Source organism: Micromonospora sp. RTBAU3-60, from assembly GCF_054963695.1.
The window spans coordinates 1-115343 of the sequence record NZ_JBUEGB010000008.1 but is presented as its reverse complement, the minus strand read 5'-3'; the positions used below and the strand labels follow the sequence as shown (position 1 = coordinate 115343).

The window sequence follows — 115343 nt, the reverse complement described above, 5'->3', positions numbered from 1 at the left end:
GACGGCGACGGCTTCGTCGAGTACGTCGACACCAGCGGCAGCGGCCTGGCCAACCAGGGCTGGAAGGACTCGGGCGACTCGATCCGGTTCCGCGACGGCCGGCAGGCGCAGTCGCCCATCGTGCTGTCCGAGGTGCAGGGGTACGCGTACCAGGCGGCGGTGCACGGCGCCGACCTGCTCGACGCCTTCGGCCGCCCGGGCGGCGACCGCTGGCGGGAGTACGCCGACCGGCTGGCCCGGCGGTTCCGCGACGCGTTCTGGGTGGACGGCCGGTACGGCCCGCAGCCCGCGCTGGCGCTGGACCGGGACAAGCGCCCGGTCGACTCGCTGACCAGCAACATCGGCCACCTGCTCGGCACCGGGTTGCTCTCGGACGCCGAGTCGGCGCAGGTGGCGGCGCTGCTGTCCACCGAGGCGCTGGCCGGCGGCTTCGGGCTGCGCACCATGTCCACCGACGACGCCGGGTTCAGCCCACTGTCCTACCACTGCGGGTCGATCTGGACGCACGACACCGCCATCGTGGTCGGCGGGCTGGCCCGGGCCGGCTTCGCCGACGCCGCGCTCCGCCTCGCCGACGGGCTGCTCGCCGCCGCCGAGGCGTTCGACTACCGCCTCCCCGAGCTGCACGCCGGCGACGACCGGGCGGTGCTCGGCCGACCGGTCCCGTACCCGGCCGCGTGCCGGCCGCAGGCCTGGTCGGCGGCCGCCGCCGTGCTGCTGCTCCAGGCCGGCGTGGGCATCTACCCCGACGTGCCCGGCGGCCGGGTGCGACTGAGCCCGCTGGCCGGCCCGGAGCTCGGCGCGCTCGCCGTCGACGGCCTCCGCGTCGCCGGCGCCCCGGTCACCGTCCAGGTCGACCAGGCCGGCCACCCCACCATCACCGGCCTCCCCACCACCCTGACGGTGACCACCACCCCCCACATCCCCACCCAGCGCTCCACCACGGACACCCCCGCCCCGCGCTGACGCGGTGTCGCCCCGCCCGCCCGCGGCGGTTGATCATGAAGTTGTTGTCCCGACACGCCGGTGCCGGCCGCAACAACTTCATGATCACCGCGCGGGCGGGTGGGCGGGGTGAAGTGGGGTGGGTCAGGCGGGGGTTAGTTGGGCGATCAGTTCGTCGTCCTCCATGGCGCCGGTGGGGTGGAAGCCGAGGGATCGGTAGAGGGTGGCGGCCTGGGTGTTGTCCGGGTGGTAGCTGAGGCGGATCGGGTGACCCCGCGTGGCCAGCCAGTCGGCGAGGGTGCGCACGGCGGCCCGGCCGACGCCCCGGCCCTGCTCGGCAGCGTCGATCACCATGCCGCCGATCCACCGGGAGCCGTCGTCGTCCACGCCCCACATGACGTGGCCGACCACCGTCTCGTCCGCGTACACGGCCAGCGAGGTCCAGACGTCCGAGCGCATGGTCAGCAGCAGGTAGCGGGCGGCCAGGGCGGGCACCCAGGCGCGCTGGTCGTCGCGGGGCGCCACGTCCGCCACGGCCCGCCAGTTGTCGTCGTCGACGGGACGCAGGGTCACCTGCCGACCGGCGCGGTCGCGGAGCGCAGAATCGATCATGTGCGCGACCCTAGGTCCGCGCCGGTCCCCCGGCGACACAATTCCGCCGGTCGGCGGTCCGGCCGACCCGGCCCCACCCGGAGCCGCACGCCCAGCCGGGACAGCCGATCAGGCTGCGGCCGTCGCGGCGTCCAGGAAGGGCCGCGGGTCACCGGCGCCGAGGACGGTGACCCCGCGGCATGCGGCGCCGCGGTTCAGTCGAGCAGGGCGTCCAGGCCGACCGTGAGGCCCGGCCGGTTACCCACCTCCCGCACGGCGAGCAGCACGCCGGGCATGAACGAGGCCCGGTCGTACGAGTCGTGGCGGATGGTCAGCGTCTCGCCGGTGGTGCCGAAGAGCACCTCCTGGTGGGCGACCAGACCGGTGGCGCGGACGGCGTGCACGCGTACCCCGTCGATCTCGGCGCCGCGCGCGCCCGGCACCTCGTCCCGGGTGGCGTCCGGCACGGCACCGAGGCCGGCCTCGGCGCGGGCCTGGGCGATCAGCCGCGCCGTGTGCGTGGCGGTGCCGCTGGGGGCGTCCAGCTTGCGCGGGTGGTGCTGCTCGATGATCTCGACCGACTCGAAGTGCCGGGCGGCGCGGGCGGCGAACTGCATCATCAGCACCGCCCCGATGCCGAAGTTCGGGGCGATCACCACACCCACGCCCGGCTTGCGCGCCAGCCAGCCGCGCACCCGCTCCAGGCGCTGCTCGGTGAAGCCCGTGGTGCCGACCACCACGTTGATGCCCTGGTCGATGCACCAGTGCAGGTTGTCCATGACGACGTCCGGGGTGGTGAAGTCGACGACCACCTCGGCACCGGCGTCGGAGGCGGCGAACAGCCCGTCGCCCTGGTCGACCATCGCCACCAGGTCCATGTCGGGGGCCCCGTCGACCGCCTTGCAGACCTCCATGCCCATCCGGCCGCGGGCACCCAGCACGCCGACCCGGACCGGCTCGGCCAGGTTCTTCTCCTGCTCGTCAGTCACGGGGCACAACCTATCCCAATCAGGACGCGGTCACCCCACGGGACCGGTCAGCGGGACCCGGTCACCCCGACGGGAGCGTTCAGCGGGACGTCGCGAAGGCGGACTCGTCGAACGGGCCGACCACCGCCAGGGACATCGGGCGGCTGAGCAGGTCGGCGGCCAGGCCGTTCACGTCGTCCAGACTCACCGCGTCGACCCGGGCGAGCAGCTCGTCCACCGGCATCAGGTCGCCGTAGAGCAGCTCACCCTTGGCCAGCCGGCTCATCCGGGAGCCGGTGTCCTCCAGCCCGAGGACGAAGGAGCCCTTGCTCATCCCCTTGCCCCGGGCCAGCTCGGCCTCGGTGATCCCCTCGGCGGCCACCTTGGCCAACTCGGCGCGGGTCAGCTGCAGCACCTCGTCCAGCTTGCCCGGGGCGCAGCCGGCGTAGACGGCGAACAGGCCGCTGTCGGCGTACTGGCTGGCGTACGAGTAGACCGAGTAGGCCAGGCCGCGCTGCTCGCGGATCTCCTGGAACAGCCGGCTGGACATGCCGCCGCCGAGGACGTTGTTGAGCACCCCGAGGGCGAAGCGCCGCTCGTCCATGCGGTCGATGCCCGGGCAGCCGAGGATCAGGTGTGCCTGCTCGGTCTCCTTCGGCTCGACCAGGGTGGTGGCCGGCTTCGTGCGTACCGCCGGGGCGGTCGGCCGGTACGGCGCCGGTGCCGCCGGGTCGGTGTCCAGCGGGGTGCCGCGCAGGGCCTGGCGGACCAGCTTGACCACGGCGGCGTGGTCGAGGTTGCCGGCGGCGGCGATGACGATCTGCGGCGCGGTGTACGTGCGGCGGTAGAAGTTCTGGATCTGCCGGCGGGTCATCGGGGTGACCGTCTCCTCGGTGCCGGAGATCAGTCGGCCGAGGGGGTGGTCGCCGTAGACGGCGCGGGCGAACAGGTCGTGCACCTCGTCGCCGGGCTCGTCGTCGTGCATGGCGATCTCTTCGAGGATGACGCCGCGCTCGGTCTCCACATCGGCTGGGTTCAGCACCGAGTCGGCGACCAGGTCGCACATGACGTCGATGGCCAGGGGCAGGTCCTCGTCCAGCACCCGGGCGTAGTAGCAGGTGTATTCCTTGGTGGTGAAGGCGTTCGTCTCGCCGCCCACCGCCTCGATCTGCGAGGAGATCTCCAGCGCGCCGCGCTTGTGCGTGCCCTTGAAGAGCAGGTGCTCCAGGAAGTGCGCGGCGCCGGCCTGCGGCCCGGTCTCGTCCCGGGAGCCGATGGCCACCCAGATGCCGAACGAGACGCTGCGCATCGCCGGGATCGCCTCGGTGAGCACGCGCAACCCGCTGGGCAGCACGGTACGGCGCACGGTGCCGCCGAGCGGGTCGTCGCTGAGCGTGCGGGTGACCGCCCGGGTCGACCCGCCGGCGGACCGGGTGGCCCCGGTCACGTGCCGGACGGCACCGGACGGCGCCACCCCCCGTCGATCCGCAGGAAAAGACGAACGCCGGGTCCGGCTCACGAAAACCTGCTTCCAGTTCGACGAGGGGTGGGTGGTGCGGGTGACGGCTCCAGGCCGCGGCACGGCGTCAGACGCGCCGGGCTGAAGTCGCCGGGTGACGGCTACAGGGCGCGGCGCGCCGTCGGACGCGCCGGGCTGGAGTCGCCGCCGGCCGGGTGACGCGGTCGACGTCACCCGGCCGATCGAGGATCAGCTGTGCCGGGTCCGGCGACGCGGGCGGGACTCGCCGCCGCCCTCGCCGCCCTCGCCGCGGTCCGGGCCCCGGCCGCCGCGCTCGCGGTCGCCGCGGTCGCGCGGACCCCGGTCGCCCCGGTCCCGGCCGGCGGGGCGCTCGCCACCGGCGGCCTCCTCGGCGGCCGGCGCGTCGGCGCCCTCCGGGCGGACCTTGTCCAGGTAGATCTTGCCGCGCTGGTCGATGTCGGCGATCTCCACCTCGACCTTGTCGCCGACGTTGAGGAAGTCCTCAACCTTCTCGACCCGCTTGCCGTCGCCCACCTTGGAGATGTGCAGCAGGCCGTCACGGCCGGGCAGGAGCGAGATGAAGGCGCCGAACGGGGCGGTCTTCACCACGGTGCCGAGGAACCGGTCGCCGGCCTTCGGCAGGGTCGGGTTGGCGATCGCGTTGATCCGCTCGACCGCGGCCTGGGCCGACGGGCCGTTGGTCGCGCCGACGTAGATGGTGCCGTCGTCCTCGATGGAGATCTCGGCGCCGGTCTCGTCCTGGATGGCGTTGATGGTCTGGCCCTTCGGGCCGATCACCATGCCGATCTTGTCGACCGGGATCTTCACGGTGGTGACCCGCGGGGCATAGTCCGACATCTCGGCCGGGGCCTCGATGGCCCGCTGCATCACGTCGAGGATGGTCTGCCGGGCCTCGTGCGCCTGCTGGAGCGCGGCGGCCAGCACGTCCGACGGGATGCCGTCGAGCTTGGTGTCGAGCTGGAGGGCGGTGACGAACTCCCGGGTGCCGGCGACCTTGAAGTCCATGTCGCCGAACGCGTCCTCGGCGCCGAGGATGTCGGTCAGCGTCACGTACTGGGTCTTGCCCTCGACCTCGTCGGAGATGAGGCCCATGGCGATGCCGGCGACCGGCGCCTTCAGCGGCACACCGGCCGACAGCAGGCCCAGGGTGGAGGCGCAGACCGAACCCATCGAGGTGGAGCCGTTGGAGCCGAGCGCCTCGGAGACCTGCCGAATGGCGTACGGGAACTCCTCGCGCGACGGCAGCACCGGGATCAGCGCCCGCTCGGCCAGCGCGCCGTGGCCAATCTCGCGCCGCTTCGGCGAGCCGACCCGGCCGGTCTCACCGGTGGAGTACGGCGGGAAGTTGTAGTTGTGCATGTAGCGCTTGGACTTCTCCGGGGAGAGGGTGTCCAGCGACTGCTCCATGCGCAGCATGTTCAGCGTGGTGACGCCCAGGATCTGGGTCTCACCGCGCTCGAACAGCGCCGAACCGTGCACCCGCGGCAGCACGCCGACCTCGGCGGTCAGCGGGCGGATGTCGCGCGGGCCGCGGCCGTCGATGCGGACCTGCTCGCGCAGCACCCGGCTGCGGACCTCGGACTTGGTCAGCGAGCGGAAGGCGGCGGAGAGCTCCTTCTCGCGGCCCTCGAAGCGCGGGCCGAGCTCCTCGGCGACCCGGACCTTGATCCGGTCCAGGGCCTCCTCGCGGTCGTGCTTGCCGGCGATCTTCAGGGCCTCGGCGACGTCGGCGCGGGCCAGCTCGGCAACCGCGTCGTACGCGTCGTCCTGGTAGTCCAGGAAGACCGGGAACTCGGCGACCGGCTTGGCGGCCACCTCGGCCAGCTCGCTCTGCGCCCGGCACAGCTCCCGGATGGCCGGCTTGGCGGCCTCCAGGCCGCTGGCCACGACCTCCTCGGTCGGCGCGGGGGCGCCGCCGGCGACCAGCGCCACGGTGTGCTCGGTGGCTTCGGCCTCGACCATCATGATCGCGACGTCGCCGTCCGGCAGGGCGCGGCCGGCCACGACCATGTCGAAGGTGGCCCGGGCCAGCTCCTCGTGGGTCGGGAAGGCGACCCACTGGCCGTCGACGTGCGCCATCCGGGTGGCCCCGATCGGGCCGGAGAACGGCAGGCCGGAGAGCTTGGTGGACATCGAGGCGGCGTTGATCGCCACGACGTCGTACGGGTGCTGCGGGTCGAGCGCGAGGACGGTCTCGACCACCTGGACCTCGTTGCGCAGGCCCTTGACGAACGACGGGCGCAGCGGCCGGTCGATCAGCCGGCAGGTGAGGATGGCGTCCTCGCTGGGCCGGCCCTCGCGGCGGAAGAACGAGCCGGGGATGCGGCCCGCGGCGTACATCCGCTCCTCGACGTCCACCGTGAGTGGGAAGAAGTCGAACTGCTCCCGCGGCTGCTTGCCGGCGGTGGTGGCGGAGAGGACGACCGTCTCGCCGAGCTGGGCGATGACAGAGCCGGCGGCCTGGCGGGCCAGCCGGCCGGTGGAGAAGGTGATCTCACGGGTGCCGAAGGACCCGTTGTCGATCACGGCGGTGCGGGATTCGGTGCCGAGGTTGGTCTCGGTCATGGTGCTGTCGTGCTCCTTCGCGTCGGGGGTCCACGACACGGGAGCTGCTCAGACGGCCGGTCTTCGATCGAAGCGCCCGGGTGGCCGGCACGATGCCGGGGTGCCCCGGGGGCCACTACCGGAGACCGGTACGCTGACCGGCTCCCTCTCGGGTGGTCGCGTGACCCGGTTCTTTCAGTGGTACCGGAACGGGGGAGCGGCCGCAGGCCACTCCCCCGTTACGTCACCGGCGCAGACCGAGCCGCTCGATGAGCGACCGGTAGCGGTTGATGTCCTTCTTTTGGACGTAGTTGAGCAGCCGACGGCGCCGGCCGACCAGCAGCAGCAGCCCACGGCGGCTGTGGTGGTCGTGCTTGTGCACCTTCAGGTGCTCGGTGAGCTCGGCGATCCGCTTGGTGAGGACCGCGACCTGGACCTCCGGCGAACCGGTGTCGCCCTCGGCGGTCGCGTACTCCGCGCGGATCTTGGCCTTGGCTTCCTGGTCGAGCGCCATGTTCTCCCTGTTTCGTGGGTCGTTCGATGAGGTCCGTCGGATCGGTCGGAGTGACCGGAAACGAACCGGTTCCTCGCACCCGCGGCGTCGTGCAGGCACGCGAGGCCCCACGTCGGTCAGCCGACGTCCCTGCCAGACTACCAGCCCGGTCGGGAACCACCCGGTCAAGGGCGTCGTGAGGCGTTCCCGACGCCGCGCGCCGGGTCAGCCGAGCGCCCGGCGGGTCCGCTCGACGTCCTCACCGATCTGAGCGATCAACGGCTCGATCGAGTCGTACGCCCGTTGTTCGCGCAGGTGCGCCACGAAGTCCAGGGCCAGCCGCTCGCCGTACAGGTCACCGGTGAAGTCCAGCGCGTACGCCTCTACCCGGCGCTCCCGGCCGGAGAAGGTCGGGTTGGTGCCGATCGAGACGGCCGCCGCCAGGGGCTCCCCACCCCGGCGCACCAGCCGGGCGGCGTACACCCCGTCGGCGGGGACCGCCGCGTAGCGGTGGGTCAGTAAGTTGGCGGTGGGGTAACCCAGCTCACGTCCGCGCTGGTCGCCGCGGACCACCACGCCCTCGACCCGGTGCGGGCGGCCGAGCGCGGCGGCCGCCGCGGCCACGTCACCCGCATCGATGCAGGAGCGGATGTACGTGGAGGAGAAGACCGTCCCCGCCTCGGCGACCAGCGGGCCGCTCTCCACGCCGAAGCCGAAGGTGCGGCCCAGCCGCTCCAGCAGGGCCACGTCGCCGGCGGCTCGGTGCCCGAAACGGAAGTTGTCGCCGACCACCACCAGCGCGGCGTGCAGGTGCTCGACCAGGATGTCGTGCACGAACGCCTCGGCCGGCAGCCGGGAGAACTCCGGGGTGAACGGCACCACGCAGAGCACGTCCGCCCCGAGCGCCTCGATCAGCTCCGCCTTGCGGGCCGGCTCGGTGAGCACCGCCGGGTGCGAGCCGGGGCGGACCACCTCCGCCGGGTGCGGGTCGAAGGTCAGCACCACCGACCGTACGCCCAGCTCGCGGGCCCGGGCCACGGCGTGGCCGATGGTGGCCTGGTGCCCCTTGTGCACGCCGTCGAAGACGCCGATGGTGACCACCGCGCGTCCCCAGCCTCCGGGCACCGCCTCGTACCCCCGCCACCGCTGCATACCGCTCCTCCCCTGCTCGCCCACGCGATTCGGCCCGGCCGTCGTCAGGCCGGCGCCAGCACGACCTCCGCGCGGGCCCGGCCGCCCCGCTCGCTGACGATAGCGATCAGCCCGCCGTCGGGGCCGAAGACCGCGTACGGTCCGGCGATGCCGGCCGCGTCGAGCGGCCCGCCGTGGGCGAGCGTGCGCGCCTCGTCGCCGGTGGCGTCCCGACGCGGGAAGAACCGGTCGGCGGCCGCGTCCAGGGGCAGGTTGACCACGTCGGGCGCGCACTGCTCCAGCGCGTCGAAGGTGGCCGCCTCGGCCAGGGTGAAGCCGCCGACCGCAGTCCGGCGCAGCGCGGTCAGGTGGCCGCCGACCCCGAGCGCGGCGCCCGCGTCCCGCGCGATGGCCCGGATGTACGTGCCGGACGAGCAGGTGACGTCGACGTCCACGTCCACCACGTCCGGGACGTCCCAGCGGACCGCTAGGACGTCCAGCCGGGAGATGGTGACCCGCCGGGCGGGCAGCTCGACCGTCTCCCCCGCACGGACCCGCTTGTACGCCCGCTGACCGTTAATCTTGATGGCGCTGACCGCGCTGGGCACCTGGTCGATCTCGCCGGTCTGGGCGGCGAGCGCGGCGCGGATCGCGTCGTCGGTGACCCCGCCGACCGGGGTGGTGGCAACCACGTCACCCTCGGCATCGTCGGTGATGGTCGTCTGGCCGAGCCGGATGGTCGCGGTGTAGCTCTTGCCGGCGCCGATCACGTAGGTGAGCAGCCGGGTGGCGCGTCCCACCCCGATCACCAGCACCCCGGTCGCCATCGGGTCGAGCGTGCCGCCGTGCCCCACCCGCCGGGTCCGCGCCAGCCGCCGGATCCGCGCCACCACGTCGTGGGACGTCATACCGCCCGGCTTGTCGACCACGATCAGACCGTCTGTGCTCACGACGGCCAAGCCTGCCAGACCCCGGTGATCGCACGTGCGGGGGATACCGCCCTGATCGACCGGAGTGCCAAGATCGTGCGCCCTCGTCGCAGCACCGGTAGGAGCCCGATGACCAACCCGCCGCCCTCGCACCAGCACCGGCCTCGGGTCGACCTGCCCGACTGGATGCGCAACCCCGAGCCGCCGCGCCGTACCCTCGGCCGCCGCCTCTCGGAATTCGTCGACGGGGTGCCGGCGCTGCGGGCGGCCCGGCACCGGCTCTGGGCGTGGCGGGACCGCAACCGGGTCAGCGAACGGCACCCGGTGGTCTCCGCGATCGTGTCCTTCGTCGTCGTCGCGGTGGTGGCCACCTGCCTGGTCGTCGGCACGCTGTACCTGTTCTACAAGATCAGCCACCGCGAGCTCTGATCGATCTGGGCCGCGGGGAGGCGGAACGGCTCCCCCGCGTGCGAAGATCATCCGCCCCTCCCACTCGCCTCCACAGGACCCAGGAATGACCGACGACCAGCAGCAGCCCGAGGCGTCGCGCCGCTTCGACGGCATGTTCACCTCGGACGAGTCGGTCAAGGTGCCCGACTGGATGCGCCATCCGGTGCCGGAGCACGAGCTGACCGGGCGGGAGCGGCTACGCCTCGGCTGGGAGCGGCACAGCGGGAAGCTGATCGGCGCCGTCGGTCTGCTGCTGGTCGTCGGGTTCCTCGGTTTCCTCGGCACCACCGGCTGGCGTTTCGCGGACAAGGTCAACCACGGCGAGGTGGCGCTGCGGTCCCGCCCGACCGCACCGCCCCGGCAGGTCGACGCCGACGGCAACACCCTGGGCGTCTACCTCGACACCCCGGCCGAGCACTTCGCCGAGGGTGAGCAGGCGATCGTCCTGCCGGCCGCCCGGGCGGCCGGCCCGTTCTCCGCGAAGCAGGTCGCCGACGCGCTGTCCGGCGTCCGGACGGCGCTGGTCGAGGGCCGGCTGGGCAAGGACATGCTGTACGGCGATCCGGAGGCGTTCCTCGCCCGGCTCGCTCCCGACGCCCGGTCGACGGTCACCGACGACCTGGCCGCCGGCAACAACCTCGGCTACGCCACCCGGATCCTGCGCGACGCCAACCCCGGCTTCGTACCGGAGGACGGCATCCGCGCCCGCGGCACCATCGAGTACACCGCCACCACCACCGACGACGGGATCCGGGTGCTGGCGGTCACCACGCGGTTCATCTGGGTCTACTCGTTCGACCTGTTTCAGGCGCAGAAATACCCGCCGGGGGCCGAGCTGGTGACCGTGCGCGACGATGTGGTCTGGCACGTGCCCCACCCGGACGACGTCCGGGCCTCGTCCCGCGGGCTCTGGATCGGCACGGCCCAGGTGACGGTGTCGAACTCGACCTGCGCGGCGATGGAGAAGGGCTACCTCGCGCTGGAGTACGACCCCGCCAACGTGGTGCTGCCCCGGCCGGGGGCGACCGGCGACATCTACGACCCGGGCTGGCGGGCGGGCGACGGCGAGTCCTGCTGACCCGCGGCGATGGTCACCGGACCGCGCCGACCACCGCCCAGCCGCCGGAACGCACCCGCAGCAGCAGCGCGACCAGCCGGAGCACCACGAACAGCGTCAGCCCGGCCCAGATCCCGCCCAGCCCGAGGTCGAGCCCGTAGGCCAGCCAGATCGCCGGCAGGAAGCCGCCCAGCGCCGCCACGATGGTGAGGTTGCGCAGGTAGCGGACGTCACCCGCGCCGATCAGCACGCCGTCGAGGGCGAACACCACCCCACCGATCGGCTGCAGCGCGACGAACCACGGCCAGGCGACCATCGCCTGCTCGCGTACCTGCGGGTCGGAGCTGAACCAGGAGGGCACCAGGCCGGCGCCGGCGGCGATCAGCACCGCGAACGCCACGCCGCACGCGCCGCCGAGCAGGGCGATCCGGCGGGCGAGGGCGCGGGCGCCAGCCGCGTCGCCGGCGCCGAGCGCCGCGCCGATCAACGCCTGGGCGGCGATCGCCAGGGCGTCCAGCACCAGGGCGGTGAAGAACCACAGCTGTACGGCGATCTGGTGGGCGCCGACCGCGGCGGCGCCGAAGCGGGCCGCGACGGCGGTGGCGGACAGGAAGCTGGCCTGGAACGCTACACCCCGGATCAGCAGGTCGCGGCTGAGCACGAACTGCTGCCGGATCAGCCGGGGCCGGGGGCGGAGGGAGACCCGCTCGCGGACCAGCGCGGCCGCGAAGAGGGCGCCGGAGATGGTCTGCGCGATGGCGTTCGCCACCGCCGAGCCGGCCAGCCCGAGCCCGGCCGGGTAGACCAGCAGCGGGCAGAGCAGCGCGGAGAGCAGGTTGGGGGCGAGCACGAAGAGCAGCGGCCGCCGGGTGTCCTGGATGCCGCGCAGCCAGCCGTTGCCGGCGGCGGCCAGCAGCAGGCCGGGCGCGCCGAGCGCGGCGATCCGCAGCCAGGCCGCGGCGGCATCGGCCACCTCGCCCGGGCCGCCGACGAGGGTACGCGCCAGCCACCCGCCGCCGACCTGCATGGCGAGCGCCACCAGTACGCCGACGGTCAGCGCCAGCCAGGAGGCCTGCACCCCCTCGGCCACCGCCGCGGCCCGGTCCCCTGAGCCGAACCGCCGGGCCGACCGCCCGGTGGTCCCGTACGCGACGACGGTGCCGAGCCACGCGGTCAGGGTCAGCACCGTGCCGCCGACGGCGAGCGCGGCGAGCGGGACGCGGCCCAGGTGCCCGACCACCGCGGTGTCGACCAGGACGTAGAGCGGCTCGGCGGCCAGCACCACGAGTGCCGGCAGGGCGAGCGCGGCGATCCGGCGGGGCGACGCGGTGGAGGAGCCGGTGGCGGGGGCGGCGGTCTGACTCATCGCCGCCGATCCTGACACGCGTCCGGTAAGGAACGCAACCGGCCCCATCACTTACCAACCCTCGCCCAGCATGGAGTGATCATGAGGTTGGCGGCATTGTCGATCTCCGAAACCGCCGCCAACCTCATGATCACGCTGACGGGGCCGGGAGGGTGGCCAGCCAGCGGCGGGTGTCGGCGCGGGTGCGCAGGCGGATCACCGGCAGCTCGGGGGCGTGGGCGGCGACGGCCGCGTAGACCAGAGGACGGGAGCGCCGGGGGTATCGCCAGATGTAGTAGAGGAACTCAAGGTCGAGCTGCTCGGGGCAGCCGTCCGGCAGGTCGGGTCGGGACGTGGCCCGGCAGGCCCAACGGCGGCGCAGCACCCGGGCGAGGCAGCGCAGCCGGGACGGGTCGCAGAGGACCAGCAGGTCGGCGCGGGGCAGGCGGAGGTCGAGGGTACTGCGGTAGTTGCCCTCCATCACCCAGGCGGGGCGGGCGGCCAGCGCGGCGACCTCCGCGCGGAAGTCGGCGTCGGCAGCGGCGACCCAGCCGGGCCGCCAGTAGTGCCGGTCAAGGTGGATCAGCGGGAGGTCGAGCCGGCGGGCGACCTCGCGGGCGAGTGTGGTCTTGCCCGCGCCCGCGCTGCCCACGACGAGGATGCGGCGCACCGGGCGACGGTAGCGCCGGACGGGTCGTAGGCGGAACCGGGCGACCGAAGCGGCGGCGCGGTGGCTACCGCGCCACCGCCGGGCGGCCGGCCGTCACTGACGGGTGTCCATCGACGTCTGCAGCGCGCGGCGCATCTGCTCGCGCGCCTCGTCGGTGGTGGTCTCGGTCTGCGGCTTGTGCTTCGTCGCCATCGGAGTTCCCTTCCAGGGTGCGGACCACCGACGCCCGGTGGCCCTGGGGCGTCCGACAACTCCAACTCGGCGCGTCTGACGCCGCGCCGCGACCTGGAGCCGTCGTCCGACAAACTCCAGCTCGGCGCGTCTGCTGCCGTGGCACGACCTGGAGCCGTCGGTGCTGAGCGCCGGGCAGCGGTCCGGGATCACCGGAGCGGCTCACCTGGCAGCGTGAGCCCGGGTCGGTCTGACCCTGGAGGGAGGCGGCGCCGGATGTGGCCCCACCGCCCGTGACCAGCGCCGAAGCGCGCCGGTCCCTCTCCTAAATTAACGTTCACTTTCCCCAGGCTGCCCACTGTTCCCGGGATACGGACACCATGGGTGGATCCGGCTGGTCAGCGGGCCAGGAAGTGCCAGCCGAGCCACCACCAGAAGCCGAGGAACCCGATCCGCCCCACCGGCACCGGCCCGACCTCGTAGCGCATCACGAAGGCGCAGACGTCGGCGAGCGAAGGGATCCGGGAACCCTCCCGCCGGGCGGCCCACTCGACGGCCGCGAAGAGCACCAGCGCGGTCAGGAAACCGCCGATCGCCAGGGCCCGCATCATCGGCGTACCAGTCCCCAGAAGGCGGCCAGCCAGGCGAACCAGGCCGCGGAGCGGACCAGGTGGTCCTCCAGCAGCGGATCGGCCAGCAGGGAGAAGGTGGGGAAGTCGTCCCCCATCGACAGCACGAAGGTCGTTCCCTCGAACACCCCGAAGACGGTGACCGGAAGCAGCCACCAGGCCGCCCCGGCCGGCAACCGGTGTGGCGCAGGTCGGCGGGGCACCCGGTTGCTCAGGCCGATCCAGATCAGCGCGCCGCCGGTGCCCAGGGTGTAGAGGTTGGCCTGGGTGGAGAAGGACGGCAACTGGCCGCCGACCAGGGAAAGGCAGATCAGCACCGGTACGGAGACGACCGGACGGTCCCAGGCTCGGGGCGCCTCGACGGTGAGCTCTTGGGGGTGATCCATCACCCGATTGTCCCCACCGTCACGGAGCGCCGGAAGACCGACACGTCCCGGAGTCGACCCTGATATCAGGCCGTGAACAGCGCCCCGTCCAGTTCGGCGCGGATCCGGTCCACCACCTCGTCGACCGTGCCCTGCCCGGTGAAGCCGGCGGCGAACCGATGCCCGCCGCCGCCCAGCGCCACCGCCACCCGGCTCACGTCCACCGCCCCCTTGCTGCGCAGCGAGACGGCCCACTCGGTGGCGGCGACCTGCTTGACCACGCAGCTCACGTCCGCCTCGGCGGTGCACCGGACCGAATCGATCAGCGCCTCCAGCACGTACGCCGGCTGGCCGTAGCGGGCCAGGTCGTCCTGGGTGGCGTAGGTCCAGACCAGCCCGCGCCCGGCGGCGGCCGCCGGTTCCAGCCGGGCCCGGCCCAGCACCTCGCCGAAGAGCCGGACGGCCCCGAACGGGCGGGTGTCGAAGATCCGGCGGGAGATGTCCCCGGGCCGGATGCCGGTGGCCAGCAGCCGGGCCGCCATCCGGTGCACGTCCGGAGTGGTGGCCTCGAAGCGGAAGGAGCCGGTGTCCGTGCTCAGCGCCACGTAGAGGCAGGTGGCGATCTCGGCGTCCAGCGGCACCCCGAGCCGGTCGAGCAGCCCCTCGGCGACCACCGAGGTGGCCGCCGCGTGCGGATCCACCAGATGGATGCCCCCGAACCGGGTGTTCGACGCGTGGTGGTCCAGCACCAGCGCCGTCCCGGCCTTGTCCAGCCGGTCGACCAGGTCACCCAGCCGGGACTCGCTCGCCACGTCGAAGCAGATCACCAGGTCCGGGTCCGGGTACGCGTCGTCCTGCGGCACCAGCAGGTCGAGCCCGGGCAGCCAGCGGAACGGCTCGGGCACCTCCGGCGGACCGGGGAAGGTCGCCTGGAGGTGCCGTACGCCCCAGCGGCGCAGGCCCAGCCCGAAGCCGAGCATGCTGCCCAGCGCGTCGCCATCGGGGTTGACGTGGCAGATCAGCAGCACCCGCGCGTCGGTGGGGAGCCCGCGCACCGCCGCGAGGGCGGCCGCCCAGTCGGTGTCGGTCGGGCCGGCACCGGCCGGCGTGCCGCCCTCGGCGGGAGAGGTCACCGGGGGCCGCCGCCGCGCGGCTCGTCGTCCTCGGTCTCGGAGTCCTCGGTCTCGGAGTCCTCCTCCTCGGCCAGCCGGTACGGCTGCGCCTCGCCCGCGTACTGGGCGTGGGCCGCCAGCCGCTGCACCTCGGCGTCGGCGGTGCGGGCCGCCGCGAGCAGGTCGTCGATGTGCTTGACCTGGTCCTGCACGTCGTCCAGGACGAAGGTGAGGGTCGGCGAGTGCCGCAGCCCGAGCGCCTTGCCGACGGTGCTGCGCAGCATGCCCTTGGCGCTCTCCAGCGCGGCGGCGGTGCTGGCCTGCGCCGCCGCGTCGCCGAGCACCGTGTAGAAGACGGTGGCGTCGCGCAGGTCGGCGGTGATCCGGGCGTCGGTGATGGTGATCATCCCGAGCCGGGGGTCCTTGATCTGGCTCCGCACCACCGACGCGACCAGTTCACGGATGCGCTCCGCGTGCCGGCGTACCTTGGCCGGATCCGTCATGTCCCCCACCTCCAGGGCTTCCCGCTCCCAACGACGACTCCAGCTCGGCGCGTCTGACGCCGCGCCGCGACCTGGAGCCGTCGGCCGAAAACGACGGCGCGGGCGCCGCCGGGTCCGACCCCCAACAACTCGAACACTACCCGCGCGATCGTGGCCGCCGCGCGGGGCCGCCGGTGCAAGGAAGGGCCCCTGTCAACGCCTGGTGCCCGTTAGACCAGGAGCCCCTTCTTGCCGCCCGGCGGCTCAGTCCTCCTCGCCGTAGAGCCGGCGGCGGACCGACAGCAGTTCGGCCTCCGGACGGGCCGCGACGAGGCGCTCGCACGAGTCGAGCACCTGGCGGACGTGCGACGCCTCGGCGGCCACCACGGCCACCCCGATCTCGGCGCGGCCGTGCAGGTCGAGCGACCCGACCTCGGCGGCCGACACCTCGAACCGGCGCAGCGCGGCGACGATCGGCCGGACGTACGACCGCTTGGCCTTAAGGGACCGGGAGTCCCCCGGCAGCAACAGGTCGAAGTGCGCGGTTCCGGTATACACGGCGAGCAACGGTACGGCAGTGCCCTCGGCCGGGTCACCCGTTTTCCGCCGACGGCTCCAGCGACGGCTTCAGGTCGCCGCGCGGCGTCAGACGCGCCGAGCTGGAGCCGTCGTAGGCACGACCGCCACCAGCACGTCCCGATCGATCGCCTGGTCGACCCGGTGCGCCAGGTCCCGCCAGCCGGTCCCGTCGACCACCCGCAGGCCGGCCCCGGCCAGCACGGCCTCGGCCGCCGCCCGGGGTGCCACCTGCGTGTTCCAGGACAGCCCGAGTGCCCCGCCGGGACGCAGCAGCTCCCGCCAGACCGGTACGGCCGCGCCGAGCAGGTCCAGTGGGCTGCGCGACAGCCCCTGCTCGGTGCGGCTGCCGTGGGCCACCCCGTACGGCGCGTCGGTCACGATCACGTCGGCGCAGCGCGGGCGCAGCACCTCCCGGGCCCGGGTGGTGTCGCTGTGCAGCACGGTGACCCGCTGGGTCGCCCCGGCCCGGTGCTCGTCCCGCGACGGGGCGAGCACCGCCTCGAAGCGCCGGGCGACCAGCTTGCGGTCCCGGCGTACCGGGACGGTCTCGGCGGTGTGCTTGAGCCGCTTGCGGCGCAGCCAGGTACGCAGGAACGCCCCGTACGCGTCCACGTCCTTGCCGTCGTGCTCGACGCCGATCCCGTCGTAGCCGTACATCAGCGCCTGGTTGAGCGTGGTGCCCCGGCCGCAGAGCGGGTCGAGCACCACCAACTGCCGGTCCAGCATGCCGCGGGCGGAGGCGGAGGCGAGCACGGTGACGTTGAGCAGCAGCCGGGTGAACTGCTCGTTGGTCTTGCCGGCGTACTTCGGGATGGTGATCAGGTCCGAGTCGTAGCGGGCCAGTGGCTCCAGCGGCACCGGGCGGAGCAGGTCGTCGCCTACCCGCTCGAACAGCGCGTACGCGGCCGACAGGTTGGCCAGGTGCGCCAGGTCCCGCCCGCCCAGGCCCGGCTCCGGCGCGGCGAAGGTCAGGTACTCCACCCCGCCGATCCGCTCCACCGTGGCGTCGACCGGCGCCGCGTCGAGCACCCCCGACCCGGCGAAGATCTCCAGTTCGGCGCGGGCGAGCCGGCCGGCCGCGTCGGCGTAGACGCGGTTGGCGGAGGGGGCGAGGAGCAGCGCGTACCTGGTCAGCACGCCGGAGATTGTCGCAGTCCGTGGAGACGGCGACGGCCGGGGCCCCGTGGGCCCCGGCCGTCGGTCGTTCACGCCGCTCAGGCGCGCGGCTTCTCCCGCATCTCGAAGGTCTCGATGATGTCGCCGACCTGGACGTTGTTGAAACCGCCCAGCGTCAGACCACACTCGAAGCCCTCGCGGACCTCCGTCGCGTCGTCCTTGAACCGCTTGAGGGAGCTGATCGTGAGGTTGTCCGCCACGACCGCCCCGTCCCGCAGCAGCCGCGCCTTGGCGTTGCGGCGGATGAGGCCGGACCGGACGATGCAACCGGAGATGTTGCCGATCTTGGACGAGCGGAAGACGTCGCGGATCTCCGCGGTCCCCAGCTCGACCTCCTCGTACTCCGGCTTGAGCAGCCCCTTGAGCGCGGCGTCGATCTCCTCGATGGCCTGGTAGATGACGGTGTAGTACCGGATCTCCACGCCCTCGCGGTCGGCGATCTCGCGGACCTTGTTGGCGGCCCGCACGTTGAAGCCGATGATCGTGACCGCCTCGGACGAGGCGCTCGCGAGCATGACGTCGCTCTCGGTGATCGCACCCACGCCCCGGTGGATGATCCGCAGCTGGACCTCCTCCGGGATGTCGAGGTTGAACAGCGCGTCCTCGAGGGCCTCCACGGAACCGGAGACGTCGCCCTTGAGCACCAGGTTGAGCGAGGTCTTCTCGCCCTCCTTGAGCTGCTCCATGAGCGTCTCGAGGGTGGCCCGGCCACGGGAGTTGGCGAATGCCGCCGCCCGCCGTCGCGCCTGCCGCTGCTCGGCGATCTGCCGCACGGTCCGGTCGTCCTCGGCGGCCAGGAAGGTGTCACCCGCTCCCGGCACCGTGGTCAGACCCAGCACCATGACCGGACGCGCCGGACCGGCCTCGTCGACCGGCTTGCCGTTCTCGTCCAGCATGGCCCGGACCCGGCCGTGCGCCCCACCGGCGACGATCGAGTCGCCGGCCCGCAGGGTGCCCTTCTGCACCAGCACGGTCGCCACCGCACCACGGCCCTTGTCCAGGTGCGCCTCGATCGCGACACCCTGCGCCGGCCCGTCAATCGGAGCGGTCAGCTCCAGCGACGCGTCGGCGGTCAGCAGCACGGCCTCGAGAAGCTCCTCGATGCCGATGCCGGGCTTGGCCGCGACGTTGACGAACATGGTGTCGCCGCCGTACTCCTCGGCGACCAGGCCGTACTCGGTCAGCTGCTGGCGGACCTTGTCCGGGTTCGCCTCCGGCTTGTCGACCTTGTTGACCGCGACCACGATCGGCACGTCCGCCGCCTTGGCGTGGTTGAGCGCCTCGATGGTCTGCGGCATAACGCCGTCGTCGGCCGCGACCACCAGGATCACGATGTCCGTGACCTGGGCACCACGGGCACGCATGGCGGTGAACGCCTCGTGACCCGGGGTGTCGATGAAGGTGATCGCCCGGTCCTCGCCCTCGTGCGGGACGTGGACCTGGTAGGCGCCGATGTGCTGGGTGATGCCACCCGCCTCACCGGCCACCACGTTCGCCTTGCGGATCGCGTCGAGCAGCTTGGTTTTACCGTGGTCGACGTGACCCATGACGGTCACCACCGGCGGCCGGCTGACCAGGCGGTCCTCCGCGACCACCGCGTCGAGGTCGATGTTGAACTGCGCGAGCAGCTCGCGGTCCTCGTCCTCCGGGCTGACGATCTGCACGTCGAAGCCGAGGTGCTCACCCAGCAGCAGCAGGGTGTCGTCGGAGCACGACTGGGTCGCGGTCACCATCTCGCCCAGGTTGAACATCTCCTGGACCAGCGAACCCGGGTTGGCGTTGATCTTGTCGGCGAAGTCCGACAGCGAGGCGCCACGGGACAACCGGACGACCTGACCCTGACCCCGGGGGGCACCCGAGGACATGGTCGGGGCCGACAGGTTGTCGAACTCCTGTCTGCGCTGCTTCTTGGACTTGCGACCGCGGGTCGGCCGGCCACCCGGACGCCCGAAGGCACCCGCGGCGCCACCGCCACGGCCACGACCGCCACCACCCGGACGACCGGCGCCACCGGCCGGGGCGCCCGGACGGAAACCACCGCCGGGAGCACCGCCGCCGCCACCGGGACCGCCACGGTAGCCACCGCCACCGCCGCCGCCACCGGGACCGCCACGGTAGCCACCGCCACCGCCGCCGCCACCGGGACCGCCGCGGAAGCCGCCGCCGCCACCGGGGCGACCAGCGCCGCCACCGGGACCGCCACGACCGCCACCGGGACCGCCGGGGCGACCGGGGCGCTGGCTCGGCATGGAGGCCGGGCTGGGCCGCGGGGGCATCGAGGCCGGGCTGGGCCGGGGCGGCATCGAAGCCGGGCTCGGCCGCGGACCGCCCGCACCGGCGGCCGGGGGCCGCTGCTGCTGACCGCCCTGGATGCCGAACGGGTTGTTGCCGGCGCCGCGCGCCGGCGGACGCCCACCGGGCCGCGCGCCCGGACCCGGGGTCGGCGCGCCGGGACGACCGGCGGCCGGGGCACCCGGACGGGACGGCACGGCGCCCGGACCCGGACGCGGGCCGGGACGGGGGCCACCCTCGGTCGGCGGCTCCCGGCGGACGTTCTCGCGCTGCTGCTGGCGGGCGGCCTGAGCGGCCTTGACCGCGGCCTCCTGCTCAGCCTTCAGCGCGGCGGCACGCGCCTCGGCGGCGGCCACCTCGATGTCGTGCGCGCTCGCCGGCTTGGCCACCGGCTGCGGCGGACCCGGAACCGGACCCTTGGGCTTCGGCCCAGGGGTCGGGGTCGGCCGCCGCGGCGGCATCGGCTTGGCCGACACCCGGGGGGCGCCCGGGGTCGGGGACGGGGTCGGGGTCGGCGCCGGGGTGGGCGCGGCCGCCGGCGGGGCGGCCGGCGCCGACGAACCGGCGGAGGCCACGAACGAGCTACGCAGCCGTCGGGCGACGGGCGCCTCGACGGTGCTCGACGCGGACTTCACGAACTCGCCCATCTCCTTGAGCTTGGCGAGAACGGTCTTGCTTTCGACCCCGAGCTCCTTGGCGAGCTCGTGTACGCGGGCCTTTCCTGCCACTGCACTCCTCACTCCGAGGTCGTGCGGGCAGCACCCGCAGCGACCTCACTCGTGCACTTGAAGCCTGGTCATTTCAGGGACTTCATCGTGTGCTCATGTCGGTCGTCCTACCTTGCTAGCGACCCGCGACGGTCGGGTTGACCGGTCGTCGGGGATGGCGCGTCAACGTGCTCCGCCAGCGCACCGTGATCGATGACCCCGGTGATGCGCAGTGCCCGCCCGAAGGCGCGGCGCCGCACCGCTTGCGCGAAGCAGGCCGGATCCGGGTGCATGCTCGCTCCCCGACCCGGCAGTCTGCGGGCCGGATCGGGCCGGAGGCTGTAATGACCAGCCTCGTCACCGACCGCGACAATCCGCAGCAACTCGCTGGCCGGCGCTCGCTTCCGGCAGCCCACACAGGTGCGCTCGGGCAGCGCTCGTCGTGCCACTGGAGGAAGTCTACCCCTAGCTGCTCGAGATCGCGCCGCCCGGCTCGGGTACGTGATCAGCTCCGCTCCGGCCGGGGCTGCCGGTCTGCTCCGCGTCGGAGCGGATGTCGATCCGCCAACCGGTCAACCGGGCCGCAAGCCGGGCATTCTGCCCTTCCCGCCCGATCGCGAGGGAGAGCTGGAAGTCCGGCACGGTGACCCGGGCGGTCCGGGTGACCGCGTCGACCACCTCCACCCGCAGGGCCTTGGCCGGAGAGAGCGCGTTCCCGACGAAGGTGGCCGGGTCGTCCGACCAGTCGATGATGTCGATCTTCTCGCCGTGCAGCTCGCTCATCACCGCGCGGACCCGCTGGCCCATCGGGCCGATGCAGGCGCCCTTGGCGTTGACCCCGGGTGCGGTCGACCGCACCGCGATCTTCGTACGGTGACCTGCCTCACGGGCGATCGCGCTGATCTCCACGGTGCCGTCGGCGATCTCCGGCACCTCCAGGGCGAAGAGCTTCTTCACCAGCGCGGGGTGCGAACGGGACAACGTGATCTGCGGGCCGCGCATTCCCTTGGCCACGTGCACCACGACGCAGCGGATCCGCTCGCCGTGCGCGTACCGCTCGCCCGGGACCTGCTCGGACTGCGGCAGGACGCCCTCCAGCTTGCCCAGGTCGACGGTGACGATGCCCTTCTCGGCGCGCGCCTCGTGCGCCTGCACCACGCCGGTGACCAGGTCACCCTCGCGGCCGACGTACTCGCCGAGGTGCACCTCGTCGGTGGCCTCCCGCAGCCGCTGGAGGATCACCTGCTTCGCCGTCATGGCCGCGATCCGGCCGAAGTCGTGCGGGGTGTCGTCCCACTCCCGCACCACGCCACCGTCGGCGTCCAACTCCTGGGCGTACACCGAGGCGGCCCCGGTCTTCCGGTCGATCTCCACCCGGGCGTGCGGCTCGGCGCCGTCGGTGTGCCGGTAGGCGGTCAGCAACGCGGTCTCGATCGCCGCGAGGATCGTGTCGAACGGGATCTCCCGCTCGCGCTCCAGTGCGCGCAGCGCCGCGAGGTCGATGTTCACCTCTCCTCGTCCTCCACATCATCTTCGTCGTCGATGTCGGTTTCGTCAGCCTCGTCGAACTCGTCCGCCTCGTCGAGGCGGCTGAACTCCACCTGGACCCGGCCCGGCCCGAGCTCGGCGTAGGGGTGCGCCACCCGCCCGGTGTCCGTCTCCAGCACCACGCGCTCGTCGTCCGCCTCGACGACCCGGCCGGTGAGCTGCCGGTCCCCGGCGGTCCGCTGCTCGGGCACCCCGGCCGCGCCGCGCACGGTCACCTTGACCAGCCGGCCGACGTTGCGCCGCCAGTGCCGGGGCAGGGTCAGCGGTCGGTCCACCCCGGGCGAGCTGACCTCGAGCTGGTATTCGCCGGCCACGATGTCGCCACCGGCCTCCTCCGCGGCGTCCAGCGCGGCGGAGACCGCCCGGGAGACATCCGCGACGGCGTCCAGGTTGATCCCGCCGTCGGCGTCCACGATCACCCGTACCACGTGCCGTCGGCCGGCCCGGGAGACGGAGAGGTCCTCCAGGTCGTACCCGGCGGCGTTGACCACCGGCTCGATCACCTCGCGGAGGCGGGCCCGCCGGGCGCTCAGGTCGCCGCGGGGCGCGCCGCCCCGACCCCCGGCACGGGGGCCGTCGGCCCGGCGGGGTCGCCCGGAGGGCCCCGTCGGCCTGGTGGCACGGCCACGCTGCGTCATCTGGCGCACCTCTCTGCTGTTCCACGGGCCGCCAGGCCCGTCATGTCTGCTGTGAGACGGACCACTCGGCCCGCCATGCCGGCACGCCACCGGGGCATTCGCGTCCGGTGGCTGCGCAGAGCGTAACGCGCGGGCGGGTCGGCGGACCGGGCGGCGCACCGACGGTCGTGGCCCACGACACCGCCGAGATGGTGTTGACTTGTCCGGTGGCGACGGGCAGAACGACACAGCGCGACGGAGCACCGGGACATTCCCGGCGTAGCCTGCTGCGCGCCGGGGCGCTGGTGGCGCTCGGCGGCGCCGCCGTACCGCTGACCGGGTGTGATCTTTTCGACCGCGGCGACGACGGACCGCCGCCCCCGGACGCCCTCGAGCCACTGGCGGCGGAGTCGGCGGCCCTGGAGGGCCGGCACCGGGCCGCCATCGCCGCCGCACCGGCGCTGGCCGACCGGCTCACCGCGATCGCGGACGCCCACCGGGCGCACGCCGAGGAACTGCGCCGGGTGATCGGCCGCCCGGCCCCGTCCGGCTCCCCCGCCGCCACCCCGACCGCGGCGGCCACGGAGCCCGACGAACTGGTGGCCGAGCTGCGGCAGGCGGAGCAGCAGGGGCGGGAGAACGCGGCGAAGGCGTGCGCCGCCGCGCCCGCCGAGCGGGCCGCGCTGCTCGGCTCGATCGCGGCCGCCCGCGCGACACACGTGGAGGCGTTGAAGTGATCCCGCGCACCGCACCGACCGGCCCGGCCCAGGCCCTGGCCGACGCGCTCGCCGCCGAATACGCCGCCATCTGGGCGTACGGGGTGATCGGCGTGCACCTCGCCGACGCCGCCCGCAGCGCTGCCCGGGCCGCCGAGGCGGCCCACCGGTCCCGCCGGGACGCCCTCATCCTCCAGTTGAGCGAAGGGGGCGGTCAGGTCCCCGCCGACCAGGCCGGATACGCGCTGCCGTACCCGGTCACCGACAAGGCGAGCGCGCTCAAGCTGGCGGTGGAGATCGAGGAGCGGACGGCCGGTCACTGGCGGGCGACCCTGCCGCACACCAGCGGGGCCGACCGGAACCGGGCGCTGGCGGCGCTGACCGACTGCGCGGTGCGGGCCACCCGCTGGCGGCGCAGCGCTGGCGTGACCCCGGTCACCGTCCCGTTCCCCGGCCGCCCGGCCTGAGCGGGGCGCCGGTCACGGACCGGGTCGCTCCGGTTGCGGGTCGCATACCAGGTATGCATACTCCTCGCCATGTCCATCCGTCACGGCCTGCTGGCGCTGCTGGAACGCGGCCAGATGTACGGCTACCAGTTGCGCGCCGCGTTCGAGGAGTCGACCGGCTCGACCTGGCCGCTGAACATCGGGCAGGTCTACACGACGCTCGCCCGGCTGGAGCGCGACGGTCTGGTCCGCCCGCTGCCGGAGAGCGAGAGCGGGCAGCGGCCGTACGAGATCACCGACGCCGGACGGGCGGACCTGGCGCTCTGGTTCGCCACCCCGATCAGCCCCGCCGACCGGCCCCGCGACGAGCTGTCGATCAAGCTGGCCCTGGCCCTCACCACCCCCGGGGTGGACGTCCGTGCGGTGGTGCAGACCCAGCGCAGCGCGACCATGCGGGCGTTGCAGGAGTTGACCCGGTTGAAGTACGCCAGCGACAAGCCGGAGGACCTGGCCTGGCGGCTGGTGCTGGACGCGATGATCTTCCAGGCCGAGGCGGAGATCCGCTGGCTCGACCACTGCGAGACCAGCCTGGTCCGTCATCGCCCCGCCCCGAGCCGGCCGACCGGCCGCCCCGAGGCGGTGGACCGGACCGGCGAGGAGGCCCGCCGGTGAGCCGGCGGGAGGGACGAGGGTGAGCGCGAGGAGCGAGCCGGTTCTGCGAGCCCCGCAGTCGCGAACCGAGGTGGCGCCGTGAGCGCGGGGAGCGAGCCGGTGCTGCGGGCCCCGCAGTCGCGAACCGAGGGTGGCACCGTGAGCGAGGTGCTGGAGCTGCGGGACGTGCACCGGACCCACGGCGCCGGCCCGGCCGCGGTGCACGCGCTGCGCGGGGTCAGCCTGACCGTCCGGTCCGGTGAGCTGGTGGCGGTGATGGGCCCGTCGGGCTCCGGCAAGTCGACCCTGCTGGCGCTGGCCGGCGGGCTGGACCGGCCCACCGGCGGCGAGGTGCTGGTCGAGGGCGAACCGCTCGGCGGGTTGGGCGCCCGCGACCTGGCCCGGCTGCGCCGCCGCCGGATCGGGTACGTCTTCCAGGACCTGAACCTGCTCGGCAGCCTCACCGCGGTGGAGAACGTGGCGCTCCCGCTGGAACTCGACGGCGCCGGCGTCCGGCGGGCCCGCAAGCTCGCCCTGGCCGCGCTGGCCGAGGTGGAGGTGGCGGGGCTGGCCGACCGGTTCCCGGACCAGATGTCCGGCGGCCAGCAGCAGCGGGTGGCGATCGCCCGGGCGCTGGTCGGCGAGCGTCGACTGGTCCTCGCCGATGAGCCCACCGGGGCGCTCGACTCGCAGGCCGGGGAGGCGGTGCTGCACCTGCTGCGCCGCCGGGTGGACGCCGGCGCGGCCGGGGTGCTGGTCACCCACGAGGCGCGGCACGCCGGCTGGGCCGACCGGGTGGTGTTCCTGCGGGATGGGGTGCTGGTCGACTCCACCGCCCCGCTGGCCGGGGTCGAGCAGCTGCTCGCCGGCAGCGGACGGTGAACCGGGACCGGATCGCCGCCACGCTCGGGTCGTGGCGGACCGCGCTGCGCATCGCCCGGCGCGAGGCCCGCCGGGCCCGGGGGCGTACGGCGCTGGTGCTGGCGATGATCGCGCTGCCCGTGCTGGCGTTGAGCTTCGCCGCCGCCTGCTACGACATGGCGGAGCTGAGTTCCGCCGAGGAGCTGGACCGCCGGCTCGGCGCGGCCGACGCCGAGCTGCGCTGGACGGCGGTGAACCCGCTGGCCCAGGACGCCTGGGGCCAGAACTCCTGGCCGGTCGAGGGTGACCTGGCACCGCGGACCCGGCCGGTGACGGCGGAGGAGATCCGCGCGCTGCTGCCCGCCGGCAGCCGGGTCAGCCGGGTCCGCCGCTGGGTCCCCTTCGAGGTACGCGTCGACGGCCGCCCCAAGGCGTTCGACGCGCGGGCGGTCGACCTCACCGACCCGCTCACCCGCCCGCTGGCCACGCTGCGCGCCGGCCGGCCACCGGCGGACCCGGACGAGATCGCGGTCAGCCCGGGCGCGCTGCGCGCGCTGGGCGTACGGCTCGGCGACCCGGTGCACGCGACTGACGGAACGACGACCTACACGGTGGTCGGGGTGGCGGAGTTCGCGGACAACCTGCGGGAGGTGGTCGCGCTGCGGCCGGAGACGCCGCCCGGCCCGGTCAGCCCGCCGGACGAGAGCTGGCTGGTGGACCTGCCCGGGCCGGTGGACCGGGCGTTGGCGGACCGGCTGAACGAACGCGGGATCCAGGTGGCCGCCCGGACCCCGCTGCCCGGCCGGGAGGTGGCGGTCACCGGCCCGGGGCTGCCCGACCCGGAACAGGCGGGGAACGCGGTACTGGTCGGCGGGCTCGGCCTGCTGGAGGTGGTGCTGCTGGTCGGCCCGGCCTTCGCGGTCGGCGTACGCCGGCGACGCCGGGACCTCGCCCTGGTGGCGGTGGCCGGCGGGGACGCCGGGCACCTGCGCCGCATCGTGCTCGCCGACGGGGTGGTGCTCGGCGCGGGCGGGGCGGCGCTGGGGCTGGTGCTCGGGGTGGCCGCCGCGTTGGCCGGCCGGCCGCTCGTCGAGCAGTACGTCGTGGGCGCCCGCTTCGGCGGGTACCGGGTCTTCCCGGCGGCCCTGGCCGCGATCGCCGCGGTGGCGGTGCTGGCCGGGCTGCTGGCCGCGCTGGCCCCGGCGTGGACCGCGGCCCGACAGGACGTGGTGGCCGGTCTCGCCGGACGGCGCAACCCGCCCCGGCACCGGCGTCGCTGGCTCGTGCTCGGGGTGCTGCTCACCGCGGTCGGCGCCGCCCTCGCCGGGCTGGGCGCCACCCGCAGCAGCCCGACCGTGGTGCTGACCGGACTGATCCTCGGCGAGTTGGGGCTGGTCTTCGGCACCCCGACCCTGATCGGGCTCCTCGCCCGGGCGGGACGGCTGCTGCCACTGACGCCCCGGTTGGCGCTGCGCGACGCCAGCCGCAACCGGTCCTCGGCCGCGCCGGCCATCTCCGCGGTGATGGCGGCGGTCGCCGGCAGCGTCGCCCTCGGCGCGTACGTGGCCAGCGACGAGGCCCGGAGCCGGGCGGAGTGGCAGCCCGGCATCCCGCCCGGTCACGTGCTGCTGGTGCCGTCCGGCGGGGCCACGGCGTCCGCCCTGCCGCCGGCCGCGGAGGTCGCCGAGCCGGTCCGGGCCGCGCTGCCCACCGCCACGGTCGTCCCGATCGCCACCCCGACCTGCGCCAGACCCGCCGGCGCCGATGACTTCTGCGTCGCGACGGCGGTGCTGCCGCCCGAGCGGCGCTGCCCGTACGAGCCGGGGGACCCCTCCGTCACCGCCGGCCGCGCCCTGGCCGACTCGCGCTGCGTCCGGGCGGTCCGCGAGTCGACCGGCATCCAACTCCCCGTGCTCGTCGACGACGGCCGCGCGCTGCCCGCGCTCACCGGCGCCCCGGCGGACCAGGTCGCCGCCGCCACCCGGACGCTCGCCGCGGGCGGCGTGGTGGTCACCGATCCCGGGCAACTGGTGGACGGCCGGGTGACCGTCGCCGTCACCCACGGCGGCGGCGACGCCGCGTCCGCCAGCGCCAGCCTGCCCGGGTACGTGCTGCGCGGCGGGATCCCGGTGGACCGGCTCGTCCTCTCCCCGTCGGCGGCGGCCGCGGTCGGCCTGGTGGCGGAGCCGTTCGGCTACGCGGTCGACGCGACCGCACCACCCACCCCCGGGCAGCGGGACCGGCTCTCCGCCGAGCTGTCCCGGCTCGGTGCGCTGTCGGTGCAGACCGATGAGCAACTCAGGTCCGACCAACGGCCGCTGCTGCTTCTGCTGGCGATCGGCTCCGGCGTGATCACCCTGGGCGCGGCCGGGGTGGCCACCGGCCTCGCCGCCGCCGAGGCCCGCCGGGACCTGTCCACTCTCGCCGCGGTCGGGGCCGATCCCCGGGTACGCCGGGTGCTGTCGCTCTGCCAGGCCGGGGTGATCGCGGTGCTCGGCTCGGTGCTCGGCCTCGTCGCCGGCCTCGGCTCGGCGGCCATCATCCTGCTCTCCCTGAACCAGCGGTACGCGCAGACGTGGCCGGTCCCGCAGCCGTATCCGCTGGTGGTGCCCGGGCTGACCCTCGGCGTGCTGGTGGTGGTGCCGCTGGTGGCCATGCTGGGGGCGGCGCTGTTCACCCGGTCCCGGCTGCCCGTGGAGCGCCGGCTGGACTGACCGGGGTCGGGCGTGGACTGTCGTCCGGGACGGCCGGCGGGCAGACTTGGGCGGGTGTCCGCCCTGCGTGCTCTCGCCCGCCGCCTCGGTCACCAGAAGTGGTTCGCCGCGGTGCTGCGCCTGCTCGTCCCCGCCGACCGGCTGCTCGGCCGGCTGACGAAGGGGCGGGTGGTCGCGCTCGGCCTGGTGCCGTCCCTGGTCCTCACCACCACCGGTCGCCGCTCCGGCAGGCCGCGCAGCAATCCCCTGCTGTACGTGCCGGACGGCGACGCCTATGTGGTGATCGGGTCGAACTGGGGGCAGCAGCACCAGCCCGCCTGGTCGCTGAACCTGCTCGCCCAACCGGCCGCCGAGGTCGACGTCGAGGGTCGCCGGATCCCGGTCCGCGCCGAGCTGATCAACGGCGACGAGCGGGAGCTGCTGTTCGCGCGGCTGGTCGCCGAGTGGCCGGCGTACCGGACGTACGTGGAGCGGGCCGGCGGCCGGGAGATCAGGGTCTTCCGGCTGGTCCCCGTCAGCCCGCCTGCTCCCGCCACCTGACCGTGGTCGCCGCAGGTCCACCCGGCCGCACCGGCCCCAGGCGTGGCGACCAGGCGGCGCCAGCTCGCCTGGCTACGCTGGTGGGCGGTCGACCTGCGCGGGCCCTCGGCGGGCGGCCGCGCGGAACGGAGGTGGCCGTGGACGCCAGCGGGGCCGAACTGGAGGCCGACCGATACCTCGACGATCCCCGGTGGCGGGTCGCCGAGCGGGTGAGCGAGACGGCGCTGCGGCGGTTCGCGGCCGACATCCTCGCCGTCGCGGTGCACGGCCCGCTCGCGCACGGCGACGAGGACGGCGGCGGGGACGGCGAGGTGGGGCTGCTGGTGGCCACGTACCGGCCGGGCAGTGGGCCGCCGCCGGCCACCCGGCGGGTGGACGGAGTGCTGGTCGACCTCACCGTCGCCGGGGCGGACGACTACCTGGGGCAGGCCCGGACCATCGGCCCACTCTGGCCGCTCACCGCCGACCGCTACGTCACCACCCGCGCACTGCACGACCCGACCGGCTGGCTGCGTATGCTGCGCGACGAGCACCTGGCCCGGCTGGCCCGGGCCCGCCCGGCCGAGTTCAGCGCCGCCGCACGGCAGGCGTGGTACCGGGGCAGCGCGGCGCACTCCCGGGCGCTCCGGCTCGCCGAGTGGTACGAGACCGACCAGGCGCTGCTCATGCTCGGCGAGGCGCGGCTGGCCGCGGCCACCGTGCAGGGGTTGCTCAGCCGCACCTACTTCCGCGATCCCGGCGACGCGGTACGGCGTACCGGCCTGGCCGGCGCGGACATGACCGAGGTGGGCACGGTGCTGGCTCGCCAGGCCGAGGAGCTGGCCGCCCGGGGCCGCCCGGTCGACGGCACCGTCGACGACCTCCTCACCGCCTGACCCGCCGCGCACGCCGCCGGCAGGCCGCCGGGGGTAACTGTGATCGTTCGGTCAGCCGAGGCCGCCCTGGACGCCGATCAGGGCGCCGACCAGGTACGTCGCGCCGGCCGCCAGCGCGCCCAGCAGGAGCTGCCGCAGCCCGCTGGACCACCAGGGGCGGCGGGTGAACCGGGCGACCACGGCACCGGCCACGAACAGCCCCAGCCCGCCGACGGCGAGCGCCAGCCCCAGGCTGGTGAAGCCGAGCAGGTAGGTCAGCAGCGGCACCAGCGCGCCCACCGAGAAGCAGAGGAACGACGAGACCGCCGCCGCCCACGGGCTCGGCTGCTCGTCGGGGTCGACGCCCAACTCCTCCCGGACGTGCACCCGCAGCGCCTCCTCCGGGTTGCGCCGGACCGCGTTGGCGACCTGCATGGCCAGGTCCCGGGGCAGCCCCCGGGCGACCCACGCGTCGGCCAGCTCGCGGGCCTCCGCCTCCGGGTGTCGTTCCAGCTCGCGCCGTTCCTTCGCCACCTCGGCGGCCACCTGCTCGTTGGCCGACCGAACGCTGGTGTATTCCCCCAGGCCCATCGAGATGGCGCCGGCGACCAGGCCGGCGGCGCCGGTGAGGACGATGCTGCGCGGCGAGACCCCACCGCCGCCGACGCCGGCGATCAGGGCGATGTTGGTGACCAGGCCGTCCATCGCGCCGAACACGGCCGGGCGCAGCCAGCCGCCGGACACGTCCGCGTGGTGCGCCTCCCGCAGCGCCGCCGGGGTGTCGGTCACGGCAGGGTGAGGATCTCGTAGCCGTCGTCGGTCACGACGATGGTGTGCTCGAACTGCGCCGTCCACTTGCGGTCCCGGGTGACCACCGTCCACCCGTCGTCCCACATGTCGTACTGGTAGGTGCCGAGGGTGATCATCGGCTCGATGGTGAACGTCATGCCGGGCTCCATCACGTCCGTGGGCCGCGGGCTGTCGTAGTGCGGCACGTAGAGGCCGCTGTGGAAGGACTCGCCGATGCCGTGGCCGGTGAAGTCGCGGACCACGCCGTAGCCGAACCGCTTGGCGTACGACTCGATGACCCGGCCGATCACGTTGATCTGGCGGCCCGGAGCGACCGCCTTGATGCCGCGCATCATCGCCGTGTGGGTCCGCTCGACCAGCAGGCGGGCCTCCTCGCTCACCTCGCCCACGCAGAACGTCGCGTCGGTGTCGCCGTGCACGCCACCGATGAACGCGGTGACGTCGACGTTGATGATGTCGCCGTCCTCCAGCACCGTCGAGTCCGGGATGCCGTGGCAGACGACCTCGTTGAGGCTGGTGCAGCAGGACTTCGGGAAACCCTTGTAGCCCAGCGTCGACGGGTAGGCGCCGTGGTCGCAGAGGAACTCGTGGACCACCTTGTCGATCTCGTCGGTGGTCACCCCCGGCTTGCAGTGCTCGCCGGCGAGCTGGGTGGCCTGGGCGGCGAGCCGGCCGGCGACCCGCATCTTCTCGATGGTCTCCGGCGTCTGCACGTGCGAGCCGCGGTATTCCTGGGGACGCTTCTTGCCCACGTACTCGGGGCGCGGGATGTGGGCGGGCACCGCTCGCCACGGGGAGAGCGTGCCTGGGGTCAGCGGCGCACGGACGGTCATGACCACAGCCTATCGCCGGCACCGCGGTGACCCCGGCCACAGGCCACCGGCCCGGCCTTGTTGCCGCACCCGGTCCGCTGTGCCATTGTGGCTGCGTGGATCAAGGGGGCGTACCTCCCGTTTTCTCCGCGACCGCGGAGGTCGACGGCGACCGCGTCCGGGTGGTGGTGACCGGCGAGGTCGACATGGCGACCGCCGACACCATGTACCGGACCGCGCTCCGGGAGCCCGTCGCCCACCTCACCCTCGACCTGCGCGCCGTCACCTTCTTCGACTCGGCCGCGATCCACGCGCTGGTCCGGCTGGCCCAGCGGTTCGCCGGCGCACTGACCGTGCTGCCGTCCCGCCAGGTACGCCGGGTGCTGGAGATCTCCGGCCTGGGCGACCAGGGCTGGCTGGCCTCCGCCTGAGCCGCGCCACACCCCTCAGTCCGCCAGCGGGCGGCGCAGCGTCACCTCGGTGCCCTGCTCGGTCCGGGTCAGGGTCAGTTCACCGAGCGCCTGGATCAACGCCAGCCCCCGGCCGCGGAAACTCGACCCGGTGGACTCGCGCCACCGGCCGCTGTCCCGGACCGTGGCGGTCACCACCCGATCCTCGATGACCACCTCGACGCCGATCACCGGCTCGGTGGGTGACACCGGGTGCTCGATGGCGTTCGCGGCGGCCTCGGAGATCGCCACGGTGAGGTCGAAGAGGTCGGTCTCGCCGACCTGGTGGGCGACCAGGAAGTCCTCCAGCCGCTTGCGCAGCACGCTGAGTCGGGTCGGCTCCGCCGCCAGCCGCAGCACGAAACGGTTCAGCTCGGTCGCCTCCAGTGCGAGCACGGCCACGTCGTCGTGCCGGGTGCGCTCGGCGACCCGCTCGACCACCGCGTCGACCAGGTCGGCCACGTGCTCCCCCCGGGTGGTGGCGTCCAGTCGGAGCCGGTCGAGCCCGGCGTCGATGCCGAGCCGCCGGTCCTCGATCAGCCCGTCGGTGTAGAGCAGCAGCCGGCCGCCGGGGGCCAGCCCGCCCTCGACGGTCCGGTACTCGGCCTGCGGGATCGCCCCGACCGGCGGCCCGAGGGCCTGCTCGTGCAGGTACGACACCTCGTCGCCGCGGATCAGCAGGGGTGCCGGGTGACCGGCGCTCGCGTACCACAGCCGGCCGGTGCGCGGGGCGAACCGGAGGCAGACCAGGGTGGCGAAGGAACCGCCCTCGGTGGAGCCGACCAGGCGGTTCAGCCGGGTCAGCGCCTCCCCCGGGTCGTAGCCCTCCAGCACGTACGCCCGCAGCGCGTTGCGCAGTTGACCCATCGCTGCGGCGGCGGGGACCCCCTTGCCCACCACGTCACCGATCACCAGCACCAGCTCGTCGTCCGGCGTGCCGATCACGTCGTACCAGTCCCCGCCGACCTCGACGTCGGCGCTGCCGGGCAGGTAGCGGCTGGCCACCACCGCGCCAGGCAGCTGCGGCAGCGTACGCGGCAGCAGGCTGTGCTGGAGGGTGGTGGCGATCCGGTGCTCGGCCTCGTAGAGCTGGGCGTTCTCCAGCCGTACGCCGATCAGCCGGGCCAGCTCGGTGAGCGCGGCCTGCTCGGTGCCGCCGCCCTCCCGGCGCCAGACCCGCAGCTCGCCGAGCTGCACCCCGCTGGTGCCGGTCAGCGGCAGGACGGCTGACGGTTCGCCGCTCGTTTCGCCGCCGCCGTCGACCTCGTACCGGCCGCCGGTGGCGGTGACCACCACCCGGGCGGCCTCGGCGAGGCTGAGCGCGTGACGGGCGGCGACCTGCACCACCTCGGCGGTGGAGCGGGCGGTGTTGACTGCCACGGCCGCGTCGGCGAGGGCCCGCAGCCCGCGGATGATCTGCCCGCGCAGCTGGCCCAGCTCGACGTTGGCCCGGATCCGGGCGATCAGCTCCTGGCTGGAGAACGGCTTGGTCAGGTAGTCGTCCGCGCCGACCGAGAGCCCGGCGACCTCCTCGGCCGAGCCGGCCCGGGCGGAGAGCAGCACGATCGGCACGTGCCGGGTGACCGGGTCGGCCCGCAGCGCGGTGACCAGCCCGAAGCCGTCCAGGCGGGGCATCATCACGTCGGCCAGCACCAGGTCGAACGGGGACTCGACGGCCAGCCGCAGCGCCGCCGCGCCGTCCGGGACGGCGACCACCTCGTACGCGGGGGAGAGCAGCCGACTGACGTGCTCGCGCAGGTCGGCGTTGTCGTCGGCGACCAGGATCCGCCCCGGCCCGCCCGGCATCCCGGCCGGTTCCGGCCGGGCGCCGGGCGCGTTCGGCTCGGCGGTCCAGATCGCGGTCTCGGCGACGTGCAGCCGGGCCTGCGCGGGCTCGCTCAGCGGCGCGGGCGCGCCCGCGGCCACCCGGTCGGCGGGCAGGTGGGCGTACCCGAACGGGACGGTCACGGTGAACGTGGTGCCCTGGTCCACGACGCTGTCCGCCCGCACCGTCCCGCCGTGCATCTCCGCCAGCTCGCGGACCAGGGCGAGGCCGATCCCGGTGCCCTCGTGGGTGCGGGCGCGCACGCCGGGCACCCGGTGGAACCGCTCGAAGACCTGCGGCAGTTCCTCCGGCGTGATGCCGACTCCGGTGTCGGTCACCGTCAGCACGGCCACGCCGTCGCCGGGGCGTACCCGGACCCGGATCTCGCCGTCGAAGGTGAACTTGACCGCGTTCGAGACCAGGTTGAGGACGATCTTCTCCCACATGTCGCGGTCGAGGTGGACCGGCGCGGGCAGCGGTGGGCAGTCCACCACCAGCCGCAGACCGGCTCGTTCGGTGGCCGAGCGGAAGGTGCTGGCCAGCCGGGCGGTGTAGTCGGCGAGGTCGGTGGGCTGGTAGTGGGCGGCCAGCCGGCCGGACTCCAGCTGGGAGAAGTCGAGCACGGTGTTGACCAGCTTGAGCAGCCGCAACCCGTTGCGGTGCACGACGTTCAGCCGCTCGGTGTACGCCTCGGGCAGCATCGGGTCGGCGAGCAGGTCCTCCAACGGGCCGAGGACCAGGGTGAGCGGGGTACGGAACTCGTGGCTGACATTGGCGAAGAAGTTGGTCTTGGCCCGGTCCAGGGCGGCCAGTTCGGCGGCCCGGGCGCGCTGCTGCTCGTGGGCGCGCTGGTTGCCGAGCGCGCGGGAGACCTGGGCGGCGACCAGGTCGACGAAGTCGCGGTAGTCGTCGGTGAACGGCAGCCGGCGGGCCACCCCGACCAGCAGCACGCCGGCCGGCTGGTTGGTGGCGGTGAGCGGCAGCACCAGGGCCCGGTCGGCGGCGTCCGGCGGCACCTCGCCGAGCAGGTCCGCGACGGAGACCCAGCGGGCCGCGCCATCGCCCGGTTCCGGCGGCCCACCGGCGAGGCGGCCCGGGTCGACCCCGGTGCAGCCGGCCAGCGTCGGGACGCCGTCGGAGTCGGTCAGCCAGATCGCGCTGAACGGCAGGTCCGACCGGTACGCGTCGAGCACGCGAGCGGCGGAGCGCCCCAGCTCCGCCGTGTCCGGCACGTCGACCAGCCGGCTGCCCAGCTCGGCCAGAGCGCGCAGCCGGCGCTCGCCGAGCACCCGTCCGGTGGTCTCGTTGACGAAGCAGAAGACGCCGTTGACGGTGCCGTCGGCGTCCCGGATCGGGTCGTACGAGACGTCGAAGTAGACGTCCTCCAGGAAGCCGTGCCGGTTGAGCAGGAAGGGGTGGTTCTCGCCGCGGTACGGCTCGCCGGTGCGGCGCACCCCCTCCAGCATCGGCCCGAGGACGTCCCAGGTCTCCCCCCAGTGCTCGCGGGCGGGTTGCCCGATCACGGCGGGGTGCTTGTCGCCGATGGTCGGCCGGTAGGCGTCGTTGTAGAAGGCGCGGTGGTCCTCGCCCCAGAACAGCACGAGCTGGGCCCGGGACGAGAGCATGGTGCTGACCGCGTGGCAGAGCGCGGGTGGCCAGGTCTCGGGGGTGCCGAGCGGGGTGCCGGACCAGTCGAAGGCGCCCAGCCGCGCACCCATCTCACCGCCGGCGGCGAACGCCGCGGTCAGCAGCGGTGGAAGCTGCGCCGCGACGGTCCCCGAGGAGGAGTGTCCTCCGTCCTCGCCCCCCTGGGCCGAGCCCATGCAGCCTCCCGCTCCGGCCATGTCCACGACGGCCGGCGCAACTCCGCCGGCCGTCCCCGCCTTGTACCCAGGCGGCGGAGCAACCTAACGCCCGACGCGGGACGCTGTCACCTCCGCCTCATCCTGGCGTAACCGCCGACCGACCGCGACCCGGGCGGCACGTCGCCGCGGGACCCCGGCGCGGGCCGGTGATCCGGGTCACTCCGTCGCCGGCCCGCCGCTGGCGGCGCGGACCAGGGCGGCCACCGGCCGGGAGTCGGGGTCGTTCTCCGGATGCCACTGCACCCCGAGCAGGAAGCGTCGCCCCGGGTCCTCGACGGCCTCCACCACCCCGTCGTCGGCCCAGCCGGTGGCGGTCAGGCTGCCCGGGTCGGCCACCCCCTGGTGGTGGTACGAGTTGACGCGGTCCACCCCGGCCATCACCGCCCCGGCCAGGCTGCCGGGGGCGAACCGGACCGGGTGGGCGCCGTACGCCCCGGGGGCCGGCCGGTGCCCGTCGTGGCCGACCAGGTCCGGCAGGTGCTGGTGCAGCGCGCCGCCGTGAGCGACCGCGAGCAGCTGCATGCCCCGGCACACCCCGAGCACCGGCAGGTCGGCGGCGAGCGCGGCGGTCAGCAGGGCCAGCTCACCCGCGTCCCGGTCCGGCCGGCTCTCGGTGCGCGGGTCGGGCGGCTGCCCGTACCGCTCCGGGCCGACGTCCGCGCCGCCGGCCAGCAGCAGCCCGTCGAGGACCCGCAGCACGTCCGCGTCCGCGTCGTCCGGGGGCAGCACCACGGCCCGGCCACCGGCGGCGGTCACCGCCCGGACGTACGCCTGCGGCACCAGCGCCGCCGGGACGTCCCGCCACACCGCCCAGCCGGCCGGCTCGACGTACGCGGTGATCCCGATCAGCGGCCGGCTCACCGGGCCGGCACCGTTCGCGATTGCGGGGCTCGCAACCCCGGCTCACTCCTCGCGCTCACAGGGGTGTCACATAGGCGCCGGTGATCCCGCCGTCCACCACGAACTGCGCGGCGGTCATGAACGACGCGTCGTCGCTGGCCAGGAAGGCCACCGCGGCGGCGATCTCCTCCGGGTTGCCGAACCGGCCCATCGGCACGTGGACGAGGCGGCGGGCCGCCCGCTCCGGGTCCTTGGCGAACAGCTCCAGCAGCAGCGGCGTGGCCACCGGGCCGGGGCAGAGCGCGTTGACCCGGATCCCCTCCCGGGCGAACTGCACGCCCAGCTCCCGGGTCATCGCGAGCACCCCGCCCTTGCTCGCCGTGTACGCGATCTGCGAGGTCGCCGCGCCCATCAGCGCGACGAACGAGGCGGTGTTGATGATCGAGCCCTTGCCCTGGCGGCGCATGTGCGGGATGACGTACTTGCAGCACAGGTAGACGCTGGTGGTGTTGACCCGCAGCACCCGCTCCCAGGCGTCCAGCCCGGTGTCCAGGATGGAGTCGTCGTCCGGTGGCGAGATGCCGGCGTTGTTGAACGCCACGTCGACCCGGCCGTGCCGCTCGGCCACCCCGTCGAACAGGTCCCGGACCGAGCTCTCGTCGGCCACGTCGCAGGCGACGAACTCGCCGCCCACCTCGTCGGCGGCCCGCTTGCCCGCCTCGGTGTCGATGTCGACGCAGACCACCCGGGCCCCCTCGGCGGCGAACCGCCGCACGGTGGCCAGCCCGATGCCGCTGCCCGCTCCGGTCACCACCGCGACCCGGTCCTCCAGCCGTCCCTGCACTGCGTCACTCCTCTGTCGAGATGAAGACGTTCTTGACGTCGGTGAAGGCGTGCAGCGCGTCCGGACCCAGCTCCCGGCCGAGCCCGGAGCGCTTCATCCCGCCGAACGGGGTCCAGTAGCGCACCGAGGAGTGCGAGTTCACGCTGAGGTTGCCGGACTCCACGGCCCGGGCCACCCGGACCGCCCGGCCCACGTCCCGGGTCCAGATCGAGCCGGACAGGCCGTACTCGGTGTCGTTGGCCAGCCGGATCGCGTCCGCCTCGTCGTCGAAGGGGAGCACCGACACCACCGGGCCGAACACCTCCTCGCGCCAGTGCCGGTCGGCCGGCGAGTCGGCGAGCAGCACGGTCGGGGCGTACCACCAGCCGGGGCCGTCGGGGCGGGAGCCGGTGAAGGCCACCTTCGCCCCGTCGACGTACCCGGCGACCCGCTCCCGGTGCCCGGCGGAGATCAGCGGTCCCATCTCGGCCGTCTCGGCGGCCGGGTCCTCGACCCGGAAGGCGCGCACGGCCGGTTCGAGCAGTTCCAGGAAGCGGTCGTACACCGGGCGCTGGACCAGGATCCGGGAGCGGGCGCAGCAGTCCTGGCCGGCGTTGTCGAAGACCGCGTACGGCGCGGTGGCCGCCGCCTTCGCCACGTCGGCGTCGGCGAAGACCAGGTTGGCGGACTTCCCGCCCAGCTCCAGCGTCACCCGCTTCACCTGGGCCGCGCAGCCGGCCATGATCCGGGTCCCGACCTCGGTGGAGCCGGTGAAGCAGACCTTGCGCACCGCCGGGTGGGTGACGAACCGCTCCCCGACCACACTCCCCTCCCCGGGCAGGACGGTGAACACGCCCTCCGGGAGCCCGGCCTCCAGCGCGAGGTCGGCCAGGCGCAGCGCGGTCAGCGGGGTCAGCTCGGCCGGCTTGAGCACCACCGTGTTGCCGGCGGCGAGGGCGGGCGCGAAGCCCCAGCCGGCGATGGGCATCGGGAAGTTCCACGGCACGATCACGCCGACCACACCGAGCGGTTCGTGGAAGGTGACGTCCAGCCCGCCGGGCACCGGGATCTGCCGCCCGGTGAGCCGCTCCGGCGCGCCGGCGTAGTAGTCGAGGACGTCCCGGACGTTGCCCGCCTCCCAGCGGGCGTTGCCGATGGTGTGGCCCGCGTTGCGGACCTCCAACAGGGCCAGTTCCCCAAGGTGCGCGTCCACCACGGCGGCGAACCGTCGCAGCAGGCGCGCCCGGTCCCCCGGGGCCACCGCCCGCCACGACTCGTACGCCCGGGTCGCCCGGGCGATCGCCGCGTCGGTCTCGGCCGCCGAGGTGGCCGGCACCTCGCGCAGCACCTCCCCCGTCGCCGGGTTCCGCACCTCGGTCACATGCCCTCCTCCTGCACGTCGCGGCGGATCAGAGACGTTCGAAGCCACGGACCAGTTCCCAGTCGGTCACGGCGGCGTCGAAGGCGGTCAGCTCGACCCGGGCCTGGTTGGCGTAGTGGGCGACCACCTCGGTGCCGAAGGCGTCCCGGGCCACCTCGGAGGACTCCCAGAGGGCGAGCGCGTCGCGCAGGGTGCCCGGCACCCGCGCCGCGGCCCCGTCGTCGTACGCGTTGCCGGTGCACTCCTCGCCCAGCTCCAGCTCCCGCTCGATGCCGTACACCGCGCCGGCCACCAGCGCGGCGATCGCCAGGTAGGGGTTGACGTCCGCGCCGGGCACCCGGTTCTCCACCCGCATGCCCTGGCCGTGCCCGACCAGGCGCAGCGCGCAGGTGCGGTTGTCGGTGCCCCAGCGCAGCGCGGTCGGGGCGAAGGAGCCCGGCTGGTAGCGCTTGTAGGAGTTGACGTTCGGGGCGAAGAAGAGGCTGAACTCGCGCATGGTGGCGAGCAGCCCGGCCAGCACCCGCCGCCCGGTCTCGCTGAGGTGCGCCGGCCCGTCCCCGAGCAGGGCCGAGCGGCCGGCGGCGTCGCGCAGCGAGAAGTGGATGTGGCAGGAGCTGCCCTCCCGCGCGTTCGGCTTGGCCATGAAGGTGATCGACATGCCCTCCTGGGCGGCGATCTCCTTCGCCCCGTTCTTGTAGATGACGTGGTGGTCGGCGCAGGCCAGCGCCTCGTCGTAGCGGAAGGCGATCTCGTGCTGGCCGAGGTTGCACTCGCCCTTGGCGCTCTCCGGGGTCAGTCCCGCCCCGGCCATCTCGGTGCGGATCCGGCGCAGCAGCGGCTCCACCCGGGCGGTGCCGAGCAGCGAGTAGTCCACGTTGTACTGGTTGGCCGGCGTCAGGTCGCGGTAGCCGCGCCGCCACGCCTCCTCGTACGAGTCGCGGAACAGCACGAACTCCAGCTCGGTCCCGGCGTACGCGGTCAGCCCGTGCCCGGCCAGCCGGTCGAGCTGCCGGCGCAGGATCTGCCGGGGTGAGGCGATCACCGGGCCGGAGCCGTCCAGCCACTCCAGGTCGGCCAGGAGCAGGGCGCTGCCCGGCTGCCACGGCATCCGGCGCAGCGTGCCCAGGTCGGGCTTGAGCGCGAAGTCGCCGTAGCCGCGTTCCCAGCTGGACATCGCGTACCCGTCGACGGTGTTCATGTCGACGTCGACGGCGAGCAGATAGTTGCAGCCCTCGCTGCCGTGCGCGACCACCTGGTCGAGGAAGTACGGGGCGTGGAACCGTTTGCCCTGGAGCCGGCCCTGCATGTCGGTCAGGGCCAGCACCACCGTGTCGAGCTCGCCGTCGGCGACCGCGACGCGCAGCTGTTCCAGCGTGAGCGGGGCTTTCCTCATGGGTGCGCCTCCATGGGAAAGGTCTACGCGCAGAACCGGATCACCGTCAATGCTCCCTCCGGACGTGATCGATCGACCCCTGCCGCGCCGGGATCACGTCAGTCGCGGACCCGCGCCCACGCGATGAACCGGTGGTGCAGGTCCGGGGCGTGGTCCGGGTTGAGCTGGGCGAGCTGTTCCCGGGCCTCGGCCATCAGCCCGCCGAGGTAGAGCAGCAGCGCGGTCCGGTTCCCCCGGTACTCGACCAGCAGCGACAACCGGGCCGGCTGGCAGGGCCACTCCGCGCCGCAGTTCCGGCACCGCCAGAGCGGGCGCGTCGGAACGCTCCAGGTGCACGTCGTGCCCGTGGATGCTGGGATGTACCTGGGTCTGGCCGGGCAGTTCATCATCGCCGAACTGCCCGACGGCGCACGCGTGGCTCACGCGGACAACCAGCTCAGTGCGCAGATCGTCGATGCACCAGCCGACATCGCTAAGCTGGCGATGACATGAGAGATCGTGCGGAACGAAGCGCTCCCCCGCCGGCAGTCGTTCGAGTTGATCAAGGAAGTGGCGAAGTCATGGACGTGATGACCCCGCTGTGGCGGAAGTCGACCAGGTCCGGCGGCAACGGCGGGTCATGCGTGGAGGTCGCCGACAACCTGCCGGGCGTCGTGCTGGTGCGCGACACCAAGGACCGGGAGGGCGGCACCCTCCACGTCACCCCCATGTCGTGGCAGTCCTTCGTCGACCTGGCAAAGCATCTCGGCTCCGTGGGCTGATCTGGGCAGCACGACAGAAGGTCCTCCCGCCTCCGCCTTCTCGGTCGTCTGCCCAGGAACTGTCTCCGCCGACGGCGGCCCGGCCACCTGGATGGTGACCGGGCCGTCGTCGTACAGGACGCGCGCTACGGGACGCGCGCTACGGCGCGCCCCGTGTATGCGCTACCCGAGCGGGTCGAGCGAGAAGTCCGCCCTGACCGTCTGGCCCGCCTTGAGCGTGACCTTCTTCGTCGCAGGCGCGTGGCCCTCGGCCGCGACGACCAGCGTGAGCGGGCTCACCGTCGAGTCGATCCAGTACGCGTACGTACCGTCACTCTCGGTGACCAGCGTCTTGCGGTATCCCTTGCCGCCGTTCACCTGGACGATGGCCCCACCGAGCGGCTGGCCGTTTGCCGAGGTGACGGTGCCGGTGACCTTGCCCCACGACTTCGGGGCGGTGACGTTCATCGACACCGGCACCTCACCCACGTTGTACGGCGTGTTGGTGCTGGCACCGATCACGGCGGAGTACGCGCCCGGCTGGTCGACGTCGGCCGACATGGTCGCCGTCACCGTGCGCGACTCGCCCGGGTTGAGCGTGAAGGACGGGTTGTCGAAGGACACCCAGTCCGCCGGAGCGCCCGAGCTACCCGTCACGTTCATCACGATGTGCATGCCCGGGAAACCGATCGACGCCGTGTCGGCCGGCTCGGAGATGCCGCAGTCCACCGAGGCGATGTACGACGGCGCAGTCTGGCCGGCGTTGTTCGAGCCGATGAAGAAGAAGCCATCGGCAGGGACCTTCACCTCGACCACCAGGGTGCCGCCGGACGGGACCGCGCCCTCGACCGGGACCGTCACCAGAGTGCCGGTACCGGCCGGAACCGTGGCGTCGGCCGAGCCGATGAGCGTCATGTTGGCGTACCGCAGGTCGCCATTGAGCGTGTAGAGGTTGACCGTGAGCGGTTGGTTCCCCCGGTTCGTCTCCACGCCGAACGACACGCTCGACACGTCCAGGCCGTTGAGCCCGAAGTCGGCCAGCGTGAACGTCCGCAGGTACGAGTTGTTCCGGGTGGTGGCGCCGTTGTTGCACGACGCCGAGTTGCCGGCCGTGATCGCCTGCGACGCGGAGTGCGTGATGGTGATCTCGTCGGCCGGGGTCTGCGCCGCCTGAGGCGTCACCGTCTCGCCCTTGACGTTCGAAGGCGACATCGACGAGCCGCCCGCCGACAGCTTCCCCTTCGGGGCCACCGACGCCGGGACGGTCGCCTTACCCTTCACCGCCGTGAGAGCACGCGTGGCGAGCGGCTGGAAATCGCCGCCGCCGGCTTCCAGATCGACCGACGCCGGGGCGGTGCCCTCGTTGGTGATCGTGAGCTTCTCGGTGTGGGAGCCGCCCATGGGCAGATTGGCATGGGTGTCGCCATCAGAAACGATGGTCACCTTGCCCGCGGCCAGCGCGGCGTCGAACCTCACGGTGTCGTCCTCGGTGACCATGACCGAGCCGGTGGCATCCCGATACTTCGGCGCCGTGATCTTGACCGAGTAGCCACCGGTGATGACCGACGTCGAGTATGTGCCGTCCGCTCCAGTGGTCACGGTCTTGCTCTGGGCGTCGGAGGAGATGGCCACGGTCGCGCCGGAGATCGGCGCACCCGTGTTCCGGTCGGTCACCGTGCCGGCCACCGTGCCCCGCGGCGCGGAGTCGTAGTGGATCGACATTCCGGCGTTGATCGCCGGGGTGTTGTAGGAGAACTGGTGGGCGATGGTGCCGTTCTCGTTCTCGATACCCACCGTGGCCGAGCTGCCGGCCGCCGCTCCGCCCGAGTTCGCCCCGTAGCCGAGCTCGATCTCACCGTTCGCCAGGAGGGTCACGGAGAAATTCGTCCGCAGGTTGCGGTTGCCGTAGGTCGTGACATTACGCCACTCGAGCACGAACGCGTCGACCCCATCGACCTGGGTGGTCGCGGTGTACAGACCCGCCGAGGCGTCGAAGTACAGGTCGTCCCACAGCGGGTAGATCGCCGCGTTGGGCACGGCACTGCTCGGGATCGCGACGTTGCTGTATGCCGTCGAGAGCCCGGCGAAGTTCACGTGGCCGTTGGTGGTCACGTACGCCGTCGTGAAGTCACCGTCGTAGTACGGGAACGAGAACGGCAGCGGGACCGTGGTCGCCGCGTCGTCACCGGTCAGGTTCACCCGGGTGTCACCCGTGGCGAGCCCGTCGCTGCCGACGGTGCAGAAGTACCCGAAGCCGTCGTACCTCCGGGCGATTTCGGCGGTGACCGTCTCGTCGCCGTCGACGACGACCTCCTCCGAGAACTCGCTCGTGCAGGAGCCGCCCTCGACCGAGATCGTGTAGGTGCCCTCGGGCACGTCGGTGAACGCGAACGCGCCGTTGGCGTCGGTGGTGACCGGGTCGATCGGTGCGGAGATGCTCACCGTGGTGCCGACGAACGGGTTGCCCGTGGCGATGTCCGTGACGGTGCCGGACACGGTGTGGCGTGGCGCGGCCTCGAGGTCGATGTTCACCGTGGTGGTCGCGTCGACGGTGACCGTGGCGCCGGTCGGGGCAGACGGCAGGTAGCCGAACGCCGAGGCCGAGACCTGGTAGTCGCCCACGGCGACGCGGACGGAGTACGTGCCGTCCGTGCCGGTGGTGACGGTACGGTCGTGCTCGCCGTCGACCGTCACGCGCGCCCCGCTGATCGGGTCGCCGTCGGCCTCGGTGACGGTGCCGGCAACGGTGCCCATGTCACCGATCGGCGCAGCGTCGATCAGCGCGGCCAGGTCGAGCGTGCCTTCGCCGTAGACGTTGTTGTTCTCGGCGGTGCCGCCGCACGAGGTGTCGTCGACGTTGTGGGCGGTCCGGTTCAGCAGTTCCCAGGTGCCCGGGATGTCGCCGATCAGTGCCGGTGCGGCGCTCCACAGTACGGCGACGGCGCCCGCGAGGTGCGGGGCGGCCATCGAGGTGCCGTTGTAGTTCGCGTACCCACCACCGGGGACCGAGGAGCGGACGTTCACGCCCGGGGCCGAGATGTTCGGCTTGATCCCGCCGCCCTCACCGGGACCGCGCGAGGAGAAGGACGCGATGCGGCCCGAGGAGTCGACCGCGCCCGCCGAGTAATTCGTAGTGTTCGCGCCCGGCGAGGAGGTCGTTTGGCAACCGGGACCGCTGTTGCCCGCCGACCAGGCGCCGAAGATGCCGGCGGCAGCCCACGCGTCGGTGATGTCCTGGTACCAGTCGGTGATGGTCCCGGCGGCGGTGTAGCCCCACGAGTTGTTGACGACGTGCGGGCGCTTCGCCGGGTCGGCAGCGGTGCCGTCCGTGCGGGTCGGGGCGGTGATCCACTGACCGGACTCGAGCAGGTCGGCGTCCGAGCAGGTGTCGCAGCCGTTGGCCTCGATCCACTGCGCGTCGGGCGCGACACCGATCTGGTTGCCGTGACCGTCGTCGCCCATCATGGTGCCCATGGTGTGGGTGCCGTGCCCGTTCACGTCGCACGGACTGCCGGACGAGCCGCACCGTCCGGAGGAGTCGAAGAAGTTGTAGTTGTTGTCGATCGTCCCGTCGGGCTGCCGACCGCGGTAACCGTCGGCGAGCGCCGGGTGGTCGAACTGGACACCGGTGTCGACGCTCGACACGACGATGCCCTCGCCCGTGAAGCCCTGGGCCCAGACCTCAGGGGCGTTGATGAAGTCGAGGCCCCACTCGACCGTGGCCGGGGCGTTCGCCGACGCCTTCTCGCGCTTGACCGGCTCGACGAGGTCGAACTTCGTGGTCTCGGCGATCTGGCTGACCTCGGGCTGGGCGGCGAGATCCTTGGCGAGCTCCAGCGTGCCGTCCTCGACGAGGATGCGGTTGCTGATCCAGAAGCTCTCGTAGTCGACGCCGTTCGCCTCGAGCTGCTGGATCACGTCGGCCTGGGACGTCTTGGCCGTGCTGGTGAGCCTGTCGTAGACGTACTGGCCGCGCTTGCCCCAGTCGGCGATGTCCGGCGCCGCGTCCAGGTTGGCCTTCGCCGACAGCTTCACCCAGAAGTCCGCCGAGTCGTGCGTGGTGAGCGTCTTTTCAACGGCCGAGGTGAGCTTGTCGGCCGGGTTGGCTGACGGTGCTGTGGTCGATGGCGCGGCGAACGCGGCGGGTCCTGCGCTCGCCATCGCTGTCGCGAGAACCGCGAGAGCCGCTGTCACGACTGACGCGCGTCTCGCATGCCTGGTTCGTGTGTGCACGGAACCTCCATGGACTAGCGCGCCCCCAGAGACAGGACGCGCATGACACCCCACGGTCGTGGGTTATAGAACAACATGAATCACTCGGCACGGCTGGGGCTACCCGGCGGCATGGGCAACTCGGCAGCAATCCGGTCAACTTGCGGCCAACTGATAGTCAGCGCGTCGTCACCGTGCGGCGTCGCCGGGTCCTCGTCCCAACGTGGTGCAGATGGCACTCGGCCCGTCCCCGGGGAGTTGGGTCACTCAGCCGACCGGCGGGGTGCCTGTTGCAGCGCGGCACGCACACCGGCCTGGAACCGGCTGTGTGCGCCGAGATTGGCCATCAGGGCGGCGACCCGTCGCTGCACCGTGCGGTGCGACAGGCCGAGTTGACGCGCGATCGCCTCGTCGGTGAGCCCCGACAGGAGCAAGGTGATGAGCCGGTCCCCATCGTCCCCGAGGCGTCCCGTGTCATCGGGCTCGGCTTGGCCGGGCGCGGGCCGGTGCAGCGGCAGCGCGCGCTGCCACAGCCCTTCGAACAGCGAGACCAGGGCGTCCAGGAGCGCCGAGGGGTGGACCACGATGATTGCGTCCTGAGCCGCCGTATGGCGTTGCAGGGGCAAGAACGCGACCTTCGCGTCGGCCAGCCAGAGGCTGATCGGCAGGTCGGGCAGCACCCGGGCGAGCTGTCCGGCCTGGATCGAGCGCTCCACGGCGGCCAGTGAACCGGGATGCTTGATGGCCGAGCGGTCGTAGATGGTGCGCCAGGTCAGGTCGCGGCGCACCGCATCGCGGTCGGGTTCGCGAGGGTTGGTGCTGTCGAGCACCCCGATCGCCAGCCCCCCCGCCGTCGACAGGTAGGGCGGCTTGGCCAGGCAGCTGATGTGTTGGCGGGCGCTTCGCTCGATCTGCAGCCATCGCTGGCGAACTGCGCGCGGTCCGGTGATCACCTCGACCATGCTGGCGCTGTCCGATACCGCGGGCTGGGCCTGATAGGCGGCGTCGAGCACGGCGACGTGCCGGCGGGCCCGCTCGAGCTGCTCTTCGTAGTCAGCGAACAGCGCGCCGAAGGCCGCTGCGGGAGAGGCCGCCTGGAACCGGACCGGGGGGCCGGCCTCGCGGCTGATCAGGGACCGTTCTTCGAGGCCGGCCAGCACCTCGGCCAGCGGCTCGGGCCGGGACCACGCCGCCTCGAGGTCGGCGAGTGTGGCCGACGGCCGTTCGATCAGCAGCTCGTAGGCGGTTTGCTCGGCTGGGGCGAGCCCGATCACCGAACAGTTGTCCTGGTCACCGAAGTCTGGCGGCATCGGCTGGGGCCGTGGTGGTCGGGACGGCATCGGGGGAGTCTTGGCTGCCGGTCGTCAGCCAGCCACGTACCACCGCCTGGTAGCCGGCTTGGAACCGCGTGGTTGCATCCAGCCGGGCCATCATGGCACGTACCCGGGCGCGGACCGTGCGGTCGCTAACGCCGAGCTGGGCGGCGATCTCCTGGTCGGTTTGACCGGCGACCAGCAGCACGAGCAGGTGCCGGTCCATGGATGAGGGCGTCGTTCCGCTCCCGTCCAGCTCGGCCCGTCCTCCGCTGACGTGCAGCGGCAGCGCGTGTTGCCAATGGATCTCGAACAAGGCGGACAGCGCGTCCAGCAGTACCGGGTGGTGGACCACCAGTCGCGACTCCACATCCGGTGGCTGGGACAGCGGCAGGACCGCCGCCGTGTCGTCGAACAGCATCATCTTAAGCGGGATGTCCGCCACCCTGGCCTGCTCACCCGCGGCGATACCGGCCTCCAGGTCGGCCAGTCGGCCAGGGATGTCCAGTGCCCGGCGGTCGTAGATGACCCGGACCTGGAGCCCGGCTTGGAGTTGGTCGACCTCAGTGGTGTTGAGCTGGACCGCGTCGTTGGCCGGATATGGCGGACCGTCGCACGCGCGCACTTGGTGGCGCGCGCCGCGCTGCAGCTCCGTGAACCGCCGGATGTGCTTCTCGCGCCCGCGGATCACCTCGACCATGGCCGCGTGGTCGTGATTGATCTCGGTCCGAACGAACCGGCTGACCAGGTCGGCGACCCGCCCGCGCGCCTCGGCCAGCGCGCGGTCACGGGCGCTGAGCAGCATCTGCAGGGCGGTGTTCGGCGGAGTGGCCGACCAGCGCTCGGGATCGCTGGGCACGGCCGCGACCAGTCCGAGCTGGACGAGTCGCGACAGGACGCGGCCGGCCTGACCGGTATAGCCGCATTCGTCGGCAAGCTCGTCGAGCTGACCGACTGTCATCGGCGGGCAACCGATCAGTCGCTCGTAGAAGTCCTGTTCGGTCTGATTCAGGCCGAGTACGCCGAGCGCGGCTGGATGATGCATGTCCACCGTCTCCTTTTCCCGCCATTGTCGTCAATAGGAAAGTTTGACGCCTTCCGGAATACGTCACCTCCGTGCCAAGGTCGATCAATCCATCGTTCTCCGTCCATGTCAGCCGCACCGGCATCGTAGCCGCCCTGCGGGCCTTTCTCGGCCACCCCCGCGCCATCGAGGAGGAGCAGATGAATCGACGGCCGCAAATGTGCAGACCCAGCCCCAGGACGGTTGTCGCCGCGGTAGCGGCCGTGACCGTCGCCGCGATGCTCGCGGCCGCCGCCCCGGCCGCCGCGCAACCGGAAGTCCCTCCGGACGCGCCGCCAGCGGCCGCCGTACTCGCCAAGAACACCGTCACGCTGGTGACCGGTGACGTGGTCGACCTGACCACTCTGTCCAATGGAGACGCGACCGCCACCGTACGGTCGGCAGCAGACCGGCACAACGTCAGCTACGCCACCAGAAAGGTCGGCGAGGCGCTCTACGTCATACCGAGCGACGCGATGTCGCTGCTCGCCGCCGGTAAACTCGACGAGGAGCTGTTCAACGTCCGGGCCCTGGTCGACAGCGGCTACGACGACACGCGTGCCGCCACCCTCCCACTGATCGTGCAGTACACACCCACTCGGGCGAAGGCAGCGGTCGCCGCCGTTCCGCCCGGCACCACCAAACGGCTGACCCTGGAGAGCATCAACGCCCGCTCGGTGCAGGAGCACAAGAATCAGGCCAAGCAGTTCTGGACCGCACTGGCAGGAACCGAGCCGGGCGTGACCACGACCGCGACCGCCAACTCGGTGCGTAAGGTCTGGCTCAACCGCCGGGCGAAGGTCACCCTCGCCGACAGCGTCCCGCAGGTCGGTGCCCCGCAGGCCTGGGCCGCCGGCTACGACGGCACCGGCGTCACCGTGGCGGTGCTGGACACCGGCATCGACGACAGCCACCCGGACCTGGATGGCGGCAAGGTGACCGCGGCCGCCAACTTCTCCGACGACGCCGACACCGCCGACCACTTCGGGCATGGCACACACGTGGCGTCGATCGTGGCCGGCACCGGTGAGGGCGCACCCACCGTACGCAAGGGCGTTGCCCCCGGCGCGCACCTGCTCAACGCCAAGGTGCTCAACAGCGGCGGTTCGGGCACCTTCGACCAGATCATCGAGGGCCTGGAGTGGGCCGCCGCGCAAGGCGCCGACGTCGCCAACATGAGCCTGGGCACCAGCGCCCCGTCGGACGGCAACGACCCGCTGGTGCAGGCGGTCGACTCGATCAGCCAGACCAGCGGCATGCTGATCGTGGTCGCCGCCGGCAACCTGGGCAGTGGCGAGTCGACCATTGCGAGCCCGGGGTGGGCGAATGAGGCGCTGACCGTCGGTGCGGTCGACAAGCAGGACCGTCTCGCCGGCTTCTCCGGCCGCGGACCGCGCCTGGGTGACTATGGCATCAAGCCGGACATCAGCGCTCCCGGCGTCGGCATCGTCGCCGCCCGCGCACAGGGCACCACGCTCGGCCCCATCGTGGACGGCAACTACCAGCAGCTCGACGGCACCTCGATGGCCACGCCGCACGTGGCCGGCGCGGCCGCGATCCTCGCGCAACGGTTCCCGAACCACACCAACCGGCAGCTGAAGGATGTGCTGATCTCGACCGCCAAGACCCAGTCCGGGCAGACCGTGTACCAGCAGGGCGGCGGCCGGCTGGACGTGGCTCGGGCGTACACCCAGCAGGTCTATGCCAGCCCCGGCACGCTCGACCTCGGCTTCTTCCCCTACCCGCACACCGACCAGCAACCGGTCACCAAGACCGTCACCTACCACAACGACACCGCGACCGACATGACGCTCGCGCTGTCCCTGAAGGTAGCGGGTAAGGCGGGCGGGCCGGCGCCGGACGGGATGTTCACCCTCAGCCGGCCGAGCGTCACGGTGCCGGCCGGTGGCACCGCCACCGTCGACCTGACCATGACCCCCTCCGCCGGCGCGCTCGACCTCTACGGCGGCTACCTGGTCGGCACCGCGGGTGACGTCGTGGTGCACACCTCGGTCGGCGCGTACCTCGAGCCGGAGATGTACAACCTGACTGTCTCCGGAATCGCCCGCGACGGCCGGCCGGCCGCAGTGATCAGCTGGGCCGAGCTGTGGAGCCTGGAGACCGGGGCGTTCACGCAGAAGTACTTCTCCCAGGACACCTCGACCGTCACCTTCCGGGTACGACCGGGCACCTACAACCTGGCCGGCTACCTGGCCACCGCTGATGCGGCCAGCCTTTACGCGACGGAGGTCGCCACCGTCGCCGAGCCGCAACTGGAGATCACCGGTGACCGAAGCATCACCCTGGACGCCAGAAGCACGAAGCAGATCGTGGTCAACACCCAGGAACCGACGGCCCCGTCCACCTTTACGCTGTCCTACCACCGGGATATGGGAGAGCGGAACTTCCACAGCTCGTTCACGCTGAGCCCACCGATCAGCCGCGGCTACGCCTCGCCGACCACCACTGTGAACAAGGGAAACTTCGAGTTCTACAGCCGGTGGGACCTGGTCGCCCCGCGCCTGCAGGCAGAAGTGATCGAGCCGAAGAGCATCCCGCTCGATCCGCAGCCGATGAGTAACGCATTGCCGGTTGACGGCGAGCGCACCCTGCCGCTGGTCTACGTCGGGCTCGGCAAACCGGAGGACTACGCCGGGCTCGACCTCCGTGGCAAGATCGCGTTGATTTCGCGTGGGGAGACGACCTTCGCGTCGAAGGTCGCCAACGCCCAGGACGCCGGGGCCTGGGGTGCGGTGATCTTCAACAACAAGCCGGGCCTCCTGCTCGCCGGAGCCGGTGACCCCGGCACCGTCCGGATCCCCGCGTTCACCATCGAACAGGCGCCGGGTCTGGAACTGGTCGACCTTCTCCGCGCGGGCCCGGTCACCGTACGGGTGTCCGGCACCCAGGTCAGCCCGTACTTCTACGACCTGCTGCTGCCGGAAAAGCAGCGCATCCCGCAATCGTTGAGCTACCAGATCAACGAGAACAACACCGCGGAGATCGACACCCGGTACACGGCGGACAGCGCCGGACTGCTCGGTGCCGACGTGCGGCACATCTCCCGCCCATGGCCAACATTCTCGGTCGGCGTCCTCCGCGAGGTGCCGCGACCGCTCCAGCGGACCTACTACGTATCGGCGAATGACACCGACTGGTGGCACGTCGGCTGGTCGAACGCCCCGTTCGACGGCGAGTTCCACGATGCCTACACCCGGTACTCGCCCAAGACGAAGCTGTCGGAGAACTGGTTCGGCCGGCCGTCCCGTCCGGGAGCCACGGCACTGGTGGACACCCAGGTCACGCGCTCCGAGGACGAGTTCTCCATGGCGATCTTCCCGTTCTCCGACTCCGGCGGGCACCACGGTTGGGAAACCGCCGGAGACGAACTCAGCACCAAGCTCTACGCGGGCAGTCAACTGCTGAAGGAAATCGACGCCGCCCCCATCGACACCTTCCCGGCCCTGGCCGACCCGGCGACGTACCGGTTGGAGTTCACCGGAAAGCGCTCCACCGCATGGTCGAGGTATGCCACCGAGACCAACACCACATGGACGTTCGCCTCGCTCCGGCCAGCCGAGGGGAAGCAGGAGCGCCCGCCGCTGCTACAGGTGGACTACAACCTGGCGCTGGACCAGTACAACCGGGCCAATGACCGCAGGGCCTACACCTTCACCCTCAACATCGGGCACCTGCCGGGGGCGACCGGCCCGGCCATCGGAAGCGTGGCGGCCTGGGCGTCGTACGACGACGGCGGCACCTGGACGAAGGTCGACCTGGTCAGTCTCAACAACGGCACGGTGCGCGCCATCGTGCACCACCCGGCCGTGGCGAACACATCCGGCGCGGTGTCGCTGCGGGTCAAGGCCACCGACGTGGCCGGCAACAGCATCGACCAGACGCTGATCCGGGCGTACGGGCTCACGTCGGTCGACTGACCGTTCGCGGCGGTGGGTGGACACGCCGGCGCCCACCCACCGCCATTCATCCCCGCTGCCACTTCCCCTTATCCCCGTCGACAAGTCCCGTCAGGGGTGTTGGTAAAACCTGCGTCACCAGGGGCCAAATGGTTGATCTTCATGCGCGGCCCTGAGTGTGGGACCAGTCGTCCGAGCGCTCGACCATACGGAACCGCACCAAGATCAAAGATCGGTGGTCCTGGGACAGCTACCCAAGCGCGGGGCCAGTAAAGGAGGAAAATGACTCTCGCTCACGGGGAGACGTCCATCAAGGACGTCCGGGTGGAAGGTCCACCGGGGGACGACGGCGCGACCGTGATCATCGCGATCGCGTCCTCGAGGGAGGAGAGAGTGCGCCTGGCATCGCTGGTGATCGGCCATGCTCCGGTGCTGCTGGTCTCGTCGCCGGAGGAACTCGTGTCGCTACTTGTCAGCAGCGCCCCGCCCACCGAAGCCCCGTCAGTCCGTCCACGCGTCGTCGAGCCGCTTCCGCGAGCCCCCGTAGGAACGGCTGATGCCGTCCTGGAGGTCGACTCGGACAGGCGGGTGGCAACCTGGTCCGGGCGCACCGTGCCCCTGTCACCCCTCGAGCACGACCTGCTTCGGTACCTTCTGCTGGCACAACTCGGCCACACCTGCACCTTCGAGTCGCTGCATCGCGCGGTCTGGGGCAACGACCACCTCGGCGGCCGGGGCGACGTGTGGTCGGTGGTGAAGCGACTCCGCCGCAAGCTCGACGAATTGGACTGCCCGCTGCGGATTCAGGCGGTGCGCGGCGTCGGCCTGCGTCTCGTCGACCCCGGCGCGGTGCTGTCAGCGAACGCCGAAGAAGCGCGAGAGAGCCGAAACCAGATCTGGGAGTGATGGGCCTTCCGGGTCCTCCAGATCGATGTGTTCGGGTCCGCGCGGCAGATCCCTACTCTGTGGTCGGCTCCGTGACCGGCTCGGCGCGCGTCGCCGGCCTGGGGATCGCCGGATCCGGCACGTTGTGGCGCGGGCCGGTGAACCAGCGCCGGGCGCTGAGCACCCACCAGAGCCAGGCGCCGCCGAGCACGACGCCGACCGCGACGATGGTGTAGTTGAACGTGCTGGCGGTGACCGGGCTGCTGGTCGGCAGCACGAACAGGACGCAGATGACCGCGACCCAGACGATGGCGATCCACCCGACCGGCGCGCTCCACCGGCCCAGGTTCCACGGACCGACCTGGAAGTCCGCCGTACGCCGGCGCAGGAAGACCGGCGCCACGTACGCGATGTAGAGGCCGATCACCGCGATCGACGTGGCTGCCAGGTAGGCGGTGGTGTTCCAGAGCGACGGCAGGACGAGCAGGGTGGAGCAGGCGACGCAGAGCCAGATCGAGTTGGTCGGGGTGCCCGTACGGGGGTTGACCCGCTTCCAGATCCCGGAGCCGGGCAGCGCGCCGTCCCGGCTGAACGCGTACGCCATCCGGGAGTTGGCGGTGACCGATGCCATGCCGCAGAAGAACTGGGCGACCACGCAGATGAAGAGCAGGAACGTGCCGAGGTCGTGCCCCACCGCGTCGATGAAGATCTGCGCCGGGGGCAGACCGAGCGCGGTGGTCCGCTCGGCCTCGTAGTCCTGGATGGACCAGGTGATGGCGAACAGCAGCACGAAGCCGGCGATGACCGAGACCACGACCGACATCACGATGCCGCGGGGCGCGGAGCGGGCCGCGTCGTGGGTCTCCTCCGCCACGTGGGCGCTGGCGTCGTAGCCGGTGTAGGTGTATTGCGCCATCAGGAGGCCGATGAGCACCGCGTATCCGGCCGCGCCGGCGAAGGTGAAGCCGGTCTCGTTGCGTACCTCCAGGAAGACCTCGGAGATGGGCTTGTGCTGATCCGGCACGAACGCGAGGGCGATGACGATGACCGCGACCCCGGCGAGGTGCCACCAGGCGCTGACATCCGAGAGCAGCCGCACGAGGCTGACACCGAAGGTGTTGAGCAGGCCGTGCGCGATGATGATCACCAGGAAGATCAGGAAGGTGCGTCCCGCGGTCACCTCCATGTCGAAGGCGAGGCTCAGGAAGGCCGAGGTGGTGATCGCCGCACCGAAGTCGATCGCCGCGGTGACCGCCACCTCCCCCAGGAAGTTGAACCAGCCGACGAACCAGGCCCAGACCGCCTTGTTCCGTTTGGCGAGCGCGGCGGCCCACCAGTAGAGGGCACCGGCGGTGGGATAGACCGAGCAGATCTCGGCCATGGCCAGCGCCACGAAGATCACCATGACGCCGACGAAGAGCCAGCCCAGGGTGATCGCCAGCGGGCCGCCCGCCGTCATCGCGATGCCGTACGACGTGATCGCGCCGGCCAGGATCGAGATGATGGAGAACGAGACCGCGAAGTTGGAGAAGCCGGACAGCTTTCGACGCAGCTCCTGCTTGTATCCCAGCTGCGCGAGCCGTTCCTCGTCCGAGACCGGCGAAGGTGGGGTTACTCCGTCCTCAATCGTTGAGCTCATCGGTGTCTCCCTTGAGGAGGGCGAAGACTGTGACCTGCGCCACCGTCTGACGGGATAATGAGCCCGAACCCTCAACCAGGTCAATGGAGATCGACCGAAAATTCGGCCAGGATCAGACCATTGGCCGCCCGCGCCCCTCGCGCCGGCGCGAAATGCGTTGCCGCACCGGGGCGCCGACGGCATCCTTGAGCCAGTGACCAGGCCCGATCGCGACGGGCCACCGCCGGGCGCTCGGCAACGCCCGGTCCGCGACGGCGCGCGGCGTCCACCTCTCTCTCACTGATGTACGGCGGTTCGCCGTACCCCGGACGCCCGCGCCGTCGCACCCGGTCCGCCTGCCGTGAACAGGCCCGGCTCGGCGATGTCGACCGGCCCGGCCGATCAGGCGAACAGCAGCCCGCCGACCCAGAGCGCGGCGATGACCAGGCCGGCCAGGAACTCGACCAGCATGGACAGCCCGGCCGCCTTGAGCGCCTGCACGGTCGCCGGCCAGGCGAGCTGGTTGCTGCCCAGCCGCAGCCGCTCGGCACCCCAGATCCCGCCGACGAAGCCGATCGGCAGACCCACCACCGGGATGACGAAGAACCCGACCAGCCCGAGCACGCCCCCGGCCAGCAGCGACGAGGTGGGCACCCCGGTCCGCTTGAGGTTCCGCCCCGGCCAGAGATACTTGACGACCCCGCCGCCGACGGCGACCACGGTGGCCGCGGCGAGCACCGCCCAGCGGCCCGCGCCGGCGCCGCTGAAGAGCGCCCACACCAGCACCCCGGCCCAGCACAACGGCAGCGCCGGCAGCCCGGGCACCACCACCCCGGCCAGCCCGGCCAGGATCGCCAGCCCGGCCACCACCGAGACCAGCGCCTGCGTGTCGGTCAGGTCCACGCCGCCTCCCTTGATCCGGCGGTGGGCGCGACCGGTGTCGAGCCGCTCACGCCGCCGCCTCCTCACCAGCCAGCCGACGTCGGATCTGGTCGGCCGGGGCCGGGGCGCCGAAGAAGCGGCCCTGCCCGGTGTCGCAGCGCAGCGCCCGCAGCCGCTCCGCCTGCGCCGCCGTCTCCACCGCCTCGGCGGTCACCCACAGCTCGACCGCGTGGGCCAGCCGGACCAGCGCGTCGACGATCCGCTCGTCCCGGTGGTCGGCGACGGCGTCCGCCCCGTCGGCCCGGATCCCCTCCACGAACGGGCCGGCCAGCTTCAGGCAGTGGATCGGCAGCCGCCGCAGGTACGCCAGGTTCGAGTACCCGGTGCCGAAGTCGTCGATGGCCAGCCGGACGCCGAGGTCCGCGAGCTGGTGCAGGGCGCGCAGCGGCTCCCCGCCGCTACCCATCACGGCGCTCTCGGTCAGCTCCAGTTGCAGCAGGTCGGCGGGGAGCCCGGTGTGCTGCAACGCCTCGGCGACGGTCTCCACGATCGCCGGGTCGTCGGCCTGCCGGGCGGCCAGGTTGACGCTGACCACCAGCCGGGCCTCCGGGTACGCCCGCCGCCAGCCCTCCGCGTCCCGGCACGCCTGCTTCAGCACCCAGGCGCCCAGGCGCACGATCAGGCCGGTCTCCTCGGCCAGCCCGATGAACCGGTCCGGGCCGATCAGCCCCAGCTCCGGGTGCTGCCAGCGGACCAGCGCCTCCACCGCCACCATGGATCCGTCGAGCAGCGACACGATGGGCTGGTAGTGCAGCACGAACTCGCCCAGGTCCAGCGCGGCGGGCAGCCGCGCGGCCAGCGCGGAGCGGGCGATGTCCGCCGCGCTGCGCTCCGGGTCGTAGACCGCCCAGCGGCCCCGCCCCTCGGCCTTGGCCCAGTAGAGCGTGGTGTCGGCCGCCTTCATCAGCTCGGCGGCGCTGGTCTCCGCCACCGGGCACTCGACGATGCCGATGCTGGCCGAGACGGCGAGCTGCTGGGTCCCGACGTGGACCGGGGCGGACACCGCGGCCAGGGCCAGCTCGGCCACCTCCACCGCGTCGTCGAGGCCACCGTCGGAGTCGACCAGGATGACGAACTCGTCGCCGCCCATCCGGGCCACCAGGTGGCCGCGGCCGGCCACGCAGTCGGACAGCCGCCGGGCGATCACCTTGAGCAGCCGGTCACCGAGGTCGTGGCCGAGGCTGTCGTTGATCGCCTTGAAGCCGTCCAGGTCGAGGAAGCAGAGCCCGACCCGCTGCTCCGGACCGGCCCGGTCGAAGACCTCGCCCAGCCGCTCGAAGAAGAGCGTCCGGTTGGGCAGGCCGGTGAGCGGGTCGTGCAACGCCTGGAAGCGCAGCCGCTGCTGGAGCTCGTGCCGCTCGGTGATGTCCTCGATCATGGCGACGGTGAACCGGGGGCGCCCGTCGTCGTTCCGGATGAGGGAGACGGCCAGGTCGGTCCAGACGACCGTGCCGTCCTTGCGGTGGTAGCGCTTCTCCACTCGGGCGCTGTCCCGCTTCCCCTCGATCAGCTCCTGGTAGAGCTCCCACATGCCGGCCGCGTCGTCGGTGTAGAACAGCGTGGCCACGTTGGTCTGGCGCAGCTCGGCGACCGAGTAGCCGAGCATGTCCGCGAACGACTGGTTGACGTCGATGATCCGCCCGTCCACGCCGGCGATGCCGATCCCGATCGCCGCGCCCACGAAGACGGCGCGGAAGCGCGCCTCGCTGTCCCGGAGGGCCTGCTCCACCGCGTCCCGGGCCTGCCAGGCCGAGCGGGCGATCCGCTCCTGCTGGTGGAAGGTCCGGTCGCGCAGCGCCCGGGCGAAGCCGGCGGCGAGCGCGCCCTGCAGCGCGGCGACCCGGTCCCGCGCCTCGGGCAGCTCCGCGTGGCTCGGCAGCACCGAGGCCAGGAAGCGGTCGCCGAGCGCCCGCACCGACCAGTCCAGCACCCCCGGCTCGGTGAGGTGCGCCGCCACCAGGGCCCGCCCCACGTCCTCTCCGGCCTCGGCGGCGAAGGTCGGGGCGCGCAGCGCCTGGCCCAGGCGTACGGCGTGCGCCAGCAGCAGCCGCTCCGTCTCGGCCGCGCTCATCGGTACGAACCCGAGCCGCCGCACCGCCCGGGCCCATTCCGCGGCGTACGCGGCGGCACCCGGCCGGCTGAGGTCGTCCCCGTCGGGGGCGCGCATGTCGGCTCAGCCGGCTGGCCGGTCGTACCGGGCGACGCCACCGAACGCCCCGAACCGCTCGGGATGCTCGTCCACGTCGGACGGCGAGTCGGGCCGCCACAGCGGCATGTGCACCACGCCCGGCTCCAGCACGGTCCAGTCGCCGAAGAAGCCGGTCACCTCGGCCCGGGAGCGGAGCGTGATCTCGGTGGCGGTACGCGCCGACAGCCGCTGCGCGTCGAGCATCTCCTGCGGCTGGTCCTCGTAGGTGGAGTGCGAGATGACCAGGTAGCTGCCCGGCGCGGCGGCGGCCCGGAGGGTGGCCAGGATGTCGGCGGGCCGGTCGGCGTCGGGGATGAAGTGGACCACCCCGGCGAGCAGGATGCCGAGCGGACGGTCGAGGTCGATCAGCCCGCTGGACCGGGCCTCGTCCAGGATCAGCTTCGGGTCGCGCAGGTCGGCCAGGATGGCGACCGCTCGGTCGTTGCCGGCCAGCAGCTCCTGGCTGTGCGCCACGGCGACCGGGTCGATGTCGACGTAGACGATCCGGGCCTCGGGGTTGGCCGCCTGGGCGACCTCGTGCACGTTGCCGACGGTGGGGATGCCCGAGCCGATGTCGAGGAACTGGTCGATGCCGGCGTCGAGCAGCACCCGGACCGCCCGGCGCAGGAACTCCCGGCCCGCGCGCATGGTGGCCGGCAGGTGCGGCGTCATGCTGGCGATCTGCTCGGCGAGTTGCCGGTCGATCTGGAAGTTGTGCGCGCCGCCGAGGAAGTAGTCGTAGACCCGGGCCGCGCTGGGCCGGGTCAGGTCGATCTCGGCGGGAAGTCCGTCCGGTGTCTGCATCGCTCGGCCCCCAGGTCGTCGCCGCGTAGGCGGGGCCGCCCGGTGCGGAAGGGACACCGGCCGACCCGCGGAACGTGTTGTCCTGACCACTCTAGGCGCGGCCCACCAGGTACGGGAGATCCACTGTCGACGCCGGCGGGCCGTACGACGGTGTGCCGCCCGGCCCGCGAGGCCCGGTCAGGCCGCCGACTCCAGCAGCAGCGAGATGCCCTGCCCGACGCCGATGCACATGGTGGCGAGGGCTCGCCGGCCGCCCCGGCGGCGCAGTTCCAGCGCGGCGGTGAGCGCCAGCCGGGCGCCGCTGGCACCCAGCGGGTGGCCGAGGGCGATGGCGCCGCCGTTCGGGTTGACGTGCTCGGCGTCCTCCGGCAGCCCCAGTTCGCGCAGCACCGCCACGGACTGGGCGGCGAACGCCTCGTTCAGCTCGATCACGTCGACGTCGGCCAGGCGCAGGCCCTGCCGGTCGAGCAGCTTGCGGGTGGCCGGGACCGGACCGATGCCCATGATCCGGGGCGGCACACCGGCCGCCGCCGCGCCGGTCACCCGGGCCAGCGGGGTGAGACCGTAGCGGGAGACGGCGGCCTCGGAGGCGACCAGCAGGGCCACCGCGCCGTCGTTGACGCCGGACGAGTTGCCGGCGGTGACCGTGCCGCCCTCGCGGAACGGGGTGGGCAGCGCGGCGAGTTTCTCCAGCGAGGTGTCCCGGGGGTGCTCGTCGACCTCGACCAGCTTCGTCTCGCGCCGGCCGGCCGGCACGGTCACCGGCACGATCTCCTCGGCCAGCCGGCCGTCGGCCTGCGCCTTGGCGGCGCGCTGCTGGGAGCGCAGGGCGAACTCGTCCTGCGCCGCGCGGTCGACGCCGAACTCGGCGGCCACGTTCTCCGCCGTCTCCGGCATCGAGTCGATCCCCCAGCCCTGCTTCATCAGCGGGTTGACCAGCCGCCAGCCGATGGTGGTGTCGTACACCTCGGCGGTGCGGGAGAACGGGGTGGCCGCCTTCGGCATGACGAAGGGCGCCCGGCTCATGCTCTCCACCCCACCGGCGACCACCAGGTCGGCCTCCCCGGCGGCGATCGCGCGGGCGGCGGTGGCGAGGGCGTCCAGGCCGGAGCCGCAGAGCCGGTTGACCGTGCTGCCCGGGACCTCCTCGGGCAGCCCGCCGAGCAGCGCCGCCATCCGGGCCACGTTGCGGTTGTCCTCGCCGGCCTGGTTGGCGCAGCCGAGGATCACGTCGTCGGTGCGGGCCCAGTCCACCGACGGGTGCCGGGCGACCAACTCGCGGATCACGTGCGCGGCCAGGTCGTCGGGGCGTACCCCGGCGAGGGCGCCGGCGTACCGGCCGATCGGGGTGCGGACTCCGGCCACGAGGTATGCCACGGTCATGGTGCTGCGTCCTTCGGGGGTGGGAAGGGGCTGGCGGCGGCGTCCCCCGGGTCCGGGGACGCCCGGCGCCAGGATATCCGCGCCCGGAACGGGATAGGTTGACGGCATGGCCCGGGCCCAGTTCAGCGCAGAGAGCACCCGCAGCGGGGAGTTCGTCCGCCAGCCCAACCGGTTCACCGGTCGGGTCACCCCGCACTCGACCTCCCCGGAGGGCGGTGGCCCCGACGACCAGGACCGCTGGCCGCTGGAGGCCGGCCGGTACCGGTTGATCTGGTGCCGGGCCTGCCCGTGGGCGCACCGGGCCCGGATCGTCCGCAGCCTGCTCGGGCTGGAGGACGTGATTTCGCTGGGCACGGTCGACCCGATCCGGGACGAGCGGGGCTGGCGGTTCGCGCTCGATCCGGACGGCTTCGACCCGGTGCTGGGGATCAGCTTCCTCTCCGACGCGTACCTGGCGACCGACCCGGACTACACCGGCCGGGTGACCGTGCCGGCCCTGGTGGACACGTTGACCGGGCGGGTGGTCACCAACGACTATCCGCAGCTCACCCTGGACTTCTCCACGGAGTGGCGGCGGTTCCACAAGCCGGGCGCGCCGGACCTCTACCCGGTCGAGCTGCGCCCGGAGATGGACGCGCTGATGGCGGAGATCCACCGGGACGTCAACAACGGGGTCTACCGGTGCGGCTTCGCCACCTCGCAGCAGGCGTACGACGAGGCGTACACGGCGCTCTTCGCCCGGCTGGACGCGCTGTCGGAGCGGCTGTCCGGGCGCCGCTACCTGATGGGCGATCAGATCACCGAGGCGGACGTGCGGCTGTTCACCACGCTGGTCCGCTTCGACGTGGCGTACCACGGGCACTTCAAGTGCAACCGGCAGAAGCTCACCGAGATGCCGGTGCTCTGGGCGTACGCCCGGGACCTGTTCCAGACCCCGGGCTTCGGCGAGACGGTGGACTTCGACCACATCAAGCGGCACTACTACGCCACCCACGAGATGATCAACCCGACCCGGATCGTGCCGCTCGGTCCGGACCTGTCCGGCTGGACCACGCCGCACGGGCGTGGCTGATCCCGGCGTAATCCGGGCCGCCGCCGCGTCCGCCGCCGCCGGCTGCATCGTGGCCGGCACGGTCGCCGTGACGGTCGCCGTGGTCGCCGGTCCCGGTCCGGGCCTGACCGGGTACGTCAGCGAGGCCGGCGTCACCGACAGCGGGTACGCCGGGGCGTACCGGATCGGGGTCTTCGCCCTGGCGGCGGCGCTGCTGCTGCTCGCGGCGGCGCTGCCTTCGGCGCTGCGCCCGGCGGCGGTGCTGCTCGCCGTCGGCGGGGCCGGCACGGTGCTCTCCGGCGCGGTGACGTGCAGCGCCGGCTGCCCGCTACCGCCGTTCGAGGCCGCCACCGTGGCGGACCTGGTGCACGGCGGCGCGAGCATCGCCGCCACCGCCGCGGTGGTCTTCGCGATGCTGGCCCTGGTCGTCGCCCCGGTCGTGGACCCGCCGCTGCGCCGGATCGCCGGGGTCGGGGTGACGCTGGCCCTGCCGCTCTCCGCGGCGATCGGGCTGGCCATGCTGACCGTGGGGCGGGGCGGCCTGGTGGGTGTGCTGGAGCGGCTGCTGCTGGCGGTGGCCGCCCTCTGGGGCCTGGCCACCGCCGCCCGGCTCGGCCTGGCCCGCGGCGGGGTGCCGGCGCGACCGGACCCGGCCTGACTCGCGGCCGGGTCCGGCCGGCGGCGGTCAGGGCTTGACGGCGAGCACGGGCCGGTCGGCGTCGAGCAGGATGCGCTGCGCCGCGCTGCCCATGATCAGCTTGCCCACCGGCGAGCGGCGGCGCAGGCCGATCACGATCACCGAGGCGTCGATCGCCTCGGCGACGCGGACCACCTCGTCGGCGAGGTCCCCGGCGTGCGCCTCCTGGCGGAACTCGACGTCGACCCCGGCGGCCGTCGCGCGCTCGACGAGCGCCGCCACGGTGTCCTCGTCGGCCAGGTCGGCGCTGACCAGGGCGCCCTCCCGCGGGGTGTTGAGCACCACCAGCCGTTCCTGGCGCCGGCCGGCCTCGGCGAGCGCGGCGGTGAAGGCGGCGTTGCCCTCGGGGGTGGGGAGGTAGGCGGCGAGGACGGTCACACGAGCTCCTTGTCCTGAGTTGCGGTCTCCGACGGGACGGCCGCCGGCCGGCGCCGGCGGAGGGCGGTGCGCAGCGGCGGCAGCAGGGCCACGAGCAGGAACACGACGAACAGGGTCCCGGAGATCGGCCGGGTGAAGAAGCCGGTCGCGTCGCCGTCGAAGATCAGCAGCGAGCGGCGCAGGGAGTCCTCCAGCAGCGAGCCCAGCACGAAGGCCAGCACCAGCGGGCCCGGGTCGAAGCCGAGCTTCTTCATCAGGTAGCCGAGGGCGCCGAAGACGATCACCAGACCAATGTCGAAGACGCTGTTTCGCACCGTGTAGACGCCGATCAGCGTGATCAACACCGTGACGGGGGCGAGGATCGTGGCCCGCACCTTGAGGATCTTCACGAACAGGCCGACCAGCGGGATGCTCATGATCAGCAGCAGGATGTTGCCGATGTACATCGAGTTGACCACGCCCCAGAACAGGTCGGGGTCCTGCTCGACCAACTGCGGGCCGGGGGTCACGCCCTGGATCAGCAGCGCGCCGAAGATCACCGCCATGGTCGCGTTGGCCGGGATGCCGAGGGTGAGCAGTGGGATGAACGACGACGTGGCGGCAGCGTTGTTGGCCGTCTCCGGCGCGGCAACGCCTTCGACGGCGCCCTTGCCGAACCGCTCGGGGTGCTTGGCGCGGCGCTTCTCAAGCGCGTACGCGGCCAGCGAGGAGAGGGTGGCGCCGCCGCCGGGCAGGATGCCCAGCACGAAGCCCACGAGGGAGCCACGGCCGATCGCCCCGGACGACTGACGCAGGTCGGCCCGCGACGGCCACACGTTCGCCACGGCGACCGGGGCCTGCGCGGCCCGATGGCGTTCCTCGAGGTTGTAGAGGATCTCGCCGAGGCCGAAGAGTCCCATGGCGATCGGGACGAAATCCAGGCCGTCGGCCAGCGACAGGTTGTCGAAGGTGAACCGCTCGGCGCCCGTGAAGCCGTCCTGGCCGACGGTGGCGAGCAGCAGGCCGACGCACGCGGCGATGACCGCCTTGAGGCGTCCGCCGCTGCTGATCGTGGCGACCAGCAGAATGCCGAGCAGGGCCAGGGCCGTGTACTCGGGCGGGCCGAAGTCCAGGGCGAAGCCCGCCACCAGAGGGGCGACGAGGGTCAGGGCGATGATCGAGACGGTGCCGCCGACGAAGGAGCCGATGGCGGCGATGCCGAGTGCGGTGCCGGCCCGGCCCTGGCGGGCCATCGCGTGGCCGTCGAAGACGGTCACCACGGAGGACGCCTCGCCGGGGAGCCGCAGAAGGACGGAGGTGATGGTGCCGCCGTACTGGGCGCCGTAGAAGATGCCGGCGAGCATGATCACCGCGGTCACCGGCTCGATGCCGAAGGTGACCGGCAGCAGGATCGCGATGGTCGCTGCTGGGCCGAGGCCGGGCAGGACGCCGATCAGCATGCCGATGACGACGCCGATCAGGCAGTAGAGCAGGTTGGTCGGCTCCAGTACGACGCCGAAGCCGTGGAGCACCGGGGCGAAATCCACGGACCCTCCTAGAACAGGTGCGGGATGGGGACCGAGAAGGCCGCCACGAACAGGAGATAGAAGGCGACCACCACACCCAGGCTCGTGAGGATCGAGGTGCGCCAGCCCTCCCGGCCCAGGACCCGCAGCCAGACGAAGGCGAGCAGGGCGGCCGGGATCTCGAAGCCGATCACGCTGATGACCGCGACGAAGACGACCATGGTGGCCAGGCCGCCGAGGACCAGCAGGCTGGCCCGGGAGAACCGCTCGGCGTCAGTGGTGCGCCGGGCCGTGGCGAGCAGGCCCAGGCCCAGCAGGACGAGCGCGCCGCTGACCAGTAGCGGCCAGGTGCCGGCCTCGGGGCTGCGAGCGGTCCCGAGGCCGAGTCTGCTGGAGCCGATGAGCGCGGCGATGCCGAGCGCCACGACCGCCCCGGCGGTCAGGGTGTTGCTGAGCGTCCCGGCGGCGGGCGGGCGGCCCTCGTGCTCGGCTTCCTCGACGCGGTGGATCGCCTCCTCGAGGCTGAGCTCCTCGCCGGCGGAATCACCGCCCCGGGGGGTGGCCCCGGCGGCGGTGTCGCCGCCGGGGCTGCCCGGTGTTTCGTGGTGGACCGAACTCACTTCGCCTCGCCGAGCTGGATGTTGTACTTCTGGACGACAGCGCGGTACTTGTCCAGGTTCGCGGTCCACTGCTTGCGCAGTTCCTCGCCGTCCACCTCGTTGGGGGTGAGCAGGTTGTCCTCGTTGAACTTCTTGTAGGCATCGGCCTGGAACGCCTTCTGGAACGAGGCGCGCAGGGCGTCGATGACCTCCTTCGGCGTGCCCTTCGGGGCGAAGATCGCCCGCGACTGCTGCACGGGCACGTCGTGGCCGGCCTCCACCGCGGTCGGGGTGTCGGGCAGGTACGTCGGGCGCTTCTCGGCGAACGTCACGATCGGGGTGAGCTTGCCGGCCTTGACCTGCTCGATGGCCTCGCCCAGCTGGACCGAGCCGACGTCCACCTGGCCGCCGAGCACCGCGGTGAGGGTGGGCGACCCGCCCTTGAAGGGAACGGCCTTGGCCGGAATGTTCGCCTGGCGGAACAGCAGCTCCTGCGACAGCTGGCTGCCGGTGCCGACGCCGGTGGTGCCGAAGGTGATCGGGCGGCCGGCCTTGGCCAGGTCGTCGACGGTCTTGAAGCCGGACTTGGCGGCCGTGACCATCACGTAGTCGTCCTGGCTGATGCCGGTGACGATGTCGTAGTCGGCCATGTCAGGTGCCTGGCCCGCGGCGACGGCCAGCGGCGTGATGTAGGCGAGGCTGCCGTTGTAGACCATCAGGGTGTGCCCGTCGGCCTTCTTGCCGGCCAGCTCCTTGGCGGCCAGGCCGCCGTTGGCGCCGGGCTTGTTCTCGACGGTCACCGGGACGCCGAGGTCGTTGGAGACCTTGTCGGCGAGCGCCCGCGCGATGAGGTCGGTGCTGCCGCCCGGGTCCTGCCCGACCAGGATGGTGATCGGGGACTTCCCCGGAAACTTTGCGTCGTCGGAGCCGCCGCCGCCGACATTGCCGCCGCAGGCGGCGAGCGAGAGGGCCAGGGCGAACCCGGCACCCGCCGTCGCCCACCGGCGCACGCGCTTGATCGTCATGTGGTTCTCCTCTTAGCACAGCCATGTTTCATCGGTGGGCGCTGTGAGTGGGGTCACGGACGCCTGAATGACCGGAGCCTAGGAACGTGGGCTCATGCCTGTCCAAATCCAATGGAGCATCAATTGATACCTTCTTGACATGGCCTTTACGTTGGAGCAACTTCGCGGCTTCGTAACGGTGGCCGAGGAGCTGCACTTCGGTCGTGCGGCCGCCCGGCTGCAGATGACGCAGCCCCCCTTGAGTCGGCAGATCCAGAAGCTGGAGCGGATCGTGGGCGCGCAGCTGCTGGAGCGGGACAACCGGCGGGTCACCCTCACCGCGGCCGGCGCGGCGTTCCTGGTCGAGGCCCGCCGCCTGCTCATTCTCGCCGACACCGCTCCCGAGCTGGCCAGACGGGTGTCGTCCGGGGCCAGCGGGATGATCCGGATCGGATTCACCGCCGCCTCGGCGTACGGGGTCCTCGGCGAACTGCTCAACGAGCTGAGCCGCGAGCTGCCCGACGTCGCCGTCGAGCTGGCCGAGATGGTGACCCGCGAGCAGGTGGCCGGCCTGCTCAAGGAGGAGGTCGACCTCGGACTGGCCCGGCCACCCTTCGACGAGGAGGCTTTCGGCTCGCGGCTGCTGCACCGGGAGGCGCTGCTCGTCGCCGCGCCGGTGGGCCATCGGCTGCTGGAGCTGGGCCGGCCGGCGACGGCCGCGGACCTGGCGGGCGAGCCGGTGGTCATGCATTCGCCGACCAGGGCGAAGTACTTCTACGACCTGGTCGCGGGCGTGGTACCCATCGCCGCGGAGAACACCGTGCACACGGTGAGCCAGGTGCTGACCATGCTCTGGCTCGTGGCGGCCGGTCGGGGCGTCGCCTTCGTCCCCGAGTCCGCCGCGCGGCTGCCCATCGAGGGGGTGGCGTTCGTCCGGCTGGAGACACCCACGCCCAAGCCGGCGGAGCTCCACCTGCTGTGGGCCAGGGAATCGAAGAACCCTGCCCTGTGGCGGGCGCTCGAGGTGCTGGAGCGGCGGGCCGGCGACTCTTGATACCTCCCGAGCATCGCTCGATGCGGAAGAACTCTTGGACATGCATCGTCAACGGTTCCTACGGTGACCCCGACCACCGTCCGCGCCCTTGATCGGCTGCGGCGCGGACCCGCTGGACCCAAGGACACGATCACCGTGACGCTGCTATCCCCGGACGCTCTCGCTGACCGCCTGAAGTCGGGCCTGCTCTCCTTCCCCGTCACCCACTTCGACGCCGACCTGCAGTTCGACGAGGCCCGGTACCGCGAGCACCTGGCCTGGCAGGCGAGCTTCGACGTCGCCGGCCTGTTCGCCGCGGGCGGCACCGGCGAGGGCTTCTCGCTCACCTCCGCCGAGCTGGACCGGGTCGTCCGGGCCGCCGTCGACGAGGTGGCGGGCAAGGTCCCGGTCATCGCGCCGGCGACCGGCGGCACCGCCCTCTCCGTCGCCCAGGCACAGGCCGCCCAGGCCGCCGGCGCCGACGGCGTGCTGCTGTTCCCGCCGTACCTCACCGAGGCCAGCCAGCACGGCCTGGTCGAGCACATCAGCGCCGTGTGCCGCGCGACCGACCTCGGCGTCATCGTCTACAGCCGGGCGAACGCGGTGCTCACCGACGCCACCGTCGCCGAGATCGCCGACCGCAACCCGAACCTGATCGGGCTCAAGGACGGCATCGGCGACATCGAGCGGATGACCCGCACGTACGCCCGGGTCGGCGACCGGCTCATCTACATCGGCGGGCTGCCGACGGCCGAGACGTTCGCCCTGCCGCTGCTGCAACTCGGCGTGAGCACCTACTCCTCGGCGCTGTACAACTTCCTGCCCGAGTTCGCGCTCCGGTTCTACGCGGCCGTCCGCGCCCAGGACCGGCCCGCGGTCTACCGGATGCTCACCGACTTCGTGATCCCCTATCTGGACATCCGGGACCGGGCCAAGGGGTACGCCGTCTCCATCATCAAGGCCGGCCTGACCGCGGTCGGCCGCGACGGCGGCCCGGTCCGGCCCCCGCTGGCCGACCTGACCGAGACCGAGCTCGCCGAGCTGACCACCCTGATCGAGAAGATCTCCTGACCAGCTCACCGACACCGAGAGGATGGCGATGACCGGCCGCACCCCGACCGTGGCCCGTGTCGAGGCGGTGCCCGTCGCGGGGCACGACAGCATGCTGCTCAACCTCAGCGGCGCGCACGGGCCCTTCTTCACCCGCAACATCGCCATCGTCACGGACAGCGAGGGCCGGATCGGTGTCGGCGAGGTGCCCGGCGGCGAGGCGATCCGCCGCACCATCGAGGAGGCCGGCCCGCTGCTGGTCGGGCAGCCGATCGCCCGGTACGCCCGGCTGCTGCGCGCGGTCGGCGACGCGTTCGCCGACCGCGACGCCGGCGGGCGCGGGCTGCAGACCTTCGACCTGCGGACCACGGTCCACGCGGTGACCGCGCTGGAGTCCGCGCTGCTGGACCTGCTCGGCCAGCACCTCGGCGTGCCCGTGGCGGAGTTGCTCGGCGACGGGCAGCAACGCGACGCAGTGCCGATGCTCGGCTACCTCTTCTACGTCGGTGACCGCCGCTGCACGGACCTGCCCTACCTCGCCGAACCCGACCCCGCCGACGACTGGGAGCGGCTGCGCCGGGAACCGGCGCTGACCCCCGACGCGATCGTGGCGCTGGCCGAGGCGGCGCGCGCCCGCTACGGGTTCACCGACTTCAAGCTCAAGGGTGGCGTGCTGGCCGGCGAGCAGGAGATCGCCGCGGTCCGCGCCCTCGCCGCGCGGTTCCCGGACGCCCGCATCACGCTCGACCCGAACGGCGGCTGGCTGCTGGCCGAGGCCGTCGAGCTCTGCCGCGACCTGCACGGTGTGCTGGCGTACGCGGAGGATCCGGTCGGCGCCGAGGGCGGATTCTCCGGTCGCGAGGTGATGGCGGAGTTTCGGCGGCGCACCGGCCTGCCGACGGCCACCAACATGATCGCCACCGACTGGCGCCAGCTGGCCCACGCGGTCCGGTCGAACGCGGTCGACATCCCCCTGGCCGATCCGCACTTCTGGACGATGCGCGGCTCGGTCCGGGTCGCCCAGCTGTGCCACGAGTTCGGCCTCACCTGGGGCTCGCACTCCAACAACCACTTCGACATCTCGCTGGCGATGTTCACCCACGCGGGCGCGGCCGCCCCCGGCGAGATCACCGCCCTCGACACGCACTGGATCTGGCAGGACGGGCAGTCGCTCACCCGGGCGCCGCTGCGCATCCGGGACGGGCGGATCGCCGTGCCCACCGCGCCCGGACTGGGGATCGAGCTGGACCGCGACGCCCTGGCGGCCGCGCACGAGCTGTACCTGGCGCACGGCCTCGGCGCCCGCGACGACGCGGTCGCGATGAAGTACCTCGTCCCCGGCTGGGCGTTCGACCCCAAGCGCCCCTGCCTGGTCCGCTGACGACCGCCCTGACGCCCGAGCAAGGAGAGACATGACCAGCGCCAACCCTTCCGCCGTGCTCGACCGGATCGAGTCGGTGACCCTCTCGTCGGTCACCCTGCCGCTGCCCACCGGGATCAGCGACGCGAAGGTGCTCACCGGCCGGCAGCGGCCGATGACGGAGGTGGCGTTCCTCTTCGCCGAGATCCGCACCGAGGCCGGCTTCGAGGGCGTCGGCTTCAGCTACTCCAAGCGGGCCGGCGGGCCGGCCCAGTTCGCGCACGCCCGGGAGGTCGCCCCCGACCTGATCGGCGAGGACCCCAGCGACATCGGCCGGCTCTGGACCAAGCTCGTCTGGGCCGGCGCCTCGGTCGGGCGCAGCGGCGCGGCCACCCAGGCGCTGGCCGCGATCGACGTCGCACTCTGGGACCTCAAGGCGAAGCGGGCCGGGCTGCCGCTGGCCAAGCTGCTGGGCGCCCACCGCGACTCGGTCCGCTGCTACAACACCTCCGGGGGCTTCCTGCACGAGCCGATCGAGCAGGTGCTGGAGAACGCGACGCGGACCCTGGAGTCGGGCGTCGGCGGCATCAAGATCAAGGTGGGCCAGCCCGACTCGGCGGAGGACCTGCGCCGGGTCCGCGCCGTCCGGGAACACCTCGGCGAGGCCGTACCGTTCATGGTCGACGCCAACCAGCAGTGGGACCGGCCAACCGCCATGCGGGTCGGCCGGGCGCTGGAGGAGTTCGGGCTGGTGTGGATCGAGGAGCCGCTGGACGCGTACGACGCCGAGGGGCACGCCCAGCTCGCCCGGTCGCTGGACACCGCGGTGGCCACCGGCGAGATGCTGACCAGCGTCGCGGAGCACTACGAACTGATCCGCGCCGGCGCGGTGGACATCCTCCAGCCCGACGCCCCCCGCATCGGCGGCATCACCCAGTTCCTCAAGCTCGCCACGCTGGCCGACCACAGCAACCTGCAACTGGCGCCGCACTTCGCCATGGAGATCCACGTGCACCTGGCGGCCGCCTACCCGCACGAGCCCTGGGTGGAGCACTTCGACTGGCTGTACCCGCTGTTCAACGAGCGCCTGGAGACGCGCGGCGGGCGCATGTACCTTTCCGAGCGGCCGGGCCTGGGCGTCACGCTGAGCGAGCAGGCCCGCGCCTGGACCGTGGACCGGGTCCACGTCACCGCCGCCCGCTGAACCACACCTTGGAGGTAATCCGCATGTCCGACGTCGTCAGCATCGACCCCCGGACCGGCCAGGCGGTCGAGGTCGTCGCCCAGGAGACGACCACCGCCGAGGTGGACCGGCTCTGCGCGGCCGCCCTCGCCGCCGCCCCCGGCCTGGAGGCGCTCGGCCGCGGCGGGCGGGCGGCGCTGCTGCGTACCCTCGCCGACGCGCTCGAGGCCCGGCGCGAGGACGTCGTCGCCGTCGCCGACCGGGAGACGGCGCTCGGCCCGACCCGGCTGACCGGCGAGCTCACCCGAACCTGCTACCAGCTGCGCCTGTTCGCCGAGGTGCTGGACGAGGGCAGCTACCTCGAGGCGACGATCGACCACGCCGGCGACACCCCGATGGGTCCCCGCCCCGACCTGCGCCGGATGCTCGTCCCGATCGGCCCGGTCGCGGTCTTCGGCGCCAGCAACTTCCCGCTGGCCTTCTCCGTGCCCGGCGGCGACACCGCCTCGGCGCTCGCGGCCGGCTGCCCGGTGGTGGTCAAGGCGCACGGTTCCCACCCCGCCACCTCGCAGCTGGTGTTCGACATCCTGGCGACCGCCGCCGGCAAGGCCGGCGCACCCGACGGCACACTGGGCCTGGTCCACGGCATGCCGGCCGGCGCGGACCTCGTCGCGCACCCGGCGATCCGGGCCGTGGGCTTCACCGGTTCGGTCACCGGCGGGCGGGCGCTGCTGCAGATCATCGAGCGGCGGCCCGACCCGGTGCCGTTCTTCGGTGAGCTCAGCAGCCTCAACCCCGTCGTCGTGACGCCGCAGGCGGCCGCGGAGCGGGGGTCGGCGATCGGCGGCGAACTCGTCGGCTCCTTCACCCTCGGCGGCGGCCAGTTCTGCACCAAGCCCGGCCTGGTGTTCGTGCCGGGCGGCCCGGACGGCGACGCGGTGGTCGACGCCATGGCGGAGGCGGTCCGGGCGAGCGGCGCTCCGGTGCTGCTCAACGAGGGCATCGCCGCCGCGTACGACCGGATCGCCGGCGGCCTCGCCGCGGCGCCCGGCGTCACGGTGCTGGCCCGCGGTGCGGAGCCGGAGGGTGCCGGCTTCGAGGCGGCGCCGCTGCTGCTGGCGACGTCGGCGCGGGGGCTGCCGCCACAGGTCACCGAGGAGTGCTTCGGGCCGGTGTCGGTGGTGGCCCGCTACGACGGTCCAACCGAGCTGTTCGCCGCGTTGGACGGGATGCCCTCGTCGCTGACCGCGACCGTGCTGCGCGGCCAGGGCGAGACGGAGCTGCCCCTGGCGGTCTCCGAGCAGGTGCGCCCGCGGGCCGGTCGGCTGATCTACGACGCCTACCCGACCGGCGTGGCCGTTTCCTGGGCCCAGCACCACGGTGGGCCGTGGCCGTCGACCAACACGCAGCACACCTCCGTGGGCACCACGGCGATCCGGCGGTTCCTGCGCCCGGTCACCTGGCAGGGGGCACCCGCCGACCTGCTCCCGCCCGAGCTCGCCGACGACTACCGCGCCATCCCGCGGCGGGTCGACGGCGTTCTCGAGCTGCCCCGATGACCATCCGGACCGCCGTCGCGCCGCCGGCCGCCGCGCGGCGGCCGGCGGACGCCGGATCCGCCGCGGCATGAGCGGCACGGCCGCGGACACCGCCGGGTGAACGCCGTCATCGGCGGCTTCGCCGCCCTGGTCGCGGTGATCGCCGTCGGCTGGATCGTCGGCCGGGCCGGCATCCTGGGCCCCGGCGCCGGGGCCGTGCTGTCGCGGTTGTCCTACTTCGTGGCGACGCCCGCACTGCTGCTGCTCACGCTGGCGAAGGCCGATCCGGCGGCGCTCGTGTCGGCCGCCCTCGTCGCCACCGCCGGCAGCGCGCTGCTCAGCGCGCTGCTGTACGCGGCGCTGGCCCGGTGGCGCTGGCGGTCGTCGCCGGCCGCGCTGGCGGTCGGCGGCCTCGCCTCGGGCTACGTCAACGCGGGCAACCTGGGCGTACCCATCGCGGCCTACGTCCTCGGGGACGCGTCGTTCGTGGCCCCGGTGCTGCTGTTCCAGGTGCTGGTCATGGCACCCATCGGGCTGGCCGTCCTGGCCGGCTCCCATCCGGCGGGCGACGCCCCGGCCCGCTGGCGGCTGCTCACCCAGCCGCTCCGTACGCCGGTCGTGGTGGGCTGCGGCCTGGGTGTGCTCGTCGCGGCCACCGGCCTGAAGCTGCCGCCGCTGGTGCTCCAGCCAATCGAGCTCACCGCCGCGCTCGCGGTGCCCGCCGCGTTGCTGGCGTACGGCATGAGCCTGCACGGGGCACCACGTCCCGCGTCCGGCGACGGGGCATCGCGGGTGTGGCTGGCCGTGGCGCTGAAGACCCTCGCCCAGCCGGCGCTGGCCTACGCCCTCGGTCGGTGGGCCGCCGGCCTCTCGGGGGTGGCGTTGCTGGCGGTCACGGTCACCTCGGCCCTGCCGACCGCGCAGAACGTCTTCGTCTACGCCTCGTCCTACGACCGGGACACCTTGCTGGCGCGGGACACCGTGCTGCTCACCACCGTCCTGTCCGTGCCCGTGCTCGTCGGGCTCGCCGTGCTGCTGGGCGGCACCTGAACACCATCCCGCGGGTTCGGAGCGCGATTCCGCGAAGGTATTCACCCATGCCCGGGCGGACTTGGACAGGCATCGTCGCGGGCTTCTAGCGTGGCGGCATGATCGTGTCGAGGAGCGGCTCGGACGAGGACTGGGACGCCGTCCTCGTCGGCGGCGGGATCATGAGCGCCACCCTGGGCGTGCTGCTGAGCGAGGTGCAGCCGGACTGGCGGATCGCGGTCGTCGAGCGGCTCGACGAGGCCGGTCTCGAGAGTTCGAGCGCCTGGCACAACGCCGGCACGGGCCACGCCGGGCTCTGCGAGTTCAACTACACGCCCCGCCGTCCCGACGGCACCGTGGACGCGTCGAGCGCGGTACGGATCGGCGAGCAGTTCGTCTCCTCCCTGGTCTTCTGGTCGCGTCTGGTGGAGCGGGGAATGCTCGGACCGCCCGCGGCGTTCGTCCGCTCGGTCCCGCACCTGGGCTTCGGCCGCGGCGCGGACGGCGTGGCGTACCTGCGGGCCCGGTGGGAGGCCCTGCGGGACCATCCGCTCTTCGCCGACCTGGAGTTCACCCAGGACCCCGACGCTCTCGCCGCCTGGCTGCCGCTGATGTGCCGGGGCCGGACCGGGGACGAACCGGTGGCGGCCACCCGCTCGACACAGGGGACGGATGTCGACTTCGGCGTCCTCACCCGGCAACTCCTGTCGGCCCTGCGGGCGCGCGGCGGCACGGTACGCACCGACCAGGAGGTCAGGTCCCTGCGCCGGCACGGGAGCACCTGGCTGGTGCAGGTCCGCGACCGCCGGACGGGGCACCGCCGGCGGCTGCGGACGCCGTACGTCTTCGTCGGGGCCGGGGGCGGGACCCTGCCGCTGCTGCAGTCGGCCCGGATCCCGGAGATCCGGCGGTACGGCGCCTTCCCGATCAGTGGCCAGTTCCTGCGTACCGACCGGCCCGAACTCGTGGCCGCCCACCGGGGCAAGGCGTACGGGCACGCCGCGCCGGGCGCCCCGCCGATCTCGGTGCCGCACCTGGACCTGCGCGTCGTGGACGGGCGGGAGAGCCTGCTCTTCGGACCGTTCGCGGCCTTCTCCCCCCGCTTCCTCACCCGCGGCCGGTGGACCGACCTGCCGCGCTCGGTCCGGCCCGGCAACCTCCCGGTGCTGCTGGCCGCCGCCCGGGACAACCGCTCGCTGGTGGCCTACCTCGTCCGCCAGGTCACCCAGTCGGCGGCCGCCCGGACCGCCGCACTACGCCAGTTCGTGCCGTCCGCGCGGGCCGACGACTGGACGCTGCTGACCGCCGGCCAGCGGGTGCAGATCCTCAAGAAGACCGGCGGTCGCGGCACGATGGTGGGCTTCGGCACCGAGATCGTCACCTCGGCGGGTGGCTCCCTGGCAGCCCTGCTCGGCGCCTCGCCCGGCGCCTCGACCGCCGCGTCGACCATGCTCGACGTGCTCGCCGCGAGCTTTCCCGAACGGATGCCGGAGTGGGGACCACGGCTTGAGCAGCTCGCCCCGTCCACCGAGACGGTGCGACAGCTCGACCCCGACCGGCTCGGCGACACCCTGGCCCGCGCCCGCCGGGTGCTCGGCCTGGTGCCGGTGACCACGACGGGGGCGAAGCGCTCGTGACCGCGGACCTCATCGGCCGACTGCGGCAGGTGGTCGGGCCCGCCGCCGTACTCACCGACCCGGCCGACCTGGCCGGCTACGGCAGCGACTGGCGTGCCGCGTACGCGGGCACCGCCGCAGCGGTCGTGCGGCCGGGCCGGACGGAGGAGGTGGCCGCGGTCGTCGCGCGGTGCGCCGAGGCGGGCGTGGCGGTGGTCCCGCAGGGCGGCAACACGGGGCTGTGCGGCGGGGCGGTCCCGGACCTCTCCGGCCGTCAGGTGGTGCTCTCCCTGACCCGGATGCGGCGCGTCCGCGACCTCGACGTCGCCAACCAGACCATCACGGTGGAGGCCGGCGCGGTCCTGCGGTCGGTGCAGGAGGCCGCCACCGCCGCCGGCCAGCTCTTCCCGCTCTCGCTGGGCGCAGAGGGGAGCTGCACGATCGGCGGCCGGCACGCCGCCCCGGTGGCCGGCCCACGGCCGGTACGTCGACGCCTTGAACCCGGCGTGCGCCAGCTGCACGGCCGGCACCGCCCCCTGCGCGGTGAGGAACGCGGTGACCGGCCGCCACGCGTCGACGTGCGCGTCGGACCAGAGCCCGGTGTCCTGGGGGCTGATCCGACCCTCGGGCACCACGGCGGTGGCCTCGGTGATGATCAACCCGGCCCCGCCGACGGCGCGGGAACCGAGGTGGACGCGGTGCCAGTCGGTGGGCAGGCCGTCCGGGCCGGCGCTGTACTGGCACATCGGGGCCATGGCGACCCGGTTGGGCAGGGTGACGCCGCGCAGGGCGAGCGGGGTGAACAGGGCGCTCATGCGGGTGATCCTCCTCGGATACGCCGAAGGAGGGCCCGGGGGCCCTCCTTCGTGCGACGTGCTCAGGCGGGGACGGGGGCGAGCCGTTCGGCGGGCCGGTCCGTCTCGTCCGCGTCGACCAGGTCTCGCTTGCCGGCCGAGTCGTACGCCGTCCGGTCGAGGGTGCCCTCGCGGGCGGCCACGATGGTCGGCACGAGCGCCTGGCCGGCCACGTTGGTGGCGGTGCGGATCATGTCCAGGATCGGGTCGATGGCCAGCAGCAGGCCGGCGCCGGCCAGCGGCAGGCCCAGCGTGCTCAGGGTCAGGGTGAGCATGACGATCGCGCCGGTCAGACCCGCCGTGGCGGCCGAGCCGACCACCGAGACGAAGGCGATCAGCAGGTAGTCGGTGACGCCCAGGTGCACCCCGAACACCTGCGCCACGAAGATCGCGGCCAGGGCCGGGTAGATGGCCGCGCAGCCGTCCATCTTCGTGGTGGCGCCGAACGGCACCGCGAAGGAGGCGTACTCCCGGGGGACGCCGAGCCGCTCGACCGAGCGCTGGGTCACCGGCATGGTGCCCACCGAGGAGCGCGATACGAAGGCCAGCTCGATGGCGGGCCAGGCGCCGGCGAAGAAGCGCAGCGGGTTGAGCCGGCCGGCGGCCACCAGCAGCAGCGGGTAGACCACGAAGAGCACGATCGCGCAGCCGACGTAGACGGCGGTGGTGAACTTGGCGAGCGGGGCCAGCAGGTCCCAGCCGTACGAGGCGACGGCGTTGCCGATCAGGCCGAGCGTGCCGATCGGGGCGAGCCGGATGACCCACCAGAGCGCCTTCTGCACGATGGCCAGCACCGAGCGGTTGAGCGCCACGAACGGCTCGGCGGCCTCACCGATCAGCAGGGCGGCGGCGCCGACCACCAGGGCGAGGAAGACGATCTGGAGGACGTTGCCCTCGACGAACGCGCCGACCGGGTTGGTCGGGACGATGCCGGTGAGGAAGTCGGTCCAGGAGCCGGTCTTCTTCGGCGCGGCGGCGCCGGCCAGGTCGAGGGTGACCCCCTTGCCCGGGTCGGTGAGCAGGCCGAGGCCGATGCCGAGGCTCACCGCGATCAGTGCGGTGATGCCGAACCAGAGCAGGGTCTTCAGTGCCAGCCGGGCGGCGTTGGCCACGCCGCGCAGGCTGACCACGCTGACCACGATGGCGGTGAAGACCAGCGGGGGTACGGCCAGCTTGAGGAGCTGGACGAAGAGGTGGCCGACGGTGTCGAGGGTGCTGGTCAGCCAGGCGAGGTCGTTGGCGCGGGCGAGGAAGCCGAGCGCCACGCCGAGTACGAGGCCGAGCAGGATCTGCAGAGAGAAGGGGAACTTGCGCAGGGCGGAGGCCATGAGGATGCGTCCAAGGTCTGGGAGAGGGCGGTCGGGGGCAGCGTCAGGAACGAGGCTGCGCCGGACAGATGCCGCTGGCCTGCCGTCGGAGGTCGACGTACAGGCGCACGGTCAGGTGCCAGACGTTGGTCATCGCCCGCCGAGGCTACTCCCCGCCCAGCCAGCGGCGGAAGGATCGACGAGAGTGATGCTCCTTACAGCCGTCAGCCCGGCAGCACCTTCCCGGGATTCATCAGCCCGCGCGGGTCGAACAGCCGCTTGAGCCCCCGCATCAGCTCCAGCTCCTGGCCGTCCTTGTAGTCGGCGATGATCTCCCGCTTCGCCTGCCCGAGCCCGTGCTCGGCGCTGATGCTCCCGTCGAACGCGCCGGCCGCGTCGTAGATGACGCGGGCGAGGGTCGCGGCGCGCGCCCGGAACTCGGCGTCGTCGCCGCCCTCGGGTTTGCTGAGGTTGTAGTGCAGGTTGCCGTCGCCGATGTGGCCGTACGCCACGATCCGGATGCCCGGGACGGCCTCCTCGAGCGCCCGGTCGGTGCGGGCCACGAACGCCGGGATGCGGCTGACCGGCACGCTGACGTCGTGCTTGAGGCTGGGGCCCTCGTGGTTCTGTGCCTCCGAGATGCCCTCGCGCAGTGCCCACAGGGCGGCGGCCTGCGCCGGGCCGGCGGCGACGACGGCGTCCACCACCACACCCTTCTCGAACGCCTCGCCCAGCGCCGACTCGATCACCTCGTCGAGGCCGGCGGCGGGCAGCGTGTCGCTGAGCTCCACCAGCGCGTACCAGGGCTGGCGGTCGCCGAGCGGGTCACGCGCGCCCGTCACGTGGCGCAGCACGAACTCCACACTCTGCCGGGACATGATCTCGAAGCCGGTCAGCCGGTCGCCGGCCAGTTCCCGGAGCACACCGATCAGCTCGACCGCCGCCTGCGGGTTCGGCAGGGCCACCCAGGCCGTCGCGCGGCTGCGGACCGCGGGAAAGAGCTTCAGCACGGCTGCGGTGATCACGCCGAGCGTGCCCTCCGAGCCGATGAACAGCTGCTTGAGGTCGTAGCCGGTGTTGTCCTTCCGCAGTCCGCGCAGCCCGTTCCAGATCCGCCCGTCCGGGAGCACGACCTCCAGCCCGAGGGTCAGGTCGCGCATCGTCCCGTAGCGGAGCACGCCGGTCCCGCCGGCGTTGGTCGCGAGGTCGTCGAGGGCGGCTGGACGCCGGTCGGCCCCGGCGGCGAGCCGTTCCTGCCCGACTACCGGCGGCCGACCGCGCTCGACCAGGCCGGCATCGCCCGGGTGGTCGAGGCGTTCGCCGTCGCCGCCGGGCGGGCGCTGGACGCCGGCTTCCGCGCCGTGGAGATCCACGCCGCGCACGGGTACCTGCTGCACGAGTTCCTCTCCCCGCTGACCAACCACCGGGACGACGCGTACGGCGGCGACCGGGCGGGCCGGATGCGGCTCACCCTGGAGGTGGCCCGGGCGGTCCGCGCCACCGTCGGCGAGGCGGTGCCGGTGCTCACCCGGATCTCCGCCACGGACTGGGTGGACGGCGGGTGGACCGTCGAGGACAGCGTGGTGCTCGCCGGCGAGCTGGCCGCCGCCGGCGTGGACGTGGTGGACGCCTCCTCCGGGGGCGCCTCGGCCGGGGCGAGCATCCCGGTCGGCCCGGGCTACCAGGTGCCCCTGGCCGCCCGGATCCGCCGCGACGCGGGCGTGCCGACCGGCGCGGTCGGCCTGATCGTCGAGCCGGAGCAGGCCGAGCAGATCGTCGCCGGCGGCGAGGCTGACCTGGTGCTGCTCGGCCGGGAGCTGCTGCGTGACCCGTACTGGCCGCGCCGCGCCGCCGCCAAGCTCGGCGCCACCCCCGACTGGCCGAACCAGTACACCCGCGCCTTCTGACCCCACCCCTATTTCGCCGATGTGGCGGTATCCCGGCGCCGGGATACCGCCATATCGCGCATTGGGTGCCGATCAGCCGGCCAGGTGCCCCCAGTCGTTCTCCAGGTCGCGCCACGACCCCTGCGCCACCACCGCCCCGTCGACCAGCACCACGACGTGGTCGGCCCGGACCAGCGCGGCGCGTTTGGCGGTCGAGCCGACCACGGTCACCCCGTGCTCCCGCAGCGCCGCCCAGAGCGCCAGCTCGGTGGTGACGTCCAGGGCGGACGACACGTCGTCGGCGACCAGCAGCTCGGTACGCGGTGCCAGCGCCCGGGCCAGCGCCAGCCGCTGGAGCTGCCCGCCGGAGAGCCGGGTGCCCTTGTGCCCGATGAGCAGCCCGAGCCCGCCCCCGGCGGCGGCCAGGTCGTGGTCGAGCTGGGCGGTCGACACCGCCTCGGCGGCGTCCACCTGGTGCCCGAGCGCGATGTTGTCGGCCACGGTGCCGGAGAGCACCCGGGGCAGCTGCCCGACGTACCCGACCTGGTTGGGACGGAGGAACAGCTCCGGCTCGGTCACCGGCTCGCCGTTCCAGCGCAGCGTGCCGGTGTGGTGGACGATCCCGGCGAGGGCCCGCAGCAGCGACGACTTGCCGGAGCCGACCGGCCCGACCACCAGCACCAGCTGCCCCCGGTCGACGGTGAGGTCGACGTCCCGGACGGCGAGGGCGCCGTCGGAGTGCAGCGCGCCGAACCCGGCGAGCTCCAGCCGGCGCAACGGGTGCCGGGGCGGCGGCTCCGGCGCCGGGGCGGTCCCGGCGGCCAGGTCCACCCCCGGCACCGCCGCGGAGTACGTGCCGACCCCGGTCATCGCCACGGTCCGCCGGGTCCACACCCGCGCCGACGGGTAGTGCGAGACCAGCGACGCGGTGGTCCAGGCGAACCAGCGGGCCGCCCCCAGGGTGGAGACCGCCACCAGGGTCGCTCCGGCGGAGAGCCCGCCGGCCAGGTAGAGCGCCCACGCCCCGATCGGCAGCAGCCCGCTGGCCATCGACGGGGTGGACCGGGCCCACACCTGCATGGCGATCTCCCGGCGTTGCCGGTCGCTGCGGACGGTGTCCAGCGCCGCGAGATGGTCCAGCACCGGCCCGGTGGCGCCGGCGAGCTTCACCGTACGGGCGGCGGAGAGCGAGGAGACCAGCGCGGTGGCGAACGCGGCCCGGGCCTTGACGGTGCCGCCGGCCGTGCGTTCCAGCCGGGGCGCGAACAGCGTCGCTGCCAGCCCGGAGACCACCATCGTCCCGAGGAAGAACAGCCCCGGCACGAAGCTGCCCGTCACCAGGGTCATGGTGATCACGATGGCCAGCGAGATGAACTGGTCCATCAGGTTGTCGGCGAGCTGCACCACCCGTTCGGTGTCGCCGCCCTGGGCGACCACCTCGGCGGGGGTGTGCTTGCTGACCCGGCGGGCACCGGTCTGCCCGTGCACCAGGCGCAGGCTGATCCGCAGCATCTGCCGGATCCACCACTGCGGGAACCAGAGGTTGGTCAGGTACGGCAGCGGCAGGACGACCAGCAGCGCGGCCACGATGCCCAACGCCGGCAGCCAGGGGTCTCCCCCGGCGATCACCTCGGCCCAGAGCCAGGGCAGCACCGAGCCGTCCAGCCCGAGCAGGGTCAGCACGACGAACAGGCCGATGGAGACCAGGCCGTACCGGGGGTCGTTGGTGCCCAGCCGCAGGATCTCCCGCAGCGTCCGCGCGGGCGGCGCGGTGGGCAGCGGCGGCGGTTCGGTACGCGGCGCGGCGACCTGCCGCGGCACGGTGACCTGGTCGGCCGGCCCGTCGACCCACCCGTCATCCGGTCCGTCGAGCAGCTCCACCCCGCCGCGGCGACCACCGGTCCCGGCGTACGCGCTGGCGTGGCTGGTGGCGAGCAGCTCGGCGAAGCGGGCGGACTCGCGCAGCGGGCCGGCCTCCAGCACGGCACCGTCGCCCATCACCACGACCTCGTCGCAGCGGCGCACCGAGGAGAGCCGGTGCGCGATGACGATGCCGATCCGGCCGGCGAGCAGCCGTTCGGTGGCCTGGCGTACCCGGGTCTCGGTGACCGGGTCGAGCCGGGCGGTGGCCTCGTCGAGGATTACCACCTGCGGGTCCCGGACCAGGATCCGGGCGAACGCCACGAGCTGCTCCTGCCCGGCGGAGAGCGCCTGCCCACCCTCACCCAGCCGGGTGTGCACCCCGTCGGGCAGTTCGGCGATCCAGCCGGCCAGGCCCAGCTCCTCCAGCGCCCGGGTGGCGTCGTCGAGCAGGGCCGGGTCGAACAGGGCCACGTTCTCGGCGAGGGTGCCGGCCAGGATCTCGGTGCGCTGCGGCACCACCGCGATCCACCGGCGCAGCGCCTCGACGTCCAGGTCGACCAGGTCGGTGTCGCCGAGGAACACGCTGCCGCGCGGCACGTCCACGGCGCGGGTGAGCACCTTCGCCAACGTCGACTTGCCCGACCCGGTCCGCCCGACCAGCGCGTACGACCGGCCGCGGGCGAAGGTGAGCCGGATGTCGCGCAGCGCCGGCCCCCGCTCGTCCCCGACGGCGGGGTAACGGAAGGTGAGCCCGCGGACGGTCAGGTCCGCGTCGACCGGGGCGAGACCGCCGGCGGGCTCCTGCGGGGCGGTGGAGAGCAGCTGCACCCGGGCCCAGGCGCCGAGCGCGTACTGCAGGTGCGGCACCCAGCGGGCGATGTGCTCGACGGTCGCGCCGAAGGCGAGGGCGAGCAGCCAGATCGCGGTGAGCCGGGCGCCGTCGACCCGGTCGGTGGCGAGCGCCCACGCCCCGGCGAGCACCACGGCGGCGATGCCGGCCCGGATGCCGCCGGCGGCGAGCGCGGTGACCTGGGCGGACATCCGGAACACCCGGCCGCCCCGGGCGATCACCTCGGCGGCCCGGCGGGCGTAGAGGCGCAGCACGTACGGCCGGGCCAGGCTGGTCCGCACGTCGTCCTGGCCGTGCACCGCCTCCTCCATCACGGCGGCGAGGTCGGACCAGGCCTCCTCCTCGGCCATCCGGGCCGGGGCGATCCGGCTGGTGGGGCGGCGCAGCACCACGCCGAGCAGCACGGTCAGCACGATCATCCCGACGCCGGCCGGCCACCAGACGACCAGCGCGCTGACCGTGGCGAGCAGGCAGACGCCGAGCCCCTGCACCAGGCGTACGCCGGTGTTCCGCATCTCGGAGGCCACCTGGTAGACGTCGTTGTCGATGCGGTCGAGCAGCTCGCCGACCGGGGTGGTCTCCAGGGTGGGCAGGTCCTGCCCGAGCGCCACCCGACACAGCCGCCGCCGCACGTCGGCGGACCAGTCTGCGGTGAGGCCGGCCATCAGCAGCCCGATGAGCAGGTCGCTGACCACGACGGCGACCAGCGCCACGGCCAGGGCGGTGAACCAGCCGACCGACCGGTGCACCAGCACCGGCCCGGCCAGGGCGGACGCGGCCGCCTGACCGCCGGCGCCGAGCACGATGAGCAGGAGGACGACCGCCATCCGACGTGGTGCGGTGGCCCAGAGGTCGCGGAGCAGGCGCATGGACAGTCCTCCGGACTCGGGTCGGTGGGGGCGGTGACTCCAGCCTTCCTGTCCGGCCCGGCCGGCTCAAACCATTTACGGGCGGCCGGTCACGTCTGGGCGACCCGGCGGACGATGCCCAGCAGGGCCTCCTGCACGTCCTCGATCGGGCGGTCGGGCTGGAAGACCAGCCAGTCCACGGCCACCACCAGACCCACGCCGAACAGCGCCGAGCTGGCCGTCCGCACGTCCAGGTCGGCGGGCAGGTCACCGCTGGCCACGCCGGCCCGTACGGTCTCCGCGATCACCTCGATCGCCTCGCCGCGCAGCAGCCGCAGGGTCTGCTGCCACTCCCGGTTGGTGCGCCACATCTCGGAGAGCAGGAGCTGGGCGAAGGCCCGGTAACGGCGGATGTACTCCAGCTCGGCGCGGACCAGCGCGGCGAGCGCCTCGCGGGGCGGCAGCCCGTCGACCGCGGCGCGGAAGTCGGCGGTGAGCAGGCCGATGCCGTGCCGCAGCAACTCCTCGAAGAGGACCGTCTTGGACTCGAAGTTGTAGTAGACGGTCCCCTTCGCCACCCCGGCCCGGGCGGCGATGTCGTCCACGGTGGTGGCGGAGAAGCCCTGCTCGGCGATGAGCTCCACCGCCGCCACGAAGAGGCGCTGGCGGGTGTCCTCCCGCCGGCGCGACCGTCCGTCCGTCACTCGCCCTCCCCGTCGACCGTCCGTACGCCGCAGCGACCCGCGCGGGCCGGGCGCGGCTGCCGTACGGCCCACGAGCATCCTCACATGGTCAGTTCAGGGTGCAGCTTGGCCGGGGTGAGCCGGCGGGACCGGCGGGCCGCGCCGACGGTGAGCGCCAGCGCGCCCACCCCGAAGGCGACCAGCACCAGCGCCCCGGTGACCACCGGCCCGGCCGGGCCGCCGTTGATGGTGTGCCGCAGCCCGGCCACCACGTACGTCATCGGCAGCCAGGGGTGGATCGCCTGGAAGAAGCCGGGCGAGGTCTGCACCGGGTAGGTGCCGCCGGAGGAGGTGAGCTGCAGCATCAGCAGGGCGAGCGCGGCGAGCCGGCCGGCCGGGCCGAGCGCCACGCCGAGCAGCTGCATGATCGCGGTGAACGCCAGCGAGGCCAGCGCGAGCAGGCCCAGCGTCGCCGGCCCGTGCTGCGGGTCGAGGCCGAGCACCAGGGTGACCACGGTGAACAGCACCGCGGCCTGGGCCAGGCCGATCGCCGCGGCCGGCAGCCAGCCGGCGAGGGCGACCCGCCAGCCGGGCGCGCCGGACATCACGTGCCGCCGGTTGACCGGCCGCAGCAGCATGTACGTGATCATCGCGCCGACCCAGAGTGCCAGGGCGAGGAAGTAGGGGGCGAAGCCCACCCCGTACGAGCCGGCCGGGTGGTGCGCGCTGCGGATCAGGCCGACCGGGTCGCCGAGGATGCCGGAGCGGGTGTCCGCGTCGTGGTATCCGGGCAGCTTCCGCTCGCCGGCCGCCAGCCCGTCGGCGAGCTCGCCGGCGCCGCCCTCCAGCTTGGTCAACCCGTCGGCGAGCCGGTTGCTGCCGCTGCTGAGCTGGGCCAGGCCGCCATCGAGCTGCCGGGCGCCGGTGGCGAGCCGGTAGAGCCCGCCGCGGAGCTGGTCGGCCCCGTCCGCGGCGCTGCCCAGCCCGTCGCGGAGCTTGGCGCTGCCCTGAGCCAGCGTGTTGAGCCCGCTGGCGAGCTGGTCGATCTGGGCGCGGGCGGTGGCGACGTCGTCGGCCAGGTGCGGCGCGGCGGCGGCGACCTCCTGGGCGGTCTGTGCCACCTCGGTCATCTGCTTCTTGAGCGCGGCCAGGTCGGTCTGGTCGAGCGCGGCCGTCATGGCGCGGGCCGCGGTGACCGCCCGCCCGGCGGCCTGCCGGGCGGCGACCAGGTTGGGGTCGTCGGCCAGCTCGGGGTGTGCCTGCACCACCGCGTCGAGGCGGTCGCGGACCTGCTCCGCCTGGGTCACCACCTCGTCGGCCCTGGCCGGCAGCGCGTCCAGGCCGTCGGCGAGCGCCTGCGCGCCCTCCGCGACCAGGGTGGCGGCCCGCTGGATGTCGGCGGCGTTCTTACGCAGCAGCGGCTCGTACCGGTCGGCGGCGGTGTCCACCTTCGCCGCGGCGGCGCGGGTCTCGGTGGCCGCCCGGTTGGCGCCGTCGGCGATCTGCGCCGCGCCGGTGTAGAGCTGGTCGAGGCCGCTCGCGAGCTGGTCGGCGCCCTGCACGGACTGGTTGAGGCCGCCCGCGAGCTGCCCGGCGCCGTCCTCGGCGGTGCCCAGTCCGTCGGCGAGTTGCCCGGCCCCCTGTTGCGAGGTGCCGAGCCCGTCGTGGAGCTTCCCGGCCCCGTCGGCGGCCCGGCCGGTCTCGGCCTTGGCGTCGGTGAAGCCGATCAGCATCTTGTCGAAGTACGACGCGGCGGTGCTCTCCGCGGCGGCGGCCCGGATCTCGCTGAAGGCGGAGCGGGCGAGCAGCCCGGACAGGTAGTTGGTGGCGTCGTCGTTGACCACCTTCAGCTCGCCCCGGCGGGCGGGTCGGTCGGGCTCGGGGCTGGCGACGAGGGTGGCGGAGAAGTCGGCGGGGATCGAGAAGACCAGGTGGTATCGCCCGTCGCGCAGCCCTTCGGTCGCGTCGGCCTGGTCGGTCACCGTCCAGCCGAAGACCTTCCGGTCCAGCAGTTCGTCGGTGAGGTCCCGGCCGGCGTGCACCTCGGTGCCGTCGCCGGCCTTGGCCGGCTGGTCGGCGTTGACCAGGGCGACCGGGATCCGGTCGAGGTTCCCGTACGGGTCCCAGAAGGCGTAGAGGTAGAGGGCGCCGTAGAGCAGCGGGATGACGGTGAGGACGGCGAGCGCGGCGCGCGGCAGCCGGCCCCGGGTCATCCGGCGCAGCTCGAAGAGCGCGAGTCGAACGACGCTCATGCGTTCACCTCGGGGGTCTGGTCCCGGTCGACGGCGGCGCGCGGCGCGACCAGGGCGGGGGTGGGGAGGGACGGGTCGCCAATCCGGTGCACGATCGCGGTGGCGCCCGGCTCGACGGCCCGGGCGCTGGCGATCACCGCGTACCCCTGGCCGGCGAGCCGGGCCAGCGCGGCCCAGAGCCACTCCCGCTCGGGGGCGTCGGAGCCGGCGTCCACGTCGTCGGCGACGATCAGGTTCGGGCCGCTGAGGCTGGCCAGCACCAGGCCGAGCACCTGCCGCTCGACGGGGGTGAGGTCCCGGCCGTACCGGTCGGGGTCGAGGGGGGCGTCAGTGAGGCCGGCGCCGGCGATCGCGGCGGCGAAGGCGTCCCGGCGGTACGCGCGCCCGGCCCGCACCGCGGCGACCGGAACGAGTTGCTGGCGGCGACGCGGCACCGGCCCGAGCAGCAGCAGCCGCTCCTGGATGTGTTCGGCCACGGTCAGCGTCGGGTCGGGCTCGTGCACCCCGGCGACCTGCCCGAGCGCGGCAGGCCCCCGGCGGCGCAGCTCTCCCTCGCTGTGCGGGAAGCGCCCGGCCAGCGTGAGCAGCAGCGAGGTACGCCCGCTGCCGGGCGGACCGGTCACCGCGTGCAGCTCTCCCGCCTCGGCGGTGAGGTCGACGTCCCGGTACACCCAGCCGCGGCGGGTCCGCAGCCCGAGCCCGCTGGCCTCGACGATCTTCATCGCCCCGTCCCGAAATCTAAACTGACTGGTCAGTGCAAAAACATGCCCAGCATAGCGCCGGCTGTCCGGTTCGGCGCAATTCGGAGCGGCGTGATCCCGGCCATGCCGGGTTGGCAGCGGCCCCTGCTACGGAAGGAGGCCCTTCGTTACACCTCAGAAGAGCACGGTGGCGAGCGTGCCCACCGGGCGGAAGCCACAGCGCTCGTAGACCCGCCGGGCGGGCAGGTTGAAGTCGTTGACGTAGAGGCTGACCGTGGGGGCGACCCGGATCAGCGCGTCCCGGACCACCGCCGCCATGGCCGCCGTGGCGATCCCCCGGCCCCGCCACTCCGGCGCGACCCAGACCCCCTGCACCTGGGCGGTCCGCCTGGTGACCACGGCCAACTCGGCCTTGAAGATCACCTTGCCGTCCGCGAACCGGGCGTAGGCGCGGCCCGCGCGGACCAGGTCGGCCACCCGCCGCCGGTAGCCGCGCCCGCCGTCCTCGGCCAGCGGCGAGACGCCGACCTCCTCGGTGTACATCGCCACGGCCGCCGGGAAGAGCCGGTCGACCTCACCGCTGCGCACCCGGCGCACCTCCGGGTCGGCCGCCACGGTGGGCAGGGCGTCCGCGGCCAGCAGCGGCTGGTTGGGGCGTACGTCACGGGCCGGCCCCCAGTAGGCGGAGAGGCGGTCCCAGAGCCCGAGCACCGCGTCGGCCCGCCCGACGATCGAGGAGCAGAGCCGCTCCTCGGTGCTCAACTGGTCGGCGAAGGCCGCCACCGCCGGCGGCGTGGCGAGCACCGGCGTGAGGTTGCCGCCCAGCCAACAGATCGACTCCAGGTTGCGGCGGCTGCCATAGCCCAGGATCCGCCCCTCGGCCCGCCACCAGGCCAGCCCGCGGGCGGCCACCCGCTCGGCGACCTGCGCGCCGGCGTACGGATCGAGGTCCAGCAACCGCTCGACCGCGCGGCGCTCCGACTCCCCCAGTTGGCGTACCGGCACCGTCAGCACAGGTACCAGCCTGCCAGATGCACCCCGACACGCGCGGGCTGACCTGCGGACCGTGGCGGGATGTCCGGACCGGATCGCCGAGCGGCGACTCAGCCCATCGGGACCAGCACGGGGGCCGGCTCGGCCGGGCGGGTCCGCCCGGCCCAGGCCACCACCGGCGGCACCAGCACCCCGAGCAGCAGGAACAGCCCACCGAGCAGCAACCACCCGGGTGCGCCCCAGCCGACCGCCAGGGTGGTCACCACCACCGGTGCCACCATCGAGCCGAGCTGCATGCCCATCCCGTAGGCGCCCTGATACTGGCCCTGCGCGTGCGCCGGGGCGAGGCCGAACGAGATGCCCCAGCCGGCCGCGGCGTGCCACAGTTCGCCCACCACGTGCACCAGTGCCCCGCCGAGCAGCAGCGGCACGGCGACCGCGGTGGGTACGCCGCCACTGGCCGCGAAGAGCGCGCAGGCGACCGCGATGACCGCGCCGGCCCGCCGCGCGGCCCGGCCGGCGCCGGTCAGGTCCTCGGTGCCCCGCGAGGCGCGGACCTGGAAGAGCACCACGACGACCGTGTTGACCAGCAGGCACGCCGAGATGAGCCAGCGCGGGGCGGTGGTGTGCCCGGCGATCCAGAGCGGCAGGGCGATGTTGATCAGCCCGAAGTGCATCGACATCAACCCGTCGAGCACGGTGAAGGCGAGGAACGGGCGGTCCCGCAGGGCGATCAGCCGCGGCCCGTGCGCCGGCACCGGCACCGGCGGCACGGGTGGCAGCCGGAGCAGCACCGCGGCCGCCACCAGGTACGTGGCGCAGTCGAGCAGGATCAGCGACACGTACGCGGTCCGGCTGTCGGCGGCCAGGGCGACGCCGGCCAGCACCGTGCCGACCGAGATCCCGACGTTGGTGACCGCGCGCAGGTAGGCCCGGGTGCGCACCCGCTGGTCCGGGGGCACCGCGCCGGCGATCAGCGCGCCCCGGGCGCCCCGGGTGGCCGAGTCGGCGACCGCCATCAGCACCCCGACCAGCAGGAAGCCGGCGAAGGAGCGGACGGCCACCAGCGCGGCGGTGAATCCGGCGGAGGCGAGCAGCGCGCCGATCTGGAGGCCACGCGGGCCGAGCCGGTCGGCCAGGTAGCCCATCGGCGTGCTGGCCACCAGGCTCACCAGCGCGGTGACGGTGAGGCCGAGGCCGACCTGGGCCACCGTGAGCCCGACCGAGCGGGTCAGGAAGAGCGCGCTGGCGGTCAGCCAGGTGCCGCGGCCGACGGTGTTGACCAGCGTGGAGAGGGCGAGGATCCGGGACGGGCCCGGTTCGGGAAGCAGGCGCACGCCGACGAGCTTAACAAGACGTACGTACGGTTTGTGGCCTACCCCGGAAACGTCTTGTCGACGATGCGTTGCCGATATATCGTTGATGCATCGGTGATACGACGACAGAAGGAGAGCCCGATGGGTTTCCACCGACGAATGCACGCCATGCACGACGAGATGCGCCAACGCGGCTTCGGCTTCCCGCCGGTCCCGCCCGGCCCGCCGCCGTTCCCGCCCGGGCCGCACGGCCACGGGCACGGCCGGGGCGGACGGGGCCGCGGGCGCGGACGCCGGCCCAACGTGCGCGGCGCCGTGCTCGCCCTGCTCACCGAGCGGCCGATGCACGGCTACGAGATGATCCAGGAGATCGATTCCCGGACCGGCGGCGCGTGGCGGCCCAGCCCCGGTTCGATCTACCCCACCCTGCAACTGCTGGAGGACGAGGGCGTGATCACCGCCGCCGCCGACTCCGACGGCGGCCGGAAGCGGTTCACCCTCACCGAGCAGGGGCGGGAGGAGGCGGCCGGGGCGGCGCAGACCCCGCCCTGGGCGCAGTTCGCCGAGACGACCGTCAACAGCTGGCACGACATCCGCGACGCCGGCCAGCAGGCCATGCACGCGCTGCGTCAGGTGATGATGACCGGCACCGACGACCAGCGGGAACGCGCCGCGCAGGTGCTCGACGAGACCCGCCGCAAGCTGTACGCCATCCTCGCCGAGTCCGAGTGAGCCCGATGCGCGTCCGCCGGCCGGGGTGGCCACGGGACCGCCACCCCGGCCGGTGGGCCGTCAGCCCGCCCGGCGCGCGGTGACCAGCAGGTACTCCCACCGCATCACCCCGCCCTCGGTGTGCCGCCGGGCGAGTTCGGCGAGGTCGCGGTCCAGGGCGGCGACCCGCTCCGGGTCCCCGGCGATCGCCCGGTACACCGCGATCGTCGGCCCGTAGTGGGCCTTGAAGTAGTCGCGGAACTCCTCGGGGGCGGCGAACCGGTCCACGGTGACCGCCTGGTGCCGCAGCACCAGGTCGGTGACCCGGTCGCCGAGCAGGGCGCGGACGTGGTCCTCGTCGCCCCACAGCGGCGGCGGCTGCGCGCCGGGCGGCGGCGGGGGCGCGTACGGCTTCATGGTGACGAACAGCTGCCCGATGAAGCCTTCGGGTGTCCAGTTGACCAGGCCGATCGTGCCGCCCGCCCGGCAGACGCGGACCAGTTCGTCGGCGCCGGCCTGGTGCCGGGGCGCGAACATCACGCCCACACAGGACAGCACCCGGTCGAACTCGCCGTCGGCGTACGGCAGCGCCTCGGCGTCGGCCTGCTGCCATTCCAGCGTCACGCCGCGCCGCGCGGCGACCGCCCGCCCGATCTCCAACAGCTCCGGGGTCAGGTCACTGGCCACCACGCTGGCCCCGGCCAGGGCCGCCGGAACGGCCGCGTTGCCGGTCCCGGCCGCCACGTCCAGCACTCGGTCGCCGGGGCCCACGCCGGCCGCCCGGACCAGGGTCTCCCCCAGCTCGGGGATGACCTCGGCGGCGACCGTGGCGTAGCTGCCGAGCGCCCACATCTGCCGGTGCCCGGCCTTCACGGCCCGGTCCCGCTCCATCGATTCGATCATGGCTGCTCCTCTGCCTCGTCCCTCTGAGCTGGACGGTAGGCAGTGGGAGACCGGTGCCCTAGTACGAGATGTGTACCGGTCCCGACAGGTTCCTGGTCCGGCCGCCGGGCCCGGCGTACCGTCCCCGCCATGGGGGCCTCCTACCACCAGTTCTGCCCCGTCGCGAAGGCCATGGAGCTGCTCGACGAGCGGTGGACGCTGCTCGTGATCCGGGAGCTGGTGAGCGGGTCCGAGCGCTTCAACGAGCTGCGCCGGGGCCTGCCGCGGATGTCGCCGACCCTGCTGTCCCGGCGGCTGCACCAGCTCGTCCGGGCCGGCGTCGTGGAGCGGCACGTCGACGGCGGCGACGTGCGCTACGTCCCGACCCAGGCGGGACGCGAGCTGCGGCCGGTGCTTGAGGCTCTCGGCGCCTGGGGCGTGCGCTGGATCGGTGAGCTGGGCGACGCGGACCTGGACCCGAAGCTGCTGCTGTGGGACATGCACCGGCACGTCGACCACGCGGCCGTGCCGGCGGGGCGGACGGTCGTGCACTTCCGCTTCCGGGACGTGCCCACGGACCTGCGGGCCTGGTGGCTGGTAATCGCCGCCGGCGAGGCCGACGTCTGCGACGTGGACCCCGGGCACGAGGTGTCCGTGACGGTGACCGCGAGCCTGCGCGCCCTGGTGCAGGTCTGGCTGGGCGACCTGGGCTGGCCCGAGGCGCTGCGTACCGGCGCGGTGCAGGTGGCCGGGCCGGTGGCGCTCCGCCGGGCCCTGCCCCGGTGGTTCACCCTCTCCGAGTTCGCCGCCGTCCCCCGGCCGGTGGCGCGGGCCTGAGACGACGCGTGTGGCCGCCCCGGCGGGGACGGCCGCACGTCGTCGGCGATGCGGTGGTCAGTGCACGGTGACCGTGGCGCCGGGCACCAGGTCCCGCAGCTCCTCGGGGATCTCGGCGCCCATCTCGTCGGCGAGCCGCAGCGCCTCCTCGATCAGCGTCTCCACGATCTGCCCCTCGGGGACGGTCTTGATGACCTGGCCCTTGACGAAGATCTGGCCCTTGCCGTTGCCGGAGGCGACGCCGAGGTCGGCCTCGCGGGCCTCGCCCGGACCGTTCACCACGCAGCCCATGACCGCGACGCGCAGCGGCACCGGCAGACCCTCCAGGCCGGCGGTGACCTCCTCGGCCAGCTTGTAGACGTCGACCTGGGCCCGGCCGCAGGACGGGCAGGAGACGATCTCCAGGCCCCGCTCGCGCAGGCCCAGCGACTCCAGGATCGCGGCGCCGACCTTGATCTCCTCCACCGGCGGGGCGGAGAGCGAGACCCGGATGGTGTCGCCGATGCCCTCGGCCAGCAGCGCGCCGAACGCGACCGCCGACTTGATGGTGCCCTGGAACGCCGGGCCGGCCTCGGTGACGCCCAGGTGCAGCGGGTAGTCGCACTTCTCGGCGAGCTGCCGGTAGGCCCGGATCATCACCACCGGGTCGTTGTGCTTGACCGAGATCTTGATGTCCCGGAAGCCGTGCTCCTCGAAGAGCGAGCACTCCCAGAGCGCGGACTCGACCAGCGCCTCGGCGGTGGCCTTGCCGTACTTGGCGAGGAGCCGCTTGTCCAGCGAGCCGGCGTTCACGCCGATCCGGATCGGCACGCCCGCGTCGCCGGCGGCCTTGGCGATCTCCTTGACCTTGTCGTCGAACTGCCGGATGTTGCCCGGGTTCACCCGCACCGCCGCGCAGCCGGCGTCGATCGCGGCGAAGACGTACTTCGGCTGGAAGTGGATGTCGGCGATCACCGGGATCTGCGACTTCTTCGCGATCGCCGGCAGCGCCTCGACGTCGTCCTGGGACGGCACGGCGACCCGGACGATCTGGCAGCCGGCCGCGGTGAGCTCGGCGATCTGCTGCAGCGTCGCGTTGACGTCGGCGGTCAGGGTGGTGGTCATCGACTGCACGGAGACCGGCGCGCCCCCACCCACCGGCACCGGGCCGACCATGATCTGGCGGCTGGCCCGACGCGGGGCGAGCGGCGGCGGCGGTACGGGCGGCATACCGAGACTGACAGCGGTCACTTCAGGCACTCACCTTGAGAAGAGCGTGATCGGGTTGAAGATGTCCGCGGTGACGGTCAGCAGCGTGAACGCGCCACCGATGAGGATCACCGCGTACGTGATGGGCATGAGCTTGAGGTAGTCGACGCGACCCGGGTCGGGGCGGCCCAGCCCGGCGAAGATCCACGACCGGACCCGCTCGAACCAGGCGATGATGATGTGGCCGCCGTCCAGCGGCAGCAACGGCAGCAGGTTGAACACGCCGATGAAGAAGTTCAGGCCGATGAAGAGGCTGACGAACAGCTCCCAGGCGTCGTGCTGCACCGCCTCACCACCGAGCCGGGTGGCGCCGACGACGCTGATCGGGGTGTCGACGTCCCGCTCGCCGCCGGTGACCGCGGTCCACAGGGCCGGCACCTTCTCCGGGATCCGCTTCATCGACTCGAACGTGCCGACGGCGAGGTCGCCCGTGTAGTGGGCGGTCTCCCCGATCGCGTCGACCGGGCCGTACTTGACCATGAGCGGGACGCCCGGCGGCGGCACCGGACCGGCGACGCCGAGCGCGGAGACGGTCACCGGGGCGGCGTCCGGCTTGTCGATCGGGGTGCGCTGCACGGCGGCCAGGTCGGCCTTGGTCTCGCCGGTCACCCCGTCCCGCTCGTACGTGATGGTGGCCGGGCCGACCGGCAGCTCACGGATCTTCTTGACCAGGTCGGCGTAGGTCGGCACGGCCGTCCCGTTCACCGCGACGATCCGGTCGTTGTCCCGCAGGCCGGCCTGCCGGGCCGGGCTGGCCGGGTCACCGGGCTTGCACTCGCGCTGCTCGTTCGCGGTGACCACACAGTCGGTGACCTTGACATACGCCGCGAGGGGCTTGCCCTGCAGCGCCGGGTTCGGCAGGCCCATGAAGATCGCCGCGAGCCAGATCGCGACCAGCGCCAGCGCGAAATGGGTGATGGAGCCTGCGGACATGACGATCGTCCGCTTCCACACCGGGTACCGCCACATGGCGCGCGGCTGGTCGGCCGGCTCGACGTCGTCGTCCTGCGGGGTCATCCCGACGATCTTGCAGAAGCCGCCGAGCGGAATGCCCTTGACGCCGTACTCGGTCTCGCCCCGCTTGAACGACCACAGCGTCGGGCCGAAGCCCACGAAGTATCGGGTGACCTTCATCCCGAATGCCTTGGCGGTGAGCATGTGCCCCGCCTCGTGCAGGCTCACCGAGATGAGGATCGCGAGGGCGAAGAGCACCATCCCGAGCAGGTATGCCATCAAGCTCCTTCCACCGACCCGAAGATGATCTCCTGGGCGTACCCCCGTGCCCACGACTCGGCGGCGAGCACGTCCTCGACGGTACCTGGTTCGGCGAAATCGGGAGCGTCCTCCAGCACACGCTGGAGGGTGTCGACGATGCCGAGAAACGGCAGCCGCCCGGCGACGAACGCCGCCACACACTCCTCGTTCGCCGCGTTGTAGATCGCCGGCCGGCAGCGCCCGGCCTGCCCGGCCGCCTTGGCCAGGGCGACCGCCGGGAAGGCGGCGTCGTCGAGCGGGAAGAACTCCCAGCTGTGCGCCCTGGTCCAGTCGACCGCGGCGGCGGCGCCGGGCACCCGGTCCGGCCAGCCCAGGCCGAGCGCGATGGGCAGCCGCATGTCCGGTGGGCTGGCCTGGGCGAGGGTGGAACCGTCGGTGAACTCGACCATCGAGTGGATCACCGACTGCGGGTGCACCATCACCTCGATGTCGGCGTACGGCACGTCGAACAGCTCGTGCGCCTCGATCACCTCCAGGGCCTTGTTGACCATGGTGGCGGAGTTGATCGTGACGACCGGGCCCATGTTCCAGGTCGGGTGGGCCAGGGCCTGCTCCGGCGTGACCTCGGTCAGCTCGTCCCGCCGCCGGCCCCGGAACGGCCCGCCGCTGGCGGTCACCACGAGCCGGCGTACCTCACCCCGGGTGCCGCCGCGCAGGCACTGCGCCAGCGCCGAGTGCTCCGAGTCCACCGGGACGATCTGCCCCGGCCGCCGCACCGCGGCCTTCACCAGCGGGCCGCCGGCCACCAGCGACTCCTTGTTGGCCAGCGCGAGGGTACGCCCGGCGCGCAGCGCGGCCAGGGTCGGCGCGAGCCCGAGCGAGCCGACCACCCCGTTGAGCACCACGTCGCAGGGCCACCCGGCCAGCTCGGCCATCGCGTCCGGGCCGGCCACGATCTTGGGCAGCTTGAAGTCGCCGGTGGCCCAGCCGCGCCGGCTGGCCTCGGTGTAGAAGGCGAGCTGGAGGTCCTGGGCGGCGGACGCCTTCGCCACGCCGACCACCTCGACGCCCAACTCCAGGGCCTGCGCGGCGAGCAGGTCCACGTTGCCGCCACCGGCGCCGAGTGCGACCACCCGGAACCGGTCCGGGTTGCGTCGGACGATGTCGATGGCCTGGGTACCGATCGAGCCGGTCGAGCCGAGCAGAACGAGGTCGCGGGGAGAGCTCACCCGCCCATTCTTCCCCAGCGCCGCTGAGCGTCGGCTGGGAGCCTCAGTTTGCGTCGTCCGGTCCCTCGACCGGGGACTCCTCGCCCTCGATCGGGGACTCCTCGTCGAGGAGATCGGCCGGATCGACCGAGAACTCGAACGGCTGCTTCATGACGAAGGTGCTGCCGGCCGCGGCGGCGGCGAGCGGACGGTACTCCCCCTCCACCAGCTCATAGAGCGCCATCGCGGGGACCCGGTTACGCAGGTCGACTCGGAGGAAGAAGGGCACACCGGCGGCGGCATACTCGCGGGGACGGTCGATCACGTCCTTGCGCCGGTTGCCCGGAGACACGATTTCACCGAGGAGCACCGCCTGCCGGATGTCGACAGCGGACCGGCCACCGCCGGAGGACCGGAGCAGCGCGATGTCCGGAATGAAGAGGTCCTTGCCCGAGACCAGGTTGATCTCCGGATAGACCCACAGCCCGGCCCTGCGGGCGGCCCGGTGCAGCAGGTAGGGCAGTTCACGCTCGACCGACTGGTGGTCGACTCCGGCGTGTGGTGTCACGATCACGCTTCCGCTCAGGACCTCGACCTTGGGGCCGTTGGTCTCCGGCAACAGCGCGAGAGCGAGTTGGGCGGTCCACGGCTCGTCGTGCCAGCGCAGCACGTCGAACGACGGCTCGCCGTGCTGCGGCGCCGGCTCCGAGGCGAAAGCGGCCTGGGCCATCGGACTCACCCCCTCAGCGGACATCGTGCTACCCATCACCCTAGTCGCGCCGCCCCGCACCCGGCCGGATCGCACAGCCTGTGCGCCAGCAGTTTCCAGGGCACCGGCGGGCGTACTGATGTTGGCGCGACATGTGACGCGGCCTGCGCGAGAAGCCGCTCAGTCCGGCCGGCGGAGCACGAAGGTCTCCAGGTCGACGCCGCCGTACCAGTCGGTGCGGACGCCGAGGTAGGTCATGCCGAGCCGGCGGGCCACCGCCATCGACGGTTCGTTGCCCGCCATCACCACCGCGTAGACCTGCCGGGTGCCGGTGGCGAACTCCCGGTCCAGCACGGCCCGGGCCGCCTCGGTGGCGTAGCCGTGGCCCTGCGAGTCGGGGTGCAGGTGCCAGCCCACCTCGATGTCGTCGGTCGGCGTGACCCCGTCCCGCCCGGGCAGCGGTTTCAACAGGACGCTGCCGGCCGCCCGGCCGGCGTCGCGCGGTTCGATCGCCCAAATCCCCCATCGGCCCGCGTACTCGTTGTAGCGCTCCCGCCAGCCGCGTACCCGCTCCGCCGCCTCGGCCGGGTCGGTCATCCGCCCCTTGCCCCCGCCCAGCCAGCGCATCACCTCGTCCCGCGAGTAGATGTCGTAGATCCGGGCCAGGTCGTCGGGCGCGTCGGTCCAGTCACGGACCACCAGCCGGTCGGTCGAGGCGATCATCATGCCGAGGCATCGTAATGCGCGCGGGCGAGGACCGGGACGGGCTCCGCCGCCTCGTGGATGCCGTAGCGGCGGTGGATCCGGGCCAGCGGGCCGGGCGCCCACCAGTTCCAGCGGCCGAGCAGACGCATGGTGGCCGGCACCAGCAGGGCCCGGACCAGGGTCGCGTCGACCACGATCGCGACGATCATGCCGACCCCGATCAGCTTGATGTACGACATGCCGCCGGTGGTGAAGCCGGCCACCACGATGATCAGCAGCAGCGCGGCGGCGGTGATGATCCGCCCGGTGCGCTGGAGGCCGCTGGCGACCGCGGTCGTGTTGTCGCCCGTGCGGTCCCACTCCTCCCGGACGCGGGAGAGCAGGAACACCTCGTAGTCGGTGGCCAGCCCGAAGAGCACCGCGAGCATGAGGATCGGGTTGCTCGGCTCGATGAAGCCGGTCGGGGTGAAGCCGAGCAGGTCGGCCAGGTGGCCGTCCTGGAAGATCCAGACCACCACGCCGAACGACGCGCCGATCGAGAGCAGGTTCATCAGCACCGCCTTGACCGGCAGCACCACGGAGCCGAAGGCGAGGAAGAGCAGCACCAGCGTGGCGGCGGCCATCAGCAGCGCCATCCAGGGCAGCCGGTCGCCGAGGCTGTCCAGCAGGTCCCGGTCGGCGCCGGGCCGCCCGCCGACCAGCACCTCGGCCCCGGCCGGGCCGGGCAGGTCGCGCAGGTCGCGGACCACCCGCTGGGCGGTGTCGCCGGTCGGCTCACCGGGGTAGCTCACCGAGAGCAGCGTGCTCTGCCCCCGCTGGGCGGCGACCTGCACCCCGGTCACCCCGGGCACCGCCGCGATCCGGTCGGCGAAGCCGCGCGCCGCCTCGGCCGGCGCCCCGGAGACCAGCACGTCGATCGGGGCGACCTGGCCGCCGGGGAACTCGGCGGCGATCCGTTCGGAGACCACCCGGGGCGCGGCGTCCGCCGGCAGCACCCGTTCGTCGAAGCCGCCGAAGGTGATCCGCAGGAACGGCGTGGCCAGCACGGCCAGCACCACCGCGACCCCGACCAGGTAGCGCACCGGGCGGCGCATCACGCTCCGCGCGATCCGGGCCCAGGCGCCGCCCGCGCCGGCCTCCGCCGGCCCGGCGCGCCGCGCCCCGCGCCACCTCGGCCGGGGTACGCGCACCGCGTCGATCCGGCGCCCGAGCACCGCGAGCAGGGCCGGCAGCACGGTCAACGCGGCCAGCATGGCGACCAGGACGGCGGCCACGCCACCGAGCCCCATCGAGCGGAGGAAGGCCTGCGGGAAGATCAGCAGGCTGGCCAGGGCCAGGGCGACGGTGAGCCCGGAGACCAGCACCGTCCGGCCGGCGGTGGCCATGGTGCGGTGGATCGCCTCGCCGGTGTCGTGCCCGGTGGCAAGTTCCTCGCGGAACCGGCTGACCACGAAGAGGGCGTAGTCGACGGCCATGCCGAGACCGATCAGCGTGATGATGTTGATGGCGAAGATCGACACGTCGGTGAACAGGTTGACCAGGCGTACCGCGACGAAGGCGCCCAGGATGGCCAGCCCGCCGATGAGCAGCGGGGTGGTGGCGGCGACCAGTCCGCCGAAGATCAGCACGAGGAGCACCAGCAGCACCGGCATGGACAGTGTCTCGGCGCGGGTGATGTCCTCGGTGGTCTGCGTGTTGGCGTAGTGCTGGAAGGCGACCGCGCCGCCGACCTCGGTACGCAGCCCGGGTGCGTCCAGTGCGGAGCGCAGCGTCTCGAACTGCCCGGCCCGCGCGTCGTCGTCCGCCCCGGTGAGCCGGATGAGGGCGTAGGTGGCCCGCCGGTCGGTGGCGACCAGCGCCGGGGCGGGGCTGTCGTACCAGGTGGTCACGCTGGTCACCTCGGGCCGCCCGCGTAACCCGGCCACCGTGGCGTTGACCGGGTCGCGGAAGGCCGGCTGGTCGACCGTGGCCGTGTCGCTGGACCAGAGCACGATCACGTCGGCGCCCTGCCGGCCCAGTTCGCTGGTGATCCGCGCGGCGGTCCGGCTGGTCTCGCTGGCCGGGTCCTCGAAACCGCCCCCGGTCAGCTCGCCGAAGACCCCGGCACCCCAGGTGGAGCCGACCACCACGAGCGCCGCGGCGGCGGTCAGCACCGCCCACCGAGCGCGTACGACCACCCGCCCCCACCAGGCGAACATCGCCTTCCCCCTCACCAAACCGTTAAGGTCGTATCCGGTAAGCACGCATCATTTGAGTGAACGCCGTTTACTATGTCAACGGCGTTCGCTCCGGTCAAGGGGGCTGACGGATGACCGCACCCACCCGGCGGGAACGCCTGCGTACGGCGACCCTGTCCGAGATCAAGGACGGGGCACGGCGACTGCTGGTGACCGGCGGGATCGAGGCGGTCTCGCTGCGGGCGATCGCCCGGGACATGGGCATGACCGCCCCGGCGATCTACCGGTACTTCCCCAGCCTCGAAGCGCTGGTCGTCGGGCTCGCCGGTGACCTGTACGACGAGCTGCGCCAGGAGGTCGAGGCGGCCCGGGACAGGTCCGGTCCCGACCCGGCCGGGCAGCTCCTCGAGATGTGCCGAGCCCTGCGGCGCTGGGCCGTGGGGCACCCCGCCGAGTTCACCCTGATCTTCGGCAACCCGGTCCCCGGGATGATCGAGTTCGCCGACGGGTGCGGCGACCCGGACCACCCCGGGGCGCGCCTCGGCGCGGTCTTCCTCACCCCGTTCGTGGAACTCACCCGGGGCAGGCCGCTGCCCACCCCACCGGCGGAGCTGCTCCAGGAACGGCTCGGCGGGCACCTCGCCCCGCTGGCGGCCAACCACGGCCCGCTGCCGATCGACGTCGCGTACGCCTTCCTGTCCGCCTGGACCCGGCTCTACGGCCTGGTCGCCATGGAGGTCTTCGGCCACCTCGGCTGGGCGGTCGACGAGCCGGAGGCGCTCTTCGAGACCGAGTTGATCAGCCAGCTCCGGCAGTTCCGCCCGACCGAACCCGGCGACGCCCTCCCCGAGGGAGGCGCGCGCCACTAGGCTGCCCGAGCATGAGCGAGCGCAGCGAGCGAATCATCTGGCGCAGTGCCGTGGAGCCTCATGCGGCCACCGAGCGGAGCGAGGCGGCCGCATGAGCGAGAGTGAGCTGCCGTCCCGCGCCGACGTCGTCGTGGTCGGCTCCGGGCACAACGGTCTGGTCTCGGCCATCCTGCTGGCCCGCGCCGGCCTCGACGTGCTGGTTCTGGAGGCGGCCGAGGTGATCGGCGGGGCCACCCGGACGGAGAGCCCGTTCCCCAAGGTGCCCGGCCTGCGCCACTCCACCGGCTCGTACCTGCTTGGGTTGATGCCGCCGGAGCTGCTCGCCACGCTCGACGTCAGCATCCCGGTGCTGCGCCGCGACCCGCACTACTTCCTGCCCACCCCGGGCGGGCTCGGCGCGCCGTACCTCCTCTTCGGCAGCGACGCCGCGGCGAGCCGGCGGCAGCTCGCGGAGATGTTCTCCCCCGCCGACGCGGCCGCCGACGACGCGCTCCAGGCCGAGCTGGCCCAGCTCCGCGAGGACCTGGCGCCGGCCTGGCTGACCGAGCCGCTACCGGTGGAGGAGACCGCCGAGCGGTACGTCCGACCGGCCCTGCGGCAGGTCTTCGTCGACCTGGTCCGCGGCTCGGTCGCCGACTACCTGGCCCGCTTCGACTTCCGCTCCGAGCTGCTGGTCAGCATGTACGCGGTCACCGACGGCCTCTCCGGCCTCAACGCCGGCCCGGACGACGCCGGCACCGGACACAACTTCCTGGTGCACAACATGTGCCGGCTGCCCGGCTCGGGTGGCACCTGGATGATCGCCCAGGGCGGCATGGGCACCGTCTCCCGGACCTTCGCCGAGGCCGCCCGCGCCGCCGGGGCCCGCATCCGGACCGGTACGCCGGTCACCGGGATCACGCTGGCCGGCGGCGCGGCGTCCGGGGTGGTGCTCGCCGACGGGCGGGAGGTGGCCGCCTCGGTGGTGCTCGGGGCCTGCGACCCGTACCGGTTGATTCAGCTGCTGCCCGACGGCGCGCTCCCGGCGCCGCTGGCCGCGCGGATGGCGGCGGTCCGCCGTCCCGGCACCACGCTCAAGCTCAACCTGGCGCTGCGCGGCCTGCCCCGGTTCTCCTGCCTGCCGACCGACGCGCCCAGCCCGTTCGGCTCCACCATCCACCTGCTCCCCGGCTCGGCCTCGCTGGTCGGCCAGGGCGGCGAGTCGCCGATGGCCGCGCTGCGCGCCATGTGGGCGGACGTGCAGGCCGGGCGGCTGCCGGAGGAGCCGACCATCGAGTGGTACCTGCACACCACGGTCGACCCGTCGCTGGCCGACGACGCCGGGCACCACTCCTCGGCCCTGTTCGTGCAGTCGGTCCCGTACGAGCTGGCCGGCACTACCTGGGACGAGGCGCTGCCCGGTTACGTCGACAAGCTGGTGGCGGTCTGCGAGCGGTACGCGCCCGGCACCGGCGACCTGATCGCCGACGCGGTGCCGCTGCCCCCGCCCGGCATCGAGGCGCACTTCGGCATCACCGGCGGTCACATCCACCACGTCGACAACACCGTCTCGTTCACCGACCGGATGCCGTACGCCACCGGCGTTGACGGGGTGTACGCGGGCAGTGCTGGCTGCCACCCCGCCGGCAGCGTGATCGGCGCAGCCGGCCACAACGCCGCCCAGCGCATCCTCGCCGACCTGGGCAGGCACCCAGACTGAGGACAGGGCTAGCTGATCGCCTCGCCGGCGGAGGCCGGGGTGTCGGCATCGGCGCGGTGTGCGCGGATCTTGTGGCCGACGCTGGTCAGGCAGCGGCCGCTGGCCAGGTCGAACCGCCAGCCGTGCAGCTGGCAGGTGAGCTGGTCACCGTCGACGATGCCGAACCGGCTCAGGTCCGCCTTCAGGTGCGGGCAGCGCCGCTGCACCACCCAGCCGTCCAGCGTGATGTCCTCCGCGTCGACGGCCCGCTCGTGCTCGTCGTACCAGCCCTCCGCGTACTGGAGGCGCTCCTCGGACAGGCACTTGAAGAACGCGTAGACGAACTCGTTGTACTGGCCGATCCGGGCCGCCGAGAAGCGGCAGGACAGGAAGAGCGAGTTGACCCAGTCCACCTCGCCGATGTGCAGTAGGTGCTCGATCAGCGCCCGCTCAGTACGGAACCGGTAGCGGACCTTCTCGTCCGCGTACGGCCGGACCTCCTTGCCCGGGAAGTCCACCACGATGGATTCGACGCTCTCCCCGTCGTAGCCGACCAGGTCGAAGCGGACCGGGCCGCCGACGCCCTTGGCCAGGTAGATCGACTCGTCCAGCAGCGGCTCGATCCGGCGCTTCATCTCGCCGAGCACGTCGACCTCGGGGTGCCGCCAGGACTGCTTCTCCGCCTCGATGATCGGGCGCTTGCGCTCCCGCATCTCCTCCAGGTGGGCCACCTTGTTGGCGAAGAACTCCGCCACCGGCACCGGGTGGGTGGTGGTCGCGCCCTCGGTGGTGATCTCGGCGGCGCTGCCCGGCAGCAGCACGATGCCGTTGGTGCCGCCGACCTTCGCGTACTCCTCGAGGAAGACCGACTGGTCGGGGAAGATGTTGCCCTCGTCGCCGAAGATGTCGTTGAACTGCCACAGCGTGTCGTCGAGGAAGCAGGGCGGGCCGGCGATCGGGAAGACGTGGTCGGCGTTCAGGTCGTTGATGTAGCGCCAGGTGCGGTCGAACTGCCGGTCCCGCTTCTGCTTGCCGAACGCGGTCTTCGCCGCCTGCGGCAGCTCGTAGACCATCGGGTACCAGATCGCGCCGGAGAACTGCAGCAGGTGCGCGTGCACGTGGCCCAGCTCGGCGAAGACGCTCAGGTCGGCCGGGCGGGCGTCGTTCTGGTTGAGCAGCCGCACCCCGTCGTACTCGACCCAGAGCGAGGAGTCGCCGATCGGGCCGTCGGTCGGGCTGGTGAGCGCCTGGATCATGATCTTCAGGCCGCCGGGCAGCTCCACGACCTGCTCGTTCGGCGCCTTGAGGAACTTGGTGAAGCCCAGCGCCCGCAGCTCGTCCTCCATCTCGGAGGTGGGGAACTCGGGCAGCAGGACGGTCGCGTCCTTCGAGATGCGGTCGCGCAGGTGCTTCGCGTCGAAGTGGTCCCGGTGCAGGTGCGACACGTAGAGGTAGTCGACCTGGCCGAGGGACTCCCAGTCGAGCTGCGAATTGTCCGGGAAAGGGAACCAGGAGGCGAAATAGGCCGGATTGACCCACGGGTCGCACAGGATGCTGCCCGCGGCCGTGTCGATCCGCATGCTGGCATGTCCCGTACCGGTCACTCGCACCGCAGTCCCCCTCGAAAGGCAATCAGGTGTACGTAACGACGCTACCGGAGGCAGTGTGGTCCCCGTCCCGCGACGCCGGTAGAGCCCTTTCGCCCCGTGCGGCGGGTCCACCGGCCCGGGCGGTTCAGCCCCGTACCGGTCCCGCCGGGATGTCCGGATACCGGCGCGCCAGGCGCTCCCACAGCTCCGCGGCGAGCGGCCAGCCCTCCGCTTCCCAGGCCTGCTGCGCCCGCTTGTACAGCTCGCGGTCGTCCTCGCGGGCCATGTGTCCCCCATCAGGTCGGACCCTGCGCCAGCCCCGGTACGGGGCGTGCCAGACTAACCGGAGATCCGATCGCGAGGGAAGGACCGACAGTGGCAGGAAGCGAGCCGGTAACCGCACCAGATCAGCACAAGCCCGGACACCGCAAGTCCGGCCGGATCGGGGCGGTGCTGTCGGCGGTGGTGCTGGTGATCATGGCGCTCTGCGGCAACCACGAGGGCAAGGTCGAAGACATCTGGCTGCTCGGGATCGCCGCGCTGCTGCTGGCCATCGTGCTCGGCGACGCGGTGCTGCGCCGCAGCGGCCTGCGGTCCTGACCCGGCGCTCGCGCTCGACCGATACGCCCGAGGGCCCGCCCCCAACCGGGGCGGGCCCTCGTCGTCGTCTGCGGATCAGCGGCCGAGCAGGATGTCCTGCACGTCCTTGAGGGCGGCGTCGACCTCGGCCTCGAAGTAGCCGCCCGGCACCAACCCGAAGCGCAGGGTGTCCAGGTCATTCGGGTTCACCGGCATCGGGTTGCGGCCCTGCATGCCACCGAGCAGGGTCTCGAAGAACCGATCGACCTGGTCCGGGTCGTACCCGCTGCCGAAGCGGCGCACCTGGAAGCTGCGGCGGATCTGGTCCACCCGGTAGAGCTCACTGCCGGGCGGGCCGGCCATCGGCGGGCCGACCATCGGCGGCCCCGCCACGGGCGGACCGGCCATCGGCGGGCCGGACATCGCCGGGCCACCCCCGAAGCCCTGCTGGGGCACGGGCGGCGGGCCGGCCGGGCCGCGGCCGCGCGGGTCACGCAGGTCCCGGTCAGGCATCCGGATCTCGGCGGTCATGTCAGGGCGGCCGCGCCGGCCGGCCTCGAAACCGTCGAACCGGTCGTCCGGGCCGTACCCGCCGGGGCCTGGGGGCAGACCACGGGAGGGCGGGCCGCCGTGCCCCATCGGGGCGTTGGGACCCATCGGGCCGGGGCCGGCCGGACCACGCGGGGCGTCGTACCCGCGCGGGCCGTCGTAACCGCCGGCGAAGGCGCCGGTCGGTTCGTCGTAGCGACCGCCGCCGACCGGCTCGTCGTAGCGACCGCCGCCGACCGGCTCGTCGTAGCGGCCCCCGCCGACCGGCTCGTCGTAACGGCCCCCGCCGACCGGCTCGTCGTACCGACCCCCGCCGACGGGCTCGTCGTAGCGGCTGCCGTAGCGGTCGGGCGGGCCGGGCTGGGCGGGCATCCCCCGGGGCGGCATCGGCGGCTGCGGCACCGGCGACAGGCCCCGGTCGTCGCGCATCGGCGGGCCCAGCCGGTCAGCCATTCGGGGGTCAGGGACGCGCCCGCCCGGGGTGCCGCCGCGCTCCTCCAGCTCGGCCAACTGCCGCTCCACCCGGTCGAGGTGCAGGTCGACCTGCCACTCGTCGTAGCCGTTGAACCGGACCCGGAAGACGACGTCGTGGACCTCCTGGGAAGCCACGGGCGCGCCGACCGGCTGGCCGGCGAGCGTCGCCTCCACCCGGTCCAGGAAGGCGTCCACCTCGTCGACCTTGTAACCCCGGCGGAGCGCCTTACGCCGGAAACGCTGACCCTGACTCGCCACTATGTCTCCTGGTCTCGTTCGCTACGCCCGGTCACACCGTTGCTCTGCGCGGTGGGTCGGTGTCCGTGTCCTCGGCGGCGGCCAGCTGCCCACACGCGCCGTCGATCTCGCGCCCCCGGGTGTCCCGCACCGTGGTCGACACCCCGGCCTCGCGCAACCGCCGGACGAACTCCCGCTCGACCGGCTTCGGGCTGGCGTCCCAGCGACTGCCCGGCGTCGGGTTGAGCGGGATGAGGTTCACGTGGGCCAGCTTGCCGGTCAGCAGCCGGCCGAGCAGATCGGCTCTCCACGGCTGGTCGTTCACGTCCTTGATCATCGCGTACTCGATGGACACGCGACGCCCCGTCGTGGCCGCGTATTCCCAAGCCGCGTCCAGCACCTCGGACACCTTCCAGCGCTGGTTGACCGGGACTAGTTCGTCGCGCAGCTCATCATCGGGGGCGTGCAGCGACAACGCAAGAGTCACCGAGAGGTCTTCGCTGGCCAGTCGGCGGATGGCCGGGACCAGCCCGACCGTGGAAACGGTGATGTGCCGCTGGGACAGGCCGAGCCCCTCGGGGGCCGGCGCGACCAGCCGCCGGATCGCCGCCACCACTCGGGAGTAGTTGGCCAGCGGCTCGCCCATGCCCATGAAGACGACGTGCGACAGGCGCGGCGGCGAGCCGGCCACCGCTCCCGAGGCGGCCACCCCGGCGAGGTAGACCGCCTGGTCGACGATCTCGGCGGTGGAGAGGTTGCGGGTCAGCCCGGCCTGGCCGGTGGCGCAGAACGGGCAGGCCATACCGCAGCCGGCCTGGCTGGAGATGCAGACGGTGACCCGGTCCGGGTAGCCCATCAGCACGCTCTCCACCAGCGAACCATCGTGCAGCCGCCAGAGTGCCTTGCGGGTCGCGCCGTCGTCGCAGGCCAGCTCGCGTACCGGGGTGAGCAGGGTGGGCAGCAGCGTGGTGGCCAGCCGCTCCCGGGTGGCCGCCGGCAGGTCGGTCATCTGCGCGGGGTCGCGGACCAGGCGGCCGAAGTAGTGGTTCGACACCTGCTTGGCGCGGAACGCCGGCTCCCCCAGCTCGGCGACGAGCGCCTGCCGGCCCGGCAGGTCCAGGTCGGCGAGGTGGCGGGGCGGCATCGCCGGGCGGCGACCGCGGGCGTCGGGGTCTACGGAGATCAGGGGGAGACTCGTCATGGCGCGTCCAGTCTGACACGCCCGGAGCGGGGCGCACCCGTCCGTAGGGGCCGAATCGGCCCTGACCGGCCGGTGGATGCGCGCCCACCCACGTGACTCATCCCTCAGCCCACCACCGGTACGAAGATCACCAGCAGCAGGTAGGCCGTCGGCACCGCGAACAGGATCGAGTCGAGCCGGTCCATCAGGCCGCCGTGCCCGGGGAGCAGGTTGCTCATGTCCTTGACGCCGAGATCCCGCTTGATCATCGACTCGGCGAGGTCGCCGAGGACCGCCGCGCAGGAGATCGCCACCCCGAACAGTGCGCCCCACCAGGGCGCCACGTCGAAGAGCAGCCAGAGCAGCAGGGCACTGCCGGCCGCGGCCGCGGTCACCGAGCCGGCGAAGCCCTCCCAGGACTTCTTCGGGCTGATCGTCGGGGCCATCGGATGCTTGCCGAAGGCGACGCCGGCCGCGTACCCGCCGGTGTCGGAGAGCACCACGGCGACCAGGGTGACCAGCACCCGCAGGTGCCCGTCACCGGGGGCGGCCGCCAGCATCGCGGCGAAGCCACCGAGGAACGGCACGTACACCGCGATCAGGGTGGCCGCGGTCAGGTCCCGCTGGTAGTTGCCGGGACCGTCGCCCAACCGCCAGATCATCGTGCCGAGCACGGTGACCAGCAGGCCGAGACTCAGCGCGTCCGGGCCGGCGAACCAGGCCAGCCCGACGGTGATCACGCCACCGGCGATCAGCGGCACCAGCGGCGGGTGCGCCCCACTGTGACGAACCGCCCGGGCCATCTCCCAACTCCCGATCGCCACCGCCGCGGCGATCACGGCGAGGAACGCCGGCAGGTAGAAGAAGAGCGGCACCACGATCGCCGCGCCGAGAGCCAACCCGACGGCGATCGCGGCCGGCAGGTTACGGCCCGCCCGGCCCGACTTCGACTGGGCGGTCGCGGGCCGGTCGGCGCTGGCCCGCCGGCGGCCCCGCGGGCGCCGACCGGCTGGCGGCTCCGGCTCGTCCCCGACCGCCGCGAGTTGGGTGTTCGGTTCGTCGCGTACCGCCGTGAACTGGGCGGTCGAGTCGTCGCCCACCGGGGCGATCTGGGCGGTGGGGTACTCGTCGTGCGGCACGCCGGGTCGCCCAGCCGGGGACCCGTCGTAGCCCCGGTCGCGCGGGTCGGGGCCGGGCTCGCCCCGGTCGCCGTGATGCCGCGGGACGGGGCCCAGGTCCCGGGGGTCCTCCGGGTACGGCTCCCGGTGGCCCCGGCCGCGGTCGCGCCAGTCCTGCGCGTCGTGCCAGCCCTGGTCGTCCCGGTAGCCGCGCTCGTCGCGGTCCCGGACCGGGTGTTCCTCGTACGGCCGGCGGCCGGGCGGCCCGTCGTACCCGTCGACCGGCGGGGCGTACGGATCGGTGGCAGGGTGGGAAAGGCCGTGCGGCTCGGCGTACGCCTCGGGGGCGCCGGGCCGTCGCCACGGCCCCGGTTCGAGGTCGGCCTCCGGCCAGGGCAGCGAGCCCGGCCGGTCCCAGCCACGCGGCTCGGCGGCGCCGTAGGGGTCGAGGTGGGACATCACGTACCGAGCGAAAGCGGTACGGGAGCCACCACATGACGCAAGATCAAAATCATCCCCTACACGCGCGACTGTTTCGGTTGACCGGCCCGTTCGCCGGTCGATCCCCGCTGTTCACCCGGTGGTGGCGGGAATCGTGCCGAGCCTACTGCACCCAGGGGGCCGGTACGGCGGACGATGGCCCACCACGGCAACGGCACCGGGCCCGCCGCCCGCGACAGCTCCAGCGACGGCTTCAGATCGTGGCGCGGCGTCAGACGCGCCGAACTGAAGTCGTCGCAGCGGCGCGGCGTCAGACCGGTCTTCATTCGGTCCGGAGCGCCGCCGAGCGGCGCGGAGGCCGAATCATGGCCGCCAGCCGAGCTGGAGTTGTCGTATGCGGGGCGACGGCACGCCGGTGCCGTGGCAGATGTCGGGGCGCTCAGACCTCGAGCAGCTCGTTCTCCTTGTGCTTGACCAGCTCGTCGACCGTGGCGACGAAACGCTGGGTCAGGTCGTCCAGCTCCTTCTCGGCGCGCCGGCCCTCGTCCTCGCCGACCTCGCCGTCCTTGACCAGGCGGTCCAGCTCTTCCTTGCCCTTGCGGCGAATGTTGCGGACGGCGACCTTGGCCTCCTCGCCCTTGTGCCGGGCCACCTTGATCATCTCGCGGCGCCGCTCCTCGGTCATCTGCGGGAGCAGGATGCGCAGCTGGTTGCCCTCGTTGTTCGGGTTCACGCCGAGGTCGGAGTCGCGGATCGCCTTCTCCATGGCGCCCAGCTGCGAGTTGTCGTACGGCTTGATGATCACCATGCGCGGCTCGGGGACCGCGATGGACGCCATCTGCGGCAGCGGCGTGGGGCTGCCGTAGTAGTCGATGACGATCCGGGAGAACATCGCGGCGTTGGCGCGACCGGTGCGGATGCCGCCAAACTCTTCCTTGGCGTGCTCGATGGCACGCTCCATCTTCTCCTCGGCCTCGAGGAGGGTGTCGTCGATCACCGGTCTCCTCGCCTCCTTCTGTTGCTCGTCGTGGGCTGTGCTGCTGTGGTGTCCGGAGGGCCGCTGCCGGCTCAAGGCCGCTCAGGCGGTGATCAGGGTGCCGATCTTCTCGCCGCTGACGGCACGCACGATGGTGTCGTCGCCCTCGGCGCCGAAGACCAGCATCGGCAGGCCGTTCTCCATGCAGAGGCTGAACGCCGCGGCGTCGGCCACCCGCAGGTTGCGGCGCAGCACCTCGGAGAAGGTGATCGAGTCGAGCTTGCTCGCCGTCGGGTCGATCCGGGGGTCCGCCGTGTAGACCGCGTCCACGCCGTTCTTGCTCATCAGCACCACGTCGGCGCGAATCTCCAACGCCCGCTGGGCGGCGACCGTGTCGGTGGAGAAGTACGGCATGCCGGCGCCGGCGCCGAAGATGACCACGCGGCCCTTCTCCAGATGCCGGATCGCCCGCAGCGGAATGTACGGCTCGGCAACCTGGGCCATGGTGATCGCGGTCTGCACCCGGGTCTCGATGCCCTCCTTCTCCAGGAAGTCCTGGAGGGCCAGGCAGTTCATCACCGTGCCGAGCATGCCCATGTAGTCGGCGCGGGCCCGGTCCATGCCGCGCTTCTGCAACTCGGCGCCGCGGAAGAAGTTGCCGCCGCCGACCACCACGGAGACCTGCACGCCGCGGCGCACCACGGTGGCGATCTGCCGGGCGATGCCCTGCACGACGTCCGGGTCGACGCCGATCGCGCCGCCGCCGAAGACCTCACCGGAGAGCTTCAGCACCACCCGGCGGGCGCGACCCGGCGGTGGGGCGGTCGGATCATCCGCCGCCAGGCTCCGGTCACTCACAACCTGCGTCATCCGCCCCGCCCCTTCCGTCGCGCACCGCACGTGCGCCGCGTCCCGCGTACCTGCCGCTGCCGACCCTATGTGACGAGGAGGCCGCGGTGCCTGTCACGTACACCAGCGGCCTCCTCGTCGATGTCTTCCCTACGCACGGGCGCGGCATGCGCCCGGTGCGGCGGCTCAGGCCTGGCCGACCTCGAACCGGACGAAGCGGGTCACCTCGATGCCGGCCTCGGCCAGCAGCTGCTTCACCGTCTTCTTGTTGTCGGCGACCGACGCCTGCTCCAGCAGGACGAAGTCCTTGAAGAAGGCGTTGACCCGGCCCTCGACGATCTTCGGCAGCGCCGCCTCGGGCTTGTTCTCCTCGCGGGCGGTCTGCTCGGCGATCCGCCGCTCGGAGTCGACGACGTCCGCCGGGACCTCGTCCCGGGTCAGGTACTTCGGCCGCATCGCGGCGATCTGCATGGCCACGCCGCGGGCGTCCGCGTCGGCGGCCTCGTCGGTCTTGCCGGCGTACTGCACCAGCACACCCACGGCCGGCGGCAGGTCCTGGCTCTTGCGGTGCAGGTAGACCGCGGTGGTGCCGTCGAGCTTGGCGAAGCGGTTGAGCACCAGCTTCTCGCCGATCTTGGCGGACTGCTCCTGGACCAGGTCGGCGACGGTCTTGCCGTCGAGCGTGCTGGCGAGCAGCTCCTCGGCGGAGGAGACGCCGCTGGCCACACCGTGCTCGACCAGCTGCTGGGCCAGCGCGATGAAGGCGTCGTTCTTGGCGACGAAGTCGGTCTCGCAGTTGAGCTCGAGCAGCGCCTGGCCGGAGTGGGCGATCAGGCCGTTGGCGGCGGTGCGACCGGCCCGCTTGCCGACGTCCTTGGCACCCTTGACGCGCAGGATCTCGACGGCCTTGTCGAAGTCGCCCTCGGCCTCGGTCAGCGCCTTCTTGCAGTCCATCATGCCGGCGCCGGTGAGGTCGCGGAGCTTCTTGACGTCCGCGGCGGTGAAGTTGGACATGACTCTCTCTTCGGGTCTTGAGACTGCGGTGGGATGGTCTGGGTCCCGGTTACCCGGATCCGGGCCGGATGTGCCCGGCGTACCCGCCGCGCCCCACCGGCCGGAAAATCGGACGGTGGGGACGCGACGGCGCGATCACTCCGCGGCGGCGGCCGCCGGCTGCTCGTCGCCCTTCTTGGGCTCCTCGAGCAGCTCGCGCTCCCACTCGGCCAGCGGCTCGTCGGCGCCGACCTGGCCCGGCTCGGGCTTCTCGTCGGCGCCCCGGCGGCGGCCGGAGCGGGCGATCAGACCGTCGGCGACCGCGGCGGCGACGACCTTGGTCAGCAGCTCGGCCGAGCGGATGGCGTCGTCGTTGCCCGGGATCGGGAAGTCGACCTCGTCCGGGTCGCAGTTGGTGTCGAGCACGGCGATCACCGGGATGCCCAGCTTGCGGGCCTCGTCGACCGCGATGTGCTCCTTCTTGGTGTCGACCACCCAGACCGCGGCGGGGAGCTTCTGCATGTCCCGCAGACCACCCAGGGTGCGGGACAGCTTGTCCTTCTCGCGGGAGAGCTGCAGCGTCTCCTTCTTGGTGTAACCGGCGGCGGTGCCGCTCAGGTCACCCAGGGCCTCCAGCTCCTTCATCCGCTGAAGCCGCTTGTACACCGTCTGGAAGTTGGTCAGCATGCCGCCGAGCCAGCGGTGGTTCACGTACGGCTGGCCGACCCGGGTCGCCTGCTCGGCGATGGCCTCCTGAGCCTGCTTCTTGGTGCCGACGAAGAGGATGCTGCCGCCCTCGGCCACCGTGTTGCGCACGAAGTCGTACGCCTTCTCGATGTAGTCGAGGGTCTGGCGCAGGTCGATGATGTAGATACCGTTGCGCTCGGTGAAGATGAAGCGCTTCATCTTCGGGTTCCAGCGCCGGGTCTGGTGCCCGAAGTGGACACCGCTCTCCAGCAGCTGACGCATGGTCACGACGGCCATGATGGGTACTCCTTGCGATCCCTGGTTGTCCCGCCCGGCCGGCGGCCGGGCGTCCTGGCGCCCGGTCGCCGGCCGTGACGGGCCCGATCAAGATCGGGACCAGGGAGGCCGTCGCCCCACGAGGGTGTCCGTGGAGAAGGCGCGCGAGGTCGACCGCGCGAGGCGGTCGCCAGTCGACCAGTGTACGCCCTTTCCGCGTACGCCGGTCCCGGGGTGCGGGAACGCCCGTCCTGCCCTCGACTTCAGGTCGCCGAGGTGGGGGTATGGCGCGCAAGTTGATCGCGCCAGCTCGGCGACCCGGTGTGGATCTTGCCGCGCGGGCGCTCAGCGGGCGGCGAGCGCCGCGGCGACGAAAAGCACCAACCCGACGGTCAGGTACGCCGCCGGCGGCCGCAGCCAACCACGGCTGCCGTCCGCGAGGGCCAGGCCGCCGGTGCGCAGCCCGTACAGGCCGGCGCCGAAGATCGGCAGCCCGACCACCAGGAACATGCCCACCACGACGTGCGAGGTGGAGACCGGGTCACCCACCACACCCCGCAGCAGCACCCGCACCGCCGGAACCTCCAGGACCAGCACCAGCAGCGTCAGCAGCACCGCGAGCGCCGGCCGGCGGGTCCGGTAGACACCGTCGCCGGGCGGCGGTCCGTCCAGCCGCGGCGCCACCGAGGGCATCGGGCCGGTCGGCATCTCCAGCGGGTGCGGCACCGGCCCGCCCACCACCTCCGGAGCGGCCCCGACAGGCCGCTCCCCCACGATCAGCGGCGTCGGCGCACCGTGTCCCGGCCGGTCCCCGACGGTGAGCGGTGCCGGACCGGCGGACGCCGGCTCGACCGGACGGGCCGGCTCGACAATCGGGTAGCCGGCGAGCGGACCGGGATGCCGCCGGTCGGCCCCGAGCGGATCCCCCGCACCGTCCCGCGACGCCCCGCCGTACGGATCGCTGGCCTCACGGACCGCCCGTCGGCCGCCCGGCAGCTCGCCGGAGATCTCCCCCGAGTCGTCCAGCCGGCGCGACCGCCGGTAGCTCTCGGTGTCGTCGCCCAGCGGGCCGACCGCACCGAACCGCGCCGGGTCGGCGTACCGGCCCTCGCCGCCGGAGCGCTGCTCGGGGGCCGCGAAACCATCGTCCCGGAAGCCCGACTCGCCAGCGGCGCGCCAGTCCGGATCGGCGTACCCGGGGTCGCCCCAGCGCGGCCCCTGCTGATCTTCGGGAAAGCTCCGTCGTCCGTCCACGACCGGCACGGTATGCGACCCGGCGTCCCGCACGCCACCGGCCGCCAGAATGACATTTCCGCAGGTCAGGGGTGGATACCGGCGCATAACGGGACACATACTGGCGGCGCTCCCTAACACGGCGGGGGCATGATCGTCCGCCCGTCCACAGGACGCCCCGTCGTCCACAGGCGGCCGGCTCGGGACCCGCGTACCGGACGGCCGGGCCGCACGGTGGGCGGCATAACGAAGCGGAAGCAGGCCGTCGGCGCGTACGGCGAGCGGTGCGCGGTCCGGCACCTGATCGAGGTGGGGCTGCACCCGGTCGCCCGGAACTGGCGCTGCCCCGACGGCGAGATCGACGTCATCGCCTGGGAGGGCGAGGTGCTCGCGTTCTGCGAGGTGAAGACCCGCCGGAGCGAGGACTTCGGCAGCCCGGCCGAGGCGGTGGTGCCAGCGAAGGCGCGCCGGCTGCGCGGCCTGGCCGCCCGGTGGCCGGCAGACCGGCACCAGCGCCGACACATCGCGTGGAGGGGCTGACTGCTGCGCGAGCACACCAAGGCCCAGCTGGTCACCGTGGTCGCGCACGTGCTCGAGGAAGTGGGGCGGATCGGATACGACCTGGCACCGCCGGCCCGGGCACCTGAACGCCTGCGGGACCAGCTCGACGACGAGGCGACCCAAGTGCTGGAGGCGCTGCCCCGGCGGAAGCCGATCAGCCTGGAGAGCGTCGCGGCCCGCGTCGGGGTGGACCTCCGCACGGCCATGCGGAAGCTGTCCATGTTGGAGGAGCTGGCCATGGTGGTACGCCGCGACGCCGGCTACGCCCTGGCGCCGCCCGACAAGAACGCGGGCCGTGCCGCCAGCAGCACGAGCACACCGACGTGACCGAGCTCAGTCGCCCTCGAAGCGGATCTCAACGTCACGCCTCTCCAGGCAACGCCGCGCGAGCAGCGCCAACCGGCGGATCTGCGTGACCTCCGCGGGCGTCCGAGCCACCTCGGCCAGGCAGCGCAGCTCGGCGAGCAGTTGCGGGGTCGCCTCGGTATCCACCACCAGTTCGCCGAGCGGGTCGACGCGGTCCAGCAGTGGCGTACGACCCCCGCCCCGCACCCGCTTGAGCAGGTCCAGCAGCACGTCGTCCGGGTCCGCGACCACCTCAGACGCGACGTACGACGGCCGGTGACGCGCGGGCCCGGCGCGCACCAGCCGGTAGAGGACGGCATCCACACCCACGCCCAGTTCCTCCTCCCGCCCGCGTCGCTCGCCCGGACCGACGCCTATATCCGACTCGCGAGTCACCCTTCCGCGCCGCCGTGCCGGGACCCGTCCCGCCACGGCGCACCCCGGCCGCCCGCGGTGGCGGAGGCGGCGCCTGCCGGCAGCGACGCCCACCCGAAAGCCCCGGCGCTGCCACTGTCCTCTTCGTATGACCAGTTTCCCCTGTCCACGCCCCGGTCAGCCACCCCGACCTACGACTGGCGGCGCCCGCCCGCCCCCGGCGGTCCGCCCCGCACGGTGCCCCCTCCGGGCGGCGTGACACCCCGTGGCTGGTGACGGGCGTGACCGGCGGCGTGGGGTGCTCGCCGGCGGTCCCGCCCGTAGGCTGGGCCCGTGTCCGCCGACAGCAGGGGCCACCGGGGCCGTGGAGGCATCCCGCGGCACGCCGACGCGCCGTCCTCCCAGCTGATCGGACCCGCGACGACCTCGGAACGGGGGCGGAGGCGTCGATGAGCGGCGAGCGGCACAGCACCCGGGCGGCGCACGAGGCGCTGCCACCGCAGATGCGGGAGGCCGTGGACGCCTTCGCGGACCATCTGGCCGGGGTACGCAACCGGTCCGCGCACACCGTGCGGGCGTACGTGACGGACCTGGTGTCCCTGCTCGACCACGCGGTACGGATGGGCTGCGCCGACCTGGCGGAGCTGGACCTCGCGGTGCTGCGCAGCTGGTTGGCGAAGCAGCGAACGATGGGCTCGGCGCGGACCTCCCTGGCCCGCCGGGCCGCCGCCGCCCGTACCTTCAGTGGGTGGGCCCACCGGGCCGGTCTGCTCACCGCCGACGTCGCCGCCCCACTGGCCAGTCCCCGCGCCCACCGGGAGCTGCCCACGGTCCTGCGGGCCGACCAGGCCGCCGCTCTGATGGACGCCCCGCATGTCCGGGCCACCACCGGCGGACGGACCACCGCCGGGCCGACCACCGCCAGGCCGACCGGCAACACTGAGCCGACCGGCGGCGCCAGGCCGACCACCGGAGCCGGCCGGGTGGCGGGCGCCACCCGGGGCGGAGTCGACGAGGGCACCGCGACCGCCCCGGGGAGTCCCGGGAGCGACGACGCCGTCCTGCTGCGCGACCGGGTGCTGCTCGAACTGCTCTACGGCACCGGGGTACGGATCAGCGAGGCGTGCGGCCTGGACGTCACGGACGTCGACCACACCCGCCGGGTGGTACGCGTGCTGGGCAAGGGCGGCCGGGAACGGGCCGTGCCGTACGGGGTGCCGGCGCAGCGCGCGTTGGACGCCTGGCTCGGCCGAGGCCGCCCCGCCCTGGCCGGCCCCGGCTCGGGGGCGGCGCTGCTCCTCGGCGCGCGTGGCGGACGGCTCAACCCGACCACCGCCCGTCGGATCGTCGCCGGCTACGCCGAGGCCGCCGGCCTGCCCCGCACCACCCCGCACGGGTTGCGGCACTCCGCGGCCACCCACCTGCTGGAGGGCGGGGCGGACCTGCGGGCCGTGCAGGAGTTGCTCGGTCACTCCTCGCTGGCCAGCACCCAGATCTACACGCACGTCTCGGTGGAGCGGCTGCGCGCGGCGTACCGGCAGGCGCACCCGCGAGCCTGACGGCGGGAGAGCTCCGCCGGCCGACCACGGCAGGGCCTCGCGGCGAACCGCGAGTTGATGATCCACGGCGGGCTACGATCAACGGATGACGGTCCCGCAGCCGCCCGAGCCGATCCCCGGTGCTCGGCTGCTCTTCTCTCTCGATCCGTCGGTCAGCCATCTCAACCACGGGTCGTTCGGCGCGGTGCCGATCGGCGTGCAGCGGGCCCAGCAGCGCCTGCGCGACGAGATGGAGGCCAACCCCCTCCGCTTCTTCACCCAGGGCCTCGTCGATCGGATCGCCCACACCCGGCGGCATCTGGCCACCTTCCTGGGCGCCGACCCGGACGGCACGGCGCTGGTGGGCAACGCCACCACGGGCGTGGCCGTGGTGCTCCAGTCGCTCGGCCTCCGCCCCGGCGACGAGGTGGTGACCACCGACCACGGGTACGGGGCGGTCGCCTTCTCGGTGGCGCGGGAGTGCCGGCGGACCGGGGCGGTGTCCCGGACCCTGCCTGTGCCGCTGACCGCCTCCGACGAGGAGGTGGTGGAGATCATCCGGGCCGGGCTGCGCCCCGGGCGGACGAAGCTGCTGATCGTCGACCAGATCACCTCGCCCACCGCCCGGCTCTTCCCGACGGCGGCGATCGTCGGGGTGGCCCGGGAGCACGGGGTGCCGGTGCTGGTCGACGCGGCGCACGCTCCGGGCATGCTGCCGATCAGCGTGGCCTCGATCGGCGCCGACTTCTGGGTGGGCAACCTGCACAAGTGGGCGTACGCGCCGCGGGGCACCGCCGCGCTGGTGGTGGCCAAGGCGTGGCGGGAGCGGATCCAACCGTTGGTCGTCTCCTGGGAGCAGGACAGCGGCTTTCCCACTCGCGTGGAGTGGCAGGCGACGTTGGACTACACCGCCTGGCTGGCCGCCCCGGCGGGCCTGTTCACCCTGCGCACCCTGGGCCTGGACCGGGTACGCGCGCACAACGCCGCGCTGGCCGCGTACGGGCAACGGGTGGTCGGGGACGCGCTCGGGGTGGCGCCGGCCGACCTGCTGGAGCCCGGCGGACCGGCGGTCGCCATGCGGCTCGTCCCGCTGCCGCCGGGCGCCGCCCCGACGATCGACGCGGCTCGGGAGCTGCGCGCCCGGATCGCGGAACGGCTCGCCGCCGAGGTGTCGGTGGCTTCATGGCACGGTCAGGGCTGGCTGCGTCTGTGCGGCCAGGTCTACAACACCCCCGAGGAGTACGACCGGCTGGCCGCGCGTCTCCCCGCCCTCCTGGCCTAGGGTCTGCCGCCGAACGGCAGCAGCCGGACCGGGCCGAGCCCGAGCAGGACCAGCGGGTCGAGGTAGTCCTCGCTCCGGCGCAGCCCCCAGTGCAGGCATGCCGCGGCCGGGCAGTCGGGGTGGCCGGCGCGCAGGCTGACCAATTTGATTAGGAATCGTCAGTGATCATAGATTGATCGTGTGGAACTTCTTCGGCTCTCAAAGGCCGTGAAGCGTTCGGTGTTCATCCCGTGATGTTTCGTCTTTGGGTTGACTCGGGGTGGATTCTGGTGGCGTGGGTCGGTCGTGAGCACCGGTCTTCCTCGATGGCTGTCGAGGCGGCGAGCCGGTGAGCCGAAGGCTGCCGCTCGCTACGGGCGAGGCCTCCCGGACCGCGTGTGCCCGCGCGTTGCTACGGACGGGGGTGGACGAGGAGACCGGTGAGGTCCTGTCCCAGGCGGTGCTTGCGCAACGCGTCGGCTGGTGTGCCGATCTGGTGGCGGGGATGGTCTCCGCGTTGTTGGCGGAGCGCTGGACCGCGGGCGATGTGGAGGTGCTCGCCTCCGGCGTGGACGCCGGTGGCCGGAAGCTTCCGTCGAACGCGTGGATGGCGCTGCGGCGTCTGGGCTGGACGGTCGCCGCGCCTGGGGGTGTGAAGGTCAATGACCGGATCGTGCGCATGGCCCAGGAGCAGGCCGGACGGGCACTTCGCTCAGCGCGGTGGCGTGCTGACCTGACCGCCGGGGTCCTGGCGACCTGGCCGGCCGATCCGCGTCAGCGCACCGCGCAGGAGTGGGAGCAGGTACGCAAGGCGGTTCCTGGCGGGGAGCATCTGCCGTCCAGCATTATTAGGTCCCGCACCCGGCAGGCCGCGAAGTTCCTTGCCGTCAATGGCCGGCTGCCGGTGGACGTGTTCGAGCTCGAAGGCGTCCCAATGGTCGCGCGGATGCTGCTGCTGGCCGCGTGTGACCGGCAGCAGGCCACCATCGAACGCAGCGACACCGACCCCAGGAGGGTGTTGCTGCGCTTGCAGTTGCCCACCCGGCCCGATCCGCGGGCGTATGGGGATTGGACGTGGGTGGCCTGTCCGATCAGCCTGCCGCCCACGGTTCCCGCGGGTGCGGTGGTGCACCTGCCCACCTTCCGGGTCACCGGCCGACAGGTGTGCGTCGATGTCGCGTACACCCATCCGGTGCCGAAGGCCCAGCGCACCGGTCACACGGTCGCGGTCGGGGTGGACTGGGGCCTCAACACTCTCCTCAGCGCGGGAGCCCTGCGACTGCACGGGGATGGGCGGATCATCGCGTTGGGGGCGGGTGGTCAGTTCCGGGCCGCCGGGATCCTCGCCAAGCAGCACCGCCTGCGCCGGCACAGTGAGCGGCTGCACGCCAAAGCCGACCAGTACGAGCGGCTGATCAACGGCCGCCCCGACGCCCACCTGAGCGCGAAACATGAGGTGCTGGGCGCCGAGATCCGCCACGTGTCCCAGCGCCGCTCCAATCTGAACGCCGCGCTCGCGTGGGCCGCCGCCCGCTGGGCCGTGGACCACGCGATCGCCTCCCGCGCGACCGTCATCTACGTCGAAGACCTGCGATCGTTGGAAGCCAAGGGCATGGGCGCCACCCTCAACACCCGCCTGTCCCAGCAGGTCCGCGGGCAGATCATCGACCGAATGCGGCACCTCGCCGCCGAGACCGGTATCGCCCTGGTCACCACGCCTGCCCGCAACACCTCCAAGCACTGCCCGCAATGCTTGACCCCGCTACGGCATCGCAAGGCCCCCGACAAGCCCACGGTGGCGGGCTGGAAGTGGGCCCTGTGTCCCCACCAGTCCTGCCGCTGGCAAGGCGACCGCGACCACGGGGCATGGCGGCGCATCGCCGCCCGCGGCCTGACCCAT

At 73.1% G+C, this 115343-nt stretch carries 98 protein-coding genes and 5 pseudogenes (1 of these 103 running past the window's edge); 36 read left to right on the top strand and 67 right to left on the bottom strand.

Translation table 11 applies throughout. The features are described from left to right. Nucleotides 1–966: the 3' portion of an amylo-alpha-1,6-glucosidase gene (locus ACY34I_RS10795; protein WP_462754491.1), read on the top strand. Its footprint begins 1152 nt before the window's first position; 966 of the gene's 2118 nt are visible here — the last part of the coding sequence; its start codon lies off the left edge, out of view; its stop codon occupies nt 964–966. A 123-nt stretch (nt 967–1089) separates the two neighbouring features. Here ACY34I_RS10795 and ACY34I_RS10790 read toward each other — a convergent pair whose 3' ends face one another. The 7 genes from ACY34I_RS10790 to truB form a co-directional block, all read right to left on the bottom strand. Further along, a complete protein-coding gene (locus ACY34I_RS10790) occupies nt 1090–1557 on the bottom strand; it encodes a GNAT family N-acetyltransferase (protein ID WP_462754490.1) in 468 nt (155 codons plus the stop codon). A gap of 194 nt (nt 1558–1751) precedes the next feature. Next, nucleotides 1752–2525 (bottom strand): 4-hydroxy-tetrahydrodipicolinate reductase, encoded by a 774-nt coding sequence (gene dapB / locus ACY34I_RS10785; RefSeq protein WP_462754489.1) that lies wholly within the window; start codon nt 2523–2525, stop codon nt 1752–1754. Between the two features lie 79 nt (nt 2526–2604). Beyond that, nucleotides 2605–3951: a M16 family metallopeptidase gene (locus tag ACY34I_RS10780; RefSeq protein WP_462754487.1), complete on the bottom strand. Its 1347-nt coding sequence runs from the start codon at nt 3949–3951 to the stop codon at nt 2605–2607. A 261-nt stretch (nt 3952–4212) separates the two neighbouring features. Continuing rightward, complete coding sequence (locus ACY34I_RS10775) at nt 4213–6570, bottom strand: polyribonucleotide nucleotidyltransferase (protein WP_462754617.1); 2358 nt, start codon at nt 6568–6570, stop codon at nt 4213–4215. A 223-nt stretch (nt 6571–6793) separates the two neighbouring features. Next, entirely contained in the window at nt 6794–7063 is a 270-nt protein-coding gene (gene rpsO / locus ACY34I_RS10770; RefSeq protein WP_043962418.1) for a 30S ribosomal protein S15, read from the bottom strand. Between the two features lie 204 nt (nt 7064–7267). After that, nucleotides 7268–8194, bottom strand: coding sequence for a bifunctional riboflavin kinase/FAD synthetase (locus tag ACY34I_RS10765; protein WP_462754485.1), 927 nt, complete (start codon nt 8192–8194; stop codon nt 7268–7270). Between the two features lie 44 nt (nt 8195–8238). Beyond that, complete coding sequence (gene truB / locus ACY34I_RS10760) at nt 8239–9123, bottom strand: tRNA pseudouridine(55) synthase TruB (RefSeq protein WP_462754484.1); 885 nt, start codon at nt 9121–9123, stop codon at nt 8239–8241. Between the two features lie 108 nt (nt 9124–9231). On the opposite strand from truB, the gene ACY34I_RS10755 reads away from it, so the two are divergent. Further along, nucleotides 9232–9531 carry a hypothetical protein gene (locus tag ACY34I_RS10755; RefSeq protein WP_462754483.1) on the top strand — a complete coding sequence of 100 codons (300 nt, stop codon included), beginning with the start codon at nt 9232–9234 and terminating at the stop codon, nt 9529–9531. Nucleotides 9532–9616: 85 nt separating this feature from the next. Further along, entirely contained in the window at nt 9617–10630 is a 1014-nt protein-coding gene (locus ACY34I_RS10750; protein WP_462754482.1) for a hypothetical protein, read from the top strand. Nucleotides 10631–10643: 13 nt separating this feature from the next. On the opposite strand, the gene ACY34I_RS10745 is transcribed toward ACY34I_RS10750, so the two are convergent. From ACY34I_RS10745 to rimP, 12 genes and pseudogenes are all read right to left on the bottom strand, one after another. Continuing rightward, on the bottom strand, nt 10644–11975 hold the full coding sequence (locus ACY34I_RS10745) for an MATE family efflux transporter (protein ID WP_462754481.1): 1332 nt from the start codon (nt 11973–11975) through the stop codon (nt 10644–10646). A gap of 130 nt (nt 11976–12105) precedes the next feature. Next, a complete protein-coding gene (locus tag ACY34I_RS10740) occupies nt 12106–12624 on the bottom strand; it encodes an AAA family ATPase (RefSeq protein ID WP_462754480.1) in 519 nt (172 codons plus the stop codon). A 569-nt stretch (nt 12625–13193) separates the two neighbouring features. Beyond that, entirely contained in the window at nt 13194–13403 is a 210-nt protein-coding gene (locus ACY34I_RS10735) for a DUF6186 family protein (RefSeq protein WP_187413392.1), read from the bottom strand. After that, a complete protein-coding gene (locus tag ACY34I_RS10730; RefSeq protein WP_462754479.1) occupies nt 13403–13810 on the bottom strand; it encodes a hypothetical protein in 408 nt (135 codons plus the stop codon). The genes ACY34I_RS10735 and ACY34I_RS10730 overlap by 1 nt, the downstream gene beginning before the upstream one ends. A 65-nt stretch (nt 13811–13875) precedes the next feature. After that, on the bottom strand, nt 13876–14922 hold the full coding sequence (locus ACY34I_RS10725) for a DHH family phosphoesterase (RefSeq protein ID WP_462754477.1): 1047 nt from the start codon (nt 14920–14922) through the stop codon (nt 13876–13878). Continuing rightward, complete coding sequence (gene rbfA, locus ACY34I_RS10720; protein WP_462754475.1) at nt 14919–15404, bottom strand: 30S ribosome-binding factor RbfA; 486 nt, start codon at nt 15402–15404, stop codon at nt 14919–14921. Before rbfA ends, ACY34I_RS10725 begins: the two co-directional genes overlap by 4 nt. Before the next feature lie 243 nt (nt 15405–15647). Next, the gene (locus ACY34I_RS10715; RefSeq protein WP_462754474.1) at nt 15648–15941 is read right to left on the bottom strand and encodes a DUF503 domain-containing protein; all 294 of its coding nucleotides are present in this window, start codon (nt 15939–15941) and stop codon (nt 15648–15650) included. Between the two features lie 87 nt (nt 15942–16028). Next, nucleotides 16029–17096 (bottom strand): TRM11 family SAM-dependent methyltransferase, encoded by a 1068-nt coding sequence (locus ACY34I_RS10710; protein WP_462754616.1) that lies wholly within the window; start codon nt 17094–17096, stop codon nt 16029–16031. 80 nt (nt 17097–17176) lie between these two features. After that, nucleotides 17177–20158 carry a translation initiation factor IF-2 gene (gene infB / locus ACY34I_RS10705; protein ID WP_462754473.1) on the bottom strand — a complete coding sequence of 994 codons (2982 nt, stop codon included), beginning with the start codon at nt 20156–20158 and terminating at the stop codon, nt 17177–17179. 93 nt (nt 20159–20251) lie between these two features. Next, nucleotides 20252–20586, bottom strand: a pseudogene (locus ACY34I_RS10700) (YlxR family protein). 16 nt (nt 20587–20602) lie between these two features. After that, on the bottom strand, nt 20603–21646 hold the full coding sequence (gene nusA / locus ACY34I_RS10695) for a transcription termination factor NusA (protein WP_148795034.1): 1044 nt from the start codon (nt 21644–21646) through the stop codon (nt 20603–20605). Next, entirely contained in the window at nt 21643–22323 is a 681-nt protein-coding gene (gene rimP / locus ACY34I_RS10690; RefSeq protein WP_148795033.1) for a ribosome maturation factor RimP, read from the bottom strand. The genes nusA and rimP overlap by 4 nt, the downstream gene beginning before the upstream one ends. 263 nt (nt 22324–22586) lie before the next feature. Between rimP and ACY34I_RS10685 the strand changes: the two genes are divergently transcribed. From ACY34I_RS10685 to ACY34I_RS10655, 7 genes are all read left to right on the top strand, one after another. Next, entirely contained in the window at nt 22587–23039 is a 453-nt protein-coding gene (locus tag ACY34I_RS10685; protein WP_462754615.1) for a hypothetical protein, read from the top strand. Next, entirely contained in the window at nt 23036–23485 is a 450-nt protein-coding gene (locus ACY34I_RS10680; protein ID WP_462754472.1) for a ferritin-like domain-containing protein, read from the top strand. The genes ACY34I_RS10685 and ACY34I_RS10680 overlap by 4 nt, the downstream gene beginning before the upstream one ends. Before the next feature lie 69 nt (nt 23486–23554). After that, nucleotides 23555–24136 (top strand): PadR family transcriptional regulator, encoded by a 582-nt coding sequence (locus tag ACY34I_RS10675; RefSeq protein WP_148795029.1) that lies wholly within the window; start codon nt 23555–23557, stop codon nt 24134–24136. Nucleotides 24137–24238: 102 nt separating this feature from the next. Further along, on the top strand, nt 24239–24997 hold the full coding sequence (locus tag ACY34I_RS10670; RefSeq protein ID WP_462754614.1) for an ABC transporter ATP-binding protein: 759 nt from the start codon (nt 24239–24241) through the stop codon (nt 24995–24997). After that, the gene (locus ACY34I_RS10665) at nt 24994–27690 is read left to right on the top strand and encodes an FtsX-like permease family protein (protein WP_462754469.1); all 2697 of its coding nucleotides are present in this window, start codon (nt 24994–24996) and stop codon (nt 27688–27690) included. Before ACY34I_RS10670 ends, ACY34I_RS10665 begins: the two co-directional genes overlap by 4 nt. A 54-nt stretch (nt 27691–27744) precedes the next feature. Next, nucleotides 27745–28230 carry a nitroreductase family deazaflavin-dependent oxidoreductase gene (locus ACY34I_RS10660; RefSeq protein ID WP_462754468.1) on the top strand — a complete coding sequence of 162 codons (486 nt, stop codon included), beginning with the start codon at nt 27745–27747 and terminating at the stop codon, nt 28228–28230. A gap of 137 nt (nt 28231–28367) precedes the next feature. Further along, complete coding sequence (locus tag ACY34I_RS10655; protein WP_462754466.1) at nt 28368–29105, top strand: nucleotidyltransferase domain-containing protein; 738 nt, start codon at nt 28368–28370, stop codon at nt 29103–29105. 51 nt (nt 29106–29156) lie between these two features. Here ACY34I_RS10655 and ACY34I_RS10650 read toward each other — a convergent pair whose 3' ends face one another. Both ACY34I_RS10650 and map read right to left on the bottom strand, forming a co-directional pair. Next, a complete protein-coding gene (locus ACY34I_RS10650; protein ID WP_148795020.1) occupies nt 29157–29873 on the bottom strand; it encodes a VIT1/CCC1 transporter family protein in 717 nt (238 codons plus the stop codon). Then, a complete protein-coding gene (map, locus tag ACY34I_RS10645) occupies nt 29870–30727 on the bottom strand; it encodes a type I methionyl aminopeptidase (protein WP_148795018.1) in 858 nt (285 codons plus the stop codon). The genes ACY34I_RS10650 and map overlap by 4 nt, the downstream gene beginning before the upstream one ends. 95 nt (nt 30728–30822) lie before the next feature. On the opposite strand from map, the gene ACY34I_RS10640 reads away from it, so the two are divergent. Then, the gene (locus tag ACY34I_RS10640; RefSeq protein WP_462754465.1) at nt 30823–31137 is read left to right on the top strand and encodes an STAS domain-containing protein; all 315 of its coding nucleotides are present in this window, start codon (nt 30823–30825) and stop codon (nt 31135–31137) included. 15 nt (nt 31138–31152) lie between these two features. Here the strand turns inward: ACY34I_RS10640 and ACY34I_RS10635 are convergent, their stop codons facing one another. The 6 genes from ACY34I_RS10635 to ACY34I_RS10610 form a co-directional block, all read right to left on the bottom strand. Continuing rightward, on the bottom strand, nt 31153–34803 hold the full coding sequence (locus tag ACY34I_RS10635; protein WP_462754464.1) for a SpoIIE family protein phosphatase: 3651 nt from the start codon (nt 34801–34803) through the stop codon (nt 31153–31155). 198 nt (nt 34804–35001) lie between these two features. Then, nucleotides 35002–35706 carry a gamma-glutamyl-gamma-aminobutyrate hydrolase family protein gene (locus ACY34I_RS10630; protein ID WP_462754463.1) on the bottom strand — a complete coding sequence of 235 codons (705 nt, stop codon included), beginning with the start codon at nt 35704–35706 and terminating at the stop codon, nt 35002–35004. 55 nt (nt 35707–35761) lie between these two features. Beyond that, complete coding sequence (locus tag ACY34I_RS10625; protein ID WP_462754461.1) at nt 35762–36529, bottom strand: 3-oxoacyl-ACP reductase; 768 nt, start codon at nt 36527–36529, stop codon at nt 35762–35764. 4 nt (nt 36530–36533) lie between these two features. Beyond that, a complete protein-coding gene (locus ACY34I_RS10620) occupies nt 36534–37889 on the bottom strand; it encodes an aldehyde dehydrogenase family protein (RefSeq protein WP_462754459.1) in 1356 nt (451 codons plus the stop codon). 28 nt (nt 37890–37917) lie between these two features. Further along, nucleotides 37918–39282 (bottom strand): glutamine synthetase family protein, encoded by a 1365-nt coding sequence (locus ACY34I_RS10615; RefSeq protein WP_148795009.1) that lies wholly within the window; start codon nt 39280–39282, stop codon nt 37918–37920. A 98-nt stretch (nt 39283–39380) separates the two neighbouring features. Then, a complete protein-coding gene (locus ACY34I_RS10610; protein ID WP_462754457.1) occupies nt 39381–39539 on the bottom strand; it encodes a hypothetical protein in 159 nt (52 codons plus the stop codon). Nucleotides 39540–39639: 100 nt separating this feature from the next. On the opposite strand from ACY34I_RS10610, the gene ACY34I_RS10605 reads away from it, so the two are divergent. Both ACY34I_RS10605 and ACY34I_RS10600 read left to right on the top strand, forming a co-directional pair. Then, the gene (locus ACY34I_RS10605; RefSeq protein WP_462754456.1) at nt 39640–39774 is read left to right on the top strand and encodes a hypothetical protein; all 135 of its coding nucleotides are present in this window, start codon (nt 39640–39642) and stop codon (nt 39772–39774) included. A gap of 68 nt (nt 39775–39842) precedes the next feature. Continuing rightward, complete coding sequence (locus ACY34I_RS10600) at nt 39843–40043, top strand: DUF397 domain-containing protein (RefSeq protein WP_462754455.1); 201 nt, start codon at nt 39843–39845, stop codon at nt 40041–40043. 162 nt (nt 40044–40205) lie between these two features. Here ACY34I_RS10600 and ACY34I_RS10595 read toward each other — a convergent pair whose 3' ends face one another. The 3 genes from ACY34I_RS10595 to ACY34I_RS10585 all read right to left on the bottom strand — a co-directional run bounded on the left by ACY34I_RS10595 (nt 40206) and on the right by ACY34I_RS10585 (nt 46592). Then, the gene (locus ACY34I_RS10595; protein ID WP_462754454.1) at nt 40206–44183 is read right to left on the bottom strand and encodes a carboxypeptidase regulatory-like domain-containing protein; all 3978 of its coding nucleotides are present in this window, start codon (nt 44181–44183) and stop codon (nt 40206–40208) included. Between the two features lie 314 nt (nt 44184–44497). Then, nucleotides 44498–45544 (bottom strand): LuxR C-terminal-related transcriptional regulator, encoded by a 1047-nt coding sequence (locus ACY34I_RS10590; protein WP_462754452.1) that lies wholly within the window; start codon nt 45542–45544, stop codon nt 44498–44500. After that, on the bottom strand, nt 45525–46592 hold the full coding sequence (locus tag ACY34I_RS10585; protein WP_462754451.1) for a LuxR C-terminal-related transcriptional regulator: 1068 nt from the start codon (nt 46590–46592) through the stop codon (nt 45525–45527). The genes ACY34I_RS10590 and ACY34I_RS10585 overlap by 20 nt, the downstream gene beginning before the upstream one ends. Nucleotides 46593–46834: 242 nt before the next feature. Between ACY34I_RS10585 and ACY34I_RS10580 the strand changes: the two genes are divergently transcribed. Next, a complete protein-coding gene (locus tag ACY34I_RS10580) occupies nt 46835–50548 on the top strand; it encodes a S8 family serine peptidase (RefSeq protein WP_462754450.1) in 3714 nt (1237 codons plus the stop codon). Nucleotides 50549–50809: 261 nt separating this feature from the next. Then, nucleotides 50810–51433, top strand: a complete 624-nt coding sequence (locus tag ACY34I_RS10575; RefSeq protein ID WP_462754449.1) for a winged helix-turn-helix domain-containing protein — start codon at nt 50810–50812, stop codon at nt 51431–51433. A gap of 52 nt (nt 51434–51485) precedes the next feature. On the opposite strand, the gene ACY34I_RS10570 is transcribed toward ACY34I_RS10575, so the two are convergent. The 5 genes from ACY34I_RS10570 to pcaF form a co-directional block, all read right to left on the bottom strand. After that, a complete protein-coding gene (locus tag ACY34I_RS10570; RefSeq protein WP_462754448.1) occupies nt 51486–53051 on the bottom strand; it encodes an amino acid permease in 1566 nt (521 codons plus the stop codon). Between the two features lie 381 nt (nt 53052–53432). After that, on the bottom strand, nt 53433–53933 hold the full coding sequence (locus ACY34I_RS10565; protein WP_462754446.1) for a DUF456 domain-containing protein: 501 nt from the start codon (nt 53931–53933) through the stop codon (nt 53433–53435). Between the two features lie 46 nt (nt 53934–53979). Beyond that, nucleotides 53980–56139 carry a putative bifunctional diguanylate cyclase/phosphodiesterase gene (locus tag ACY34I_RS10560; RefSeq protein WP_462754445.1) on the bottom strand — a complete coding sequence of 720 codons (2160 nt, stop codon included), beginning with the start codon at nt 56137–56139 and terminating at the stop codon, nt 53980–53982. A 6-nt stretch (nt 56140–56145) separates the two neighbouring features. Beyond that, on the bottom strand, nt 56146–56964 hold the full coding sequence (locus tag ACY34I_RS10555) for an SAM-dependent methyltransferase (RefSeq protein ID WP_462754444.1): 819 nt from the start codon (nt 56962–56964) through the stop codon (nt 56146–56148). A gap of 177 nt (nt 56965–57141) precedes the next feature. Then, nucleotides 57142–58347, bottom strand: coding sequence for a 3-oxoadipyl-CoA thiolase (pcaF, locus tag ACY34I_RS10550; RefSeq protein WP_462754443.1), 1206 nt, complete (start codon nt 58345–58347; stop codon nt 57142–57144). Nucleotides 58348–58453: 106 nt separating this feature from the next. Between pcaF and ACY34I_RS10545 the strand changes: the two genes are divergently transcribed. Together ACY34I_RS10545 and ACY34I_RS10540 are read left to right on the top strand one after the other, a co-directional pair. Beyond that, a complete protein-coding gene (locus ACY34I_RS10545; protein WP_148794977.1) occupies nt 58454–59419 on the top strand; it encodes a glutathione S-transferase family protein in 966 nt (321 codons plus the stop codon). Beyond that, on the top strand, nt 59412–60056 hold the full coding sequence (locus ACY34I_RS10540) for a DUF998 domain-containing protein (protein ID WP_462754442.1): 645 nt from the start codon (nt 59412–59414) through the stop codon (nt 60054–60056). Before ACY34I_RS10545 ends, ACY34I_RS10540 begins: the two co-directional genes overlap by 8 nt. A gap of 27 nt (nt 60057–60083) precedes the next feature. On the opposite strand, the gene ACY34I_RS10535 is transcribed toward ACY34I_RS10540, so the two are convergent. Genes ACY34I_RS10535 through ACY34I_RS10520 form a run of 4 tightly spaced genes read right to left on the bottom strand, consistent with a single transcriptional unit; the run spans nt 60084 to nt 63602 of the window. After that, nucleotides 60084–60473: a universal stress protein gene (locus ACY34I_RS10535; protein ID WP_462754441.1), complete on the bottom strand. Its 390-nt coding sequence runs from the start codon at nt 60471–60473 to the stop codon at nt 60084–60086. After that, the gene (locus ACY34I_RS10530; protein WP_462754440.1) at nt 60470–61999 is read right to left on the bottom strand and encodes a tripartite tricarboxylate transporter permease; all 1530 of its coding nucleotides are present in this window, start codon (nt 61997–61999) and stop codon (nt 60470–60472) included. Before ACY34I_RS10530 ends, ACY34I_RS10535 begins: the two co-directional genes overlap by 4 nt. An 8-nt stretch (nt 62000–62007) precedes the next feature. Next, on the bottom strand, nt 62008–62598 hold the full coding sequence (locus tag ACY34I_RS10525) for a tripartite tricarboxylate transporter TctB family protein (RefSeq protein ID WP_462754439.1): 591 nt from the start codon (nt 62596–62598) through the stop codon (nt 62008–62010). Beyond that, nucleotides 62595–63602, bottom strand: coding sequence for a Bug family tripartite tricarboxylate transporter substrate binding protein (locus tag ACY34I_RS10520; RefSeq protein WP_148794969.1), 1008 nt, complete (start codon nt 63600–63602; stop codon nt 62595–62597). The genes ACY34I_RS10525 and ACY34I_RS10520 overlap by 4 nt, the downstream gene beginning before the upstream one ends. 139 nt (nt 63603–63741) lie before the next feature. On the opposite strand from ACY34I_RS10520, the gene ACY34I_RS10515 reads away from it, so the two are divergent. The 8 genes and pseudogenes from ACY34I_RS10515 to ACY34I_RS10480 form a co-directional block, all read left to right on the top strand. Further along, entirely contained in the window at nt 63742–64635 is an 894-nt protein-coding gene (locus tag ACY34I_RS10515) for a LysR family transcriptional regulator (protein ID WP_462754438.1), read from the top strand. Nucleotides 64636–64698: 63 nt separating this feature from the next. Further along, nucleotides 64699–65685 (top strand): 5-dehydro-4-deoxyglucarate dehydratase, encoded by a 987-nt coding sequence (kdgD, locus tag ACY34I_RS10510; protein WP_222870446.1) that lies wholly within the window; start codon nt 64699–64701, stop codon nt 65683–65685. Between the two features lie 28 nt (nt 65686–65713). Next, nucleotides 65714–67045 (top strand): enolase C-terminal domain-like protein, encoded by a 1332-nt coding sequence (locus tag ACY34I_RS10505; RefSeq protein ID WP_462754437.1) that lies wholly within the window; start codon nt 65714–65716, stop codon nt 67043–67045. 31 nt (nt 67046–67076) lie between these two features. Next, entirely contained in the window at nt 67077–68228 is a 1152-nt protein-coding gene (locus ACY34I_RS10500) for an L-talarate/galactarate dehydratase (RefSeq protein WP_462754435.1), read from the top strand. Between the two features lie 23 nt (nt 68229–68251). After that, complete coding sequence (locus tag ACY34I_RS10495) at nt 68252–69766, top strand: aldehyde dehydrogenase (NADP(+)) (RefSeq protein WP_462754433.1); 1515 nt, start codon at nt 68252–68254, stop codon at nt 69764–69766. 96 nt (nt 69767–69862) lie between these two features. Further along, complete coding sequence (locus ACY34I_RS10490) at nt 69863–70795, top strand: AEC family transporter (protein WP_462754432.1); 933 nt, start codon at nt 69863–69865, stop codon at nt 70793–70795. 98 nt (nt 70796–70893) lie between these two features. After that, nucleotides 70894–72411 carry a malate dehydrogenase (quinone) gene (gene mqo, locus ACY34I_RS10485; RefSeq protein WP_462754430.1) on the top strand — a complete coding sequence of 506 codons (1518 nt, stop codon included), beginning with the start codon at nt 70894–70896 and terminating at the stop codon, nt 72409–72411. After that, nucleotides 72408–72788: pseudogene (locus ACY34I_RS10480) on the top strand (FAD-binding oxidoreductase); the annotation flags it as partial. The gene mqo and the pseudogene ACY34I_RS10480, both read left to right, overlap by 4 nt. A 90-nt stretch (nt 72789–72878) precedes the next feature. On the opposite strand, the pseudogene ACY34I_RS10475 reads toward ACY34I_RS10480, so the two are convergent. The 3 genes and pseudogenes from ACY34I_RS10475 to ACY34I_RS10465 all read right to left on the bottom strand — a co-directional run. Then, nucleotides 72879–73205, bottom strand: a pseudogene (locus ACY34I_RS10475) (oxidoreductase); the annotation flags it as partial. A gap of 62 nt (nt 73206–73267) precedes the next feature. Continuing rightward, a complete protein-coding gene (locus tag ACY34I_RS10470; RefSeq protein WP_462754613.1) occupies nt 73268–74560 on the bottom strand; it encodes a dicarboxylate/amino acid:cation symporter in 1293 nt (430 codons plus the stop codon). Nucleotides 74561–74775: 215 nt separating this feature from the next. Next, a complete protein-coding gene (locus ACY34I_RS10465; RefSeq protein WP_462754428.1) occupies nt 74776–75924 on the bottom strand; it encodes an FAD-binding oxidoreductase in 1149 nt (382 codons plus the stop codon). Here ACY34I_RS10465 and ACY34I_RS10460 point away from each other — a divergent pair. Then, nucleotides 75856–76458 (top strand): oxidoreductase, encoded by a 603-nt coding sequence (locus ACY34I_RS10460; protein WP_462754427.1) that lies wholly within the window; start codon nt 75856–75858, stop codon nt 76456–76458. The genes ACY34I_RS10465 and ACY34I_RS10460 overlap by 69 nt on opposite strands. A 72-nt stretch (nt 76459–76530) precedes the next feature. Here ACY34I_RS10460 and ACY34I_RS10455 read toward each other — a convergent pair whose 3' ends face one another. The 6 genes from ACY34I_RS10455 to ACY34I_RS10430 form a co-directional block, all read right to left on the bottom strand. Beyond that, complete coding sequence (locus ACY34I_RS10455; protein WP_462754426.1) at nt 76531–80019, bottom strand: ATP-binding cassette domain-containing protein; 3489 nt, start codon at nt 80017–80019, stop codon at nt 76531–76533. 89 nt (nt 80020–80108) lie between these two features. After that, nucleotides 80109–80702 (bottom strand): TetR/AcrR family transcriptional regulator, encoded by a 594-nt coding sequence (locus ACY34I_RS10450; protein ID WP_462754424.1) that lies wholly within the window; start codon nt 80700–80702, stop codon nt 80109–80111. Between the two features lie 80 nt (nt 80703–80782). After that, complete coding sequence (locus ACY34I_RS10445) at nt 80783–82933, bottom strand: YhgE/Pip family protein (RefSeq protein ID WP_462754422.1); 2151 nt, start codon at nt 82931–82933, stop codon at nt 80783–80785. Next, nucleotides 82930–83655: an ATP-binding cassette domain-containing protein gene (locus ACY34I_RS10440; protein ID WP_462754420.1), complete on the bottom strand. Its 726-nt coding sequence runs from the start codon at nt 83653–83655 to the stop codon at nt 82930–82932. Before ACY34I_RS10440 ends, ACY34I_RS10445 begins: the two co-directional genes overlap by 4 nt. Before the next feature lie 153 nt (nt 83656–83808). Next, nucleotides 83809–84648 carry a GNAT family N-acetyltransferase gene (locus ACY34I_RS10435; RefSeq protein WP_148794942.1) on the bottom strand — a complete coding sequence of 280 codons (840 nt, stop codon included), beginning with the start codon at nt 84646–84648 and terminating at the stop codon, nt 83809–83811. 89 nt (nt 84649–84737) lie between these two features. Next, nucleotides 84738–85964 (bottom strand): MFS transporter, encoded by a 1227-nt coding sequence (locus ACY34I_RS10430; protein ID WP_462754417.1) that lies wholly within the window; start codon nt 85962–85964, stop codon nt 84738–84740. 120 nt (nt 85965–86084) lie between these two features. Between ACY34I_RS10430 and ACY34I_RS10425 the strand changes: the two genes are divergently transcribed. Continuing rightward, on the top strand, nt 86085–86675 hold the full coding sequence (locus ACY34I_RS10425) for a PadR family transcriptional regulator (protein WP_462754415.1): 591 nt from the start codon (nt 86085–86087) through the stop codon (nt 86673–86675). A 60-nt stretch (nt 86676–86735) separates the two neighbouring features. Here ACY34I_RS10425 and ACY34I_RS10420 read toward each other — a convergent pair whose 3' ends face one another. Continuing rightward, the gene (locus ACY34I_RS10420) at nt 86736–87557 is read right to left on the bottom strand and encodes a class I SAM-dependent methyltransferase (protein ID WP_462754414.1); all 822 of its coding nucleotides are present in this window, start codon (nt 87555–87557) and stop codon (nt 86736–86738) included. Nucleotides 87558–87686: 129 nt separating this feature from the next. Between ACY34I_RS10420 and ACY34I_RS10415 the strand changes: the two genes are divergently transcribed. Further along, complete coding sequence (locus tag ACY34I_RS10415) at nt 87687–88373, top strand: winged helix-turn-helix transcriptional regulator (protein WP_462754412.1); 687 nt, start codon at nt 87687–87689, stop codon at nt 88371–88373. A 57-nt stretch (nt 88374–88430) separates the two neighbouring features. Here ACY34I_RS10415 and ispG read toward each other — a convergent pair whose 3' ends face one another. The 6 genes from ispG to ACY34I_RS10385 form a co-directional block, all read right to left on the bottom strand. Then, the gene (gene ispG, locus ACY34I_RS10410; RefSeq protein WP_462754411.1) at nt 88431–89603 is read right to left on the bottom strand and encodes a flavodoxin-dependent (E)-4-hydroxy-3-methylbut-2-enyl-diphosphate synthase; all 1173 of its coding nucleotides are present in this window, start codon (nt 89601–89603) and stop codon (nt 88431–88433) included. Nucleotides 89604–89612: 9 nt separating this feature from the next. Continuing rightward, complete coding sequence (locus ACY34I_RS10405) at nt 89613–90854, bottom strand: M50 family metallopeptidase (RefSeq protein ID WP_462754410.1); 1242 nt, start codon at nt 90852–90854, stop codon at nt 89613–89615. Next, nucleotides 90854–92065 (bottom strand): 1-deoxy-D-xylulose-5-phosphate reductoisomerase, encoded by a 1212-nt coding sequence (gene dxr, locus ACY34I_RS10400; protein WP_462754408.1) that lies wholly within the window; start codon nt 92063–92065, stop codon nt 90854–90856. The genes ACY34I_RS10405 and dxr overlap by 1 nt, the downstream gene beginning before the upstream one ends. 43 nt (nt 92066–92108) lie before the next feature. Continuing rightward, entirely contained in the window at nt 92109–92774 is a 666-nt protein-coding gene (locus ACY34I_RS10395) for a Uma2 family endonuclease (protein ID WP_462754406.1), read from the bottom strand. A gap of 159 nt (nt 92775–92933) precedes the next feature. Next, entirely contained in the window at nt 92934–93479 is a 546-nt protein-coding gene (locus ACY34I_RS10390; protein WP_462754404.1) for a GNAT family N-acetyltransferase, read from the bottom strand. Next, on the bottom strand, nt 93476–95656 hold the full coding sequence (locus tag ACY34I_RS10385; protein WP_462754402.1) for an MMPL family transporter: 2181 nt from the start codon (nt 95654–95656) through the stop codon (nt 93476–93478). The genes ACY34I_RS10390 and ACY34I_RS10385 overlap by 4 nt, the downstream gene beginning before the upstream one ends. A gap of 110 nt (nt 95657–95766) precedes the next feature. On the opposite strand from ACY34I_RS10385, the gene ACY34I_RS10380 reads away from it, so the two are divergent. Together ACY34I_RS10380 and ACY34I_RS10375 are read left to right on the top strand one after the other, a co-directional pair. Further along, the gene (locus tag ACY34I_RS10380) at nt 95767–96504 is read left to right on the top strand and encodes a TetR/AcrR family transcriptional regulator (protein WP_462754401.1); all 738 of its coding nucleotides are present in this window, start codon (nt 95767–95769) and stop codon (nt 96502–96504) included. Nucleotides 96505–96595: 91 nt separating this feature from the next. Next, nucleotides 96596–98203: a phytoene desaturase family protein gene (locus tag ACY34I_RS10375; RefSeq protein WP_462754399.1), complete on the top strand. Its 1608-nt coding sequence runs from the start codon at nt 96596–96598 to the stop codon at nt 98201–98203. Between the two features lie 8 nt (nt 98204–98211). Here the strand turns inward: ACY34I_RS10375 and ACY34I_RS10370 are convergent, their stop codons facing one another. Beyond that, nucleotides 98212–99792, bottom strand: a complete 1581-nt coding sequence (locus ACY34I_RS10370; protein ID WP_462754397.1) for a Rieske 2Fe-2S domain-containing protein — start codon at nt 99790–99792, stop codon at nt 98212–98214. Between the two features lie 124 nt (nt 99793–99916). After that, nucleotides 99917–100057 (bottom strand): hypothetical protein, encoded by a 141-nt coding sequence (locus tag ACY34I_RS10365; RefSeq protein WP_462754395.1) that lies wholly within the window; start codon nt 100055–100057, stop codon nt 99917–99919. A gap of 89 nt (nt 100058–100146) precedes the next feature. Between ACY34I_RS10365 and ACY34I_RS10360 the strand changes: the two genes are divergently transcribed. Then, entirely contained in the window at nt 100147–100371 is a 225-nt protein-coding gene (locus tag ACY34I_RS10360) for a DUF2631 domain-containing protein (protein WP_462754393.1), read from the top strand. 75 nt (nt 100372–100446) lie between these two features. Here the strand turns inward: ACY34I_RS10360 and ACY34I_RS10355 are convergent, their stop codons facing one another. The 8 genes from ACY34I_RS10355 to ACY34I_RS10320 all read right to left on the bottom strand — a co-directional run bounded on the left by ACY34I_RS10355 (nt 100447) and on the right by ACY34I_RS10320 (nt 109393). Further along, on the bottom strand, nt 100447–101631 hold the full coding sequence (locus tag ACY34I_RS10355) for a DivIVA domain-containing protein (RefSeq protein ID WP_462754391.1): 1185 nt from the start codon (nt 101629–101631) through the stop codon (nt 100447–100449). A 31-nt stretch (nt 101632–101662) separates the two neighbouring features. After that, a complete protein-coding gene (rlmN, locus tag ACY34I_RS10350; protein ID WP_462754390.1) occupies nt 101663–102811 on the bottom strand; it encodes a dual-specificity RNA methyltransferase RlmN in 1149 nt (382 codons plus the stop codon). A gap of 104 nt (nt 102812–102915) precedes the next feature. Beyond that, on the bottom strand, nt 102916–104367 hold the full coding sequence (locus ACY34I_RS10345) for a phosphatidate cytidylyltransferase (RefSeq protein ID WP_462754612.1): 1452 nt from the start codon (nt 104365–104367) through the stop codon (nt 102916–102918). A 421-nt stretch (nt 104368–104788) separates the two neighbouring features. Beyond that, complete coding sequence (frr, locus tag ACY34I_RS10340) at nt 104789–105346, bottom strand: ribosome recycling factor (RefSeq protein WP_148794906.1); 558 nt, start codon at nt 105344–105346, stop codon at nt 104789–104791. Nucleotides 105347–105427: 81 nt separating this feature from the next. Continuing rightward, nucleotides 105428–106195, bottom strand: coding sequence for a UMP kinase (gene pyrH, locus ACY34I_RS10335; protein WP_073832711.1), 768 nt, complete (start codon nt 106193–106195; stop codon nt 105428–105430). Nucleotides 106196–106360: 165 nt separating this feature from the next. Continuing rightward, on the bottom strand, nt 106361–107188 hold the full coding sequence (gene tsf / locus ACY34I_RS10330) for a translation elongation factor Ts (protein WP_148794904.1): 828 nt from the start codon (nt 107186–107188) through the stop codon (nt 106361–106363). 135 nt (nt 107189–107323) lie between these two features. Next, on the bottom strand, nt 107324–108151 hold the full coding sequence (gene rpsB / locus ACY34I_RS10325; RefSeq protein WP_148794902.1) for a 30S ribosomal protein S2: 828 nt from the start codon (nt 108149–108151) through the stop codon (nt 107324–107326). 324 nt (nt 108152–108475) lie between these two features. Further along, on the bottom strand, nt 108476–109393 hold the full coding sequence (locus ACY34I_RS10320; protein ID WP_462754387.1) for a hypothetical protein: 918 nt from the start codon (nt 109391–109393) through the stop codon (nt 108476–108478). Nucleotides 109394–109606: 213 nt separating this feature from the next. Between ACY34I_RS10320 and ACY34I_RS10315 the strand changes: the two are divergent. Together ACY34I_RS10315 and ACY34I_RS10310 are read left to right on the top strand one after the other, a co-directional pair. Then, nucleotides 109607–109892 (top strand): annotated as a pseudogene (locus tag ACY34I_RS10315) (YraN family protein); the annotation flags it as partial. Between the two features lie 11 nt (nt 109893–109903). Beyond that, nucleotides 109904–110251, top strand: a pseudogene (locus ACY34I_RS10310) (DNA processing protein DprA); the annotation flags it as partial. A gap of 6 nt (nt 110252–110257) precedes the next feature. Here the strand turns inward: ACY34I_RS10310 and ACY34I_RS10305 are convergent. Then, nucleotides 110258–110599 (bottom strand): hypothetical protein, encoded by a 342-nt coding sequence (locus ACY34I_RS10305; protein ID WP_462754386.1) that lies wholly within the window; start codon nt 110597–110599, stop codon nt 110258–110260. A 494-nt stretch (nt 110600–111093) separates the two neighbouring features. Here ACY34I_RS10305 and ACY34I_RS10300 point away from each other — a divergent pair, with 494 nt between their 5' ends. After that, nucleotides 111094–112203 (top strand): tyrosine recombinase XerC, encoded by a 1110-nt coding sequence (locus ACY34I_RS10300; protein WP_462754385.1) that lies wholly within the window; start codon nt 111094–111096, stop codon nt 112201–112203. Nucleotides 112204–112288: 85 nt separating this feature from the next. Beyond that, nucleotides 112289–113464, top strand: a complete 1176-nt coding sequence (locus ACY34I_RS10295; RefSeq protein WP_462754384.1) for an aminotransferase class V-fold PLP-dependent enzyme — start codon at nt 112289–112291, stop codon at nt 113462–113464. Here the strand turns inward: ACY34I_RS10295 and ACY34I_RS10290 are convergent. Beyond that, on the bottom strand, nt 113461–113607 hold the full coding sequence (locus ACY34I_RS10290) for a hypothetical protein (protein WP_462754620.1): 147 nt from the start codon (nt 113605–113607) through the stop codon (nt 113461–113463). The two genes, ACY34I_RS10295 and ACY34I_RS10290, sit on opposite strands and share 4 nt — an antisense overlap. A gap of 185 nt (nt 113608–113792) precedes the next feature. Between ACY34I_RS10290 and ACY34I_RS10285 the strand changes: the two genes are divergently transcribed. Continuing rightward, on the top strand, nt 113793–115343 hold a 1551-nt coding region (locus tag ACY34I_RS10285; protein ID WP_462754383.1), incomplete at its 3' end, for a zinc ribbon domain-containing protein.

Bases quoted from the DNA above. Each gene is read 5' to 3' on its own strand.
- ACY34I_RS10500 (WP_462754435.1), top strand. From the start codon at position 67,077: ATGACCAGCGCCAACCCTTCCGCCGTGCTCGACCGGATCGAGTCGGTG.
- ACY34I_RS10300 (WP_462754385.1), top strand. From the start codon at position 111,094: ATGAGCGGCGAGCGGCACAGCACCCGGGCGGCGCACGAGGCGCTGCCA.
- ACY34I_RS10775 (WP_462754617.1), bottom strand. From the start codon at position 6,570: ATGACCGAGACCAACCTCGGCACCGAATCCCGCACCGCCGTGATCGAC.
- ACY34I_RS10420 (WP_462754414.1), bottom strand. From the start codon at position 87,557: ATGATCGAATCGATGGAGCGGGACCGGGCCGTGAAGGCCGGGCACCGG.
- ACY34I_RS10590 (WP_462754452.1), bottom strand. From the start codon at position 45,544: ATGCCGCCAGACTTCGGTGACCAGGACAACTGTTCGGTGATCGGGCTC.
- ACY34I_RS10385 (WP_462754402.1), bottom strand. From the start codon at position 95,656: ATGTTCGCCTGGTGGGGGCGGGTGGTCGTACGCGCTCGGTGGGCGGTG.
- ACY34I_RS10555 (WP_462754444.1), bottom strand. From the start codon at position 56,964: ATGCAGACACCGGACGGACTTCCCGCCGAGATCGACCTGACCCGGCCC.
- ACY34I_RS10380 (WP_462754401.1), top strand. From the start codon at position 95,767: ATGACCGCACCCACCCGGCGGGAACGCCTGCGTACGGCGACCCTGTCC.
- ACY34I_RS10440 (WP_462754420.1), bottom strand. From the start codon at position 83,655: ATGAAGATCGTCGAGGCCAGCGGGCTCGGGCTGCGGACCCGCCGCGGC.
- ACY34I_RS10615 (WP_148795009.1), bottom strand. From the start codon at position 39,282: ATGAGGAAAGCCCCGCTCACGCTGGAACAGCTGCGCGTCGCGGTCGCC.
- ACY34I_RS10635 (WP_462754464.1), bottom strand. From the start codon at position 34,803: ATGGGCTCGGCCCAGGGGGGCGAGGACGGAGGACACTCCTCCTCGGGG.
- ACY34I_RS10425 (WP_462754415.1), top strand. From the start codon at position 86,085: ATGGGTTTCCACCGACGAATGCACGCCATGCACGACGAGATGCGCCAA.
- tsf (WP_148794904.1), bottom strand. From the start codon at position 107,188: ATGTCCAACTTCACCGCCGCGGACGTCAAGAAGCTCCGCGACCTCACC.
- ACY34I_RS10735 (WP_187413392.1), bottom strand. From the start codon at position 13,403: ATGCGGGCCCTGGCGATCGGCGGTTTCCTGACCGCGCTGGTGCTCTTC.
- ACY34I_RS10495 (WP_462754433.1), top strand. From the start codon at position 68,252: ATGTCCGACGTCGTCAGCATCGACCCCCGGACCGGCCAGGCGGTCGAG.
- ACY34I_RS10605 (WP_462754456.1), top strand. From the start codon at position 39,640: ATGTACCTGGGTCTGGCCGGGCAGTTCATCATCGCCGAACTGCCCGAC.
- ACY34I_RS10595 (WP_462754454.1), bottom strand. From the start codon at position 44,183: ATGGCGAGCGCAGGACCCGCCGCGTTCGCCGCGCCATCGACCACAGCA.
- ACY34I_RS10560 (WP_462754445.1), bottom strand. From the start codon at position 56,139: ATGCGCGCCCCCGACGGGGACGACCTCAGCCGGCCGGGTGCCGCCGCG.
- map (WP_148795018.1), bottom strand. From the start codon at position 30,727: ATGACCGTCCGTGCGCCGCTGACCCCAGGCACGCTCTCCCCGTGGCGA.
- ACY34I_RS10745 (WP_462754481.1), bottom strand. From the start codon at position 11,975: ATGAGTCAGACCGCCGCCCCCGCCACCGGCTCCTCCACCGCGTCGCCC.
- ACY34I_RS10445 (WP_462754422.1), bottom strand. From the start codon at position 82,933: ATGAGCGTCGTTCGACTCGCGCTCTTCGAGCTGCGCCGGATGACCCGG.
- mqo (WP_462754430.1), top strand. From the start codon at position 70,894: ATGATCGTGTCGAGGAGCGGCTCGGACGAGGACTGGGACGCCGTCCTC.
- ACY34I_RS10790 (WP_462754490.1), bottom strand. From the start codon at position 1,557: ATGATCGATTCTGCGCTCCGCGACCGCGCCGGTCGGCAGGTGACCCTG.
- ACY34I_RS10750 (WP_462754482.1), top strand. From the start codon at position 9,617: ATGACCGACGACCAGCAGCAGCCCGAGGCGTCGCGCCGCTTCGACGGC.
- ACY34I_RS10365 (WP_462754395.1), bottom strand. From the start codon at position 100,057: ATGGCCCGCGAGGACGACCGCGAGCTGTACAAGCGGGCGCAGCAGGCC.
- ACY34I_RS10375 (WP_462754399.1), top strand. From the start codon at position 96,596: ATGAGCGAGAGTGAGCTGCCGTCCCGCGCCGACGTCGTCGTGGTCGGC.
- ACY34I_RS10545 (WP_148794977.1), top strand. From the start codon at position 58,454: ATGGCCCGGGCCCAGTTCAGCGCAGAGAGCACCCGCAGCGGGGAGTTC.
- ACY34I_RS10505 (WP_462754437.1), top strand. From the start codon at position 65,714: ATGACCGGCCGCACCCCGACCGTGGCCCGTGTCGAGGCGGTGCCCGTC.
- ACY34I_RS10600 (WP_462754455.1), top strand. From the start codon at position 39,843: ATGGACGTGATGACCCCGCTGTGGCGGAAGTCGACCAGGTCCGGCGGC.
- rpsB (WP_148794902.1), bottom strand. From the start codon at position 108,151: ATGGCCGTCGTGACCATGCGTCAGCTGCTGGAGAGCGGTGTCCACTTC.
- ACY34I_RS10405 (WP_462754410.1), bottom strand. From the start codon at position 90,854: ATGGCATACCTGCTCGGGATGGTGCTCTTCGCCCTCGCGATCCTCATC.
- ACY34I_RS10395 (WP_462754406.1), bottom strand. From the start codon at position 92,774: ATGGCCCAGGCCGCTTTCGCCTCGGAGCCGGCGCCGCAGCACGGCGAG.
- ACY34I_RS10755 (WP_462754483.1), top strand. From the start codon at position 9,232: ATGACCAACCCGCCGCCCTCGCACCAGCACCGGCCTCGGGTCGACCTG.
- ACY34I_RS10455 (WP_462754426.1), bottom strand. From the start codon at position 80,019: ATGCGCCTGCTCCGCGACCTCTGGGCCACCGCACCACGTCGGATGGCG.
- ACY34I_RS10675 (WP_148795029.1), top strand. From the start codon at position 23,555: ATGTCCATCCGTCACGGCCTGCTGGCGCTGCTGGAACGCGGCCAGATG.
- ACY34I_RS10345 (WP_462754612.1), bottom strand. From the start codon at position 104,367: ATGTCCCACCTCGACCCCTACGGCGCCGCCGAGCCGCGTGGCTGGGAC.
- rpsO (WP_043962418.1), bottom strand. From the start codon at position 7,063: ATGGCGCTCGACCAGGAAGCCAAGGCCAAGATCCGCGCGGAGTACGCG.
- pyrH (WP_073832711.1), bottom strand. From the start codon at position 106,195: ATGACGCAGGTTGTGAGTGACCGGAGCCTGGCGGCGGATGATCCGACC.
- ACY34I_RS10520 (WP_148794969.1), bottom strand. From the start codon at position 63,602: ATGACGATCAAGCGCGTGCGCCGGTGGGCGACGGCGGGTGCCGGGTTC.
- ACY34I_RS10415 (WP_462754412.1), top strand. From the start codon at position 87,687: ATGGGGGCCTCCTACCACCAGTTCTGCCCCGTCGCGAAGGCCATGGAG.
- rbfA (WP_462754475.1), bottom strand. From the start codon at position 15,404: ATGACGGATCCGGCCAAGGTACGCCGGCACGCGGAGCGCATCCGTGAA.
- ACY34I_RS10585 (WP_462754451.1), bottom strand. From the start codon at position 46,592: ATGCATCATCCAGCCGCGCTCGGCGTACTCGGCCTGAATCAGACCGAA.
- rlmN (WP_462754390.1), bottom strand. From the start codon at position 102,811: ATGACGAGTCTCCCCCTGATCTCCGTAGACCCCGACGCCCGCGGTCGC.
- ACY34I_RS10515 (WP_462754438.1), top strand. From the start codon at position 63,742: ATGGCCTTTACGTTGGAGCAACTTCGCGGCTTCGTAACGGTGGCCGAG.
- ACY34I_RS10570 (WP_462754448.1), bottom strand. From the start codon at position 53,051: ATGAGCTCAACGATTGAGGACGGAGTAACCCCACCTTCGCCGGTCTCG.
- ACY34I_RS10575 (WP_462754449.1), top strand. From the start codon at position 50,810: ATGACTCTCGCTCACGGGGAGACGTCCATCAAGGACGTCCGGGTGGAA.
- rimP (WP_148795033.1), bottom strand. From the start codon at position 22,323: ATGACGCAGCGTGGCCGTGCCACCAGGCCGACGGGGCCCTCCGGGCGA.
- ACY34I_RS10390 (WP_462754404.1), bottom strand. From the start codon at position 93,479: ATGATGATCGCCTCGACCGACCGGCTGGTGGTCCGTGACTGGACCGAC.
- ACY34I_RS10295 (WP_462754384.1), top strand. From the start codon at position 112,289: ATGACGGTCCCGCAGCCGCCCGAGCCGATCCCCGGTGCTCGGCTGCTC.
- ACY34I_RS10765 (WP_462754485.1), bottom strand. From the start codon at position 8,194: ATGCAGCGGTGGCGGGGGTACGAGGCGGTGCCCGGAGGCTGGGGACGC.
- ACY34I_RS10730 (WP_462754479.1), bottom strand. From the start codon at position 13,810: ATGGATCACCCCCAAGAGCTCACCGTCGAGGCGCCCCGAGCCTGGGAC.
- pcaF (WP_462754443.1), bottom strand. From the start codon at position 58,347: ATGACCGTGGCATACCTCGTGGCCGGAGTCCGCACCCCGATCGGCCGG.